At 70.6% G+C, this 112,684-nt stretch carries 107 protein-coding genes, 1 tRNA gene, 2 pseudogenes and 1 riboswitch (2 of these 111 only partly in view); of the genes and pseudogenes, 55 read left to right on the top strand and 55 right to left on the bottom strand.

Translation table 11 applies throughout. The features are described 5' to 3' along the window. From NRF20_RS34265 to tyrS, 3 genes are all read left to right on the top strand, one after another. Positions 1-1,121: the 3' portion of a TldD/PmbA family protein gene (locus tag NRF20_RS34265; RefSeq protein ID WP_398632316.1), read on the top strand. Its footprint begins 403 nt before the window's first position; 1,121 of the gene's 1,524 nt are visible here — the last part of the coding sequence; its start codon lies beyond the left edge, outside the window; the stop codon is at positions 1,119-1,121. An 82-nt stretch (positions 1,122-1,203) separates the two neighbouring features. Continuing rightward, a complete protein-coding gene (locus tag NRF20_RS34260) occupies positions 1,204-2,598 on the top strand; it encodes a metallopeptidase TldD-related protein (protein ID WP_398632315.1) in 1,395 nt (464 codons plus the stop codon). Positions 2,599-2,653: 55 nt separating this feature from the next. Continuing rightward, positions 2,654-3,919, top strand: coding sequence for a tyrosine--tRNA ligase (gene tyrS / locus NRF20_RS34255; RefSeq protein ID WP_398632314.1), 1,266 nt, complete (start codon positions 2,654-2,656; stop codon positions 3,917-3,919). Between the two features lie 122 nt (positions 3,920-4,041). On the opposite strand, the gene NRF20_RS34250 is transcribed toward tyrS, so the two are convergent. Further along, a complete protein-coding gene (locus tag NRF20_RS34250; RefSeq protein WP_398632313.1) occupies positions 4,042-4,317 on the bottom strand; it encodes a GlsB/YeaQ/YmgE family stress response membrane protein in 276 nt (91 codons plus the stop codon). A 248-nt stretch (positions 4,318-4,565) separates the two neighbouring features. Between NRF20_RS34250 and NRF20_RS34245 the strand changes: the two genes are divergently transcribed. Together NRF20_RS34245 and NRF20_RS34240 are read left to right on the top strand one after the other, a co-directional pair. After that, a complete protein-coding gene (locus NRF20_RS34245) occupies positions 4,566-4,931 on the top strand; it encodes a DUF3099 domain-containing protein (protein ID WP_413753870.1) in 366 nt (121 codons plus the stop codon). 268 nt (positions 4,932-5,199) lie between these two features. After that, on the top strand, positions 5,200-5,457 hold the full coding sequence (locus NRF20_RS34240; protein WP_398632311.1) for a hypothetical protein: 258 nt from the start codon (positions 5,200-5,202) through the stop codon (positions 5,455-5,457). Positions 5,458-5,496: 39 nt separating this feature from the next. Here NRF20_RS34240 and moaA read toward each other — a convergent pair whose 3' ends face one another. From moaA to NRF20_RS34225, 3 genes are all read right to left on the bottom strand, one after another. Further along, complete coding sequence (gene moaA, locus NRF20_RS34235; RefSeq protein WP_266362498.1) at positions 5,497-6,486, bottom strand: GTP 3',8-cyclase MoaA; 990 nt, start codon at positions 6,484-6,486, stop codon at positions 5,497-5,499. A 198-nt stretch (positions 6,487-6,684) separates the two neighbouring features. Then, positions 6,685-8,325, bottom strand: coding sequence for a cation acetate symporter (locus NRF20_RS34230; RefSeq protein WP_398632309.1), 1,641 nt, complete (start codon positions 8,323-8,325; stop codon positions 6,685-6,687). Then, positions 8,322-8,687: a DUF485 domain-containing protein gene (locus tag NRF20_RS34225; RefSeq protein WP_398632308.1), complete on the bottom strand. Its 366-nt coding sequence runs from the start codon at positions 8,685-8,687 to the stop codon at positions 8,322-8,324. The genes NRF20_RS34230 and NRF20_RS34225 overlap by 4 nt, the downstream gene beginning before the upstream one ends. A gap of 324 nt (positions 8,688-9,011) precedes the next feature. Here NRF20_RS34225 and NRF20_RS34220 point away from each other — a divergent pair, with 324 nt between their 5' ends. Together NRF20_RS34220 and NRF20_RS34215 are read left to right on the top strand one after the other, a co-directional pair. After that, positions 9,012-10,547, top strand: coding sequence for a S8 family peptidase (locus NRF20_RS34220; protein WP_398632307.1), 1,536 nt, complete (start codon positions 9,012-9,014; stop codon positions 10,545-10,547). Positions 10,548-10,674: 127 nt separating this feature from the next. Then, entirely contained in the window at positions 10,675-12,096 is a 1,422-nt protein-coding gene (locus NRF20_RS34215) for a CoA transferase (protein WP_413753869.1), read from the top strand. On the opposite strand, the gene NRF20_RS34210 is transcribed toward NRF20_RS34215, so the two are convergent. The 8 genes from NRF20_RS34210 to NRF20_RS34175 form a co-directional block, all read right to left on the bottom strand. Then, positions 12,086-13,129, bottom strand: coding sequence for a zinc-dependent alcohol dehydrogenase family protein (locus NRF20_RS34210; protein ID WP_398632305.1), 1,044 nt, complete (start codon positions 13,127-13,129; stop codon positions 12,086-12,088). The genes NRF20_RS34215 and NRF20_RS34210 overlap by 11 nt on opposite strands. A gap of 21 nt (positions 13,130-13,150) precedes the next feature. Next, on the bottom strand, positions 13,151-13,840 hold the full coding sequence (locus NRF20_RS34205) for a lysoplasmalogenase (protein WP_413753868.1): 690 nt from the start codon (positions 13,838-13,840) through the stop codon (positions 13,151-13,153). Then, the gene (locus NRF20_RS34200; protein ID WP_413753867.1) at positions 13,837-14,715 is read right to left on the bottom strand and encodes a sterol desaturase family protein; all 879 of its coding nucleotides are present in this window, start codon (positions 14,713-14,715) and stop codon (positions 13,837-13,839) included. The genes NRF20_RS34205 and NRF20_RS34200 overlap by 4 nt, the downstream gene beginning before the upstream one ends. Positions 14,716-15,024: 309 nt before the next feature. Further along, positions 15,025-15,738, bottom strand: a complete 714-nt coding sequence (locus tag NRF20_RS34195; protein WP_413753866.1) for a VIT family protein — start codon at positions 15,736-15,738, stop codon at positions 15,025-15,027. A gap of 25 nt (positions 15,739-15,763) precedes the next feature. After that, positions 15,764-16,987: an amidohydrolase family protein gene (locus NRF20_RS34190; protein WP_398632301.1), complete on the bottom strand. Its 1,224-nt coding sequence runs from the start codon at positions 16,985-16,987 to the stop codon at positions 15,764-15,766. A gap of 11 nt (positions 16,988-16,998) precedes the next feature. Beyond that, the gene (locus NRF20_RS34185; protein WP_398632300.1) at positions 16,999-18,276 is read right to left on the bottom strand and encodes an amidohydrolase family protein; all 1,278 of its coding nucleotides are present in this window, start codon (positions 18,274-18,276) and stop codon (positions 16,999-17,001) included. A gap of 10 nt (positions 18,277-18,286) precedes the next feature. Next, positions 18,287-19,171 (bottom strand): SDR family oxidoreductase, encoded by an 885-nt coding sequence (locus NRF20_RS34180; protein ID WP_266362472.1) that lies wholly within the window; start codon positions 19,169-19,171, stop codon positions 18,287-18,289. Continuing rightward, positions 19,168-19,968: an acetoacetate decarboxylase family protein gene (locus NRF20_RS34175; RefSeq protein WP_266362470.1), complete on the bottom strand. Its 801-nt coding sequence runs from the start codon at positions 19,966-19,968 to the stop codon at positions 19,168-19,170. Before NRF20_RS34175 ends, NRF20_RS34180 begins: the two co-directional genes overlap by 4 nt. 148 nt (positions 19,969-20,116) lie before the next feature. Between NRF20_RS34175 and NRF20_RS34170 the strand changes: the two genes are divergently transcribed. The 6 genes from NRF20_RS34170 (at position 20,117) to NRF20_RS34145 (ending at position 25,695) form a co-directional block, all read left to right on the top strand. Continuing rightward, positions 20,117-20,791 (top strand): TetR/AcrR family transcriptional regulator, encoded by a 675-nt coding sequence (locus tag NRF20_RS34170; protein ID WP_398632299.1) that lies wholly within the window; start codon positions 20,117-20,119, stop codon positions 20,789-20,791. A gap of 29 nt (positions 20,792-20,820) precedes the next feature. Continuing rightward, a complete protein-coding gene (locus NRF20_RS34165; RefSeq protein ID WP_413753865.1) occupies positions 20,821-21,819 on the top strand; it encodes a DEDDh family exonuclease in 999 nt (332 codons plus the stop codon). Positions 21,820-21,883: 64 nt separating this feature from the next. Then, entirely contained in the window at positions 21,884-22,117 is a 234-nt protein-coding gene (locus tag NRF20_RS34160) for a hypothetical protein (RefSeq protein WP_072482991.1), read from the top strand. Positions 22,118-22,188: 71 nt separating this feature from the next. Then, entirely contained in the window at positions 22,189-23,013 is an 825-nt protein-coding gene (locus tag NRF20_RS34155; protein ID WP_398632332.1) for an SURF1 family protein, read from the top strand. A gap of 121 nt (positions 23,014-23,134) precedes the next feature. After that, positions 23,135-24,934 carry a glycoside hydrolase family 15 protein gene (locus tag NRF20_RS34150; protein WP_398632297.1) on the top strand — a complete coding sequence of 600 codons (1,800 nt, stop codon included), beginning with the start codon at positions 23,135-23,137 and terminating at the stop codon, positions 24,932-24,934. Between the two features lie 5 nt (positions 24,935-24,939). Next, the gene (locus NRF20_RS34145) at positions 24,940-25,695 is read left to right on the top strand and encodes an SDR family oxidoreductase (RefSeq protein ID WP_266362462.1); all 756 of its coding nucleotides are present in this window, start codon (positions 24,940-24,942) and stop codon (positions 25,693-25,695) included. An 83-nt stretch (positions 25,696-25,778) separates the two neighbouring features. On the opposite strand, the gene amaP is transcribed toward NRF20_RS34145, so the two are convergent. The 5 genes from amaP to NRF20_RS34120 are packed head-to-tail and all read right to left on the bottom strand — an operon-like array spanning position 25,779 to position 28,097. Continuing rightward, a complete protein-coding gene (gene amaP / locus NRF20_RS34140; RefSeq protein WP_398632331.1) occupies positions 25,779-26,357 on the bottom strand; it encodes an alkaline shock response membrane anchor protein AmaP in 579 nt (192 codons plus the stop codon). A 5-nt stretch (positions 26,358-26,362) separates the two neighbouring features. After that, on the bottom strand, positions 26,363-27,049 hold the full coding sequence (locus NRF20_RS34135) for a DUF6286 domain-containing protein (protein ID WP_266362458.1): 687 nt from the start codon (positions 27,047-27,049) through the stop codon (positions 26,363-26,365). Continuing rightward, on the bottom strand, positions 27,046-27,408 hold the full coding sequence (locus NRF20_RS34130; protein ID WP_398632296.1) for a hypothetical protein: 363 nt from the start codon (positions 27,406-27,408) through the stop codon (positions 27,046-27,048). The genes NRF20_RS34135 and NRF20_RS34130 overlap by 4 nt, the downstream gene beginning before the upstream one ends. Then, a complete protein-coding gene (locus NRF20_RS34125) occupies positions 27,405-27,596 on the bottom strand; it encodes a hypothetical protein (RefSeq protein WP_266362456.1) in 192 nt (63 codons plus the stop codon). The genes NRF20_RS34130 and NRF20_RS34125 overlap by 4 nt, the downstream gene beginning before the upstream one ends. A gap of 33 nt (positions 27,597-27,629) precedes the next feature. Continuing rightward, on the bottom strand, positions 27,630-28,097 hold the full coding sequence (locus NRF20_RS34120; RefSeq protein WP_398632294.1) for an Asp23/Gls24 family envelope stress response protein: 468 nt from the start codon (positions 28,095-28,097) through the stop codon (positions 27,630-27,632). 92 nt (positions 28,098-28,189) lie between these two features. Here NRF20_RS34120 and NRF20_RS34115 point away from each other — a divergent pair, with 92 nt between their 5' ends. After that, positions 28,190-28,891 (top strand): hypothetical protein, encoded by a 702-nt coding sequence (locus NRF20_RS34115; protein ID WP_398632293.1) that lies wholly within the window; start codon positions 28,190-28,192, stop codon positions 28,889-28,891. 54 nt (positions 28,892-28,945) lie between these two features. On the opposite strand, the gene NRF20_RS34110 is transcribed toward NRF20_RS34115, so the two are convergent. From NRF20_RS34110 to NRF20_RS34100, 3 genes are all read right to left on the bottom strand, one after another. Continuing rightward, a complete protein-coding gene (locus tag NRF20_RS34110; RefSeq protein WP_398632292.1) occupies positions 28,946-29,737 on the bottom strand; it encodes an enoyl-CoA hydratase/isomerase family protein in 792 nt (263 codons plus the stop codon). Between the two features lie 150 nt (positions 29,738-29,887). Then, positions 29,888-30,109, bottom strand: a complete 222-nt coding sequence (locus NRF20_RS34105; protein WP_352163566.1) for a helix-turn-helix domain-containing protein — start codon at positions 30,107-30,109, stop codon at positions 29,888-29,890. Between the two features lie 341 nt (positions 30,110-30,450). Further along, positions 30,451-32,049 carry an ABC-F family ATP-binding cassette domain-containing protein gene (locus NRF20_RS34100; RefSeq protein WP_413753864.1) on the bottom strand — a complete coding sequence of 533 codons (1,599 nt, stop codon included), beginning with the start codon at positions 32,047-32,049 and terminating at the stop codon, positions 30,451-30,453. A 268-nt stretch (positions 32,050-32,317) separates the two neighbouring features. Here NRF20_RS34100 and NRF20_RS34095 point away from each other — a divergent pair, with 268 nt between their 5' ends. Continuing rightward, positions 32,318-33,208 (top strand): neutral zinc metallopeptidase, encoded by an 891-nt coding sequence (locus NRF20_RS34095; RefSeq protein ID WP_398632290.1) that lies wholly within the window; start codon positions 32,318-32,320, stop codon positions 33,206-33,208. Positions 33,209-33,340: 132 nt separating this feature from the next. Next, on the top strand, positions 33,341-33,754 hold the full coding sequence (locus tag NRF20_RS34090; RefSeq protein ID WP_413753863.1) for a VOC family protein: 414 nt from the start codon (positions 33,341-33,343) through the stop codon (positions 33,752-33,754). Positions 33,755-33,811: 57 nt separating this feature from the next. Here the strand turns inward: NRF20_RS34090 and NRF20_RS34085 are convergent, their stop codons facing one another. From NRF20_RS34085 to NRF20_RS34075, 3 genes are all read right to left on the bottom strand, one after another. After that, on the bottom strand, positions 33,812-35,122 hold the full coding sequence (locus tag NRF20_RS34085) for a hypothetical protein (RefSeq protein WP_398632330.1): 1,311 nt from the start codon (positions 35,120-35,122) through the stop codon (positions 33,812-33,814). 186 nt (positions 35,123-35,308) lie between these two features. Then, positions 35,309-36,436: an alpha/beta hydrolase gene (locus NRF20_RS34080; RefSeq protein WP_398632288.1), complete on the bottom strand. Its 1,128-nt coding sequence runs from the start codon at positions 36,434-36,436 to the stop codon at positions 35,309-35,311. 124 nt (positions 36,437-36,560) lie between these two features. Next, complete coding sequence (locus NRF20_RS34075) at positions 36,561-37,220, bottom strand: class II aldolase/adducin family protein (RefSeq protein WP_398632287.1); 660 nt, start codon at positions 37,218-37,220, stop codon at positions 36,561-36,563. A 262-nt stretch (positions 37,221-37,482) separates the two neighbouring features. On the opposite strand from NRF20_RS34075, the gene NRF20_RS34070 reads away from it, so the two are divergent. The 9 genes from NRF20_RS34070 (at position 37,483) to cobI (ending at position 50,500) form a co-directional block, all read left to right on the top strand. Then, on the top strand, positions 37,483-38,748 hold the full coding sequence (locus tag NRF20_RS34070; RefSeq protein WP_398632286.1) for an anion permease: 1,266 nt from the start codon (positions 37,483-37,485) through the stop codon (positions 38,746-38,748). 35 nt (positions 38,749-38,783) lie between these two features. Further along, a complete protein-coding gene (locus tag NRF20_RS34065; RefSeq protein WP_114243854.1) occupies positions 38,784-39,014 on the top strand; it encodes a hypothetical protein in 231 nt (76 codons plus the stop codon). Positions 39,015-39,186: 172 nt separating this feature from the next. Next, a riboswitch (cobalamin riboswitch) is annotated at positions 39,187-39,318 on the top strand. A gap of 144 nt (positions 39,319-39,462) precedes the next feature. After that, a complete protein-coding gene (locus NRF20_RS34060) occupies positions 39,463-40,476 on the top strand; it encodes a cobalamin biosynthesis protein (protein WP_266362435.1) in 1,014 nt (337 codons plus the stop codon). Then, entirely contained in the window at positions 40,473-42,008 is a 1,536-nt protein-coding gene (locus NRF20_RS34055; RefSeq protein ID WP_398632285.1) for a cobyric acid synthase, read from the top strand. The genes NRF20_RS34060 and NRF20_RS34055 overlap by 4 nt, the downstream gene beginning before the upstream one ends. Before the next feature lie 8 nt (positions 42,009-42,016). After that, a complete protein-coding gene (gene cobN / locus NRF20_RS34050; RefSeq protein WP_413753862.1) occupies positions 42,017-45,667 on the top strand; it encodes a cobaltochelatase subunit CobN in 3,651 nt (1,216 codons plus the stop codon). Between the two features lie 100 nt (positions 45,668-45,767). Next, on the top strand, positions 45,768-47,777 hold the full coding sequence (locus NRF20_RS34045; RefSeq protein ID WP_413753861.1) for a putative cobaltochelatase: 2,010 nt from the start codon (positions 45,768-45,770) through the stop codon (positions 47,775-47,777). Then, the gene (cobO, locus tag NRF20_RS34040; protein WP_398632283.1) at positions 47,777-48,376 is read left to right on the top strand and encodes a cob(I)yrinic acid a,c-diamide adenosyltransferase; all 600 of its coding nucleotides are present in this window, start codon (positions 47,777-47,779) and stop codon (positions 48,374-48,376) included. The genes NRF20_RS34045 and cobO overlap by 1 nt, the downstream gene beginning before the upstream one ends. Continuing rightward, complete coding sequence (locus NRF20_RS34035; RefSeq protein WP_398632282.1) at positions 48,339-49,757, top strand: cobyrinate a,c-diamide synthase; 1,419 nt, start codon at positions 48,339-48,341, stop codon at positions 49,755-49,757. Before cobO ends, NRF20_RS34035 begins: the two co-directional genes overlap by 38 nt. Beyond that, positions 49,754-50,500, top strand: a complete 747-nt coding sequence (gene cobI, locus NRF20_RS34030) for a precorrin-2 C(20)-methyltransferase (protein ID WP_398632281.1) — start codon at positions 49,754-49,756, stop codon at positions 50,498-50,500. The genes NRF20_RS34035 and cobI overlap by 4 nt, the downstream gene beginning before the upstream one ends. 23 nt (positions 50,501-50,523) lie before the next feature. Here the strand turns inward: cobI and NRF20_RS34025 are convergent, their stop codons facing one another. Beyond that, positions 50,524-51,246, bottom strand: coding sequence for a ZIP family metal transporter (locus NRF20_RS34025; RefSeq protein WP_398632280.1), 723 nt, complete (start codon positions 51,244-51,246; stop codon positions 50,524-50,526). A 115-nt stretch (positions 51,247-51,361) separates the two neighbouring features. On the opposite strand from NRF20_RS34025, the gene cobM reads away from it, so the two are divergent. Next, positions 51,362-52,210, top strand: coding sequence for a precorrin-4 C(11)-methyltransferase (gene cobM / locus NRF20_RS34020; RefSeq protein WP_413753860.1), 849 nt, complete (start codon positions 51,362-51,364; stop codon positions 52,208-52,210). After that, positions 52,207-53,460 carry a precorrin-6y C5,15-methyltransferase (decarboxylating) subunit CbiE gene (cbiE, locus tag NRF20_RS34015; RefSeq protein ID WP_398632279.1) on the top strand — a complete coding sequence of 418 codons (1,254 nt, stop codon included), beginning with the start codon at positions 52,207-52,209 and terminating at the stop codon, positions 53,458-53,460. The genes cobM and cbiE overlap by 4 nt, the downstream gene beginning before the upstream one ends. Positions 53,461-53,473: 13 nt before the next feature. On the opposite strand, the gene NRF20_RS34010 is transcribed toward cbiE, so the two are convergent. After that, a complete protein-coding gene (locus NRF20_RS34010) occupies positions 53,474-54,700 on the bottom strand; it encodes an RNA-guided endonuclease InsQ/TnpB family protein (protein ID WP_413753859.1) in 1,227 nt (408 codons plus the stop codon). A gap of 144 nt (positions 54,701-54,844) precedes the next feature. Between NRF20_RS34010 and cobJ the strand changes: the two genes are divergently transcribed. From cobJ to cobC, 4 genes and pseudogenes are all read left to right on the top strand, one after another. Then, complete coding sequence (cobJ, locus tag NRF20_RS34005) at positions 54,845-56,569, top strand: precorrin-3B C(17)-methyltransferase (RefSeq protein ID WP_398632277.1); 1,725 nt, start codon at positions 54,845-54,847, stop codon at positions 56,567-56,569. After that, entirely contained in the window at positions 56,566-57,174 is a 609-nt protein-coding gene (locus tag NRF20_RS34000) for a precorrin-8X methylmutase (RefSeq protein ID WP_398632276.1), read from the top strand. Before cobJ ends, NRF20_RS34000 begins: the two co-directional genes overlap by 4 nt. Beyond that, positions 57,171-58,079, top strand: coding sequence for a sirohydrochlorin chelatase (locus NRF20_RS33995; RefSeq protein ID WP_398632275.1), 909 nt, complete (start codon positions 57,171-57,173; stop codon positions 58,077-58,079). The genes NRF20_RS34000 and NRF20_RS33995 overlap by 4 nt, the downstream gene beginning before the upstream one ends. Then, a pseudogene (cobC, locus tag NRF20_RS33990) lies at positions 58,012-59,151 on the top strand (Rv2231c family pyridoxal phosphate-dependent protein CobC); the annotation flags it as partial. The gene NRF20_RS33995 and the pseudogene cobC, both read left to right, overlap by 68 nt. 140 nt (positions 59,152-59,291) lie before the next feature. Here cobC and NRF20_RS33985 read toward each other — a convergent pair. Together NRF20_RS33985 and NRF20_RS33980 are read right to left on the bottom strand one after the other, a co-directional pair. Then, the gene (locus NRF20_RS33985) at positions 59,292-60,320 is read right to left on the bottom strand and encodes an SCO1860 family LAETG-anchored protein (protein WP_413753858.1); all 1,029 of its coding nucleotides are present in this window, start codon (positions 60,318-60,320) and stop codon (positions 59,292-59,294) included. A gap of 335 nt (positions 60,321-60,655) precedes the next feature. Further along, positions 60,656-61,752: pseudogene (locus tag NRF20_RS33980) on the bottom strand (amidohydrolase family protein). A 108-nt stretch (positions 61,753-61,860) separates the two neighbouring features. On the opposite strand from NRF20_RS33980, the gene NRF20_RS33975 reads away from it, so the two are divergent. The 6 genes from NRF20_RS33975 (at position 61,861) to NRF20_RS33950 (ending at position 67,684) form a co-directional block, all read left to right on the top strand. Beyond that, positions 61,861-62,967 carry a pyridoxal-phosphate-dependent aminotransferase family protein gene (locus NRF20_RS33975; RefSeq protein WP_413753857.1) on the top strand — a complete coding sequence of 369 codons (1,107 nt, stop codon included), beginning with the start codon at positions 61,861-61,863 and terminating at the stop codon, positions 62,965-62,967. A 328-nt stretch (positions 62,968-63,295) separates the two neighbouring features. Further along, positions 63,296-63,826 carry a diaminobutyrate acetyltransferase gene (gene ectA / locus NRF20_RS33970; protein ID WP_398632272.1) on the top strand — a complete coding sequence of 177 codons (531 nt, stop codon included), beginning with the start codon at positions 63,296-63,298 and terminating at the stop codon, positions 63,824-63,826. Positions 63,827-63,919: 93 nt separating this feature from the next. Further along, positions 63,920-65,188: a diaminobutyrate--2-oxoglutarate transaminase gene (ectB, locus tag NRF20_RS33965; RefSeq protein WP_266362400.1), complete on the top strand. Its 1,269-nt coding sequence runs from the start codon at positions 63,920-63,922 to the stop codon at positions 65,186-65,188. A gap of 68 nt (positions 65,189-65,256) precedes the next feature. After that, positions 65,257-65,655, top strand: a complete 399-nt coding sequence (locus NRF20_RS33960) for an ectoine synthase (protein ID WP_398632271.1) — start codon at positions 65,257-65,259, stop codon at positions 65,653-65,655. Between the two features lie 3 nt (positions 65,656-65,658). After that, a complete protein-coding gene (gene thpD / locus NRF20_RS33955) occupies positions 65,659-66,552 on the top strand; it encodes an ectoine hydroxylase (RefSeq protein ID WP_413753856.1) in 894 nt (297 codons plus the stop codon). Between the two features lie 106 nt (positions 66,553-66,658). After that, entirely contained in the window at positions 66,659-67,684 is a 1,026-nt protein-coding gene (locus NRF20_RS33950) for a VOC family protein (RefSeq protein ID WP_398632269.1), read from the top strand. A gap of 79 nt (positions 67,685-67,763) precedes the next feature. On the opposite strand, the gene NRF20_RS33945 is transcribed toward NRF20_RS33950, so the two are convergent. Beyond that, positions 67,764-68,840 (bottom strand): alkene reductase, encoded by a 1,077-nt coding sequence (locus tag NRF20_RS33945; RefSeq protein WP_413753855.1) that lies wholly within the window; start codon positions 68,838-68,840, stop codon positions 67,764-67,766. Between the two features lie 158 nt (positions 68,841-68,998). Between NRF20_RS33945 and NRF20_RS33940 the strand changes: the two genes are divergently transcribed. After that, complete coding sequence (locus tag NRF20_RS33940) at positions 68,999-69,484, top strand: MarR family winged helix-turn-helix transcriptional regulator (RefSeq protein ID WP_398632268.1); 486 nt, start codon at positions 68,999-69,001, stop codon at positions 69,482-69,484. 42 nt (positions 69,485-69,526) lie between these two features. On the opposite strand, the gene NRF20_RS33935 is transcribed toward NRF20_RS33940, so the two are convergent. The 5 genes from NRF20_RS33935 to NRF20_RS33915 all read right to left on the bottom strand — a co-directional run bounded on the left by NRF20_RS33935 (position 69,527) and on the right by NRF20_RS33915 (position 75,222). Continuing rightward, complete coding sequence (locus NRF20_RS33935) at positions 69,527-70,588, bottom strand: aminotransferase class V-fold PLP-dependent enzyme (protein ID WP_413753854.1); 1,062 nt, start codon at positions 70,586-70,588, stop codon at positions 69,527-69,529. A 118-nt stretch (positions 70,589-70,706) separates the two neighbouring features. After that, a complete protein-coding gene (locus NRF20_RS33930) occupies positions 70,707-71,426 on the bottom strand; it encodes a DsbA family oxidoreductase (RefSeq protein ID WP_413753853.1) in 720 nt (239 codons plus the stop codon). 132 nt (positions 71,427-71,558) lie between these two features. Beyond that, positions 71,559-72,269 carry an Imm52 family immunity protein gene (locus tag NRF20_RS33925; RefSeq protein WP_413753852.1) on the bottom strand — a complete coding sequence of 237 codons (711 nt, stop codon included), beginning with the start codon at positions 72,267-72,269 and terminating at the stop codon, positions 71,559-71,561. Positions 72,270-72,493: 224 nt separating this feature from the next. Further along, a complete protein-coding gene (locus NRF20_RS33920; RefSeq protein WP_398632264.1) occupies positions 72,494-74,086 on the bottom strand; it encodes an ABC transporter substrate-binding protein in 1,593 nt (530 codons plus the stop codon). Positions 74,087-74,700: 614 nt separating this feature from the next. Beyond that, a complete protein-coding gene (locus NRF20_RS33915; protein WP_398632263.1) occupies positions 74,701-75,222 on the bottom strand; it encodes an ATP-binding protein in 522 nt (173 codons plus the stop codon). 129 nt (positions 75,223-75,351) lie between these two features. Here NRF20_RS33915 and NRF20_RS33910 point away from each other — a divergent pair, with 129 nt between their 5' ends. Both NRF20_RS33910 and NRF20_RS33905 read left to right on the top strand, forming a co-directional pair. Continuing rightward, entirely contained in the window at positions 75,352-76,230 is an 879-nt protein-coding gene (locus tag NRF20_RS33910; RefSeq protein ID WP_398632262.1) for a helix-turn-helix domain-containing protein, read from the top strand. Next, complete coding sequence (locus NRF20_RS33905) at positions 76,227-76,433, top strand: DUF397 domain-containing protein (RefSeq protein ID WP_398632261.1); 207 nt, start codon at positions 76,227-76,229, stop codon at positions 76,431-76,433. Before NRF20_RS33910 ends, NRF20_RS33905 begins: the two co-directional genes overlap by 4 nt. Before the next feature lie 88 nt (positions 76,434-76,521). Here NRF20_RS33905 and NRF20_RS33900 read toward each other — a convergent pair whose 3' ends face one another. Then, entirely contained in the window at positions 76,522-77,133 is a 612-nt protein-coding gene (locus NRF20_RS33900) for a DUF1349 domain-containing protein (protein ID WP_398632260.1), read from the bottom strand. Next, a complete protein-coding gene (locus tag NRF20_RS33895) occupies positions 77,130-78,650 on the bottom strand; it encodes an aldehyde dehydrogenase (NADP(+)) (protein WP_398632259.1) in 1,521 nt (506 codons plus the stop codon). The genes NRF20_RS33900 and NRF20_RS33895 overlap by 4 nt, the downstream gene beginning before the upstream one ends. A 155-nt stretch (positions 78,651-78,805) precedes the next feature. Here NRF20_RS33895 and NRF20_RS33890 point away from each other — a divergent pair, with 155 nt between their 5' ends. From NRF20_RS33890 to NRF20_RS33865, 6 genes are all read left to right on the top strand, one after another. Next, positions 78,806-79,576: an IclR family transcriptional regulator gene (locus NRF20_RS33890; protein WP_093893967.1), complete on the top strand. Its 771-nt coding sequence runs from the start codon at positions 78,806-78,808 to the stop codon at positions 79,574-79,576. Positions 79,577-79,578: 2 nt separating this feature from the next. Further along, positions 79,579-80,052, top strand: coding sequence for a GNAT family N-acetyltransferase (locus NRF20_RS33885; RefSeq protein WP_398632258.1), 474 nt, complete (start codon positions 79,579-79,581; stop codon positions 80,050-80,052). A gap of 90 nt (positions 80,053-80,142) precedes the next feature. Further along, entirely contained in the window at positions 80,143-81,156 is a 1,014-nt protein-coding gene (locus tag NRF20_RS33880) for a hypothetical protein (RefSeq protein WP_413753851.1), read from the top strand. After that, positions 81,153-82,409: a sensor histidine kinase gene (locus NRF20_RS33875; protein WP_398632256.1), complete on the top strand. Its 1,257-nt coding sequence runs from the start codon at positions 81,153-81,155 to the stop codon at positions 82,407-82,409. Before NRF20_RS33880 ends, NRF20_RS33875 begins: the two co-directional genes overlap by 4 nt. Continuing rightward, a complete protein-coding gene (locus NRF20_RS33870; protein WP_266362339.1) occupies positions 82,406-83,071 on the top strand; it encodes a response regulator transcription factor in 666 nt (221 codons plus the stop codon). The genes NRF20_RS33875 and NRF20_RS33870 overlap by 4 nt, the downstream gene beginning before the upstream one ends. A 64-nt stretch (positions 83,072-83,135) precedes the next feature. After that, positions 83,136-84,587, top strand: a complete 1,452-nt coding sequence (locus NRF20_RS33865) for a peptidoglycan D,D-transpeptidase FtsI family protein (protein ID WP_413753850.1) — start codon at positions 83,136-83,138, stop codon at positions 84,585-84,587. On the opposite strand, the gene NRF20_RS33860 is transcribed toward NRF20_RS33865, so the two are convergent. Continuing rightward, the gene (locus NRF20_RS33860; RefSeq protein WP_413753849.1) at positions 84,577-84,753 is read right to left on the bottom strand and encodes a hypothetical protein; all 177 of its coding nucleotides are present in this window, start codon (positions 84,751-84,753) and stop codon (positions 84,577-84,579) included. The genes NRF20_RS33865 and NRF20_RS33860 overlap by 11 nt on opposite strands. Positions 84,754-84,936: 183 nt before the next feature. Here NRF20_RS33860 and NRF20_RS33855 point away from each other — a divergent pair, with 183 nt between their 5' ends. After that, positions 84,937-86,145: an MFS transporter gene (locus NRF20_RS33855; RefSeq protein WP_413753848.1), complete on the top strand. Its 1,209-nt coding sequence runs from the start codon at positions 84,937-84,939 to the stop codon at positions 86,143-86,145. 31 nt (positions 86,146-86,176) lie between these two features. On the opposite strand, the gene NRF20_RS33850 is transcribed toward NRF20_RS33855, so the two are convergent. Together NRF20_RS33850 and NRF20_RS33845 are read right to left on the bottom strand one after the other, a co-directional pair. Then, on the bottom strand, positions 86,177-87,355 hold the full coding sequence (locus tag NRF20_RS33850) for a hypothetical protein (RefSeq protein WP_398632251.1): 1,179 nt from the start codon (positions 87,353-87,355) through the stop codon (positions 86,177-86,179). Continuing rightward, entirely contained in the window at positions 87,352-88,311 is a 960-nt protein-coding gene (locus NRF20_RS33845) for a 5-dehydro-4-deoxyglucarate dehydratase (protein WP_398632250.1), read from the bottom strand. The genes NRF20_RS33850 and NRF20_RS33845 overlap by 4 nt, the downstream gene beginning before the upstream one ends. A 322-nt stretch (positions 88,312-88,633) precedes the next feature. Between NRF20_RS33845 and NRF20_RS33840 the strand changes: the two genes are divergently transcribed. Continuing rightward, positions 88,634-89,443, top strand: coding sequence for an NAD-dependent epimerase/dehydratase family protein (locus tag NRF20_RS33840; protein WP_398632249.1), 810 nt, complete (start codon positions 88,634-88,636; stop codon positions 89,441-89,443). Between the two features lie 80 nt (positions 89,444-89,523). After that, a complete protein-coding gene (locus tag NRF20_RS33835; protein ID WP_398632248.1) occupies positions 89,524-90,732 on the top strand; it encodes a TerD family protein in 1,209 nt (402 codons plus the stop codon). Positions 90,733-90,841: 109 nt separating this feature from the next. On the opposite strand, the gene NRF20_RS33830 is transcribed toward NRF20_RS33835, so the two are convergent. The 5 genes from NRF20_RS33830 to NRF20_RS33810 all read right to left on the bottom strand — a co-directional run bounded on the left by NRF20_RS33830 (position 90,842) and on the right by NRF20_RS33810 (position 96,402). Next, complete coding sequence (locus NRF20_RS33830) at positions 90,842-91,072, bottom strand: hypothetical protein (protein WP_037711258.1); 231 nt, start codon at positions 91,070-91,072, stop codon at positions 90,842-90,844. A gap of 78 nt (positions 91,073-91,150) precedes the next feature. Next, positions 91,151-92,731 (bottom strand): TROVE domain-containing protein, encoded by a 1,581-nt coding sequence (locus NRF20_RS33825; RefSeq protein ID WP_398632247.1) that lies wholly within the window; start codon positions 92,729-92,731, stop codon positions 91,151-91,153. Positions 92,732-93,088: 357 nt separating this feature from the next. Further along, a tRNA-Ile gene (locus NRF20_RS33820) sits at positions 93,089-93,170 on the bottom strand. 97 nt (positions 93,171-93,267) lie between these two features. After that, positions 93,268-94,728 carry an alkaline phosphatase PhoX gene (locus tag NRF20_RS33815; protein WP_398632246.1) on the bottom strand — a complete coding sequence of 487 codons (1,461 nt, stop codon included), beginning with the start codon at positions 94,726-94,728 and terminating at the stop codon, positions 93,268-93,270. A gap of 219 nt (positions 94,729-94,947) precedes the next feature. Then, a complete protein-coding gene (locus tag NRF20_RS33810; RefSeq protein WP_413753847.1) occupies positions 94,948-96,402 on the bottom strand; it encodes a hypothetical protein in 1,455 nt (484 codons plus the stop codon). A 197-nt stretch (positions 96,403-96,599) separates the two neighbouring features. On the opposite strand from NRF20_RS33810, the gene NRF20_RS33805 reads away from it, so the two are divergent. Then, positions 96,600-98,447: an endonuclease/exonuclease/phosphatase family protein gene (locus NRF20_RS33805; RefSeq protein WP_413753846.1), complete on the top strand. Its 1,848-nt coding sequence runs from the start codon at positions 96,600-96,602 to the stop codon at positions 98,445-98,447. 13 nt (positions 98,448-98,460) lie between these two features. Here NRF20_RS33805 and NRF20_RS33800 read toward each other — a convergent pair whose 3' ends face one another. Further along, positions 98,461-99,174, bottom strand: a complete 714-nt coding sequence (locus tag NRF20_RS33800) for an antibiotic biosynthesis monooxygenase (RefSeq protein ID WP_398632243.1) — start codon at positions 99,172-99,174, stop codon at positions 98,461-98,463. Between the two features lie 135 nt (positions 99,175-99,309). Here NRF20_RS33800 and NRF20_RS33795 point away from each other — a divergent pair, with 135 nt between their 5' ends. Together NRF20_RS33795 and NRF20_RS33790 are read left to right on the top strand one after the other, a co-directional pair. After that, positions 99,310-100,443 carry a lipid II:glycine glycyltransferase FemX gene (locus NRF20_RS33795; RefSeq protein WP_398632242.1) on the top strand — a complete coding sequence of 378 codons (1,134 nt, stop codon included), beginning with the start codon at positions 99,310-99,312 and terminating at the stop codon, positions 100,441-100,443. Positions 100,444-100,618: 175 nt separating this feature from the next. Next, positions 100,619-101,062, top strand: coding sequence for a GNAT family N-acetyltransferase (locus NRF20_RS33790; RefSeq protein WP_398632241.1), 444 nt, complete (start codon positions 100,619-100,621; stop codon positions 101,060-101,062). A gap of 28 nt (positions 101,063-101,090) precedes the next feature. Here the strand turns inward: NRF20_RS33790 and NRF20_RS33785 are convergent, their stop codons facing one another. Further along, a complete protein-coding gene (locus tag NRF20_RS33785) occupies positions 101,091-101,783 on the bottom strand; it encodes a DUF4232 domain-containing protein (protein WP_413753845.1) in 693 nt (230 codons plus the stop codon). A gap of 147 nt (positions 101,784-101,930) precedes the next feature. Here NRF20_RS33785 and dapA point away from each other — a divergent pair, with 147 nt between their 5' ends. Beyond that, positions 101,931-102,815 carry a 4-hydroxy-tetrahydrodipicolinate synthase gene (gene dapA, locus NRF20_RS33780; RefSeq protein ID WP_413753844.1) on the top strand — a complete coding sequence of 295 codons (885 nt, stop codon included), beginning with the start codon at positions 101,931-101,933 and terminating at the stop codon, positions 102,813-102,815. On the opposite strand, the gene dapD is transcribed toward dapA, so the two are convergent. Together dapD and NRF20_RS33770 are read right to left on the bottom strand one after the other, a co-directional pair. Next, positions 102,812-103,801, bottom strand: a complete 990-nt coding sequence (gene dapD / locus NRF20_RS33775; RefSeq protein ID WP_398632238.1) for a 2,3,4,5-tetrahydropyridine-2,6-dicarboxylate N-succinyltransferase — start codon at positions 103,799-103,801, stop codon at positions 102,812-102,814. The genes dapA and dapD overlap by 4 nt on opposite strands. Before the next feature lie 89 nt (positions 103,802-103,890). Further along, complete coding sequence (locus tag NRF20_RS33770) at positions 103,891-105,120, bottom strand: MFS transporter (RefSeq protein WP_413753843.1); 1,230 nt, start codon at positions 105,118-105,120, stop codon at positions 103,891-103,893. A gap of 110 nt (positions 105,121-105,230) precedes the next feature. On the opposite strand from NRF20_RS33770, the gene NRF20_RS33765 reads away from it, so the two are divergent. After that, positions 105,231-106,118 carry a winged helix-turn-helix transcriptional regulator gene (locus tag NRF20_RS33765; protein WP_413753842.1) on the top strand — a complete coding sequence of 296 codons (888 nt, stop codon included), beginning with the start codon at positions 105,231-105,233 and terminating at the stop codon, positions 106,116-106,118. A 22-nt stretch (positions 106,119-106,140) separates the two neighbouring features. Here NRF20_RS33765 and NRF20_RS33760 read toward each other — a convergent pair whose 3' ends face one another. Together NRF20_RS33760 and NRF20_RS33755 are read right to left on the bottom strand one after the other, a co-directional pair. Next, a complete protein-coding gene (locus NRF20_RS33760; RefSeq protein WP_398632235.1) occupies positions 106,141-106,677 on the bottom strand; it encodes a TetR/AcrR family transcriptional regulator in 537 nt (178 codons plus the stop codon). Next, positions 106,677-106,997, bottom strand: coding sequence for a DMT family transporter (locus tag NRF20_RS33755; protein WP_093899538.1), 321 nt, complete (start codon positions 106,995-106,997; stop codon positions 106,677-106,679). The genes NRF20_RS33760 and NRF20_RS33755 overlap by 1 nt, the downstream gene beginning before the upstream one ends. Positions 106,998-107,107: 110 nt before the next feature. Here NRF20_RS33755 and NRF20_RS33750 point away from each other — a divergent pair, with 110 nt between their 5' ends. Beyond that, positions 107,108-108,211: a hypothetical protein gene (locus tag NRF20_RS33750; protein ID WP_398632234.1), complete on the top strand. Its 1,104-nt coding sequence runs from the start codon at positions 107,108-107,110 to the stop codon at positions 108,209-108,211. A 14-nt stretch (positions 108,212-108,225) separates the two neighbouring features. Here NRF20_RS33750 and NRF20_RS33745 read toward each other — a convergent pair whose 3' ends face one another. The 6 genes from NRF20_RS33745 to sufC all read right to left on the bottom strand — a co-directional run. Next, on the bottom strand, positions 108,226-108,591 hold the full coding sequence (locus tag NRF20_RS33745; RefSeq protein WP_398632233.1) for a VOC family protein: 366 nt from the start codon (positions 108,589-108,591) through the stop codon (positions 108,226-108,228). Positions 108,592-108,655: 64 nt separating this feature from the next. Continuing rightward, a complete protein-coding gene (locus tag NRF20_RS33740; RefSeq protein WP_413753841.1) occupies positions 108,656-110,050 on the bottom strand; it encodes a hypothetical protein in 1,395 nt (464 codons plus the stop codon). A 141-nt stretch (positions 110,051-110,191) separates the two neighbouring features. Further along, entirely contained in the window at positions 110,192-110,545 is a 354-nt protein-coding gene (locus NRF20_RS33735; protein WP_398632231.1) for a metal-sulfur cluster assembly factor, read from the bottom strand. After that, positions 110,542-110,997, bottom strand: coding sequence for a Fe-S cluster assembly sulfur transfer protein SufU (sufU, locus tag NRF20_RS33730; protein WP_389285356.1), 456 nt, complete (start codon positions 110,995-110,997; stop codon positions 110,542-110,544). The genes NRF20_RS33735 and sufU overlap by 4 nt, the downstream gene beginning before the upstream one ends. Positions 110,998-111,023: 26 nt before the next feature. Then, positions 111,024-112,280 (bottom strand): cysteine desulfurase, encoded by a 1,257-nt coding sequence (locus NRF20_RS33725; protein WP_266362297.1) that lies wholly within the window; start codon positions 112,278-112,280, stop codon positions 111,024-111,026. Beyond that, positions 112,277-112,684, bottom strand: partial view of a Fe-S cluster assembly ATPase SufC gene (gene sufC, locus NRF20_RS33720; RefSeq protein WP_398632230.1) — the 3' portion only. 357 nt of this gene lie beyond the right edge of the window; 408 of the gene's 765 nt are visible here — the last part of the coding sequence; the start codon falls outside the window, past its right edge; it ends in the stop codon at positions 112,277-112,279. The genes NRF20_RS33725 and sufC overlap by 4 nt, the downstream gene beginning before the upstream one ends.

The raw sequence follows: 112,684 nt of genomic DNA, 5'->3' as shown, positions 1-112,684 counted from the left end.
TCGACGTACCGGACGAGGAGAAGGCGGGGCTGCTCGCCGAGTGGAGCAGCCGGCTCCTGGGCGCCGAGGGCGTCGCGCATGTGGACGCCTCGCTGATGACCGTCCACGAGAACAAGTTCTACGCCGACACGGCGGGCACCGTCACCACCCAGCAGCGGGTGCGGCTGCATCCGCAGTTCACCGCGGTCGCCGTGGACGGGACCACCGGTGAGTTCGACTCGATGCGGACGATCGCCCCGCCGGTGGGCCGCGGCTGGGAGTACCTCACGGGCACCGGCTGGGACTGGGACTCCGAGCTGGAGCAGATCCCGGGGCTGCTCGCCGAGAAGATGCGCGCGCCGAGCGTCGAGGCGGGGACGTACGACCTGGTCGTCGACCCGTCCAATCTCTGGCTGACCATCCATGAGTCGATCGGCCACGCCACCGAGCTGGACCGGGCGCTGGGGTACGAGGCGGCGTACGCCGGGACCTCGTTCGCCACCTTCGATCAGCTGGGGAAGCTGACGTACGGCTCCCCCGTGATGAATGTGACGGGCGACCGCACCGCCGAGCACGGGCTCGCGACCATCGGGTACGACGACGAGGGTGTCGAGGCACAGTCCTGGGACCTGATCAAGGACGGGACACTGGTCGGGTACCAGCTGGACCGGCGGATCGCGAAGCTGACGGGTCTGGGCCGTTCCAACGGCTGCGCGTACGCGGACTCGCCGGGCCATGTCCCCGTGCAGCGGATGGCGAACGTGTCGCTGCGGCCGGATCCGGGCGGGCTGTCCACGGAGGATCTGATCGGCGGGGTGGAGCGCGGGATCTATGTGGTCGGCGACCGGTCCTGGTCGATCGACATGCAGAGGTACAACTTCCAGTTCACCGGGCAGCGGTTCTTCCGCATCGAGAACGGCAGGCTGGCCGGGCAGCTGCGCGATGTCGCGTATCAGGCCACGACGACGGACTTCTGGGGCTCGATGGAGAAGGTCGGCGGCCCGCAGACGTATGTCCTGGGCGGCGCCTTCAACTGCGGCAAGGCCCAGCCCGGCCAGGTCGCGGCCGTCTCGCACGGCTGCCCCTCCGCCCTCTTCCGGGGCGTGAACATCCTCAATACGACGCAGGAGGCCGGACGATGAGCGGTCACCACGGAACCGGCTGGGGGTCCGGGGGTCGTCCCCCGGGACAGCACAGTCTCAATACGACGCAGGAGGCCGGACGATGAGCCGCGTCAGCAAGCCGCACGAGATCGTCGAGCGGGCGCTCGAACTGTCCACCGCCGACGGCTGTGTCGTCATCGCCGACGAGGAGTCGTCCGCGAATCTGCGCTGGGCCGGCAACGCGCTCACCACGAACGGGGTGACGCGGGGGCGGACCCTGACCGTGATCGCGACCGTCGATGGTGCGCAGGGCACCGCGTCCGGGGTGGTGTCGCGGTCCGCCGTCACCGCCGACGACCTGGAACCGCTGGTGCGGGCCGCCGAGGCCGCCGCGCGCGGGGCCGGTCCGGCGGAGGATGCGCAGCCGCTGGTCGGCGGGGTGCCCTCGTCGCCCGATTTCACGGACGCGCCGGCCGAGACGGGATCGGACGTCTTCGCGGAGTTCGCCCCGGCGCTCGGCGACGCCTTCGCCCGTGCCCGCTCCGGTGGCCGTGAGCTGTACGGCTTCGCCCACCACCAGCTGACCTCGACGTACCTCGGTACGTCTACGGGGCTGCGGCTGCGCCACGACCAGCCCAACGGGACGCTGGAGCTCAACGCCAAGTCCCCCGACCGGACCCGTTCGACCTGGGCGGGCCGCTCCACGCGCGACTTCAAGGATGTCGATCCGGCCGAGCTCGACGCGGAGCTGGCGCAGCGGCTGCGCTGGGCGGAGCGCCGTATCGAGCTGCCCGCCGGGCGGTACGAGACGCTGCTGCCGCCGACCGCCGTGGCCGATCTGCTGATCTACCAGCTGTGGTCGTCGACGGCACGGGACGCCGCGGAGGGCCGGACGGTGTTCTCCAAGCCGGGCGGCGGGACGAGGATCGGTGAGACCCTGTCCGAGCTGCCGCTGTCGCTGCGCAGCGACCCGCACGCACCGGGCCTGGAGTCGGCGCCGTTCGTGATCGCCCATGCCTCGGGGGACGGCGCTTCCGTCTTCGACAATGGTCTGCCGCTGACGTCGACCGACTGGATCCGGGAGGGCAGGCTGGAGCATCTGACGACCACCCGGCACACGGCCGGGCTGACCGGGCTGCCGGTCGCGCCGGCGATCGACAACCTGGTACTGGAGGGCGGCGGTGAGCAGTCCCTGGAGGAGATGGTGGCCGCGACGACCGGCCGCGGGCTGCTGCTGACCTGCATGTGGTACATCCGGGAGGTCGATCCGGCGACACTCCTGCTGACCGGGCTGACCCGCGACGGGGTGTATCTCGTCGAGGGCGGCGAGGTCGTCGGCGAGGTGAACAACTTCCGGTTCAACGAGTCGCCGGTGGATCTGCTGTCGCGGGCCACGGAAGCGGGCCGTACGGAGAAGACGCTGCCGCGCGAGTGGGGCGACTGGTTCACCCGGGCCGCCATGCCCGCGCTGCGGATCCCGGACTTCAACATGAGCTCGGTGAGCCTGGGCGTGTGACCCGCCTAGACTGACTGTTGCCTTTCGATACACGTAGCTGAGGAGACACGGAACCGTGACGGACATCGTCGACGAGCTGAAGTGGCGTGGGCTGTTCGCCCAGTCCACTGATGAGGACGCACTGCGCAAGGCTCTCGCGGACGGTCCCGTCACGTTCTATTGCGGCTACGACCCCACCGCGGCGAGTCTGCACGTCGGCCATCTGGTGCAGGTGCTCACCATGCGCCGGCTCCAGCAGGCCGGTCTGCGGCCGCTCGCCCTGGTGGGCGGGGCCACCGGTCAGATCGGTGACCCGAGGCCGACCGCCGAGCGCACGCTGAACGACCCGGAGACGGTCGCCGACTGGGTGTCGCGGCTGCGGTCCCAGATCGAGCCGTTCCTGTCCTTCGAGGGCGAGAACGCGGCGGTCATGGTCAACAACCTGGACTGGACCGCGGGCATGTCCGCGATCGAGTTCCTCCGGGACATCGGCAAGCACTTCCGCGTCAACAAGATGCTGACCAAGGACTCCATCGCCCGGCGGCTGGAGTCCGACGAGGGCATCAGCTACACCGAGTTCAGCTACCAGCTGCTCCAGAGCATGGACTACCTGGAGCTGTACCGGCGCTACGGCTGCACCCTCCAGCAGGGCGGCAGCGACCAGTGGGGCAACCTCACCGCGGGTCTCGACCTGATCCACCGCCTGGAGCCGGGCGCCGAGGTGCACGCGCTGGCGACGCCGCTGATGACGAAGGCGGACGGGACCAAGTTCGGCAAGTCCGAGAGCGGGGCCGTCTGGCTGGACCCGGCGATGACGACGCCGTACGCGTTCTACCAGTTCTGGCTGAACGTGGACGACCGGGACATCTCCCGGTACATGCGCATCCTCAGCTTCCTCAGCCCCGCGGAGCTGGAGGAGCTGGAGAAGGTCACCGAGGAGCGTCCGCAGGCCCGGACGGCGCAGCGCGCGCTGGCCGAGGAGCTGACGACGTTGGTGCACGGCGCCGACCAGTGCGCTGCGGTCATCGCGGCGTCGAAGGCGCTCTTCGGCCAGGGTGAGCTCGGCGAGCTGGACGAGGCGACGCTGAGCGCCGCGCTGTCCGAGGTGCCGCACGCGCAGGTCACCGAGCTCGGCCCGCTGGTGGACCTCCTGGTGGAGGTCGGCCTGGCGCCGAGCAAGTCGGGCGCCCGCCGCACGGTGAAGGAGGGCGGTGCGTACGTGAACAACGTCAAGGTCACGGACGGCGAGAGCGCACCGGCCCGCGAGGAGCTGCTGCACGGGCGCTGGCTGGTGCTGCGCCGGGGCAAGAAGAACCTCGCCGCCGTCGAGGTCACCGGCTGATCCCTGAACGCACGCACTGCGGCCGGGCACGCGTGACGCGTGCCCGGCCGCAGTGCGTGTGGCCCGGTGGACCAGGCTGTCTGTTGGCTCAGGACTTGTGTTGGCTGAGGACGTCTGTTGGCTCAGGCCTTCTGTCTGGTGCCGCGGAACGAGGCCCACAGCATGTCGCCGACACCTACGATGACCACGGCACCGATCAGCTGGAAAAGATGGCGCGTCCAGTCGATGCCCTTGGTGTCGTTGACACCGATCCAGGTGGCGACGGCATTGCCGAGGACGCTGCCGATGATGCCGAAGATCGTCGTCAGCCAGAGTGGGATGTTCTGTTTGCCGGGCAGGATCGCCTTCGCGATCAGACCGAGCACCAGACCCACGATGATTGCCCACAACCAGCCCATGTCGCCTCCTCGTGCGACGCGATGTCGCGCATGTGCGCCCAGTCTCGGCCCGTGGGCCGTACGCCGCATGTCGGACGCGTCCGTATGTGCGGCACGGCTGCCGATAGGCACGACTGCGGCGCGCCCCGGTCTCGAAGTCGTCACACACCGGGCGTACGGTGGATGCGGTCCGGTCCGGGGAGCGTCCGGCGCGGGAATGAGGTCTCCCCCGGCCCGCGAGGTGCTGGGGGAAGGGTGGTGGAGACGTGATGCGGAAGCAGAGCGGTGTCGAGGTCTTCCGGATCACGGGAGCCCGGCAGGGGCTCGCGGACGATGTGCGCGGCAGGCAGCGGCGCTATGTGATCTCGATGTCCGTGCGAACGGTTTCGGTGATCCTGGCCGCCGTGCTGTGGAACGTCGAGCGGTACGTCGCGATCGTGGCGCTGGCACTCGGTGTTCTGCTCCCGTACGTGGCGGTGGTCATCGCCAACGCGGGCCGGGAGAACACCCCTTCGCTTCCTTCGACCTTCGTCCCGGCGCCGATGCGTCCGGCGCTCGACGCGGCTCCCGAGGCCGGATCCGAGCAGTCCGGTCCGGAGACCGACGGGGCCCGGCGCGGCGGGGAATCGGCATGATCGAATCGGCATAAGCACAGTTGGGGCCGGACCGCACCCAAGGCTCAAGAAAACCTCAGATCAATCATGAAGTTACGGTGCACCGCACCCCGGTCTGCGTGACATACTTCGTAGGCGCTCCGCATCCCCCGTCGGAGCGACAGACCGACGCCGGGCAGCTCCCCCCGTGGCTGCTCGGCGTCGCTTTTTTGCCGGTTTTCTCCGGCAGGGGATCCGTCGGGCGGTCGGACCGTGGGGCCAGCACAGGCGCTGACCTAGGGTTGAGTCCGTGAACTCCCCTGAATCCGCGGCCGAGAGCGCTGTCGCCGCACCCATCTGTTCCGCCAAGGGCTGCCGGGCCGACGCCGTATGGGTGCTCGCCTGGAACAACCCGAAACTGCACACCCCGGAGCGCCGTAAGACCTGGCTGGCCTGCGAGGAACACCGGGAACACCTCTCCTCGTTCCTGGGCGTCCGGGGCTTCCTCAAGGATGTCGTGACGCTGGCGGAGTGGGAGTCCGGCCGATCGGGGACGGACGGTCGCTAGGGCCCAGGGCCGGGCAGGCCCCCTGGGGCCGGGCAGACCCTAGCCGCCGATCGCCGACATCGGCCGCTCGGGCTGGAGGAAGGACGGGTCGTCCAGACCGGATCCGGCTTTCTTTCCCCACATCGCGAGCGTCCAGATCCTGGCGACCTCCTCGTCCGGCGCGTCCGAGCGCAGGGCGCCGCGCAGATCGGTCTCCTCGCGGGCGAACAGGCAGGTGCGCACCTGGCCGTCGGCGGTGAGCCTGGTCCGGTCGCAGGCCCGGCAGAAGGGGCGGGTGACCGAGGCGATGACACCGACACGGTGGGGTCCGCCGTCGACGAGCCAGCGCTCGGCGGGGGCGGAACCGCGCTCGCCGTCGCCCTCCTCGGTGAGGGTGAAGCGGGTGCGCAGCGACTGGAGTATGTCGCCTGCCGTGATCATGCCGTCGCGCTTCCAGCCATGCTGCGCGTCGAGCGGCATCTGCTCGATGAAGCGGAGCTCATAGTCGTGCTCGACGGCCCAGGCGAGCAGGTCGGGGGCCTCGTCGTCGTTGAGTCCCGGCATCAGGACGCTGTTGACCTTGACCGGGGTGAGACCGGCGTCGCGGGCGGCTTCCAGGCCGGCCAGCACGTCGTGATGGCGGTCACGGCGGGTGAGAGTCTTGAAGACGTCGGGGCGCAGGGTGTCCAGCGAGACATTGACCCGGTCCAGACCGGCGGCCTTGAGCGGGGCCGCTGTGCGCTTCAGCCCGATGCCGTTGGTGGTGATCGACATCTTGGGGCGCGGGCTCAGGGCCGCGCACCGCTCGACGATGGAGACGAGCCCGGGGCGCAGCAGCGGCTCACCGCCGGTGAAGCGGACCTCGGTGATACCGAGCCGGGTGACGGCGATGCGGACCAGCCGGACGATCTCGTCGTCACTGAGCAGGTCGGGCTTGGCCAGCCATTGCAGGCCCTCTTCCGGCATGCAGTACGTGCACCGCAGATTGCACCGGTCGGTCAGCGAGACACGCAGGTCGGTGGCGACCCGATCGTAGGTGTCGATGAGCATGTGGGCCCCTCCCCCAGTGACTTCCCGGCTGCGGATCCGGCTCTTCCGGCTGACTCCTTTGAGACTACGCGAGACCTGTGACATCGGAGGGGGCCCGTTTGCCACGAGGAGCGGCGTGGCCGCGTCGTAGGACTCTACGACGCGGCCACGGAACCGGGGTGACGCGTGCAGCGGACTCCTCGGAAAGCCCTTCTTTTCTCAGTGCGCCCCGACGCCCGTGAGGGACTTGACCTCCAGCTCGGCGTACTTGCCCTTGTCCGGCTCCTCCTTCGAGAGGAGGGAGCCGATCCAGCCGAGCAGGAAGCCCAGCGGGATGGAGATCAGGCCCGGGTTCTCCAGCGGGAACCAGGCGAAGTCGACGCCCTTGAACATCGACGTCTTCGGGTTGCCCGAGACGACCGGCGAGAACAGCACCAGGAACACCGAGCTCGCCAGACCTCCGTAGATCGACCACAGCGCGCCCTGGGTGGTGAACCGCTTCCAGAAGAGGCTGTAGAGGATCGTCGGCAGATTGGCGGAGGCGGCGACGGCGAAGGCGAGCGCCACCAGCCCGGCGACGTTCATGTCGCGGGCGAAGGCGCCCAGGGCGATCGCGACCGCACCGATGAGGACGGTGGCCCAGCGGGCGGCCCGCATCTCCTCCTTCTCGGTGGCCTTCCCCTTGCGGATGACGTTGGCGTAGATGTCGTGCGCGAAGGAGGACGAGGAGGCGAGGGTGAGCCCCGCGACGACGGCGAGGATGGTGGCGAAGGCGACGGCCGAGATCACGGCGAGCAGCACGGCGCCACCGGTGGAGCCGACCCCGCCGAGGTACTCGGCGAGCTGCGGGGCGGCAGCGTTGCCGGCCGGGTTCTTCGCCTTGATCTCGTCCGGGCCGATCAGGGCCGCGGCGCCGAAGCCGAGCGCGATCGTCATCAGGTAGAAGGCGCCGATGATGCCGATGGCCCAGTTGACCGACTTACGGGCGGCCTTGGCAGTCGGCACCGTGTAGAAGCGGATCAGGATGTGCGGCAGGCCGGCGGTGCCGAGGACCAGGGCGATGCCCAGGGAGAGGAAGTCCAGCTTCGAGGTGCCGGTGGCGCCGTACTTGAGGCCGGGCTCCAGGAACGCCGCTCCGTGGCCGCTCTTCGAGGCGGCCGTGCCCAGCAGGTCGGAGATGTTGAAGTTGAACTTCAGCAGCACCAGGAAGGTCATCAGGAGGGCACCGGCGATCAGCAGTACGGCCTTGACCATCTGAACCCAGGTGGTGCCCTTCATGCCGCCGATGGTGACGTACACGATCATCAGTACGCCGACCAGCGCGACGATGAGGATCTTGCCCGCGTCGCTGGTGATGCCGAGGAGCAGGGAGACCAGGACGCCCGCACCCGCCATCTGTGCCAGCAGGTAGAAGATCGAGACGATGATGGTGGAAACGCCGGAGGCGGTACGGACCGGGCGCTGCCGCATCCGGTAGGCGAGGACGTCGCCCATCGTGTAGCGGCCCGAGTTGCGCAGCGGTTCGGCGACCAGCAGCAGGGCCACCAGCCAGGCGACGAGGAAGCCGATGGAGTACAGGAAGCCGTCGTAGCCGAAGAGGGCGATGGCCCCGGCGATCCCGAGGAACGAGGCCGCCGACATGTAGTCGCCGGAGACGGCGAGTCCGTTCTGGAAGGCGGTGAACTGGCGGCCGCCGGCGTAGAAGTCGGAGGCGCTCTTGGTCTGCCGTCCGGCCCAGACGGTGATGCCCAGGGTCGCGGCGACGAACACGGCGAAGAGCGTGATGATCAGCGGCCGGTGCTCGGTGGTCGAGGAGGCGGCCAGCTGGAGGGCGGGGTGCGAGTGGTGCGCGGCGCTCATGCGTCGGCCTCCATACGGGACTTGATGGCCTCGGCCTTCGGGTCGAGCTTCGCGGCTGCGTGGCGCGAGTAGAGCCAGGCGATGAGGAATGTGGTGACGAACTGGGCGAGGCCGAACACGAAGGCCACGTTGATGTTGCTGTACACCTTGGCGCCCATGAAGCCGCCCGCGTAGTTGGACAGCAGCACGTACAGCAGGTACCAGAGGACGAAGGCGATGGTCAGCGGGAAGGCGAACGAGCGGTACGCGTGGCGCAGTTCGCCGAACTCCGCGCTCTCCTGCGTCGCGATGAACGCCTCGGTCGTGGGCTCGGCAGGGCGGGTTTCCGTAATGCCCTCGGGCGGCGGTGCATCGGTAGCCACGGAATCTCCTCGCGACGCGGGTGCGGTGGTGGTGGGGACGGTGGATTTCACTGGGGAACCTCGATGTCGGGGATGGTGGTGCGTCTCCCCTGACAACGGCACGGAGAGCGCGGCGAAGCGGTTCACCGCGAGTTCGCACTTCTCGGACTCGCCTCTCCGTCGCGGCTCCGTCGCGGCTTCGTCGCCTCTTCGCGCCCATCCGGTCGAAACGAGTGCCCCCAACTCATTGAATAGTGGGGCTGATCAGCGATAACTTCACTCGTCATGTACGCGACTGGGCACATCCTGTGTCCGGTCGACAGGCACGGATGATGTGGAGACCCCATGGCTCATCTGGGATCCAGACGGACGCGCGCACTGACGCTGCCCGTCGGACTGGCACTCACGGCCTCGCTCGGCTTCCTGCCGACGGGTGCCGCTTCTGCCGCACCGGTGGACGCGCAGCCCACGGCGGCGGTGTCGACGGACGGCCCGAAGCTCTCGTACGTCGTCAACACGCGGAGCAATCACGGCACCGTCAAGCAGGTGAAGAAGGCGATAGCCGAGGCCGGCGGCACGGTGGTGATCGCCTATGAGCAGATCGGCGTCATCGTCGTCGAGTCGCAGAACCCGGACTTCGCGCAGTCGATCCGCCGGGTCAAGGGTGTCGATTCGGCGGGGGCCACCCGCACCAGCCCCATCGTTCCGCAGGCCACCACGGACATCGGGGTCGAGCAGCCGCTCACCGCCGAGCAGGCCCGGAGCGCGGCGGCGGAGGCGACGGCGGACCAGGATCCGATGGAGCCCCTGCAGTGGGATCTGCCCGCCATCAAGGCGGACCAGGCGCACCGGGAGACGCTGGGCAGCAGCAAGGTCACCGTCGCGGTCATCGACACGGGTGTCGACGACACCCACCCGGACCTGGCGCCGAACTTCAGCCGCGGGGCCTCCGCGAGCTGCGTGTCCGGGGCGCCGGACACGACGGACGGCGCCTGGCGTCCCAAGGCCGGTGAGAGCGACCACGGCACGCATGTCGCGGGCACCATCGCCGCCGCAAAGAACGGCATCGGGGTGACGGGTGTCGCGCCGGGCGTGAAGGTCGCCGGCATCAAGGTCGCGAACCCGGACGGCTTCTTCTACACCGAGTCGATCGTCTGCGGCTTCGTCTGGGCCGCCGAGCACGGCGTCGATGTCACCAACAACAGCTATTACACCGACCCGTGGATGTTCAACTGCAAGAACGACCTGGACCAGGGCGCCCTGGTCGAGGCCGTCGCCCGCGCCACGCGGTACGCGGAGCACAAGGGCACGGTGAACGTCGCCTCAGCCGGCAACAGCAAGTTCGACCTGGCCTCCGGCGCGATCGACGACACGACCAGCCCGAACGACACCACGGCGGCCACCCGGACCATCGACCCGCGCGAGTGCCTCGACATCCCGGCGATGCTGCCGGGCGTCGTGACCGTCTCCGCGACCGGTGCCAAGGGTCTGAAGTCCTCGTACTCGAACTACGGGAACGGTGTCATCGACGTCGCAGCTCCCGGCGGCGACTCGACGGTCTACCAGACGCCGGCACCGCCCGCCACGAGCGGTCTGATCCTGTCCACGCTGCCGGGCGGCAAGTACGGCTACAAGGCCGGTACATCGATGGCCTCCCCGCACGTCGCGGGCGTCGCGGCCCTGATCAAGTCGACGCACCCGCACGCCTCGGCGGCTGCCGTGAAGGCTCTCCTGACGGCCGAGGCCGACGCCACCGCGTGCGGCGCACCGTACGACTTCAACGGTGACGGCAAGATCGACGCCGTCTGCGAGGGCGGCAAGAACCGCAACGGCTTCTACGGCGCCGGTGTGGTGAACGCGCTGAACGCGGTCCGCTGGTAGGGAATGTGACGCAGTCGGGAGGGGCGGCCGAAGGCTCCGGCCCCTCCCACTGGCCTCCCCAGGTCTCTTCCGGGGTCCCCTCCTGGTTCTCTTCCGGGTGAGTGACACTCAGTGCCATAGTGCGGGGATGAGCAACGCACGTATGTCCGGTACGGAGCAGGCCTGGGCGGCACTGGGCGGGGATCTGGCGCTTCTCGCGCACATCGGGACGAGCGGTCCCGACGGGCTGCTGCCCGCCCGGCTGCCCGCCATGGAACTGGCCCGTTCCGCCGTCGCGGTCTGCTCACTGGCCGCCGCCGAACTGGCCGCCCGCCGCACCGCGCGCCCCGTGCCGCAGGTCCTAATCGACGCCGGTGCGGTGGCCACGGCGTTCACGAGCGAGCGCCATCTGCGGATCGACGGGCGCGCACCGGCCAACTTCGCCCCGCTGTCCCAGTTCTGGCGCACGGTGGACGGCTGGGTCCGTACGCATGCCAACTACCCGCACCACCGGGCCCGGTTGCTCGCCACGCTGGGGCTGCCCGCGGACACCTCGGACGACATCGCCGTGGACGCCGTCGCCGCCTCGTTCGCCGGGCGCCGGGGACCGGAGATCGAGCAGACGGTGTACGCCGCGGGCGGCCTGGCCGTGGTCGCCCGTACGCCCGCGGAGTGGGCGGCCGACCCTCGGGGTGCCGCGGTCGCGGGCACGCCGCTGGTGGCCAGGGACCGTATCGACAGCGCGCCGGTCCGCCGGACGGCGGCGCTCGCCGGTGAACCGCTGCTGCCCGCGGCCGGGTTGCGTGTGCTGGACCTCACCCGGGTCATCGCGGGGCCCGTCGCCACCCGTACGCTCGCGCTGCTCGGCGCGGACGTCCTGCGGGTCGACGCCCCGCAGCTCCCGGAGAGCCAGGACGCGCACAGCGACACCGGTTTCGGGAAGCGGTCTGTCAGCCTGGATCTCGGCAGCCGCTCCGGTACGGCCGCGTTCGACGAGCTGCTGGCCGGCGCGGATGTGGTCGCCATCGGCTACCGGCCCGGTGCGGTCGAGCGGCTCGGCCTGACGCCGGAGTCCCTGGCCGCGCGCAGGCCCGGGCTGGTGATCGGGCGCCTGTCCGCCTGGGGGCACGGTCCATGGGCGCAGCGGCGCGGCTTCGACAGCCTGGTGCAGGTGGCCACCGGCATCGCCTCGGTCGAGGCCTCGGCAGGGCCCGAGAACCCGCCCGGTGCGCTGCCCGCCCAGGCCCTCGACCACGGCACGGGCTATCTGCTGGCCGCCGCCGTGCTGCGCGCACTGACCGAGCAGCACGACGACGGCGGCTCCCGGCTGGTCACGCTCTCGCTCGCCCGTACCGCCGCCTGGCTGCTCGATGAGCTGCCCGCCCGGCAGGAGCCCGAGACCGGGGCCGGGGTTTCGTACGACCCGGAGAAGTGGCTCACGGAGACGGACAGCCCGCTGGGCCGGCTGCGTCACGCCCTGCCGCCGGTCGCCTTCGACGGTTCCCCCGCCGACTGGTCGCGCCCGCCCGGCCTGCTGGGGGCGGACGCGACCGCCTGGCTCACGGCTTGATGAGCACCTTCAGCGCCGTCCGGTTGTCCATCGCCTTGTAACCGACGGGGACGCCGTCGAGGCCGACGGTCAGGTCGAAGACGGGCGACGGGTCGATGGTGCCGGACAGCACGTCGGGCAGCAGCTCCGGAATGTATGTGCGCACGGGCGCGACGCCGCCGCGCAGCGCGATGTTCCGGTCGAACATGACGCCGAGGTCCAGGCCGGTGCCGCTGCCGTGCGGCACGCCGACGTAGCCGATGGAGCCGCCGTCGCGGGTGATCCCGACGGCGGTGCGCATCGACTGCTCGGTGCCGACGGCCTCGATCACGGCGTGCGCGCCCTCGCCACCGAGCAGTTCCCGTACGGCTTCGACGGCCGCTTCGCCGCGCTCGGCGACGACGTCCGTGGCGCCGAAGGTGCGGGCGATGTCCGTACGCACCTGGTGGCGGCCGAGCGCGATGATCCGCTCGGCACCGAGCCGCTTGGCGGCCATGACGCCGCACAGTCCGACCGCTCCGTCACCGACGACCGCAACCGTGGTGCCGGGCCTCACGCCCGCGCCGACGGCGGCGTGGTGTCCGGTGCCGAGCACATCGGACAGGGCCAGCAGCGCGGTGAGCAGGTGGTCGTCGGAGGCCGCGGCGGCGGGGAGCTTGATCAGCGTGCCGTCGGCGTACGGGACGCGGACGGCCTCGCCCTGCCCGCCGTCGGAGCCGACCGATCCCCAGAAGCCGCCCTGCGGGCAGGAGGTGGTCAGGCCCTCCGCGCAGTACGCGCAGGTGCCGTCGGACCAGACGAAGGGCGCGACGACGAGGTCACCGACGGCGAAGCCGGCCACCTCGGAGCCCGCCTCCTCGACGATCCCGAGGAACTCGTGCCCGATGCGCTGGCCCGGCTGCCGGGCCGACTCGCCCCGGTACGCCCACAGGTCGCTGCCGCAGATGCAGGCCCGCAGAACCCGCAGCACCACATCGGTGGGCTGCTGGACCGTGGGGTCGGGCACCTCCTGCACGCGTATGTCGTGGGGGGCGTGGATGACGGTGGCGCGCATGCGTGGGGGTCCTTGCCGTTCTCAGCTGCTGATACTCCGTTCACGGTACGCCCCGGGAGTGACACCGCCCCGTTTCGGCCCCGGTGCGAGCACTCCGGCGGTCAGCAGGAACTGCGCAGCGATGTAGGTGAGCATGATCCAGAAGTCGGGGGCGGGCAGCTGCGGCCAGTCCGCGATGCCGGTGGCGATCAGCGCGTCGGAGAGCAGGAAGAGCGCCCCGCCGGTGGCCGCGTACCGGCCGAGGGTGCCGGCCCGGAACGCCATCGCCGTGAGCAGCAGGCTGTAGCCGGTCACCGGGATCCGCAGATCCGCGGGCAGCCCGTCCCAGAGCAGCGCGACGAAGACGGTCAGGACGACGGCGTACGCGATCCCGGCGGGCAGCGAACCGCGCGCCCGTCCGAAGAGCCACAGGTAGCAGACGTGACCCGCGGCGAAGGAGCCCATCCCGATGAGGAAGGCGGCATCGGCGTCGAGCAGCAGGAACGTGTCGCCGCCCCAGCCGAACAGCAGCGCCGCGACGAGCAGCCGGGGCCCGCGCCGGGCGGCGGCGTACCCCGCCAGCAGCGGCATCAGCAGCGGCTTGGCGACGACGTGGGCGGCCGGGACGTCGGCGAGCAGGCCGACGAGGTCGACGGCCGAGGCCACGAGGAAGGCGATGAACAGCGGGCGCACGAGGCGCTCCCGCCGGTCCGGTACGGCGTCCGCGCTCATCCGGCGCTCTCCTGGGCGGGGGCGGCCTTACGGGCTGCCGTTCCGGCCGGCTGCCAACCGGGCCCGCGGAAGATCCGCCCGGCCCGCTCGCTCCAGCCGCCCGCCGACCGCACGTCACGGGCGATGGCGGCGTACTCGTGGGTGGCGACGCGGAGCGGATTGAAGGTGTCGATGTTCTTGGTGAGCCCGAACACGGGCCGCTCGGTCTCGGCGGTGAAGGACCCGAAGAACCGGTCCCACAGGATCAGGATGCCGCCGAAGTTCCGGTCCAGGTAGCCGCCCTGCGAGGCGTGGTGCACCCGGTGGTGGGAGGGCGTGTTCAGTACGTACTCGAAGGGCCTGGGGAGCTTGTCGATGCGCTCCGTGTGCACCCAGAACTGGTAGACGAGGTTCGCCGACGAGCAGAAGGCGAGCGCCGCCGGATGGACTCCGCACGCGATCATCGGCAGGTAGAACGGCCAGACGGTCAGTGAGGTCCAGGGCTGGCGCAGCGCGGTGGAGAGGTTGAACTTCCGGCTGGAGTGGTGGACCACGTGGCAGGCCCAGAGGATCCGGATGACGTGGTGGCCGCGGTGCGACCAGTAGTAGAAGAAGTCCTGCGCGAGCAGCATCAGCGGGACGGTCCACCAGAGCACGGGGACGCGGAGCGGGGTCAGCTCGTAGACCGCGGTGTAGATCGCGACGATGGGCACCTTCCACAGCAGGTCGAAGACCAGGCTGCCGAGCCCCATGGTGATGCTGGTGACGGCGTCCTTCGCCTCGTACCCGGCGGCTTCGTCATCGGGATGGAAGTGGTGGAGGGCCATTTCGAGGACAGTGAGCAGGACGAAGGCTGGTATGGACCAGAGCACGACATCGGGCAGGTTCGGCGGCATACGAGCACCGTAGAACCGCAGGTCGGCCGGGGACTAGACGTTGTTACCAACAAGTATGCGAGACGCGGTGTCAGCAGTCTTTGGTGACTTCTGCCAATGCGGGCGTCGTACGATCCCTGTACTGGAGCTTCCATCGCATTCCCGCCCGGCCTGAAGGCCGGGATTCCCACGACGCGGCGAGGGCGGAGCGCCTGTCCGACGACGATCGGGCGCAGCTCGACACGTACGAGGGCGCGCTGCGGCGGGCGGTCGGAATGCGCCGGGATCTGGGCCGGCCGGCGACCAACCCGAGCGCATCGTCCGCCGCCCCTAAACCCCCACCGCCCCCAACAACTCCCCCGCCGCATAAGTAACCGCCATCGCCACCACTCCCCCGCCCATGTTCCGCAGCACCGCGGGCCCCGCCGCCGCGTCGCCCAGGCGGGCGCTCCACCAGCCCGTCAGCGCCAGCGCCGCCAGTACCGACAGCACGGTCACAAGGAGCCTCAGCGACGACGGCGGCAGCACGATCGCCAGCAGGGGCAGCAGCGCGCCCGCCGTGAACGCCAGGAAGCTCGCGCCCGCCGCATGCCACGGGTCCGTCAGCTCGTCCGGGTCGATGCCCAGCTCGACCTCCGCGTGGGCGCGCAGCGCATCGCGTTCGGTGAGCTGGAGGGCGGCCTCTCGGGCGACTTCCCGGCTCAGGCCCTTGCCCTCCAACAGACCGGTGAGTTCCACGAGTTCGGCCTCCGGGGTCTCCGCCAGCTCGCGTTTCTCCGTCGCCAGCGCGGCCCGCTCCGAATCGCGCTGGGTGGAGACCGATACGTACTCGCCCGCCGCCATCGACATGGACCCGGCCAGCAGTCCGGCCAGGCCTGCCGTGAGCAGAGTGCCGCGGTCACCGGTGGCGCCGGCCACGCCGACGACCAGGCCCGCGGTGGAGACCACACCGTCGTTGGCACCGAGGACCGCGGCACGCAGCCAGTTCAGCCGCGTGCCGAGCCCGTTGCCGTGCGCTTCGTCATGCGCCTGGGTATCCGTCACCCGGGGATGGTCTCACCTCGTCCGGTCACCAGACGCGTACCGACCCGCCCGGCGCGAAGGCGGGGCTGGTCGCGTCCGGCGGAACCTCCTTCAGCGGCTCGGCGATCTCCTCGACCGTCGGGCCGACCTTGGCCGCGATGCGGTCGAGCGCCGCCAGGTCGAACCCGTAGACGCGCGCGGCGTTGCCGCCGGTCATTGCCGCGATCTCCTCGGGCGGCAGTCCCGCGTACGCGATCCGCAGGCCCTCCCGTGAGTACGGGGCAGTGCCCTCGTCGTGCGGGTAGTCGCTGCCCCACATGATCTTGTCGAGGCCGATCCGGTCGCGCAGCGGCACCTCGTGGGGCCGCATGAAGCTGGCGCCCACGTAGCAGTTGTCGCGCCAGACCTCACTGGGGCTGTTCCCCATCGAAGCAGCCAGTCCCGCACCGAACTTGGACTCGGCGGTGGATGCCCTGGTCGCCGCCGCGACCAGCCGTCCGTGGTAGTAGTCCAGCATCTCCACGACACCCGGGATCCAGCCGGAGCCCTGTTCGGTGAGGACCAGTTTCAGCCCGGGGTGGCGGCGGAACGCCCCGCCGAAGACCAGGTGCCACAGCGCCCGGTGCGAGAACCAGGTCGTCTCCACCATGAAGACGGCGCGGGCGGCCGGTTCGTCGCCGAGCGGCGGGGATGCCGAGCCACCGTGGTGGTTCACCGGTACGTCCAGCTCCTCGCAGACCGCCCACAGCGGGTCGTACACCTGGGAGTACAGCTCCGGGACGCCGGAGCCGGGCGGGGCGCCGGGCAGCAGGATGCCGCCGGTGAGGCCCGCGTCCTTGGTGCGTCGGACCTCGCGGACGGCCTCCTCGGGGTCGTTGAGGAGGATCTGCGCGACGCCCGCGCGCCGGCCCGGTACCTGCGCGCAGAAGTCAGCGAGCCAGCGGTTGTGGGCGCGCAGGCCGGCCCAGCGCTGTTCGTACTCCGCCCGGGACGGCGCGGGCGCCATCAGGGAGGCGGAGGGGAAGAACGGCGGGATGGTGTTGGGGAAGACGACCTCCGCGACGATGCCGTCCGCCTCCAGCTCCGCGACGCGGCGTGCGGAGTTCCAGTTGCGGTCGGCGGTGTCGGCGAGGAGGTCCTCGTACGGATTGACATAGCCGGCCGCCCAGGCGTCGAAGTCGTCGTGGTACTTCTTCTCCAGGTACGGCTTGTAGTCGAGGAGGTCGGCGCCCGCGTGGCAGTCGGCGGAGATGACCGTGTAGCGGTCCATGTGCCGGTCCATCACTGAACCCCCAGGACCGGGAAGTCGTGGTCGGTCAGCCAGTGCCGGCCCACTTCGCGCGACCTGGCCCAGGACGCTTCGACCGCTGTCTGGTCGGCGCTCTGGCCCAGATCCTCGGGTGTGGGGCCGATGCGCTCGGCGATCGGGGCGAGTTTCGCCGTGTCGAAGCCGAAGACCTCGGCCGCGGCGAGACCCAGCATGCGGCGGGTCTCGGCCACCGGGATGTCGTGGAAGGTGTTGCGCAGCCAGTTCGCGGTGTTCGGCCAGGTGCCTTCAGGGTGCGGGAAGTCGCTGCCCCACAGGATGTTGTCGACGCCGATCTCGTACCGCTGGGCGAGTTCGCGGCGTTTGGTGTTGGTGGCGCAGATGAAGACCTGGCGGTCGAGGTACTCGTGCGGGGGCCGCTTCAGTTCGGCGAACGGGGAGAGCTTCTTTCCGCCGTGGGCGCCGAGGTAGAGCCGGTCCATGAACCAGAGGAGGTTCGGCAGCCACCAGCACCCGGACTCGGCGACGCCGAACCTCAGCCCGGGATGGCGTTCGAAGGCGCCCGACCAGAGCAGGAACCAGAGCGGGCGGGAAGGCCACCAGGTGACCTCGGAGACGTAGATCCCGAGGTGGTCGCCGTACTCGTGGCGCGGGGCCGCCCCGGAGTGTGTGACCACCGGCATGGCCGTCTCGGCGGCGGCCGCCCACACGGGGTCGTAACGGCGGTCGTGGTACGGGGCCTTGTCCACCCACATGGAGGGGATCATGAGCGCGCCGAGTCCGGACTCCTTGGCCCGGTGGATCTCCGCGACGACCCGGTCGACCTCGCCGGTGACGGGCAACAGGGCGACCCCGCAGTGGCGTTCGGGGTTCTGCGAGACGAATTCGGCGAGCCAGCGGTTGTGGGCCTGCGCGCCCGCCATACCCAGTTCCGGATCCTGGTCGCCGGAGAGCCCGAGGCCCACGCCGAACGGGGCGGCGGTCCGGCTGTCGACGGCGTCCGCGTCGGGGAAGACGACCTCGGCCGCCACCCCGTCGCCGTCCAGTTCCTTCAGGCGCCGGGCGGCGTCCCAGCCACCTTTCAGGCCTTCCTCGTTGTCGTGGAACCACTTGTCGGCGAAGGCCTCGTTGCGTACACCGAGGCGGGTCATCTCCTCCCGGCGGCGGTCGCGCCCGGCGAGGAAGTCGTCGAAGTCCCGGTGGAAGCGGGGGTCGAGATAGGGCCGGTACTCCTCGGTGGGCAGCCCGGCGTGGCAGTCGGAGGAGATGATCAGGTACGGGTCGTCGGTCATCGCTCGCTCCTCAGTCGAGTACGAAGCTCTCCAGGTACGACGGGTTGGTCCGGTCGAGCATCGACTGCGACCTGGCGCGGATCTGCCGGTCGCTGTGCTCGCTGTCCGGCAGCATCCAGAAGCGGTCGGCGCGTATCCCGTCCACGACGGTCCCCGCGACGTCCTCCACCGGGGTGAACTCCACCTCCTGGCCCGCCGCCCGCATGGCGGACTCCCACTGGTCGAGGCTGCGGTACGGGGTCCGGCGCGGGCGCGTCTTGGCGTACCGCTCCGGCCGGTTGCGGTGCGACTCCCACAGCCCGGTACGGAGCATGTGGGGGCCGGGGAAGAGCACCGAGGCGCCGACCGGCGCGCCCTCCGCCTTCAGATGTGCGTACAGCGACTCGGTCATCGTGACGACGGCGGACTTGGTGACCGCGTAGACGGAGGCGGTGGGCAGCGGGGCGATGCCGCCGTCGCCGGACGAGGTGTTGACGACATGGCCGGGGCCGCCGCCCGCGATCATGCGCGGCACGAACGCCTGGATGCCGTGGAAGACACCCCACACATTGACCGCGAACGCCCACTTCCAGTCGTTCGGCTCGTGCTCCCACATCCGGCCCTCGGCCCCGGAGCCGACACCGGCGTTGTTGCACAGCACATGGACGGCGCCGAAGGTGTCGTACGCGGCGTCGGCGAGAGCCTGCACGGAGTCCCGCTCGCTGACGTCGACCACCCGCGCCAGCACCTGCGCACCGTCCTCGCGCAGCTCCCCCGCCGCCTTGTCGAGCGCACCTTCCTCCACATCGGCGAGGACGACCTTCAGTCCCTCGGCGGCGAACCTGCGTGCCATCGCCAGGCCGATGCCGCTCGCGGCGCCGGTGACGACGGCGACCTGGCCCTCCTCCAGTCTCATCGGACGCTCCCTTCCGGCGGGCCGTCGTGGATCTGCTGCGGGTCGTCGTAACGCTGGTGGATGTACGGCAGCAGGGCCTGGGCGCTCACCCTCTCCACGGCCCTGCCCTGCTGGTCGCTGGTCTTCTCGCCGATGGTGAGGTCGACCAGCCGTCGTACGGGGAGGTCGGCGACCGGGTCGTACATCGACTCGCGCAGCACCACATCGCCCGAGATGCGTTCCAGCCTGCGGACCTTCTCGTGACGGGTGCAGTGGATCAGGACGGGGTCGGAGTCGAAGCCCTCGCCGTCCACCGCGGGCAGGAATTTGAAGTAGAAGTCGAGCTTGGCCGTCGGCCGGGGCAGCGGGAGCGGCCCGCTGACCGCGCCGCGCACCTCGACGAACGCGATGCCGTGCCGGGCGAGCGCGGCACGGACGACGGGGCCGTCGCGTTCGACGGTCACCTCGCCGAGCTTCTTCGGTTCGCCGAACACCTCACGGCCGCCGATCAGAGCCCGTTCATGGGTCATCGGCATGACGAGCGGGTACCAGCCCTCGTGGCCGTCGTGGACGGCGGCGACGGCGACGGAGCCCGCACCGAGTGGGTAACCGGGGAGTTCGACCGTACTGATGTTGGCCCGGACGAGCGGGCGCTCGGCGGGTTTGAGGGGCGGCGGGAGGACGGCCGCCACCGCGTCGGGATCGCTCTCCCAGAGGGCCACCACACCGGTGGACCAGATGTCGGGGAGTGTGGAGCGGGCCGCGCGGGCCGCCGCGATCTCGGCCTCGGTGCGCGCGCCGTACCGTACACGTGCCATGCCGTACCACCCTTCTCGGTCGTCCGTGAATCGGTTCTCCGTGTCTCGGTGTCCCGGTTCTCCGTACGGTTCTGTAACACAGTTACACCGACGCCGATGAAGGGTAAATAGGCATGCACGTAATGGAGTTCGAGAATCAAGGAGCGCTGTGGCGCGATCGTCACTGACCCGCGAACAGGTCCTGGACACGGCCGGCGCCCTGGTGAAGCGGCACGGCCCGCAGGCCCTCACCATGCGCGCTCTCGCCGCGGAACTGGGCACCGCGGTCACGTCGATCTACTGGCACGTCGGCAATCGTGAATCGCTGCTGGACGCCCTCGTCGAGCGCACCGTGCAGGAGATGGGCACCCTCCGCCCGGCCGGCCGGACCCCGGCGGCCCGTATCGTCTCCGTCGCCCGCGGCCTGCGCCGCGAACTGCGGGCCAGGCCGCATCTGATCGCGATGGTCCACGAACGAGGGCTCACCGAGCGGATGTTCCTCCCCGCGCAACAGGCCCTCGTCCACGAGGTGCACGCCGCGGGGCTGCGCGGGGCGCGGGCGGCGGCAGCGGTGCGGGCGGTGCAGTTCCAGACCGTCGGCTTCCTGCTCGTCGAACGCAACCGGGAGCGGTCCCCCGTCCAGTCACCCGGCGAGGGAGATCTGTGGACCGCGTCCACCGCGGACGACGACCCCGCACTGGCCCGCGCACTGGCCCGGCCCGCCGACCCGGACCGGCTGTTCGCGGATTCCGTACGGGCCCTGGTGGAGGGGCTGCTGGCCGGGTCCGTACACCGGGGGCCGCGCCGCGGAACCGGCATGCGGGGGCGGGAGACCGCCGAATAGGAGACTGTCAGTCGCGGCCCGTATTCTCTGTGACCATGCTCGACGACCGCCAGACCGCAGCACCGTGGCCGACCGCCTACCCGCAGGGGTACGCGGTCGTCGACGTGGAGACCACCGGACTCGCACGGGACGACCGGATAGTGTCCGCCGCCGTCTACCGCCTGGACGCGCAGGGCAATGTCGAGGACCACTGGTACACCCTCGTCAACCCTCAGCGTGATCCCGGTCCTGTCTGGATCCACGGGCTGACCAGTGATGTCCTCGAAGGCGCTCCGCTCTTCCCGGAGGTCGCCGCCGAGCTCTCCGAGCGGCTCGCGAACCGCGTGCTCGTCGCGCACAACGCTGCTTTCGACTGGTCGATGCTGGCCCGGGAGTACGCACGGGCCTCGGTCACCGCCCCCGTCGAGCAGCGGCTGTGCACCATCGCGCTCTCCAAGGAGCTGCGGCTGCCGCTGCCCAACCACAAGCTGGAGTCGCTGGCCGCGCACTTCGGAGTCGTGCAGCAGCGCGCCCACCACGCCCTGGACGACGCCCGGGTGCTGGCCGAGGCGTTCCGGCCGAGTCTGCATGCGGCGGCGCGGGGCGGGGTGCGGCTGCCGTTGCTGGAGTGCCGGCCGCTGACCGAGTGGTCGGACTCCCCGGTCACACCGCGGGTCGGCCACCAGCCTTCGTACGGTCAGAACAGCTGGCGTCCCTCGCGCAAGCGTCCGGCGTGCCCGTATCCGAACCCCGGACGGTACGAGAAGGACAAGCCCCTCATGCAGGGCATGCGGGTGGCGTTCTCGGGGGACACCTCCGTCGACCGCGAGCTGCTGGAGGACCGGGCCGTGGAGGCCGGGCTGCATGTGGCGACCGGTGTGTCCCGGCTGACCAGCCTGCTCGTCACCAATGACCCGGACTCGGCGACGTCGAAGACGGTGAAGGCGAAGTCGTTCGGCACACCGGTTCTGGACGAGAGCGCGTTCACCCATCTGTTGCGCGATGTGGCGCCGGCGTCGACGCGGGCGGCCGCGCCGTCATCGGAGTGAACCGGGGACGACTCGCCCGCCCGCCGCTCGCCCGCCGCCGCCCTTGCATCCCACCCTGTGGCGCATGGCACGTTGCGAGGTTTGCGGAAATGACTACGGCATGTCCTTCGAGGTGCACGCGCAGGGCGCGGTGCACGTCTTCGACTGTTTCTCCTGCGCCATTCACCGCATGGCGCCCATCTGTGAACACTGCAGGGTCCAGATCATCGGTCAGGGGGTCGAGGTCGACGGGCACTGGTTCTGCGGCGGTCACTGCGCCCGCGCCGAGGGGAAGGTGGGCATCATCGACAAAGTCTGATCACCGGCCGCCGCGCCCCCTTCCCCCACCCCTCCGCGATGCACCCCATGACGCAGTTGTACCGTCATGGGGTGTACCGCTTCCTGTTGACCCGGCAGTGGCTGATCCTCGCCCTCCTCTCCCTCGTCCTGATTCCCACGATGGTCGAGCTGGGCTTCTGGCAGTTGCACCGGCATGAGCACAAGGTCGCGCAGAACTCTCTGATCTCCCACAACCTCAAGGCGAAACCGGTTCCGGTCGCCTCGCTCACCTCTCCGGGTCACACGGTCCCGCGCTCCGACTACTGGCGAGCGGTGACGGCCACGGGTACGTACGACACCGCGCACGAGGTGGTCGTACGCCGCAGGACCTCCACCGACGGCCGGATCGGCGTCCATGTACTGATCCCGCTCGACCTCAAGGGCGGCGGTACGGTCCTGGTCAACCGCGGCTGGGTGCCCTCCGCCGAAAGCCAGCGCGCCTTCCCCGACGTACCCGCCGTTCCCAAGGGTGAAGTGACCGTCACCGGGCGGCTCAAGGCCGACGAGACGACGAGCGCCAGCGGCATCAAGGACATCTCGGACCTGCCGGACCGCCAGGTGATGCTGATCAACAGCGCCCAGGAGGCCAAGAGGCTCTCCCGGCCCGTGCTCGGCGGCTACATCGAGCAGACCGGACCCGAGTCCTCCGGCGACTCCCCGGAACTGATCGCGGCTCCCGACGACAGCTCGATCGGCCCGCACATGGCGTACGCCGTGCAGTGGTGGCTGTTCGCCGCCGGTGTCCCGGTCGGCTTCGTGGTCCTCGCCCGCAGGGAGAAGCGCGACCGGATGGAGGCCGCGGCCAAGGCCGCCGCCGGGGAGCAGGATGCCTCTGAGCCGAAGGAGCCGGAGCAGCCGGAACCCGCGACGGCCTGACACCGGCTCCGCCCGGGTGTCGGCAAGCTGTCAGTGGGCCGGCATCGGCTGTCCGTCGGAGTGACCCCCCATCTCTCCTGGAACTGCTTAGCGAGGCCCAGGTTCGGGAACACGCCAGAACGTGACCCCATGCATCGAGGACTATGCCCTCATCGGCGATCTGCAGACGGCCGCCCTGGTCGGCAGGAACGGTTCTGTCGACTGGCTCTGCCTGCCCCGCTTCGATTCGGGCGCCTGCTTCGCGGCCCTGCTCGGCGACGAGGACAACGGCCACTGGCGGATTGCTCCGAAGGGCGCCGACACCTGCACCCGGCGCGGCTATGCGGGTGACTCCCTCGTCCTGGAGACGTTCTGGGAGACCCGTACCGGCACGGTCAAGGTCATCGACTTCATGCCGCAGCGCGACCAGGAACCCGATCTCATGCGGATCATCGAGGGCATCAGCGGCACCGTCGAGATGAGCTCCGTGATCCGGCTGCGCTTCGACTTCGGCTCGGTCGTGCCGTGGGTGCGCCGCTCGCAGGGGCACCGGGTGGCGGTCGCGGGGCCGGACTCGGCCTGGCTGCGCAGCGAGCCGCCGGTCAGAACGTGGGGCCAGCAGTTCTCCACCTGTTCGTCGTTCACCGTCTCCGAGGGCGAACAGGTGGCGTTCGTCCTGACCTGGCACCCCTCGCACTCGCCCCGCCCCGATCTCGTCGAGCCCTTCGAGGCGCTGAAAAGCACCCTGTCCGACTGGGCGGAGTGGTCCGCGCGGTGCAAGTACCGGGGCCCGTACCGGGAGGCGGTGATCCGCTCGCTGATCACGTTGAAGGCACTCACCTTCGGCCCGACCGGCGGCATCGTGGCGGCTCCCACCACCTCGCTGCCCGAGGAGATCGGCGGCGTACGGAACTGGGACTACCGCTTCTGTTGGCTGCGGGACTCCACCCTCACCCTCGGCGCCCTCATCTCGGCCGGTTATCTGGAGGAGGCCGCCGCCTGGCGGGACTGGCTGCTGCGGGCCGTCGCCGGGGACCCGGCCGACCTGCAGATCATGTACGGCCTGGCGGGCGAGCGCAGGCTGCCCGAGGCGGAGCTGCCGTGGCTGAGCGGATACGAGAACTCCAGCCCGGTCCGGATCGGTAACGCCGCGGTCCGCCAGCGTCAGCTCGATGTGTACGGAGAGGTCATCGACTCGTTGCGGCTCGCGCGCGAGGCGGGCCTGGACGACAAGCCGCACGCCTGGAGTCTTCAGCTCAGCCTGCTCGGCTTCCTGGAGTCCACCTGGCGCGAGCCGGACGAGGGTCTGTGGGAGATCCGAGGCCAGCGCCGCCACTTCGTGCACTCCAAGGTGATGGCCTGGGTCGCCGCCGACCGTGCCGTACGCACCCTGGAGAAGAACCCCTCGCTGGCCGGCGACGCCGAGCGGTGGCGGGTGATGCGGGACGCCGTGCACCGGGAGGTGTGCGAGAAGGGGTTCGACCCGGTACGGAACACCTTCACGCAGTCCTACGGCTCCCGGAATCTGGACGCCGCGACGCTGCTGATCGCCCGGAGCGGGTTCCTGCCGCCGGACGATCCCCGGATGATCGGGACGGTCGACGCGGTCCGGGACGAGCTGGGCAGCGGCTGCCTGGTCCGCCGCTACAGCACGGACGGCAGCTCGATCGACGGACTGCCCGGCAGCGAAGGGGCCTTTCTGGCGTGCTCGTTCTGGCTGGCCGACGCCCTGCTCCTGACCGGGCGCGCCGAGGAGGCCAGAGAACTCTTCGAACAGCTCCTGGCGCTCCGCAACGATGTGGGGCTGCTCGCCGAGGAGTACGACATCGTCGGGCACCGGCAGCTCGGCAATTTCCCGCAGGCGTTCAGCCACATCGGGCTGGTGGGCACCGCCATGGCGCTGACCGGGGAGGACGCGCTGGAGGGCGACGCGGCAGGATAGGGCCCATGGATCTTGGACTGAAGGACCGTGTGTACATCGTGACCGGAGCGAGCCGGGGGCTGGGCAACGCCACGGCGCGGGCGCTGGCCGACGACGGCGCGAGGGTGATCATCACCGGCCGGGACGAGAAGCGCGTCGAGGCGGCCGCCGCCGAACTGGGGCCGGACGCCGTCGGCCTCGCCGCGGACAACGCCGACCCCGCCTCCGCACAGCGCCTTGTGGACAGCGCACACGAGCGTTTCGGCCGGCTCGACGGCATTCTCATCAGCGTCGGCGGACCGGCGCCCGGCTTCGTCGCCGACAACACCGACGAGCAGTGGCAGTCGGCCTTCGAGTCGGTTTTCCTGGGCGCGGTACGCCTTGCCAGGGCCGCGGCGGCCACGCTCGGCGAGGGCGGTGTCATCGGTTTCGTGCTCTCCGGCTCCGTGTACGAGCCGATCGCCGGGCTGACGATCTCCAACGGTCTGCGCCCCGGCCTGGCCGGTTTCGCCAAGTCCCTGGCCGATGAGCTCGGTCCCCGGGGCATCCGTGTCGTGGGCGTGCTGCCGGCCCGGATCGACACGGACCGGGTGCGTGAGCTGGATGCGCTCTCGGGCGATGCGGAAGCCTCTCGCGCGGCCAATGAGGCACGTATTCCGCTGCGGCGCTACGGCACGCCGGAGGAGTTCGGCCGGACCGCGGCGTTCCTGCTCTCTCCCGCGGCGTCGTACCTGACGGGCATCATGCTGCCGGTCGACGGCGGCTCCCGGCACGGCTTCTGAACCGGCCCGCTCTGCCCTGGAGCGCCGGACGGGTTCGATTCCTCAAGCCCGTCCGGCGATCGGGGGCACCACGGCAACGGCCGTCAACTCACCCTTTCCGCACGGTGCTTGACCGCCCTCAACCGCACCTCGGCCGGGAGCTCCGCCAGCCCGGCCGAATCCCGCGCATGGGCCAGTGCCTCGTCGGTGAGGCGGCCGAGCGCCTCGTCCGGCGCCGCGTGCGGCTCCATCAGCAGGCGGATCCTGGCGCGCGGCGAACTGCGCCGGCCGGTCAGCACGACCTGGGCGCGGGCCACCCCGTCCAAGGTCCCCGCCTCATCGGCGAGCACCCCCTCCAGGGCCCGGCCCCGCAGGAGCGCACCCTCGCCGTCGCCGCTGTCCACCAGCACCTCGGCGAGACGGGCGCGGCGCAGCTGGGCCAGCAGCCACCACAGGGCGAGGACGACCACGACGGCCAGGACCGCGATCACCGTCGGCCACCACCAGCTCTCGCCGCGCCAGCGGTTCCGGTCGGCCTGGCTGAGGAGCACATCGCCCTTGCCGTACCAGGGCCACCAGGACGGTACGGAGAGGCCTAGCCCGGCTGCGAGCACCGCACCGCCGCCGCAGATCAGCACCAGCCCGGCCAGGCCGAGCAGTGCCCGGTTGACGGTCCTGAGCAACGGGCTCACCCCTTCTTCGCGGGACGGCGGACTTGTACGGACAGGCTCGGCGGCCTGGCCAGGCCCAGATCCTTGATGCCGGTCCCGAGCACGGTGTCCAGATCGGCCCGTACGTCGTCGAGTTCACGGAAGTGCGACACCGCACGCACCCCGACCTTGCCCCGGCCCATCCGGACCCGTACCGACTGCACACCCGACACCTCGATGGCCCGGTCCCGCAGGACCAGTGCGGCCGCGGCCCGGTCGAGGCCCGCCCGTACACCGGGGCGGTCGCGGCGCATCGGCAGCAGGTCGCGGAGTCCGGGGGTGACGGCGAGCACGAGCAGCCACAGGCCGATCGCCACGGCGGCCGCCGCGCCGGCCAGCACCCAGACGTTGTCCAGCGGCCGCCCGGCGAGCTCGTCGGCCAGCGTGCGGCGCCACTGCATCGCCGGGTGGCCGGCCCGTACCGCCGCCACGTCGTAGAGCAGCAGACCGGTGCCGCCGAGGATCACCAGGGCGAGGATCGCCGCGGGGACGCGGCGCGCGGACCAGAAACGGCCCGCCCTGCCGCCGCTCTCCTGCTGCGCGGGCGCCGGGTCGTAGGCGGCGGACGAGGCGGACTGGTCGAGTTCGAGCACGGTCCCCTGTTCGACGGGCCGGGTGGTGGGCAGCCGTTGCGTACGGTGTTCCGGTTCGTGGGGCTCGGTCATCGGATCCTCCCCTGTGCCGCGATGCTCGCTCCGGTCGGATGCAGGCGCTCGACCTGTACGGCAACCTCGGGCACTTCCATCCCCGCCAACGCCTTTACCCGTTCGACGACATGCCGACGCACGCCGCCGCACTGGCGCCCGATGTCGGAGGGATATCCGAGCTCCAGGCTCACCCGGACCCGGGCGGTGTCGCGGTGCACCGTGACCGTGGCGCGCGGCGAGGCGCCTTCCTCCGGCGGCTCGTCGATCGCCTCCTTCGCCGCCTGCGCGGCGATCTTCGCGACCACCCGGTCGGCGATCCGGGTCTCCCCGCGCTCACCGGCGGCGACCCGGCCGCTCGCCCCCGACAACGCCGTCACCGCCGTCGGTCGCCGCGCTCGCGACTCCGGAAGAAGTCGCCGGGCTCCAGGTCACCCTCCAGGAAGCGACCGGCGATGAAGCCGATCGCCCCCAACGCGGCCACCAGCACAAAGGCTCCGAATCCGCCGAAGTACCCGGCGAATCCGAGCGCCATGCCGGCCACCATGCCGACCACAGCCATGTTCATCCTGTGCTCCTCAACTGCCTCGCGTCAGAGGCCCTAGTGGAGACGTGGCTCGGACTCTTCGTCCTCTTCGTCGGGCAGCTTCACATCGCTGACCGCGATATTGACCTCGACGACTTCGAGGCCCGTCATCCTCTCGACCGCCGCGACCACGTTCTCCCGTACGTCCCGGGCGACATCGGCGATCGACACGCCGTAGTCGACGACGATCTCCAGATCGAGGGCGGTCTGTGATTCGCCGACCTCCGCCTTGACCCCTCGGGTGACGGACTTCCCACCTCCGGGTACCCGTTCGCGCACTGCTCCGAACGTACGCGCGAAGCCACTGCCCATCGCATGGACACCGACCACGTCACGTGCCGCCATTCCCGCGATCTTCTCGACCACGCCGTCGGCGATGGTCGTACGGCCACGGGTGGCGGGGTCTCCCCCGCCACGCTTGATGAGCGGGGTCGATTCCTTGTCGGGGCTCTCGGGACGGTTCCGCTGTGGGGTGTCGGTCATCGCCACTCTTCCCTTCGGGGCAGGTTGGACCTCGTTGCCCACATTAAGTGCGCTTGCCCCGTCTCGCGCCGTGGATGCGGCAGGCTGGGGAAATGACGACGGCTGACAGCCCACACAGGGCCGACGGATGGACAGCAGCGGTTCGGCAGCGGCTCGGCCTGGGCCGGCTGCTTCCGCTGGGCGGTCCGGCGGACGGGGCCTGGATCTCGGAGCGGGCCGCGGCCTGGGTGCTGCGTGACGCGGTGGGCGGGCCGGGACCTGGACCGGTGCTCGGGGAGCTCAGGATCTCCGTGGCTGATCCCGACCGGGCCCCGGACGCGGAGGTGGAACCGCCGCCGAGTGCGCTGCCGCCGGGGCCGCTGCGGATCGAGGCGACCATGTCGGCGATGTCCGGCCGGCCGCTGCCCGCCGCGGCCGCGGCGCTGCGCTCGGCGCTGCTGACGGCGGCCGGGCACCGGCTGGGCCTGGTGGTCGCCGAGGTGGATCTCCGGGTGACGGAGCTGCTGGACGCACCACCCGAACGGCGGGCGCCCGCACCGGCCGAAGTGCGCTCGGCGAGGCCGGAGGGGGCGGCGGGGCTCGCTGCCGCGGGTGTTCCGGGTGTCGTGACGCTGACCCGGGTGCTGGGCGACGCGGTGCACGCGGGCCCGGGCCGGGTACGGGTCGAACTGGCGACGGACTCCGGCCACCGGGCGCTCGATGTGGCACGTGCGGTACGGGGCGCGGTGGCGGATGCGGTGGAGGGGCGTCCCTCGGTCGCGGTGCTGGTCACGGCGGTGGTGGAGCGGGACTGACCACCGGACGGCCCTGAGGAGCGAGCCCGCCCGGCGATCGAGGGCACAGCCCTCTCAGTCGGTGATGCCCGCCAGGTCGCGCAGACGGCGGCCCTGAGCGGCGCGTTCGGCGACGCGCTGCTCCTCGTAACCACGGGAGACGGCACCGCTCAGCAGCGCCTTGGTCTCCACGACCGCGTCGCGCGGGGCGGCCAGCAGTGCGCCGGCCAGATCGCGGGCGGCGGCGTCCAGCTCGTCGGCGGGGACGACGAGGTTGGCCAGGCCGGTGCGCTCGGCCTCCGCGGCGTGCACGAAGCGGCCCGTGGCGCAGATTTCGAGCGCGCGGGCGTACCCGACCAGGTTGACCAGGGGGTGCGTGCCGGTGAGGTCGGGGACCAGACCGAGGCTGGTCTCGCGCATGGCGAACTGCACGTCCTCGGCGACGATCCGCAGATCGCAGGCGAGGGCGAGCTGGAAGCCGGCACCGATCGCATGCCCCTGGACGGCCGCGACCGACACGATGTCGTTGCGGCGCCACCAGGTGAACGCCTCCTGGTACTCGGCGATGGTCGCGTCGAGCTCGGTCTCCGGGCCGCGCGCCATGTCGAGGAAGGACGGCTCACCGTCGAACCCCTCGGGGGTGAACGCCTGCCGGTCGAGGCCCGCGGAGAAGGACTTGCCCTCGCCGCGGAGCACAACGACCCGCACATTGCCGGGCAGTGCCCGTCCGGCCTCTGTCAACGCCCGCCACAGAGCGGGGGACTGAGCGTTGCGCTTGGCCGGATTGGTGAGGGTCACCGTGGCAACCGCGTCATCGACGGTGAGTCGTACGCCGTCCTTGTCGAGCACAGAGTCGAGCGAGGTCATGGGGCGCCTCCGGATCGGGTCAGTCAGCACTTCGAGCTAAGTGACTGAACAGTAACCACCCGGCCGACATCACGATCGACCGGGTGGCCACCGCCGAAACCGGTGAGCCCCGGGGCGAGCCTTACGACCTGCCCCGATCCGCCGAAGCCGTCAGGCCGTGGCGGCCTTCTTGCCTCGTGTCGCTCCGCCGCGTCCACGCAGCGCGACTCCGGACTCACTGAGCATCCGGTGGACGAATCCGTAGGAGCGGCCGGTCTCTTCGGCCAACGCCCGGATGCTCGCACCGGAGTCGTACTTCTTCTTCAGGTCTGCCGCGAGCTTGTCGCGCGCGGCGCCGGTAACCCGGCTGCCCTTCTTCAGAGTCTCGGCCACCCGTGCCTCCTCATGGGAAGTGCGCTCTGGACTCTCATGATCACCCCTCGGAGGCTTCCTGGCCACCCATTCGGCAAGGTCCGTGCAACCGGATTCCCGCCCGGGGAACGGGCCCACACGACCGGAATCCCGCATTCCGTGGGGCTGTGGGGCTGAGTGAGGACAGGCCCGGGATGAACCGCCAGGTCAGGGCCACACGGGGATTGCTGCCCCAAATGGGTGCGCCCGGCAGGTATCTGCCGGGCGCCGCGCCGAGGTACGAGACGTACTCACGCAGATGATGGATCACACATAGGCCGAATGATCCAGACGAAGTGGATCAGACGGTGACGGGGCCGGGATCAGGCGAGCGCGACGAGGTCCCGGTAGTCCGCGCCCCACAGGTCCTCGACACCGTCCGGCAGCAGGATGATGCGCTCCGGCTGAAGCGCCTCGACCGCTCCCTCGTCGTGCGTGACGAGGACGACCGCGCCCTTGTACGTACGCAGTGCGCCGAGGATCTCCTCGCGGCTGGCCGGGTCGAGGTTGTTCGTCGGCTCGTCCAGGAGCAGCACATTGGCGGAGGAGACCACCAGGGTCGCCAGCGCGAGACGGGTCTTCTCGCCGCCGGAGAGGACGCCGGCGGGCTTGTCGACGTCGTCGCCGGAGAAGAGGAACGAGCCCAGCGTCTTGCGGACCTCGACGAGATCGAGGTCCGGCGCCGCGGAGCGCATGTTCTCCAGGACCGTGCGCTCCGGGTCGAGGGTCTCGTGCTCCTGGGCGTAGTAGCCGAGCTTGAGCCCGTGACCCTCGATGACCTCGCCGGTGTCGGGCCTCTCGGCACCGCCGAGGAGCCGCAGCAGCGTGGTCTTGCCCGCACCGTTGAGGCCGAGGATGACGACCCGGGAGCCCTTGTCGATGGCGAGATCCACATCGGCGAAGATTTCGAGAGAGCCGTACGACTTGGAGAGGCCCTCCGCCATCAGGGGGGTCCTGCCGCACGGCGCGGGCTCGGGGAAGCGCAGCTTGGCGACCTTGTCGGAGACCCGGACGGCCTCCAGACCGGAGAGCAGCCGCTCGGCGCGCTTGGCCATGTTCTGCGCGGCGACGGTCTTGGTTGCCTTGGCGCGCATCTTGTCGGCCTGCGAGTTGAGGGCCGCGGCCTTCTTCTCGGCGTTCTGCCGCTCGCGCTTGCGGCGCTTCTCGTCGGACTCGCGCTGCTGCTGGTAGAGCTTCCAGCCCATGTTGTAGATGTCGATCTGCGAGCGGTTGGCGTCGAGGTAGAAGACCTTGTTGACGACCGTCTCGACGAGCTCGGTATCGTGGGAGATCACGATGAAGCCGCCGCGGTAGGTCTTGAGGTAGTCGCGCAGCCAGACGATCGAGTCGGCGTCGAGGTGGTTCGTCGGCTCGTCGAGCAGCAGGATGTCGGCGTCCGAGAACAGGATGCGGGCCAGCTCGACGCGGCGGCGCTGACCGCCGGAGAGTGTGTGGAGCGGCTGTCCGAGCACCCGGTCGGGCAGGCTGAGCGCGGCGGCGATGGTGGCGGCCTCGGCCTCGGCGGCATATCCGCCCTTGGTGAGGAACTCCGTCTCCAGGCGCTCGTACTTCTTCATCGCCTTCTCACGGGTGGCGCCCTTGCCGTTCGCCATCCGCTCCTCGTTCTCGCGCATCTTGCGCAGGATCTCGTCGAGACCGCGGGCGGAGAGGATGCGGTCGCGGGCGAGTACGTCGAGGTCGCCGGTGCGCGGGTCCTGTGGGAGGTAGCCCACCTCGCCGGATCGGGCGATGGTGCCGCCGGCGGGGTTGCCCTCGCCTGCGAGGCACTTGGTGAGGGTGGTCTTGCCCGCTCCGTTGCGGCCGACGAGACCGATGCGGTCACCCTTGGCGATACGGAAGGAGGCGGACTCGATGAGGATGCGGGCGCCGGCGCGCAGCTCGATGCCGGAAGCGGTGATCACGGTAAAACTCCAGGGCGTATGGACGGCGGACGGGGCGAGGGCGGAGGTGTCTCGACGCCGCCTAATGCACAGGGAGAATTGCCATACGGGTCATTCTACTGGCGGTGTGCAACTGCTTTTCCGCATGCGCTCACGGCACTTGCCGAAAACTCGCTCAGCGCTGCCGCTCCACTCCACCGTGCGACCAAAAAGGCGCATCACGGTGTGAACTACCCAATACTCGGCGGAGGTGGTGAGACCACCACGGCCGGAGCAGAGGGTGGTGCCCATGCAGTTCGACGACGACGCCGATCTGGACACGTCCGAGGTCCAGGATGTGCGTGGCAGCCGCATCCCCGGCGGCAAGGCCACCGTGGGCGGTGGCATCGCCGGTCTCCTCGCACTGATCCTGGGACTGCTCTTCGGCCTCGGCCCCGATCAGCTCGGCCTGTCGTCCGGCGGCTCGGGCACGACGGCGACCGCGTCCTCGGCGGCGCAGGTGCAGCAGTCCTGCCGGACCGGACAGGACGCGAACACCAGGGAGGACTGCCGGATCGTCGCGGTGGTCAACAGCGTGCAGGACTACTGGGGGCAGGAGTTCCGGCGGCGCGGCGGGACGTACACGGATGCCCGGACGGTCCTGTTCACCGACCGGGTCGGCACCCCGTGCGGCTCCGCGACCTCGGCGGTCGGGCCGTTCTACTGCCCGGGTGACCGGCAGGTCTATCTGGACCTGGGTTTCTTCGACGAGCTGCGGACGAAGTTCGGCTCCAGCGGCGGCCCGTTCGCCCAGGCGTACGTCGTCGCCCATGAGTACGGGCACCATGTGCAGGACCTCATGGAAACGCTGAGCCGCTCGCAGGACGGGCAGACCGGTGCGAACAGCAACGCGGTCAAGGTGGAGCTGCAGGCGGACTGTTACGCCGGGGTCTGGGCGCATCACGCGACGACCACGCCCGACGAATCGACCGGGCGGCCGCTGATCACCTCGTTGACACAGGCGGACATCCGGGACGGACTCGACGCGGCGGCCGCTGTCGGCGACGACCGGATCCAGGAGAGGTTCCAGGGCCGGGTCACACCTGAGTCCTGGACGCACGGCTCGGCCGCGCAGCGGCAGCAGTGGTTCACCACCGGCTTCCGCAGCGGAGACATGGCCGATTGCAACACCTTCCGCTGAGCCGGGCCGTTGGCAGCCGGGCCGTCCGAGCCGGGCCTCCCGAGCCGAGTCGAGCCGTTGTCAGCGGCCGGTGGAAGACTGAGATGCAGATCACAGAAGCAGGTCACGGGAGTACGAGAAGGGGTGAGCGCGATGGCAGGCGCACCGGCCGGCGTTCCGACGATCTATCCGACGATTCTGTACGACGACGCGAAGGCCGCGATCAGAACGCTGACGGAGGGCCTCGGCTTCACCGAGGAAGCGGTGTACGAGGGCGAGAACGGCGCGGTGCTGCATGCGGAGCTGTCCTGCGGCAACGGCAGGGTGATGCTGGGCTCCAAGGGCCGCGAGGGTGTCTTCGCCAAGGCGATGCAGGGCGCGGGCCCGGCCGGTGTCTACGTCGTGGTGGACGAGGTCGATGAGCACCACGCCCGGGCCGTGGAGTACGGGGTGGAGATCCTGATGCCGCCCACGGACCAGGACTACGGCTCCCGCGACTTCATTGCGCGGGATGCGGAGGGCAATGTATGGAGCTTCGGGACGTACGCGCCGGGGTCGGCGGACTGACGGGCGATCGGCCGGACGGGCTTGGGGCCAAGCCCGTCCGACGCGGACTCACGCGGGCTACGCACCGCCCGTGTGCACCTGGAACGCGGCCCGGCGCACCGCTTTGGCCAGCGCGGGGTCCGGGTGCGCGGCGGCCAGGGCCACCAGGACCTGCACGGTGCGCGGGTGGCCGACTGCCCGTACCTCGTCCAGCAGCGCCGGCACCGTGCCCTGGACGGCCGAGTCGAGATGGCGGACCAGCAGTCCGGTCTCGCCGTGGTCCGCGACGGCCGCCGCGGTGTCGACCCAGAGCCAGGTGGCTTCCTCGCGGCTGAGGACGTCCTGGGCGTCCTCGGGGTCCGTTCCGCCGTACTCGGCCAGCCACAGCAGCGCGTAGGGGCGCAGCGAGGGGTCGTCCACGACGGAGCGCACCTCGGGCTCGGCGGGTGCGCCGACGACCCGGAGCGCCTCGAAGGCGAGTCCGCGCAGCAGTGCGTCCTCCCCGCGGGCGACGCCGAGGAGTTCGGCAACGGCGCTGCCGACGGGGCGGGCGGCGAGCCAGGCTCGGTATTCGGCGCGGGCCGGGCCGGGGGTGAGCCGGGCGCAGCCGAGCAGCATGTCTGCGGCGGACTGCTCGATGTTCCCGGCCGGACTCTGGGCCGCGACGCAGATCTGTTCCAGCTTGACCCAGACCGCCCAGTTGCCGAGCGGGGTGAGGGTGGCCTGTCCGGCGCCGAGGGTGAGCGCGCCTACGGCGGCCAGTCCCTCGAGGGCCCAGTCGAGAAGGAGGGCGACCAGGGCTGCGGGGTGTGCCGCGGGGGCGGATTCGGCCGGTGCGGGCGGCGCCTGCGGCCCGTACGGCACCTCGCAGCGCTCCTCGTGGAGTTCCGCGACACGCTGACCGAGAAGGTCCAGGAGGGCGGGCACGGTGACCGGGCCCGCCGAGAGCTGGAGGAGGGAGAGCACCTGCGGCACGGCCTCGACGGCCTCCGCGACCGCGGTGGACTCGATGCCCTCGGGCGCGGGGTGGACGAGCGACCAGGCGTCGAAGAGCGCCACCCAGCCGCGGAGCACGGCGGAGTCGTCGCGGTCCCAGGCGCGCAGCCGCCAGCCGGGGCGTGCGGTGTCGCCGTGCAGTTCGACCAGACCGGCGAGCCGGGCCCGGTCCCAGCCGGAGCGCACCTGGGCCGGGGACAACTCCAGGGCTGTCGCGGCCCGTTCGAGGGCCTGGGCGGCCAGGGGCGGCGCGCCGGGGATCGCGCCGTCGGCTGCCCAGCGGGCGATCCGTACGGCGTCGGCGAGGGCCGTCCTGGCCTGGCGGGCCAGTTCCGCCCTGGGTGGGGTGCCCTCCGGGGGGCGGGGAGCCGGCCTGGTGCGCCGGGTGGTCACGGCCTTGCGAGCGGTGGCAAGGGGTCGCGGGCGGACAAGTCGCAGCCTGGAGTCGCGCGGGGTACGGGACGTCACGGGGAGCAGTCTTGCCCCTGACGGGCCGAAAGCCCAAACGGAACCCGAATTCGCGGTGGAAGGGGGTGGCGGGCGGGGTCCGGCACCAATCGGCCGATCCCTCGCATCAGGTCACATCAGGGGGGTGAGGAAGCGGCGCAGGGCCTCTTCGTAGTGGACCGGGTCGGCATTCCACATCGCCGCATGCGGAGCCTGCGGTACGGCGCGCAGGGCGATCAGGTCCGGGCGGCGGGCGGCGAGATCGCGGGACGGCTGCCAGGGGGCCAGGGTGTCGTCCGGGCCGTGGAAGATCAGGGTCGGGACATGCAGCGCCGTGGCGAGGGAGCCGTCCAGGAGCCGGGCGCCGCGCAGCCCGGTCTGCCCCTGGGCTGCGCGGACGGCGAGCGGCAGCAGTGCGGTCGGGACACCGCGGGCGACGGCCAGTGCGCGCAGTGTGGTGACCCAGTCCAGGACCGGGGAGTCGAGGACGAGACCGCAGATCCGGTTGCGGAGCGCGGAGTTGACGGCCGCGTGCAGCGCCATCGAGGCGCCGGTGGACCAGCCGTGCACGACGACCTTCTCGGCTCCGTACCGCACGGCGAAGCGGACCGCGGCGTCCAGGTCGCGCCATTCGGACTCGCCGAGGTGGGCGAGGCCGTCCGGGGAACGCGGGGCTCCGGCGTCGCCGCGGTAGGCCAGGTCGAGCACGGGAAGGCGCAGATCGTGCAGGAACTCCATGACGTTCATGGGGTGTTCCCTGGTGGTGCCGAGGCCGTGCACGGTGATGACCCAGGTGTCGCGGGGGCCGGGCAGGAACCAGGCGGGCAGGGGGCCGAGTTCGCCGGGGATCTCGACTTCCATGTGATCGAGTCCGAGGGCCGACGAGGGGTCGCCGCTGTGCAGCTGCGGGGTGATGCGGACCTCGGCGCCGGTTTCCAGGCTGCCGCGGTTGACTCGTTGCAGTCTGCGGACGACGGTGTCGGGGGCGTGGCGGGCGTGTTCGATCACCGGGCCGACGACGGCGTGGACGTCGTCGCCCTCCAGTCCGTACGTACCGGGCCGCAGGGCGGCGAAGGAGCGCGTCAGGGTGACCTGCCCGGCCGCTGTGGCGTGCACGGTGAGTCTGCGGTCGGCGGGGAGCGGTCGCCCGGACGGCACCCTGAGGGCGGCGTCGCTGGCGTACCGGCCGGCCGCGACCGTTGCCGCACCGACGCCGAGAATCGTGGTGACGGCTGCTGCCGTGACTGTTGCCGGGCGCACCGCTTCAGTGTCGTGGGGTGCGCCGCACCCTGCCAGTGGACGGCGGCCGTCCGGTGCCCCGCCGGGGGCCGGACGGACGGATGGGACGGGACAGCCGGAACAGCGGGGGCAGGCAGGGGTCGGGTCAGCCCGGTTGTCCGTATCCCTTCAGTGCCTCCTGTACGTCGCGCAGCTGGGCCGGGGAGAGCAGGGTCGGGGCGTGTCCGGGGACGGAGCTTGCGGTGAGCCAGAGCCGGCAGAGCCATTCCAGCTGGGCGGTCCTGTCGTACGCCTCGTCCAGGGTCGCTCCGTAGGTCACGGTTCCGTGGTTCTGGAGCAGGCAGCCCGTACGGCCCTGCAGAGCGGCGAGCATGTTCTGCGCCAGCTCCTCGGTCCCGTAGCGCGCATAGGCCGCGACCCGGACGGGGCCCCCGAGCATGGCGGCGGCGTAGTGGACCGAAGGGACCTCGGGAACCAGGGTGGAGACGGCCGTGGCGTGCACCGCGTGGGTGTGCACGACGGCTGCCGCGTCGCTGTTCCGGTAGACCGCGAGATGGAGCGGGAGTTCGCTGGTCGGGGCCAGTTCGCCGAGGATGCGGTTGCCTTCCAGATCGACGCCGACGGCGTCCTCGGGGCGAAGCCGGTCGTACGGCACTGCGCTCGGGGTGACCAAGACCGTACCGCCGACCCGTGCGGACACATTTCCCGAGGTCCCGACGACGAGGCCGTCCGCCGCCGTCCTGCGGGCGGTGGCGACGACACCGTCCCAGGCACGTTCGATCGCGTCCCGTTGCTGATCGCTCATGCGGAGATCCTGTCAGCCCTGGAGGTGAACGGGCATGCGATCGGCGGGACAAGTCACAATCCGGAGAAGTTCACAAAGGGGATGGCGGGGGGCGAACCGGGCCCGAATCGACCCTGCGCCCGGCCCACACCACCCTGCGAGGGACAAACTGAACGCACCGACTCCAGTTGGAGTCACCGTAGCGCCCTGCCCAGTTCACCTTCCGTTCATCCAGGTTGCCTACGGTCCACGTGCCAATGACGTCGAGCGATTGCCTGGGTAAATGGAACACATCACGCTGCTGCTCGCGATTGTGATCGTGACAGCTCTAGTGTTCGATTTCACGAACGGTTTCCATGACACCGCCAACGCGATGGCGACCACCATCTCGACCGGTGCACTCAGACCGAAGACAGCGGTGGCCATGTCCGCCGTTCTCAACCTCGTCGGCGCGTTCCTGTCGGTCGAGGTCGCCAAGACGATCTCCGGCGGGATCATCAACGAGGACGGGCTGCGGACAGAAGTCATCTTCGCGGCACTCGTCGGCGCCATCCTGTGGAATCTGCTGACCTGGCTGGTCGGACTGCCGTCCAGTTCCTCGCACGCCCTGTTCGGCGGTCTGATCGGCGCGGCCGTGATGTCGGCGGGCTGGTCGTCGGTCAACGGCGGCACCGTCGTCACCAAGGTGCTGCTCCCCGCGGTCGCCGCCCCGATCGTCGCCGGTCTGGCCGCGCTGCTGGCCACCAGGCTGACGTACCGGATCGGCGGGAAGATCCGCAACGACGCCCAGGAGAAGGCCACTGCCAAGGGCTACCGCGCCGGCCAGATCGCCTCGGCCGGACTGGTCTCCCTCGCCCACGGCACCAACGACGCGCAGAAGACCATGGGCATCATCACCCTGGCCCTGGTCACCGGTGGCGTCCTGCACCCCGGCTCCAACCCGCCGGTCTGGGTCATCGTCTGTGCCGGTACGGCCATCGCACTCGGCACCTACCTGGGCGGCTGGCGCATCATCCGCACCATGGGCAGCGGCCTCACCGACCTCAAGCCGCCGCAGGGCTTCGCCGCCCAGACCAGTGCGGCCACGGTCATCCTGGCCTCCTCGCACCTCGGCTTCTCCCTCTCCACCACCCAGTCCTGCTCCGGCGCCGTGATGGGCGCGGGCCTCGGCCGCCGGGGCGGCGTGGTCCGCTGGTCCACCGCCACCCGGATGTTCGTCGCCTGGGGTCTGACACTGCCGGCCGCGGGCCTGGTCGGCGCGGGCGCGGAGCTCCTCACCAAGCAGGGCACCTGGGGTGTCGTCGTCGTCGCGGCGCTGCTGGTCGTCGGCTCCGGGGCGATCTGGCTGGTGTCGCGCCGCAAGCCGGTCGGCCACGGCGATGTCGCCCCGACGGGCGGCGAAGCCGAGCCCGCGGGCATCGTCACCACGGCCATCGCCGCCGTCAGCCCGCCGCTCACCGTGGCCCAGGCAGCGGCCCAGGACCTCAAGACCACCATTCCGGCTCCGGCCGGAACCGCCCAGGACCCGGCGCGACCCGCCACCGTCTAGGCCAGCCGCCTAGGCAGGCCGTCTAAGGATTCAGCATGAACATCGACTGGGCAGCCCTCGGCTCCGTCTTCGGCGTCTCCCTCGTCGTCACCGTCGCGCTGGTGGGTTTCTTCACCCTGGGCATCGTCGGTCTCTCCAAGCAGCCCGAACCGGCGGCGCAGGGCGGCTCCGGCGGCTCACTGCTGCTGGCCCGCGCCGGCGCCTACGTCTGCTTCGCGCTGTGCGCTGCGGCGGTCGCGTACGGGATCTATCTGATCGTCGCCTGAGCCCTCCTCCGCGCACTCCCCTCGTCGGGCCGGACACACCTCGTGTGTCCGGCCCGTCGTGGTGTGCCCGGCCCGATGTGGGGCTCAGCACACTGCACCGTCGCAGGTCAACGGCAAGTTGACGGGCGTTCGCGGAGCGTGGTGGACTGCCGGAGCCAATTACGGCGACAGCAGAGGAAGCCGGTGCGAATCCGGCGCGGTCCCGCCACTGTCACCGGGGAGCAGTCCCCCACACCGGAAGTCACGGCACGCGCGAGCGGGTTGGAAGGCCGGGGGAACTGCGGATCCGGGAGCCAGGAGACTCTCGTCGCCGGTCACGTCGAACCAGGGCGCGGACCCTGAGTGAGGACATATCGCCATGCCTGGCTGCCGTGCGTCCGTTGCTGTGGCGCTCTCGACGAGAGCCGCCTGTACGAAGGTCCTTCGAGGCGTAACGGCCGGTTGAGCCGTGCGTGCCGACCGCGTCTTCGCGTACGGCGCCACGGCCGGTCTGATCGGCGATCTGCTGCTCGGTGACCCCCGCAGGGGACATCCGGTCGCCGCCTTCGGGCGGGCCGCGGCGGGCGTCGAACGGCGTCTGTGGCGCGACCACCGCGGGTGGGGCGCCCTGCACACCCTGGTCTGCGCCGGAGGCGCTGCGGGTGGTGCCGCGCTGATCACCCGTGCCGTACGCCGTCATCCCGCCGCCTCCGTCGCACTGACCGCGGCCGCCACCTGGTCCGTCGTCGGCGGTACGTCCCTGGGGCGTGAGGCCCGGGCGATCGGCGGCGCCCTGGCCGCCGGTGACATCGAGTCGGCCCGCGAGCGGCTGCCGCATCTGTGCGGGCGCGACCCGTACTCCCTCGACGGACCGCAGATCGCCCGCGCCGTGGTGGAGTCCGTGGCCGAGAACACCTCGGACGCCGTGGTCGGCGCCCTGGTGTGGGGTGCCCTGGCCGGTGTGCCCGGGCTCGTCGGCTTCCGGGCCGCCAACACCCTCGACGCCATGGTCGGCCACAAGTCTCCCCGCCACCGGCGCTACGGCTGGGCCTCGGCCCGCCTCGACGACCTCGCGGGCTGGCCCGGCGCCCGGCTCACAGCCCTGCTCGCCGTGGCCGCCGGGGGGCGGCCACGTGGAGCGGTACGGGCGTGGCGGGCCGACGCGGCGAAGCACCCGAGCCCCAACGCGGGCCCGGTGGAGGCCTCGTTCGCGGGTGCGCTCGGCGTACGGCTCGGCGGGACCCTCGCGTACGGCGGCCGGATCGAACACCGCCCCGTCCTCAACGGGGAGACGGGCCGGGCGGTGGAGACCGAGGACATCGAACGCGCGGTACGGCTGTCGCGCCGAGTGAGTGCGCTGGCCCTCGGCGTGTGTGTGGCGGGACGACTGGGTGCGGGCCTCGCCGCACGACGGATCGCAGGACTTCGGTCCGAAGGACTTCAGGTCACAGGACGTCGGATCGCAGGACGGAGACGGACATGAGCGGCGGGCTGCTGGTCGCCGGAACCACCTCGGACGCGGGCAAGAGCGTCGTCACGGCGGGCATCTGCCGCTGGCTCGTGCGCCAGGGCGTGAAGGTGGCGCCCTTCAAGGCGCAGAACATGTCGCTGAACTCGTTCGTCACCCGCGAGGGTGCCGAGATCGGGCGCGCCCAGGCCATGCAGGCCCAGGCCGCCCGGGTGGAGCCCACCGCGCTGATGAACCCGGTCCTGCTCAAACCCGGTAGCGACCGCTCCAGCCAGGTCGTCCTGATGGGCAGACCGGTGGGCGAGATGAGTGCACGCGGCTACCACGGTGGCAGGCAGGAAGCGCTTCTCGGCACGGTCGTGGACTGTCTGGAGCAGCTTCGGGGCACGTATGACGCAGTGATCTGCGAGGGGGCGGGCAGTCCGGCCGAGATCAATCTGCGGCGCACGGACATTGTGAACATGGGCATCGCACGGGCGGCACGCTTCCCGGTGGTGGTCGTCGGCGACATCGACCGCGGTGGCGTCTTCGCCTCGTTCTTCGGTACGACGGCGCTGCTGGACGCCGAGGACCAGTCGCTGATCGCCGGCTACCTCGTCAACAAGTTCCGCGGCGACGTGTCGCTGCTGGAGCCCGGCCTGGAGATGCTGCGCGGGATCACCGGGCGGCAGACCTACGGGGTGCTGCCCTTCGCCCACGGCCTCGGCATCGACGAGGAGGACGGTCTGAGGCCCGCTTTCAAGAACAGCACAGCGCTGCGCGGAGCCGTACGCGAATCGGTCGTCGCGCCGCCGCACGGCGACGACGTGCTGCGCGTCGCGGTGTGCGCCGTACCCCTGATGTCGAACTTCACCGATGTGGACGCACTGGCCGCCGAACCGGGCGTCGTCGTCCGGTTCGTGGACCGCGCCGAGGAGCTGGCCGACGCCGACCTCGTCATCGTGCCGGGCACCCGCGGCACCGTGAACGCGCTGGCCTGGCTGCGCGAGCGCGGCCTCGCCGACGCCCTGGTGCGGCGTGCCGCCGAGGGCCGGCCGGTCCTCGGCATCTGCGGCGGCTTCCAGATCCTCGGTGAACACATCGAGGACGACGTCGAGTCGAGGGCCGGGCACATCGACGGCCTCGGCCTGCTGCCCGTTCACATCCGCTTCGACCGCGAGAAGACCCTCGCCCGCCCCGTCGGCGAGGCGCTCGGCGCCCCCGTCGAGGGGTACGAGATCCACCACGGCGTCGCCGATGTACGCGGCGGCGAACCGTTCCTGGACGGCTGCCGGGTCGGCGCCGTGTGGGGCACCCACTGGCACGGCTCGCTGGAGAGCGACGAATTCCGCCGCCGCTTCCTGACCGAGGCCGCGCGGGCCGCCGGCCGGCGCTTCGTCCCCGCCCCCGACACCGGCTTCGCCGCGCTGCGCGAGGAACAGCTCGACCGCCTCGGCGACCTCATCGAAGAACACGCGGACACCGACGCGCTGCTGCGGCTCATCGAGTCGGGCGCACCGTCAGGACTTCCCTTCATCGCCCCCGGAGCACCTGGAGCACGCGCATGAACGCCCCTATGAGCACTGTGCTGTTGCTGTCGACCGCCGACACGGACCTCCTCGCCGCCCGCGCCTGTGGCGCGCCGTACCGGATCGGCAACCCCACCCGCATCGACGCCCACGAGGAACTCCCCGCCCTGATCGAGGGTTCCTCCGTCGCCGTCGTCCGCCTCCTCGGCGGCAAGCGCGCCTGGGAGGACGGGCTGGCCGTCCTCAAGGCATCGGGCATCCCCACCGTGCTGCTGGGCGGCGAGGCCGTGCCGGACGCGGAGCTGATGGCCGAGTCGTCCGTACCCGCCGGTGTCGTCGCCGAGGCGCTGCGCTACCTCGTGGAGGGCGGCCCCGGAAACCTCGTAGAACTGGCCCGCTTCCTCTCCGACACCGTCCTGCTGACCGGCCACGGCTTCGCCGAGCCGCAGAAGATGCCCGAGTGGGGTCTGCGCGGCAGCCGCGAGTTCACCGAGGGCCGCCCGACCGTCGGCGTGCTCTTCTACCGGGCGCACCAGCTGTCCGGGAACACCTCGTTCGTGGACGTCCTCTGCGACGCGATCGAGGCCCGTGGCGCCAACGCCCTGCCCGTGTACTGCGGTTCGCTGCGCGGCGCGGACGCCGGTCTCTACGAACTGCTCGGCAGGGCCGACGCCCTGGTCGCCACGGTGCTCGCGGCAGGCGGCACCCGTGCGTCGGACGCCTCCGCCGGGGGCGACGACGAGGCCTGGGACATCGGCGCGCTCGCCGATCTGAACGTCCCTGTGCTGCAGGGGCTGTGCCTGACCTCCGCGCGCGCCGCGTGGGACGCCTCCGACGCCGCGCTCTCCCCCATGGACGCCGCGATGCAGGTCGCGATCCCCGAGTTCGACGGCCGTCTGATCACCGTCCCGTTCTCCTTCAAGGAGCAGGGCCCCGACGACGTACCGGTGTACCGCGCCGACCCCGAACGGGCCGCGCGCGTCGCCGGAATCGCGGTGCGCCACGCGGTCCTGAAGCACAAGCCGAACGCCGAGAAGAAGCTCGCCCTCGTCTTCACCGCCTACCCCACCAAGCACTCGCGCGTCGGCAACGCCGTCGGTCTGGACACGCCCGCATCGGCGGTGCGGGTCCTCGACGCCCTGCGCGACGCCGGTTACGGAGTCGACGGGCACCCCGACAACGGCGACGAGCTCATCCACCGTCTCATCAACGCCGGTGGCCACGACGTGGAGTGGCTGACCGAGGAGCAGCTCGCGGCAGCCCCCGCGCGTGTGCCGCTCGCCGACTACCGGGCCTGGTTCGACAAGCTGGAACCGGAGCTGCGCGACTCGATGCTGGAGCACTGGGGCGAGCCGCCGGGTTCGCTGTACGTGGACGGGGACGACATCGTCCTCGCCTCGCTCCGGTTCGGGAATGTGGTGGTGCTGATCCAGCCGCCGCGCGGCTTCGGCGAGAACCCGATCGCGATCTACCACGACCCGGACATGCCGCCGTCCCACCACTACATGGCGACGTACCGCTGGCTGGAGAACTCCTTCGGCGCGGATGCCGTCGTCCACATGGGCAAGCACGGCACGATGGAGTGGCTTCCGGGCAAGGGCCTCGGCCTGTCGGCCGGTTGCGGCCCCGACGCCGTGCTCGGCGAACTGCCGCTGATCTACCCGTTCATCGTCAACGACCCGGGCGAGGGCACCCAGGCCAAGCGCCGTGGGCACGCCACGGTGGTGGACCATCTGGTGCCACCGATGGCGCGCGCCGACACCTATGGCGACCTGGCCAAGCTGGAGCAGCTGCTCGACGAGTACGCGCTGGTCAGCGATCTCGACCCGGCGAAGGCCCCGTCGGTGCGGGCGCAGATCTGGACGCTGGTGAAGGCCGCCGAGCTGCACCACGACCTCCATGTCGACGAACAGCCCGGCGACGACGACTTCGACTCGTTCGTCATGCACATCGACGGCTACCTCTGCGAGATCAAGGACGTTCAGATCCGGGACGGCCTGCACATCCTGGGCGGCGGTCCCGTCGACGAGGCGCGGGTCAACCTGGTGCTGGCCGTGCTGCGCGCCTCCCAGGTATGGGGCGGAACGGCGAACGCGCTCCCGGGGCTGCGGGCGTCGATCGCCGAGCACTTCGGGCTCAGCGAGAAGGAGTTGCTGGCCGAGCCCGGCGCTGCGGTGAAGGTGCCGGTCGAGCTGACCGAACTGGTCGACGGCCCGGCGCGCACCGGTGCGGATGCGATCGACCTGCTGGAGCAGCTGTGCCGCCGGCTCGCTGAGGGCATGGAGGAGCGCGGCTGGGACATCACGGCTGCGACTGGGCTGGTCCAGGACGTACTGCGCGTCGAACTCCCGGATGCGGTGGCCGTGCTGGGCTTCGCGTGCGAGGAGGTCGTACCGCGTCTGGCCCGGACGACGGACGAGATCGACCACATTCTGCGGGCACTGGACGGCGGCTTCGTACCGGCCGGCCCGTCCGGATCGCCCACGCGCGGGCTCGTCAATGTGCTGCCGACGGGCCGCAACTTCTACTCCGTGGACCCGAAGGCGATTCCGTCCCGGCTGTCGTGGGAGGTCGGGCAGTCGCTCGCCGACTCCCTGATCGCCCGGTATCTCGCCGACACGGGCGACTACCCGAAGTCGGTCGGCCTGACCGTGTGGGGCACCTCCGCCATGCGTACCCAGGGCGACGACATCGCGGAGATCCTCGCGCTGCTCGGCTGCCGGCCGGTGTGGGACGACGCGTCGCGGCGGGTGACCGGGTTCGAGGTCGTGCCCGTGAGCGAGCTGGGGCGCCCGCGCATCGATGTGACCGTGCGGATCTCCGGGTTCTTCCGCGATGCGTTCCCGCATGTGGTGGGGCTGATCGACGATGCGGTACGGACGGTTGCGGAGCTGGACGAGCCCGCGGACGCCAACTACGTACGGGCGCACGCCGACGAGGACACGGCGGAGCACGGCGACCGGCGTCGGGCGACGGCACGCGTCTTCGGGTCGAAGCCGGGGGCGTACGGGGCGGGGCTGCTGCCGCTGATCGACGCGCGGAACTGGCGCAGCGACGCGGATCTGGCCGAGGTGTACGCGGTGTGGGGCGGTTACGCGTACGGGCGCGGGCTCGACGGGCGGGCGGCGCGCGGGGACATGGAGACGGCGTTCCGGCGGATCGCGGTGGCGGCGAAGAACGTCGACACGCGTGAGCACGACCTGGTCGACGCGGACGACTACTTCCAGTACCACGGCGGCATGGTCGCCATGGTGCGGCATCTGACCGGCGAGTCGCCCGAGGCGTACGTCGGTGACAGCGCCACGCCGGACCAGGTGAAGACGCGGACACTGGGCGAGGAGACCCACCGGGTGTTCCGGGCGCGGGTGGTGAACCCTCGGTGGATGGCGGCCATGCGGCGGCACGGGTACAAGGGTGCCTTCGAGATGGCCGCGACCGTGGACTACCTCTTCGGCTACGACGCCACGGCGGGGGTCGTCGACGACTGGATGTACGAGAAGTTGTCGGCGGAGTACGTCTTCGACGAGACCAACCGGGACTTCATGAAGACGTCCAACCCCTGGGCGCTGCGCGGTATTTCGGAACGGCTCCTGGAGGCGGCCGAGCGGGGGCTGTGGGCGGAGCCGGACGCTCAGACGCTGGAGCGGCTGCGGGCCACGTACCTGGAGCTCGAGGGCGACCTGGAGGGAGACGAGTGAGCGGCGTGCGCACGCCTGCTGTCCGGGGGCTCCGTCCCCGGACCCCCGCTCCTCGAACGCCGGAGGGGCTGACATCACGCCGTTCACCCAAGGAGGCATCGTGAGTACGCCGTACCCCTTCACCGCCATTGTCGGGCAGGACGATCTCCGGCTCGGGCTGCTGCTGAACGCCGTCTCGCCCGCCGTCGGCGGCGTGCTGGTGCGCGGCGAGAAGGGCACCGCCAAGTCCACCGCCGTGCGTGCGCTCGCCGCGCTCATGCCGGAGGTTCCCGTGGTCTCCGGGTGCCGGTTCTCGTGCGACCCGGCGTTGCCCGATCCGGCGTGTCCCGATGGCCCGCATGAGGCCGGGACCGGCGTGTCGCGGGATGCGCGAACGGTCGAGCTTCCCGTCGGCGCGTCCGAGGACCGGCTCGTCGGGGCGCTCGACATCGAGCGGGCGCTCGCCGAGGGCGTGAAGGCGTTCGAGCCGGGGCTGCTCGCCGATGCGCATCGCGGGATTCTGTACGTCGACGAGGTCAACCTGCTCCACGACCACCTCGTGGACCTGCTGCTGGACGCGGCCGCCATGGGCGCTTCGTACGTGGAGCGCGAAGGCGTCTCCGTACGGCATGCCGCGCGCTTCCTGCTCGTGGGGACGATGAACCCCGAAGAGGGAGAACTGCGGCCGCAGTTGCTCGACCGGTTCGGGCTGACCGTCGAGGTCGCCGCGTCCCGCGAGACCGATCAGCGGGTCGAGGTCGTGCGGCGGCGTCTCGCGTACGACGACGATCCTGCGGGCTTCGCCGCCGAGTGGGCCGCCGAGGAAGGCGCGTTGCGGGCCCGGATCGTTGCCGCGCGTGCGCTGCTTCCCGGAGTGCGGCTCGGGGACGGGGCGTTGCGGCAGATCGCGGCCACCTGCGCGGCCTTCGAGGTCGACGGGATGCGCGCGGACATCGTGATGGCACGGACGGCCACCGCCCTGGCGGCGTGGGCGGGACGTACGGATGTGCTCGCCGAGGATGTGCGGCAGGCCGCTCTGCTCGCACTCCCCCACCGGCGTCGGCGCAATCCCTTCGACGCGCCGGGCCTGGACGAGGACAAACTCGACGACACGCTGGAGCAGAACAGCGGCGAGGACGACGATCCGGACCCGGACGGCCCCGGAGGCGGCGGCCGGCCCCCGCAGGGCGACGGCCCCGACACGCCGCCGCAGCCCGAGAGCGAGGCGGGCGACACGCCCGCGCAGTCCGTTCCCGAGCAGGGGCAGGGACAGCAGTCTTCCGGGAGCGGCGAGCAGCAGCCCGTACGCGCCGGTGAGCCGTTCCGTACGAAGATGCTGAGCGTGCCGGGTCTGGGCGAGGGCGCGGCGGGGCGGCGGTCCCGGGCGCGTACCGAGCACGGGCGTACGACCGGTGCGCGGCGCCCGCAGGGCGCCCTGACCAAACTGCATCTGGCCGCGACCGTGCAGGCCGCTGCCCCGCATCAGCGGACGCGGGGGCGGACGGGGCGGGGACTGGTGGTCCGGCGGGACGATCTGCGGCAGGCGACCCGGGAGGGACGCGAGGGAAACCTCGTTCTCTTCGTGGTGGACGCGTCCGGATCGATGGCTGCCCGGCAGCGTATGAGTGCCGTGAAGGGTGCGGTCCTTTCGCTGCTGCTGGACGCGTATCAGCGGCGGGACAAGGTCGGGCTGATCACCTTCCGGGGCAAGGATGCCGAGGTGGTGCTGCCGCCGACGTCGTCGGTGGACGCTGCGGCGGCACGGCTGGAGATGCTGCCGACAGGTGGGCGTACCCCCGTGGCGGCCGGGCTGTTGAAGGCCCATGACGTGCTGCGGGTGGAGCGGCTGCGTGATCCGTCGCGGCGGCCGTTGCTGGTCGTGGTGACCGACGGGCGGGCGACCGGCGGGCCCGAGCCGGTGGCGCTGGCGTCGCGGGCGGCGCGGTTGCACGAGGTCGAGGGCACCGCGTCCGTCGTCGTGGACTGCGAGTCGGGGCCCGTACGGCTCGGTCTCGCGGGAAGCCTCGCGCGCGATCTGGGGGGCACCGCCGTCACGCTCGACGAACTGCGGGCCGACTCGATCGCCGGGCTCGTCAAGAACGTTCAGGGAACCAGCAGGAGGGCCGCGTAATGCCGCAGGGACAGCCGACCACCGTGCCGGACGACGGGCTCACGACCCGTCAGCGCCGCAACCGCCCGCTGCTGGTGGTGCACACCGGCATCGGGAAGGGAAAGTCGACGGCGGCCTTCGGGCTCGCGCTGCGCGCCTGGAATCAGGGGTGGCCCATCGGGGTCTTCCAGTTCGTCAAGTCGGCGAAGTGGAAGGTCGGCGAGGAGAACGCGCTGAAGGTCCTCGGGGCCAGTGGCGAGGGCGGCTGCGTCGCCTGGCACAAGATGGGCGAGGGCTGGTCGTGGGTGCAGCGCGACAAGCAGCTGAACAACGAGGAGGCGGCGCGCGAGGGCTGGGAGCAGGTCAAGCGCGACCTGGCCGCCGAGACGTACCGGCTGTACGTCCTCGACGAGTTCGCGTACCCGATGCACTGGGGCTGGGTCGACACCGATGAGGTGATCGAGGTGCTGCGGAGCCGTCCCGGTACGCAGCATGTGGTCATCACCGGGCGCAACGCGCCCCAGAAGCTGGTGGAGGCCGCCGACCTGGTGACCGACATGTCGAAGGTCAAGCACCCGATGGATGCCGGTCAGAAGGGTCAGCGGGGCATCGAATGGTGAGGGGCCCGCGGTGAACGTTCCGCGTCTGGTGATTGCCGCTCCCTCGTCGGGGAGCGGCAAGACGACCGTGGCCACGGGGCTGATGGCGGCCTTCGCGGGGCGGGGACTTGCCGTGTCCGCGCACAAGGTCGGCCCCGACTACATCGATCCCGGCTATCACACGCTGGCCACGGGGCGGCAGGGGCGCAATCTCGACGCGTACATGTGCGGTCCTGAACTGGTCGCTCCACTGTTCGCGCATGGGGCGCGCGGCTGCGATCTGGCGGTCGTCGAGGGCGTGATGGGGCTGTACGACGGGGCGTCGGGGCAGGGCGAGCTGGCGTCGACCGCTCAGGTCGCGAAGCTGCTGCGGGCGCCTGTGGTGCTGGTGGTCGACGCGTCGTCGCAGTCGCGGTCCGTGGCCGCGCTGGTGCACGGCTTCGCCTCATGGGATCCGCAGGTGCGGATCGGCGGCGTGATTCTGAACAAGGTCGGCTCCCAGCGGCACGAGGTGCTGTTGCGGGAGGCGTTGGACGAGTCGGGGGTTCCGGTGCTGGGGGTGTTGCGGCGGGCCGAGCAGGTGGCTGTGCCGTCGCGGCATCTGGGGTTGGTGCCGGTGGCCGAGCGGCGGGGCGACGCGGTGGGCGCTGTCGCGGCGATGCGGGGGCAGGTGGTGGCGGGGTGCGATCTGGAGGCGCTGATGGCGTTGGCACGGTCTGCACCTGCGGTGCCGGGTGAGGTGTGGGATGCGGTGGGCGCCTGCGGCGGGGCTGTTCCCCTGCCCGTGGGTGCGCCGAAGGGGCCGAATGTGGTCGCTGTCGCTGCCGGGGCGGCGTTCACCTTTTCCTACGCCGAGCACACCGAGCTGCTTGCCGCCGCCGGGGCCGAAGTCGTGCCGTTCGACCCGTTGCGGGACGAGGCGTTGCCCGAGGGCACTCGGGGGCTGGTCATCGGTGGCGGATTTCCGGAGGTGTACGCGTCGGAGCTGTCCGCCAACGAGGCACTGCGCAGGGCCGTTGTCGAGCTGGTGGAATCCGGGGCTCCGGTGGCTGCCGAGTGTGCGGGGCTGCTCTATCTGGCGCGTTCGCTCGACGGGCTGCCGATGTGCGGAGTCCTCGATGCCGAGGGGCGGATGTCCGAGCGGCTGACGCTCGGTTACCGGGAGGCCGTGGCGGTCTCCGACAGTGTGCTGGCGGCGCCCGGGACGCGGGTGCGCGGGCACGAGTTCCACCGGACCGTGCTGGAACCGGGCGCCGGGGCCGAACCGGCGTGGGGTCTGCATCAGCCGGAGCGCCGTGTGGAGGGGTTCGTACAACAGGGCGTGCACGCGAGTTATCTGCATACACATTGGGCTTCTGCGCCCGGTATGGCCCGCCGATTCGTTGAGAGGTGCAAGGGATGAACCACGGTCACGGTACGAGCAGGCTGGTCGGCGTCGGTGTCGGGCCCGGTGACCCGGAGCTGGTGACCGTCAAGGGTGTGAACGCGCTGCGTGGTGCCGCGGTCGTCGTCGTACCGGTGATGGACACCGGTGAGCGGGGGCGGGCCGAGGCGACCGTCCTGCATTACGTGGCGGCCGACAAGGTCGTACGTGTGGTGTTCGCGCTGAATGAGCGGACGGACCGGGCTCGCCGGGAGGCGGCGTGGGACGCGGCGGGTGAGCGGGTCGCGGAGCTGCTGCGTACGCATGGTTCGGTGGCGTTCGCGACGATCGGCGACCCCAATGTGTACTCGACGTTCACATATCTCGCGCACACGATGGGTGAGCTGCTGCCGGGTACGGCCGTGGAGACCGTTCCGGGGATCACGGCCATGCAGGATCTGGCCGCCCGCAGCGGTGCGGTGCTGACGGAGGGCACGGAGCCGTTGACGCTGGTACCGGTGACCGCCGGGGCCGCGGTGCTCAAGGAGGCTCTGAAAGGTCCCGGGACGGTCGTCGCGTACAAGTTCGGGCGGCTGGCCGCGGAGGTGGCCACGGCACTGCGTGAGACGGGGCGTATCGAGGACGCGGTGTGGGGTTCGGCGCTCGGGCTGCCCGAGGAGTCGATCCGGCCGGCGGCGGAGCTGGCCGAGGGCCCGTTGCCGTATCTGTCGACGCTGATCGCGCCCGCGCCGCGCGACGGCGGGCGGGGCGGGAAATTGTGAGGCGCCCGGGTGCGGCGCGGTGGTCAGTCCGCGATGCCCACCACGAGCCAGATGAGGCCCACCCCGGCCACCGTGCACAGCAGCGTGGAGCGGGCCGGGTGTTCGTGGTGTGCCTCGGGGAGGATCTCGGCGGCGGCCAGGTAGAGCAGTGCGCCGCCGAAGAAGCCGAGATAGCAGCCGAGCGGTTCCTCCGGAAGGGTGAACAGCAGCGTCGTCGCCGCACCCACGAGCGGGGCCACGGCGTCCGCGAACAGCATGAGCACGGCCCTGCGGCGGGCGTTCCCGTACAGGCTGGTGATCGTGTAGGTGTTGAAGCCGTCGGCGAAGTCGTGCGTGATGACGGCGAGGGCGACGGCGGTTCCCATGCCGGCGCCCACCTGGAAGGCCGCGCCGAGCGCGACACCGTCCATCAGGCTGTGGCCGACCATCGCCGCCGCTGCTGTGAGTCCGACCTGCGGCACCCTCTCCTCGCCCGCGCCGTGTGCCGCCTGGCGTACGGCGAGCAGACGCTCCACCAGGTGGGCGACGAGGAAGCCACCGACGAACAGCAGCAGGGCCGCCGGGACGCCGAAGACCGGATTGCCCGCGGCGTCGATCGCTTCCGGCAGCAGGTCCAGGCCGACCACGCCGAGCATCAGTCCGCCGGCGAAGCCGAGCACCAGGTGGCGGCGGTCGGTGACGCGTTGGGCGACCCAGCCGCCGGCCAGGGTCATCAGGAACGCGCCGAGCGCCACGAACACCGCCATGCGCTCTTGCTAGCCGATTGACCCCGGTGCGCGCATCTCACCGCGCCCTGCCGTCCACCCCACCTTTCTGTCCCGTTTTCCCGTTTTTCCCCGTTTCCCGAAAGGACCCCGTCCCATGTCCGAAGCAGTCGACGCAGCCGGCACGGTCGCCGCGCCCACCCACGGCAAAGTGACGTTCGTCGGTGCCGGCCCCGGCGCCGCCGATCTGCTGACCTTCCGGGCGGCGCGGGCCATCGCGGATGCCGACATCGTCATCTGGGCGGCCAGCCTGGTGCAGGCGGAAGTTCTGGAGCATGCGCGGGAGGGCGCGGAGATCCTCGATTCGGCGCAGATGTCACTGGAGCAGGTCGTCGCCGTGTACGGACGCGCGGCCGCAGAGGGGCTGAAGGTGGCCCGTATCCACTCCGGCGACCCGGCGCTGTGGGGCGGCACGCAGGAGCAGGTCGACCGGTGTGCCGGGCTGGGGGTCGCGGTCGAGATCGTGCCGGGGGTGTCGTCGTTCTCGGCCGTCGCGGCGATCGCGCAGCGGGAGCTGACGATTCCGGAGGTCGCGCAGTCCGTGATCCTGACCCGTCTCGGTGGCGGCAAGACGCCGATGCCGCCGGGCGAGGAAGTACGGGAATTCGCGCGCCACGGCACGACGATGGCGCTGTTCCTGTCGGCCGCCCGGACCGGGCAGCTCACCCAGGAGTTGCTGGAGGGCGGCTATCCGACATCGACGCCGGTCGTGATCGCGTACCAGGCGACCTGGCCTCAGGAGCTGATCCTGCACTGCACGATCGAGACCCTGGAGGAGACGGTCAAGGAGCACAAGCTCTGGAAGCACACCCTCTTCCTGGTCGGCCCGGCGCTTTCGGCTTCGGGGACACGCTCGCACCTCTACCACCCAGGGCACTTCCACGGTTTCCGCAAGGCCGACAAGGCGGCGCGGGCCGAACTGCGCGCCCAGCGGTCCGGCTCATGATCCGAGTCTTCGGTACGGGGACGGGCGAGCCGCTCGGTCCCGAGGCCCAGGACGCGCTGGCCGTGGCCACGTTGGTGGTCGGCGCCCGGCGCCATCTGGAGGCCGCGCGGCCGGCGGAGCAGGTCGAGCGCATCGTGCTCGGTCCGCTGGCGCCGGCGCTCGACCGGATCGCGGAGCATGCGCACGGGGGCGGGGCGCGGGTGGTCGTGCTGGCCTCCGGTGACCCCGGATTCTTCGGGATCGTACGGGCGCTGGCCGATCGTTTCGGGGCGAGCGCGCTCGATGTGCGGCCGGGTTCGCCTTCCGTCGCGGTCGCGTTCGCCCGGCTCGGGCTGGCTTGGGACGACTCGGTCGTGGTCAGTGCGCACGGCCGCGACCCGCGTACCGCGGTGAACGCATGTCTGGCGCACCCGAAGGTGGCCGTCCTGACCGGGCCCGGCGCCGGGCCCGCGGAGCTGGCGGCCGGGCTGGTGCACGGAGCCGAGGGGCGCACCCTGGTCGTGGCGACGGCGCTCGGCGATCCGGAGCGGGAGCGCATCGAGCGGCTGACCCCTGCCGAGGCGGTGGCCCGCGACTGGCCGGATCCGGTGAGTGTGGTGCTGTGTCTGGACGAGTCCCGGGTGCTCTCCCCGGTACGGACCGTCGCTGGGCCGCCCGCGGGGCCCGGCCGGTGGGCGCTGGACGAGACGGAGTTCGAGCACCGCGACTCGATGATCACCAAGTTCGAGGTGCGCGCGCTGGCGCTGGCCCGGCTGGGACCGCGCACCGGTGACCTGGTGTGGGACATCGGTGCGGGTTCGGGTTCGGTTGCGGTGGAGTGCGCGCGGCTCGGCGCGGCCGCCGTCGCCGTGGAGAAGACCTCGGACGGGGTCGAGCGGATCAGGGCGAACGCGGCCGCGCACGCGGTGTATGTGCGTGCGGTGCACGGCTCCGCGCCCGCCGTGCTCGACGGTCTGGACGACCCGGACGCGGTGTTCATCGGGGGCGGCGGGCGTGAACTGCCCGCCATCGTGACGGCGTGCGCCCGGCGGGTGCGGCGCTCGGTGGTGGTGGCGCTGGCGGCGCTGGACCGGGTGCCTCAGGTGCGTGCGGCGCTGGCCGGTGCCGGGCTCGTGCCCGAGGGAGTGCTGCTGCAGTCCTCCCGGCTGGCGCCGCTGCCCGGTGAGGTGACGCGGCTCGCCGCGACCAACCCGGTCTTTCTGCTGTGGGGCACCCGCCCCGCGGTCCGTAGTGAAGGAGCAACCCATTGACATCCTCCCCTCCCTAAAAGGAGGGGATTCCTGGCTCACGTTGGCTGCGGACCGGCGGTCCGTCAGCTCTTACACGATCAGCACCAGCCGGGTTGAGACCAGCCCGGACGAGCATCACGCGTGCGGAGTTCTTGTCCCTGGGGGATACGGCTCCGCACGCGGTGCACGAGTAGGTTCGTTCTGAGAGAGGTAGTGCGTGCTTGGTTCTCGCTCCGCACTGCGCGCAGTCCATGGTGGTGTGCGCGGGGTGGACAAGGTGCACGGGCCGACCGTGCTTGCGGCCCATTTCGATCAGGGCCGTCTTGGTCGCGCCGATCGCGGCGTCGGCGGCCTTTCGGGCCATGGTGGACTTGGCGAGGAACTTCGGCTTGAAGTCCTCGACCGCCAGCGCGTCGTGGTCGCGGACCACGGCCTTGGCCCACTTGCGGGCAGTGTCCTGCCGCTGCCGGGCCACCTTCTTGTGCAGCTTGGCGGCCTGCCGCTGCGCCTTGCGGTAGCCCTTCGACTGGGCCTTGCCCCGGGGCGCGCGGCGTCGGGCCATCATCCGCTGGTAGCGCGCGAGGCCGCCGGCGGCTTTCTTGCCGTACTCGGCGTGGGGCAGGTCATGGTCATCGGACGTGGTGGTGGCCGTCTCCTTCACGCCCCAGTCGATCCCGATCACCGCACCTGTGGAGGGCAGCACCTCGGTGGCGGTGGGGACGACGAAACTGGCGTACCAATGCCCGAGGCGGTCCCGGTACACGCGCACCGACGACGGCGGCTCGGGCAGATCGCGCGACCACACCACGGTCAAGCTGATACCCCCGGCCAGGTGCAGGCGACCGTCCTTCAACCGGAAGCCGCGCTGCGTGTAGTTGAGCGTGGGGTCCGTCTCGTGCTTCTTCTTGTACTTCGGCATCCCGGCACGCTGTCGCATCGGCAACCGGGCCTTGATGTCCTTGAGCGCCTTGGCCCGGGACTTGCCGAAGTCGCGGATCAACTGCTGCTGCGGAACGCTGCTGCCCTCACGCAGCCAGGACATCGCGGTCCGGGCCTCGGTCAGCATCTTGTCCAGCCTGGCCGGGCCGCACTTCTCATCCTCGGCATGGGCCTTCTTCGACCGGGCGCAGCTCTCGTTCCAGATCCACCGGCACCGCGCCCACTCCGCTTCCAGCGCGGCGCCTGCGGTGGACGACACACGAAGCCGGTAGGTGTACCGGGCATGCCCGGCATTCTCCCCGCTCCGCGCTCCCGTCGTCATGACCCCCAACCTAGCCGCCCCCACTGACAACGAAAGAAAGCACAGGTCAGAGCAGATGTGCAACGAACTCCGCCGCTACGCGGCTCCGCCCCAAGGACCCATTCCTCCCCGGGCTGAAGCCCGGGGCATTTTGGGAGAAATCCTGTGATCGGCCTGATCTCCGCCACGTCGGCGGGCACCGTCGCCCGCGACCGGCTGGCCGCGGCCTGGCCCGGCCGCACCGTGGTCTACGAGGGACCGGTGCGCGAGGCCGTGCAGCGGGCGTTCGCCGAGTGCGAGCAGCTGGTGTGTTTCCTGGCGACGGGCGCCGTCGTGCGGCTGCTCGCGCCGCTGCTGTCGGACAAGGCCTCGGACCCGGGTGTCGTCTGTGTCGACGAGGCGGGTCGCCATGCGGTGGCGCTCCTCGGCGGGCACGCCGGCGGGGCGAACGCGCTGGCCGGTGCGGTCGGTGAGGTGCTGGGCGCGGCGCCGGTCGTGACCACGGCGACGGACGCGGCGGGGGTGCCGGGGCTGGACATGCTGGGCCTCCCCGTGGAGGGCGATGTGGCGGGGGTGTCGCGCGCGATGCTCGACGGGGCGGGGGTGGAGCTGCGGGCTGATGCGGTGTGGCCGTTGCCACCGTTGCCGTCGAATGTTTCCCCCGGCGCCGGGGGTGGTGCGGTGCTGCATGTCACCGACCGGATCGTGGAACTCGGGCCACAGACCGCCGTGTTGCGGCCCGCGTCACTCGCTGTCGGGGTCGGCGCGTCCAAGGGCGCGCCGCCCGAGGAGGTCGTCGGGCTGCTCGTGGACGCCCTGCGCGAGGCCGGGCTGTCGCCGCTGAGCATCGCGGAGTTGGTGACGGTCGACGCGAAGGCGGACGAGCCGGGCATCGTCGCCGCGGCCTCGCAGCTCGGCGTCCCGCTGCGGACGTACGCCGCCGACGAGTTGGCCCGTATCGAGGTGCCCAATCCGTCCGGCGCGCCGCTCGCCGCCGTAGGAACCCCCTCCGTCGCGGAGGCCGCCGCACTCGCCGCGGGGGGCGAACTGCTCGTACCGAAGCGGAAGTCGAACCCTGTGGGGCGGGCCGCGATGGCCACGTGTGCGGTGGTGCGCCGCAGCCCGCGCGGGCGCCTGGCCGTCGTCGGTCTCGGCCCGGGTGCGCGCGATCTGCTGACCCCCCGGGCCCGCGAGGAGCTGCGGCGGGCCTCGGTGCTGGTCGGGCTCGATCAGTACGTCGACCAGATCAGGGACCTGCTGCGGCCCGGCACCACCATTCTGGAGTCGGGGCTCGGCGCCGAGGAGGAGCGGGCCCGTACGGCGGTCGCCGAGGCGCGCAAGGGGCATGCGGTGGCGCTGATCGGCAGCGGTGACGCGGGCGTGTACGCGATGGCGTCGCCCGCGCTCGCCGAGGCCGGCGCCGATATCGATGTGGTGGGTGTGCCGGGTGTGACGGCCGCGCTGGCGGCTGCCGCGATCCTGGGCGCCCCGCTGGGCCACGACCATGTGTCGATCAGCCTCTCCGATCTGCACACTCCGTGGGAGGTCATCGAACGCCGGGTACGGGCCGCGGCCGAGGCCGACATCATCGTGACGTTCTACAACCCGCGCAGCCGTGGCCGCGACTGGCAGCTCCCGAAGGCCCTGTCGATCCTGTCCGAGCACCGGGAACCGGCGACACCGGTCGGTGTCGTACGCAATGCCTCGCGCCCTGACGAGAGCAGCCGGGTGACCTCGCTCGCCGGTCTGGACCCGGCGACGGTGGACATGATGACGGTCGTGACGGTCGGCAACACGGCCACCCGGGAGATCGCGGGCCGCATGGTGACACCGCGCGGCTACCGCTGGCAGTCGGCCACCATGGCCCCCGCACAGGAGGGAGCAGAGTGAACCGGCCCTGGGAGAGAACCGTTCACCCCATCGAGCAGGAGTCTTACCGGCGACTGCGCGCCCGCCTGGACACCTCGCACTTCGCACCGCTGACCCGGGCCGTCGTGGAGCGGGTCATCCACTCCGCGGCGGATCTGGAGTACGCGACGGACCTGGTCTGCGACGAGGCGTCGCTCGTCGTCGCCCATGCGGCGCTGCACGCCGGTGCGCCGGTCGTCACCGATGTGGAGATGGTCGCGGCGGGCATCACCCGCCGCGAGACCGTGTGCCGTCTCAGGGAGGCCAGGTCCGGCCTGGGGCTGACCCGTTCGGCACATGCGATCCGGCTCGCCTACGAGCAGGTCGGACCCGGCGCGATCTGGGTGATCGGCAATGCGCCGACCGCGCTGGAGGAGCTGCTCCTCCTCGATGCCGCGCCCGCGCTCGTCATCGGGCTGCCGGTCGGTTTCGTCGGCGCGACCGAGTCGAAGGCGGCGCTGCGCGAGAGCGGTCTGCCCGCAGTGAGCAATGTGTCGGAGAAGGGCGGCTCGGCCGTCGCCGCCGCCGCCCTCAATGCCCTGCTGTACCACCCCGTACCTCCCACGAACACCGAGGAGAACCTGTGACCACCCCGTCCACCCAGCCCGCACTGCTCGTCGCCGGCCACGGCACCCGGGACGAGGGCGGGGCCGCGGCGTTCCGTGACTTCGTGACCGAGCTGGGCAAGCGCCACCCCGGACTGCCGGTCGCGGGCGGCTTCATCGAGCTGTCCCCGCCGCCGCTCGGCGACGCCGTGACCGAGCTGGTCGAGCGCGGTGTGAAGCGCTTCGCCGCCGTGCCGCTGATGCTGGTGTCGGCCGGGCACGCCAAGGGGGACATTCCGGCGGCGCTGGCCCGTGAGAAGGAGCGCCACCCCGGCATCTCCTACACCTACGGCCGTCCGCTCGGCCCGCACCCGGCGCTGCTGAAGGTGCTGGAGCGCCGGGTCGACGCGGTACTGGGCAACACCGACCGGTCCGAGGTGACAGTGCTGCTGGTCGGGCGCGGTTCGACCGACCCGGACGCCAACGCCGAGGTGTACAAGGCGGCGCGGCTGTTCTGGGAGGGCCGTGGTTACGCGGGGGTGGAGACGGCGTTCGTCTCGCTCGCGGCGCCGGACGTACCGTCCGGTCTCGACCGTTGCGTGAAGCTGGGTGCCGGGCGCATAGTCGTTCTGCCGTACTTCCTCTTCACCGGCATCCTGCCGGACCGGGTGCGTCATCAGACCGAGGAGTGGGCCGCCGCCCACCCGGAGTTCGATGTCCGCTCGGCCGAAGTCATCGGTGCGGCCGAGGAATTGTACGACCTGGTCATGGAGCGCTACCGGGAGGCCGTCAAGGGCGATCTGCGGATGAACTGCGACTCATGCGTGTACCGGATCTCGCTGCCGGGCTTCGAGGACAAGGTGGGGCTGCCGCAGCAGCCGCACTTCCACCCCGACGACGACGGCCATCACCACCACCCCCACGGCGGTCATGCACACTCCCACTGAAAGACCCGACGCGACAGGCGCGGGCACGCACGATCTGCGGCACCACGGTGACGCGGAAGTACGGGGCCGGGATCTGACCGATCTCGCCGTCAACGTACGGGCCGATACGCCTCCGGCCTGGCTGAAGGCGCGGATTGCCGCGTCGCTGGGCACGCTTGCCGCGTATCCGGACGGCCGTCCGGCGCGGGCGGCGGTCGCGGCCCGGCACGGGCTGCCGGTGGAGCGCGTGCTGCTGACGGCGGGTGCGGCGGAGGCGTTCGTGCTGATCGCACGGGCGCTGCCGGCCTGCCGTCCGGTCGTGATCCATCCGCAGTTCACCGAGCCCGAGTCGGCGCTGCGTGCGGCCGGGCACGAGGTGCGGCGGGTGCTGCTGTCGGCCGGGGACGGTTTCCGGCTGGACCCGGCGGCGGTGCCCGAGGACGCGGACCTGGTGGTGGTCGGCAATCCGACGAACCCCACGTCGGTCCTGCATCCGGCAGCCGTGCTGGAGAAACTGGCGCGCCCCGGGAGGACGTTGGTGGTCGACGAGGCATTCATGGACGCGGTGCCGGGCGAGCGCGAGGCGCTGTGCGGGCGTACGGACATCCCGGGGCTCGTGGTGCTGCGCAGCCTCACCAAGACCTGGGGGCTCGCGGGGCTGCGGATCGGTTACGTACTGGCCGCCCCGGAGACGATCCGCGCGCTGGAGGAGGCGCAGCCGCTGTGGCCGGTGTCGTCCCCGGCGCTGGCGGCGGCCGAGGCGTGCATGGAGCCGCGGGCCCTGGCCGAGGCGGCTGCCGCTGCGGTGCGGATCGCGGTGGACCGGGCCCATCTGGTCGCGGGCCTCAGGGAGTTCACCGAGGTGCGGGTGGTGGAACCGGCCGAGGGATCGTTCGTCCTGGTGCGACTGGAGGGGGCCACCGAGGCACGGGAGCGGTTGCGGGCCCTGGGGTTCGCGGCGCGGCGTGGAGATACGTTTCCGGGGCTCGGTCCGCAGTGGCTGCGGCTGGCGGTACGCGACCGTGCGACGACCAACCGCTTCCTGCAGGCACTCGACCAGGCACTGCAGACGCTGACCGCGGTCACACGCTGACGGGACGGCCGCGCTCCGTCTCACGCCGCCGGGGAGCGGCATTCCTCACGCTCACGGGGAGCGGCGTTCCGTCACGCGAACGCCGCTCCCCGCTCCCCTCCTGACCTACGACTGCCCCCCTCGGGCCTCGGGTTGAGAGGTCAGTCCTGGGCGCGGCGCCTGGCCACGACCATCGCCCCGGCGCCCACCGCCAGCAGCACGGCCGCGCCGCCCGCGATGTACGGGGTCGTGGAGCTGCCGCCCGTCTCCGCGAGGTTGGAGTCGCCGGCCGGGGCGTGGCCGGTGCCGGTCTGGGGCTTCACCTCACCGCCGTCACCACCCGTGCCCCCGGACGTGCTGCCACCGCTGCCGGAGGTGCCTCCGCCACTCGTCCCGCCGTTGCCGGAACCGCCGTTGCTGGAACCGCCGCCGCTGGAGCCGCCGTTGCCGGAACCGCCGTTGTCGCCGCCTCCGGTCGACTTCGGCGTCTCGCAGGTCGCCTCGGCGAGCGTGACCTCACCCTGTACATCGGCGACATTCAGCTTGAGCGGGTTGACCGAGACCTTCAGCTGAAGCGCGACCGCCGCTGCGGTGCGCGAGGTGGTGTGCGTCTTCGACAGGTCGAGGGTCACCTCGCCGACGCCCGGCACCTTCACCTGTGTGGTACCGCCCGCGGTGAGGGTGATCCGCTTGCCGAGGACCGACACATGCCCCAGCACGTTCGACTCGGCGACCGGCTTCCTGCCCACCTCGCAGACCGCCTTGGAGGTGACCTTCTCGACCTCGATCAGCGAGAGCAGCGGCAGTCCGGGCACATGGACCCTGGCCTTCGCGAGATTGCTGTAGCCCTCGGCCCTGTGCTTGCCGACGGTCGCCCTGGCGGTGGCCACATCGGCGCTCAGCACGCTGAACGGCTGTCCGTGGTCCACCCCGTCGAGCCGCACGCTCAGCGCGGTCTTGTCGGCACTGGCGGGTGCCTGCACTTCATTGAGCGTGGCCTTGAGCGGCACATCGATCGTCTTGTTCAGGAGCGAGACGTCGAGTGCGGTACGGAGCACGACCGCGCTCGCCTTCCCGTCGCCGGTGGTCGTGGTGGTCGCGGTCGCGGCCTGCGCCGGGACGGCGACCAGCAGGGCGACGGGAGCGGCGGCGACCGCCAGGGCGGCCAGGCGGAAGGTATTGCTGTTCAAGATGGTGGAACCCCCACAAGAGACATGGAGCCACCGGCGCCGTCCAATGGGGGACATCGCGGGCACCGGTGACCTCGACCCCGAAAGCTTTACGCACGGAGGGTGAACTGGCAGACACCTGACGTGAGTTCACTCCAAAGGGGGGTTTCCGCGTCTGTATTCGATTATCTCGGTACGTTCGTTCCTCGGAGTCACCCGATCCACTGAGCGCGGACGGCGCGGAGACCGACTGCGCCGGGGTGCGCGCAAAGGTGCTTCAACGACACGGCAGGGGTTCGGTAACTGCCTGTCAACATGGCACACCCCGGTCGGGAGGCGGCTCCGTGAGCCGTCACTCAGCCGATCACCCGCCCGTTCAGCACGACGCGTCGCGGCGCCGCCAGCACCCGTACGTCCGCCCGCGGGTCCTCGTCGTACACCACCAGGTCCGCCGGTGCGCCCTCCTCCAGCACCGGCCGCCCGAGCCACTGACGCGCACCCCAGGTCGTCGCGGACAGCGCGTCCAGGGCCGGGATGCCCGCCTTCACCAGCTCGGCGACCTCGTCCGCCACCAGCCCGTGGGCGAGCACCCCGCCCGCGTCGGTGCCGACGAAGACCGGGATCCCGGCGTCGTACGCGGCGCGCACGGTGTCGTAACGCCGCTCGTGCAGCCGCCGCATATGGGCCGACCAGCGGGGGAATTTGGCATCGCCGCCCGCCGCGAGCGAGGGGAACGTGGCGATGTTGACCAGCGTGGGGACGATCGCGACACCGCGCTCGGCAAAGAGCGGAATGGTGTCCTCGGTCAGCCCGGTGGCGTGCTCGATGCAGTCGATGCCGGCCTCTACGAGATCGCGCAGCGAGTCCTCGGCGAAGCAGTGCGCGGTGACCCGGGCGCCGAGCCGGTGCGCCTCGGCGATGGCCGCCTCGGCCGCCTCGCGCGGCCAGCAGGCAGTCAGGTCACCCGCTTCCCGGTCGATCCAGTCGCCGACCAGCTTCACCCAGCCGTCGCCGCGGCGCGCCTCCTGTGCGACGTACGCGACCAGATCGTCCGGCTCGATCTCGTAGGCGTAGTTCCGGGTGTATCTGCGGGGCCTGGCGATATGCCGGCCCTGATGATCTTCGGCAGGTCCTCACGGTCGTCGATCCACCGGGTGTCGGACGGCGAACCCGCGTCCCGCAGCAGCAGCGCGCCCGCCTCCCGGTCGGCGATGGCCTGCTTCTCGCTGGTCGCCGCGTCGACGGCGCCGTGATGGTCGAGCCCGACGTGACAGTGGGCGTCGACCAGCCCCGGCAGCGCCCAGCCGGTGACGGTCACCGCCTCGTCCGCGCCGGCCGGCCTCCCGTACGAGATCCGTCCGTCGACGACCCAGAGCTCGTCGCGGACGTCCTCCGGTCCGACGAGCACCCGCCCCTTCACGTGCAGCACCTGCGGTGCCCTGTGATCACTCATGAGCAGCACTGTACGAGGCACCGCTCACCGCCCTGGGTACGCTTCGACGGAAGCACTGTCCGTACGCAGCACCGCGGCGCACCGACCCGATCCGAAGAGAGCACCACCGTGACGCACCCCTTCCTCGACCTCGCCCCGCTCACCGCCGCGCATTTCGCGGCCATCGAGAAGCGGGTGGCCGGCCTCCTCGCCACCGAGCAGGACGTCGTCATCATGCAGGGCGAGGCACTGCTCCCCCTCGAAGGCTGCATCCGGGGCGGCGCCCGGCCCGGCTCGACCGCGCTGAACGTCGTCACGGGGCCGTACGGACAGACCTTCGGGAACTGGCTGCGCGACTGCGGTGCCAATGTCGTCGATCTGGCGGTTCCGTTCCACACGGCGGTCACCGCCGATCAGGTCGCACGGGCGCTGACCGAGCACCCGGAGATCGACTTCGTCTCCCTGGTCCACGCCGAGGCGGCGACCGGCAACACCAATCCGGTCGCCGAGATCGGTGAGGTGGTCCGTTCGCACGGGGCGCTGTTCATGCTGGACGCCGTCGCCTCGGTGGGCGCCGAGCCGCTGCTGCCCGACGTGTGGGGCGTCGATCTCTGTGTGATCGGCGCGCAGAAGGCGATGGGCGGCCCGGCCGGGGTGTCGGCGGTGTCGGTGAGCGAGCGGGCCTGGGAGCGGATCGCCGCCAACCCCCAGGCCCCGCGCCGCTCGTACCTCTCCCTCCTGGACTGGAAGGAGCGCTGGATCGACGGCGGTCGCAGGGCGCTGCTGCACGCTCCCGCCCAGCTGGAGATGCTGGCTCTGGAGGCCTGCGTGGAGCGGATCGAGGCCGAGGGCCTGGATGCACTGATGGCCCGGCATGCCTCGGCTGCCGCGGCGACGCGTGCGGGTGCGGTGACGCTCGGCGGCGGCCTGTCGCCGTATGTGCACGAGGCAAAGGACGCGGCGCCGGTCGCCACGACGCTGCGCGCCCCGGCGGGCGTCGACGCCTCCGGGCTGGTCGCGCGGGCACTCGCGGCCGACCCGTCGCTGCCGCTGATCGCGGGCGGCGGTGCACTGTCCAAGGAGATGATCCGGGTCAATCACTACGGTGTGGATGCGACGCGGGGCGCGGTGCAGTCCTCGCTCGCGGCTCTGGGGGCGGCGCTGGCCGATGCGGGCCGGCAGGTCGACTTCGAAACTGCCCGCAAAGCCGTTTCGGAAACCTGGCCGAGCCAGTAAATCCGCACCGGAACATCAATATTCCATAAATGCGGGGAGCTGTTCTATTCAGAGCAGCTCCCCGCATTCTTCTGCCCGCTTTCCCGGACCCTAAACACCTAAGTTTCCAGAAGCCCGATCCACGCAATTCCGTTGCATCACTCGAGAGTTACGACCTTGTGACCGACTCCACATCGCGGCCGTTATGCCGGATAAATAGCACCCAAAGCGGAAGAAAACGAGGCCGGATCGCGCCGGTGCGCGCGCCCGCGTGATAACAGAAAGGATCACTCCACCCAACCCCTTGCGTCGATGCAATTTCAGAATTTGCTGGGTAAATTCAATTCACATGACCGCCGCACCAGCAGATTTTGCAAGTGCCCGAAGTGAATTCCTCACCATCGACACCCCACGAGTGGAGGACGGAGCCGCGATCTGGCGCATCGCCCGCGACTCCGAGGTCCTGGACCTCAACTCCTCGTACAGCTACCTGCTGTGGTGCCGTGACTTCGCGGCCACCTCCGTGGTCGCCCGCGACGAGACCGGCGGGCCCGTCGCCTTCGTGACGGGATTCCTCCGGCCGGACCGCCCCGAGACACTCGTCGTCTGGCAGGTGGCCGTCGACCACGGCCACCGCGGGACCGGACTGGCGGGAAAACTGCTGGACGCGCTGACCTCGCGGGTCGCAGCCTCGCAGGGCCTGGCCTCGGTCGAGACGACCGTCACCCCGGACAACACCGCGTCGGACCGGCTGTTCACCTCCTACGCGCTGCGCCACGACGTGGGCCTGGAACGTGAAGTGCTCTTCGACGGCGAGCTGTTCCCCGAGGGAACGCATCTGCCGGAAGTGCTGTACCGCATCGGCCCGTTCCACGCCTGAACACCCTCGGCCCGTTCCACGTCCGAGCGCCTCGGCCCGTTCCGCACCTGAGCACCGCCGCCCGTCACACCCCCCTCAAGCAGGAGATCCCCTGTGACCATCACCCCGCCCGCGCTGAGCGTCTTCGAGACCCTGGAGTCGGAGGTACGAAGCTACTGCCGCAGTTGGCCCGCAGTGTTCGACCATGCGCAGGGCGCCCGTCTGACCGACGAGGACGGCCACACCTACCTCGACTTCTTCGCCGGCGCCGGATCTCTCAACTACGGCCACAACAACCCGGTACTGAAACGCGCACTGATCGACTACATCGAGCGCGACGGCATCACCCACGGCCTCGACATGGCCACCACCGCGAAACGCGCCTTCCTGGAGTCCTTCCGGAACAACGTGCTGCGCCCGCGTGATCTACCGTACAAGGTGATGTTCCCCGGCCCTACCGGCACCAACGCGGTCGAGGCGGCGCTGAAGCTGGCCCGCAAGGTGAAGGGGCGCGAGTCGATCGTCTCGTTCACCAACGCCTTCCACGGCATGTCGCTGGGCTCGCTCGCCGTCACCGGCAACGCCTTCAAGCGGGCCGGGGCCGGTATCCCGCTGGTGCACGGCACCCCGATGCCGTTCGACAACTACCTCGACGGCCGGGTACCGGACTTCCTCTGGTTCGAGCGGCTCCTGGAGGACCAGGGCTCCGGCCTCAACCAGCCCGCCGCCGTGATCGTCGAGACGGTGCAGGGCGAGGGCGGCATCAATGTGGCGCGTCCCGAGTGGCTGCGGGCACTCTCCGACCTGTGCCACCGCCGCGACATGCTCCTGATCGTCGACGACATCCAGATGGGCTGCGGACGCACGGGGGCGTTCTTCTCGTTCGAGGAGGCCGGCATCACCCCCGACATCGTCACCCTGTCCAAGTCCATCAGCGGCTACGGACTGCCCATGTCGCTCTGCCTGTTCAAACCGGAGCTGGACGTCTGGGGGCCGGGCGAGCACAACGGCACCTTCCGCGGCAACAACCCGGCGTTCGTCACGGCCGCCGCCGCGCTCGACGCCTACTGGGCGGACGGACAGATGGAGAAGCAGACCCTGGCCCGGGGCGAGCAGATCGAGCAGGCACTTCTTGCGATCTGTGATGAACACGCCCGGCTCGGTGCACAGTTCCGGGGCCGCGGCCTGGTCTGGGGCATGGAGTTCACCGACAAGTCGCGCGCCGTCGCGGTCTGCGCCCGCGCCTTCGAGCTGGGCCTCCTTGTCGAGACCTCCGGTCCGCAGAGCGAGGTCGTGAAACTGCTGCCGCCGCTGACCGTCACCCCCGAGGAGTTGGACGAGGGCCTGCGGACACTGGCCCGCGCAGTCCGCGAGACCGCCTGATCCCGGGCCCGCCCCCGACGCGGGTCCGACGAGGAACACCGCCGCAGAGAGAAAGGCACCGACCCACCGTGATCGTCCGATCGTTCAGTGACATCGAGAACACCGACAGGCATGTGAAGGCCGCTTCCGGAACCTGGGAGAGCAAGCGCATCGTGCTCGCGCAGGAGAAGGTGGGCTTCTCGCTCCACGAGACCACGATGTACGCGGGTACCGAGACATCGATGTGGTACGCGAACCACATCGAGGCCGTCCTGTGCGTCGAGGGCGAGGCCGAGCTCACCAATGACGAGACCGGCGAGAAGCACTGGATCACGCCCGGCACGATGTACCTGCTGGACGGCCATGAGCACCACACCATGCGGCCGAAGACCGACTTCCGCTGTGTCTGCGTCTTCAACCCACCGGTCACCGGACGGGAGGAGCACGACCAGAACGGTGTCTACCCACTGCTGACCGAGGAGGGCTGAACCATGACCACCGATGTACGTGCCGATCTGTACCCCACACGCTGCGCAGCCGAGATGATCACGCCCCGTCAGGACCCGGTCATCTGGTCCCCGCCCGGAGCCCCGGGGCCGGTCGCCGTGAAGGATCTGCAGGGCTTCGAGCGCGACGGCTTCCTCACCGTGGACCAGCTGATCACACCGGACGAGGTCGCCGTCCACCACGCCGAACTGGACCGGCTGATCACCGATCCGGCGGTGCGGGCCGACGAGCGCTCGATCATAGAGCCGAAGTCGCAGAAGGTACGGTCGGTCTTCGAGGTCCACCGGATCAGCGAGGTCTTCGCCCGGCTGGTCGGCGACGAGCGCGTGGTGGGCCGGGCCCGTCAGATCCTCGGTTCGGACGTGTACGTCCACCAGTCCCGGATCAACGTCAAGCCGGGCTTCGGCGCTTCGGGGTTCTACTGGCACTCGGACTTCGAGACCTGGCACGCCGAGGACGGTCTGCCGAACATGCGGGCGGTGTCCGTGTCGATCGCGCTGACCGAGAACCACGACACCAACGGCGGGCTGATGATCATGCCCGGTTCGCACAAGTCGTTCCTCGGCTGTGCGGGCGAGACGCCGAAGGACAACTACAAGAAGTCCCTGAAGATGCAGGACGCCGGTACCCCGTCCGACGAGGCGCTGACGAAGCTGGCCGACCGGCACGGAATCAAGCTCTTCACGGGCAAGGCGGGTTCGGCGACCTGGTTCGACTGCAACTGCATGCACGGCTCGGGGGACAACATCACCCCGTACCCGCGCAGCAATGTCTTCATCGTCTTCAACAGCGTGGAGAACGCCGCCGAGGAGCCGTTCGCGGCGCCGGCGCGGCGTCCGGAGTTCATCGGGGCGCGGGACTTCACACCGGTGAAGTGACGGGCCGGCGAGCTGAACCGGACGGGGGTGGGGCGACGTTCGTCGCACCACCCCCCTCTCCAAAGTTGGTGGACCGCGACGGCCACGAGCGGCGACAGTGGGGCCCATGACTTCACTCGTACGTCACATCACGATCGACTGCGCCGACGCCTACAAGCTCGCCGGTTTCTGGTCCGGGGTGCTCGGCGCCCCGCTCTGCGACGAGGACGCCCCCGGCGATCCCGAGGCGCTCGTCGAGGCCCCCGGTGCCGCGCTGCTCTTCATCTCGGTGCCCGAGCCGAAGAGCACCAAGAACCGTCTGCACCTGGACATTCAGCCGCAGGACCGCACCCGCGACGAGGAGGTGGAGCGGCTGCTCGGCCTGGGTGCCACCCTCGTGGCCGACCACCGCAGGCCGAACGGGCGGGGCTGGGCGACGCTCGCCGATCCGGAGGGCAATGAGTTCTGTGTCGAGTGCAGTGCGGCGGAACGGGCCGCGCTGACCGGGACCCGGCTGCCGGTCACGGCGGACGATGTGACCACCGCGGTCCGTCTCGCGGTCGCCGCGCTCCGGGAGTCCCGGGCGGACAACTGGCTGGTCCCGGCCGGGTCGTTGGAGTGGGACTGTTGGGAGACCACGGAGCATCTGAGCGACGATCTCTTCTCCTACGCGGCCCAACTGGGCCCGCAGCAGCCGCCGCTGGACACGTACGTCCCCTACCGCTGGAGCGCCGATCACAAGGGCGGTCCGGCGAACGCGGTCTTCGCGGACCGGTCGGCCGGGCCCGCCGGGCTGCTCCAGACGCTGGAGGCGAGCGGCGCGCTGCTCGCAGCGATGGTACGGACGGCCTCGCCCGAGGTCCGCTCGTACCACTCCTACGGGGTGTCGGACCCGGAGGGCTTCGCCGCCATGGGCATCGTGGAGACCCTGGTGCACGTACATGACCTCGCCGCGAGCCTGGACGTCCCCTGGACCCCGCCGGCCGGCCTCTGCGACCGGGTGCTGGCCCGGCTGTTTCCGGACGCCCCGAAGGACACCGACCGATGGGCGGTCCTGCTCTGGGCCACCGGCCGCGGCGAACTGCCCGGTCATCCCCGGGTCACCTCGTGGAAGTGGCACAGTGCGCCGCTGGAGGAGTCGGGCCGGGATTGACCTCCGAGCCTGCAGGAGGATGTGCTGAACCTCTTCGGGGACGCCAGGCCCTAGCCGCAGCCCGGCGACCCGCACGGCCTCAGGACCGAACGGCGTCCAGCGCCGGGTAGTCGACGTACCCCTTCGCGTCCCCGCCGAAGAAGGTCGACGGGTCCGGGGTGTTGAAGGGGCCGCCGGCCTTCAGCCTGGCGGGCAGGTCCGGGTTGGCGATGAACAGGGCACCGTACGAGATGATGTCGGCGATCCCGTCGTCGATCAGCGAGTGGTCGTCCGGTCCTGTCGGCCCGTCCGTCAGCGCGTTGAGGATGAAGGTGCCGGAGAACTGCTTGCGCAGCGCGAGGGTCAGCTCGCGGATCTCCGCCGCTTCCAGGACGTGCAGATAGGCGAGGCCGAGCGGCTCGATCTCCTGTACCAGCGCGGTGTAGACGGCGTCCGGCGCGGGCTCGTCGATGTCGTTGTACGGGTTTCCGGGCGAGATGCGCAGCCCGGTCCGCTCCGCGCCGATCTCGGCGGCGACGGCCTTGACCACCTCGACGGCGAACCGGATACGGGCCTCCTCGGAGCCGCCCCACTCGTCGTTGCGCAGGTTGGTGTTGGGCGCGAGGAACTGGTGGATGAGGTAGCCGTTGGCGCCGTGCAGCTCGACCCCGTCGAAGCCGGCGTCGACCGCGTTACGTGCGGCTGCCGCGAAGTCGGCTATGGTCTGCCGGACTTCGTCGCCGGTCAGTTCGCGCGGTGCGGTGAAGTCCTCCAGCCCCGTGCCGGTGTAGAGCTGACCGGCGGGCTTGAGCGGGGAGGCGCTGACCGGGGTGAGCCCGTCCGGCAGCAGGTCCGGGTGGCCGATCCGGCCGGCGTGCATGAGCTGGGCGAAGATCCGGCCGCCCGCCGCGTGCACCGCATCGGTGACCTTGCGCCAGGACGCGACCTGCTCCGCGCTGTGCAGCCCAGGAGTGGAGGGGTAGCCCTGGCCCACCACCGACGGCTGGATGCCCTCCGTGATGATGAGGCCCGCCGACGCGCGCTGGACGTAGTACTCGGCGACGAGATCCGTGGCAATGCCGCCCTCACCGGCCCGGCTGCGGGTCATCGGGGCCATCGCGATGCGGTTGGCGAGCTGGGTACCGGACAGGTCGATCGGGTCGAATGCGGTGGTCATGGAAGCTCCCAGGAAAATTATATGGTCGGCCAACTATCTGCGCCGTGCGCCACTGTAACCCATTAATTGGCCGACCAAGGTAAAGTTCGCAGAAAGCGACCGGCTCCGCGCTCCCGACCCACCGGGAGCACCGCCCGGCACCACCTCGAGGAGTCCCGATGAAGGCCGACCCCGCCTGTACCGACCTGCCGAGCGCCGCCCTCGGCGGCCCCGTCAGCCATGCCGTCTCGCGGGTCGCCCGGCTGCACCGGATCGCCGCGGGCAAGCTGCTCAAGGGGCTCGGGCTCTACCCCGGCCAGGAGTTCCTGATGATGTATCTGTGGGACGCGGGTGCGGTGCGCCAGTCCGAGCTGATCAAGGCCGTCGACCTCGACCCCTCCACCGTCACCAAGATGCTCCAGCGCCTCGAACAGACCGGGCATGTCCGTCGCTGCCCCGACCCGGACGACCGCAGGGCCGTCCTGGTCGAGGCCACCGACGACAGCTGCGCACTGCACGCCGACGTCGGGCGGGCCTGGACCGATCTGGAGGAGCACACCCTCGCCGGGCTGGACCCGGCCGAACGCAAGGAGCTGGCCCGGCTGCTCGCCAAGGTCGAGGAGAACCTCTGCCACGAGACCGAGGACTGCCCCGAGCGCCGCTGATCCCCCGGCGTCCGGACGGGTCCAGCCGGCATCCGGGCGGGTTCAGCCGGAGAGCACGTCCAGGGCACGGTCCACATCGGCCTCCGTGTTGTACAGGTGGAAGGTCGCGCGCAGACTTCCCGCCCGGTTCGAGACCATCACCCCGGCCCGCACCAACTCCGGCTCCCGCCCGCCGAGTCCGGGCACGGCCACGATCGCCGACTCCCCCGCCACCACCTCGTGCCCCAGCCCGGCCAGCCCGGCCCGCATGCGGGCGGCGAGCCCGGTGGCGTGGGCGTGGACGGCGTCGATGCCGACCTCGCCCAGCAGCGCGAGGGAGTGCTCGGCGCCGTGGTACGAGAGGAAGGCCGGCGGTTCGTCGTAGCGCCGGGCGGTCGAGGAGAGCCGCCCGACCGGGCCGTACGTACTGTTCCCGGGGTCGTCGGAGGCGACCCACGCGGCGAAGACGGTCGGCAGGGTGCGCTGCGCCTCCTCGGTGACGGTGAGGAACGACGCTCCCCGCGGGCAGAGCAGGAATTTGAAGCCGCCGGTGACGGTGTAGTCGTACGCCCCGGCGTCCAGCGGCAGCCAGCCGGCCGACTGGCTGGCGTCGAGCAGCGTCCGGGCGCCGTGGGCGGCGGCCGCCGCACGTACCGCGTCCAGATCGGCGATCCGGCCGTCGGCGGACTGCACGGAGGAGAAGGCGACGAGATCGGTGCCGGGCCGTACCGCGTCGGCCAGCCCGTCCAGCGGGACGTAGCGCATCTTGAGATCGCCACGGACCGCGAACGGGCTGACGACGGAGCTGAACTCCCCTTCGGGCGCCAGGACTTCGGCCCCCGGCGGCAGCGAGGCCGCGATCAGCCCGACGTGCACGGAGACCGAGCTGCCGGTGGCGACCCGGTCGGCGTCGACACCGGCGAGGCGGGCGAAGCCGGCCCGGGCCGCGTCCACCGCCTCGAAGTCGCCGGAGCCGGCCCTGCGGCCCGTGGCGATCGCCTCGGCGAGCGCCCTCACCGCGTCCACCGTGCGCCGGGGCAGCAGCCCACAGGTGGAGGTGTTGAGGTAGGTCGTCTCCGGCGCGAACTCGTCGTCCACCGCACGGCTGAGCGAAGTAGTCTCCATGAGCCCAGCCTGAAGCCCCCTTGACTCATCGTCAATTACAAAGAGTTAAGGGGCACACCCAAGCAGTGCTTACGCATGCAGCTGACAACGTGTCGGTCGACGGCGTCGGACTGCGGGCTCAGGCGTTGCTGCCGGTCTGCGGGACCTCGCAGGCACCGTCGGCGTCGCACGCCGCGGCGTCCCCGCCGATCGCGGTCAGCGGCCGGTCCTTCCACGCCTGTTCGAGCGCCTGGGCGAAGACCTCGGCGGGCTGGCCGCCGGAGATCCCGTACCGACGGTCGAGCACGAAGAACGGCACCGCGTTGGCCCCGAGCTCGGACGCCTCGCGCTCATCGGCCCGCACCTCGGCGGCGTACGCCTCCGGGTCGGCGAGAACGGCACGCGCCTCGTCGGCGTCGAGCCCGGCCTCGACGGCCAGCTCGACCAGCACGTCACCGTCGAAGACGGAACGCTCCTCGGCGAAGTTCGCCCGGTAGGCGAGGCCCAGCAGCTCGTCCTGGCGTCCGCGGGCCTTGGCCAGGTGGAGCAGCCGGTGGATGTCGAAGGTGTTGCCGTGGTCGCGGCCCTCGGTGAGGTAGCCGAGCCCCTCGGCCTGCGCGTTGGCCGCGACGTTCGCCTCCATGGCCTTCGCCTCTTCGCGGGTGCGCCCGTACTTCTGCGCCAGCATGTCGATCACCTGCACGGTGTCGCCCTTGGCATGCGTGGGGTCGAGCTCGAAGGACCGGTGCACGACCTCGACCTCGTCGCGGTGGACGAACCCCGCCAGGCCCTTCTCGAAGCGGGCCTTTCCTATGTAGCACCAGGGGCAGGCGATGTCGCTCCAGATCTCGACGCGCATGTCTCTTCTTCTCTCCGTGTTCTCGTCCGTACAGCTCAGGCGGCGCGGAGCCACCCTCCGCTCCCGTGGACAACGTGCGAGCGGACTCCCTCATTCCCCGGCCCGCCCCGTACGTCTCCCCGGTCCGGACGGTCACAGCACGGCCCGGTCCATCGGGCACGGCAGCGGCTGCAGCGCACCGGCGTCGCGCAGCCGCAGATGGGCCCGCAGTACGTCCTGCACGTTGCCTCGCGGAGCGATGTCGAGGAGAACGCCTCCGACACGGAGCTCCTTGTGCCCCGCCGTCATGCCCTCCGGCAGCAGGGCCGCGCGTGCCGGGGAGAGATAGCCGATCCAGCCGACGCTGGGCTCACCGACAACGAAACCCGCATCGTCCTCCAAGGCGTCGAGCACGTCGTCGTCGGTGACATCGCCGAAGTCGGGCTCCCACGCCTCGGCGAGAACAGCAAGGAGATTCCCGTCGGGGATCTCGGCATTGTCCGGCGATCCGATACCGATCACCATCGACTGGAGGAGGAACTCCGAGGTACCACCCCCGTTCCCGCTGACCTCGATCTTCCAGTCCGGCTCGCCCGCGAGGACGAGTCGCAGCCCGAACCCGACACGGTCCGACCAGCCGTCGGCTTCCCGGGCCGCGCGCAGAGCGGCGAGGAGGGAGTCCTCGTCCGGCAGGAGATCAGTGGCGGGCCCGGACGAATGGATCTGCCGCCACGTCCACACGGCTCCCGAGCCACCCGCCGGAAGGATCTCGGCAAGCTGGTCCAGGGTGAACTTCCATCGCCGGGTCAGCGCCTCGGCCGACTCTTCCCGGGGCCCCCAGAAGCCCCGCACCACACGTCGCATGTCCTGCCTCCCCCGCCCGAAGCCCGAACCCGCCCCGGGCCGGATCAGACCGTGGCCGCCGCGACCGGCGCCGCGGTCAGCCTGCTGAAAGAGGCACGGTACGCGCTCGGGGTGAGGCCGAGGCGACGCTGGATGTGCCGGCCGCCTCGTCGAGGGACAGCAACTGAGCTGCCGGGAGCGGCGAGAACAGCCCGACGAGCGCACGCCGCAGAACACGGCCTCGGCTAATACGCAGTGGTGAGTTCCCAGAACCGGAAGACAGTCGATGTGTCCAGGCAATTCTGAAGGCCCCGGACGTTCTCGTGGGCGACTGCGTACTGCTTGCCCTGCCAGAGCGGCAGGAGCGGCAGCTCGCGCGCCACGATGTCCTGCAGCTCGATGAATTTCTGCCGGGTGCTCGCGCGGTCGGTCATGGACGAGGTCTGCGGGATGATCCGGTCGGTTATCTCGCTGTTCTTGTAATTGTTCGACAGGACGTTGCCCTTGCCGAAGAACGGCTGGGTGAAGTTGTCGGGGTCGGGATAGTCCGGCACCCAGCCCTTGACGTAGACGCCGTACACGCCGTCGGCGATGTCCTTCTCGTACTGGTCGAACGGGACGGTTTCCATCCTGGCGTCGAAGAGTCCGCTCTTGTTCAGCTGATCCGCGATGGTCTGCAGTTCGTCGTCGGTAGCGGGTCCGTAACGGCTCGGGGTGGACCAGAGGGTGAGTTTCACCTTGTCGGTGATACCGGAGTCCCTCAGGGCATCCTTCGCCTTCTGCGGCTGCGGGCCGTCGCCGTACGTGTCGAAGAAGGAGGTGCCGTGGCCGGTGATGCCGACCGGGACGATCGAGTAGAGCGGCGTCGCCGTGGACTGGTAGACCTCGCTCAACAGGGAGTTGCGGTCGAGGAGATAGGCGATGGCCTTGCGCACGCCGATCTTGCCGACCACGGGGTCGGCCATGTTGAAGACCATGTGCTGGACCTCGGCGCTGCTGCCCTGGACTACGTCGATGCCGTCCTTCCCCGCGGTGGGCGAGGTATCCAGGGCGGCTATCGCCTTGGCGGTGAGGCCACGGTACGCGATGTCGACCTCGCCCTTCTCCAGGGAGGATTGGAGGGCCTGCTGGTCGCCCTGGAAGAGTCTCAGCGTCACGCCGGAGTTCTTCACCTCGGCGGTTCCGTGGTAGCCGGAGTAGACCGAGAAGACGGCCTTCGACTTGCTGATGGAGTCCAGCATGTAGGGACCGGAGCCAACCGTTTTGCTGCCCTTGAGCAGCCTGTCCTTGGGATAGACGTGACGGTCCACGATGGATCCGGCACCCGATGCGATCTTGCTGGGAAATATCGCATCGGGCACCTTGAGGTGGAAGACGACGGTCTTCTCGCTCGGGGTGCTGATCGACGAGATGGTGGAGAGCAGCGGCGCCGGGCCCGCCGGGTCGTTGATCCCGATCGCCCGGTCGAAGGAGTATTTGACGTCCGCCGATGTGAGGCTGTTGCCGTTGCTGAACTTCAGCCCGCCGCGCAGGGTGCAGGTGTAGGTCTTGCTGCCGTCCGAGAAATGACACTCCTCGGCGGCCTCCGGCACAGGGGTGGAACTCCCGGGCGGGAAGCTCAGCAAGGACTGGAAGACGTTGTTGAACAGCAGCCAGGACCCCGGGTCGTACCCCGCGGCCGGATCCGTCGCAAGGATGCCGTCGGACATTCCGACGACCATTCTCCCCTTGTCCTCGTCGAAGGGCCAGATCTCACCCTGGGAGCCGCAACCCGTCAGCAGCACCCCTGCCAATCCCCCGGCGATGAGAGCGCTCGACCACCTCGTACGAACCTTCACAGAACGTGCCTCATACTCTCGGCCGGCTCCATGGGGGTGTCCCCGGACAACCGGATCGGGTCAGGAAGTACTGCGAACGCCGCGACCGTCCAGCACTGTCAGCCCGGCCGGGCGCGGTGGTGCGGACCGACAGTCTGCCTGGACTCGGCTTTCACCGGGAATTCCACGCATGGTGACTGACTGTCAGAACATCAGCAGGTGAACGACAGGGGCATGTCATAGTCGGCCACGTGGTGCCGTTGGGCAATCTAGTAGTACACCGCACTGCGCGGTGGCACATCGTGCGCCAAAAATCGCCCCCGGAGAGCCGGTGCTGTTGGCCCGGTATGCCTGGTATCAGATCATGGTGTTCGAGCCGGCCGACGCGGTCCTGACCCCCGCCCGGCCGACCGGCGAACAGGCCCCGGAGGGGGCAGGACACGGGCCGCATGGCGCCACCGTGGGCCGCCCTCCTGAAAGCCGTGGCCACCCAAAGGCTCCAGACCGCCATCACGTCCATCACTGCACCATCGAGGCCGAAAATCGTCGGATCAACCACGGAACACGCAAGCTCCTGACGTCCATCGGCAGGAGGCCGTGGGCACCTTTCCCGGTAGGCCGAGGTGCGGGTGCACTCACTCGCTGCCCGGGGCCCGTTGGTTGTCGGGGCGGGGTGCGCAATCACTGGCAGGTGTCGCCCGATGCCCGACGCCCGTTCGCGTCGCGGAGACCTCTGCCCATACCGTCTTGCCGGACGGCGGGTACGGATGTACGCCCCAGTCCGCCGCAAGGGCATCGACGATGATCAGCCCCCGGCCTCCTTCAACGGCTTCCCGGGACGCGGCGGGGAGGCGTTCGCCGCACGGGTCCGTGACCTCGATCCTCAGCCGTCCGCTCGGGAGGGGAGCAAGACCGAGACGGAACCCCCGCCCGTCCAGCCGCCCGTGCATGACCGCGTTCGCCGCCAGTTCGGCGACGACCAGCGCGGCCGCGTCGATGCGCTCGCCGTCACGCGGCCATCCCCATGCCACCAGTTGCTCCACGGCGAGCAGGCGAGCCAGGCGGGCACCTCGGCGGGTGGCACTGAACAGCTGCGTGAACTGCGCTGCGGAATTTGCCGGTTGCGGGATTTCTGTCTCTACGGATTCGCTCGTCACACCACTCAGCGTGGCCAAGTGACCGTACGCTGACCAGCAACGACAGCGGTACGTAGCGTGCGCGTACCGGTACGTACGGCGACCGGTACCGGTTGTCCGCCGTGTCGTGACGGCGCACGCGGTCGGCCCATGGAACGAAAGCGGGCAGCAATGGAGCTGGACGGTGCGATCGGTGGCGACGACGACTCGGAGGAGGCCGCGGACCTGTTCCGGGTGATCGGCCGCCAGGTCCGGCTGCTGCGTGAGCGGGCCGGCCTCACCCAGCGGGAGTTGGGCGACCGGCTCGGGTACAGCGAGGACCTGATCCGGTCGCTGGAGCGGGGGCGCAGGACACCGCAGCCGGACTTCCTGGACGCGGCGGACGACCTGTTGGGGGCGGGCGGGCTGCTGCGGGCGGCGAAGGAGGACCTGGCGCGGGCGAAGGCGCGGGCCCGGGTGAGGCATCCGGCGTGGTTCCGGAACTATGCAAAGTTGGAGGCGGATGCCGTCGAGCTCTCCTACTACAGCAACCACACGGTACCCGGCCTGTTCCAGACCGAGGCTCATGCTCGCGCCCTGTATGCCATGCGCAAACCGCTGCTGGACGACGAGTTGATCGAGCAACGTGTGGCGGCACGCCTGGCACGACAGGCTGTGTTGACGAACCGACCGACTCCGATGGTGAACTGCGTGATCGAGGAGGCCGTCCTGCGACGCCCGATCGGTGAATGGGACGTTCACAAGGAACAGCTCGGCGAGCTGATCAGGCTCGGCAAACTGCGCAACGTCGAGCTCCAGGTCATGCCGTTGGACCACCCTGAACACGCTGGCCTGGGAGGCCCGTTCATCCTCCTCACTCCGACGCGCAAGCCCCAGGTCGGCTACCTTGAGGTGCAGAACATCAGCCGGTTGATCACCGACCCGGAAGAGGTCCGTATCCTGGCTTCGCGGTATGGATGCATCCGGTCTCAGGCACTCACACCACGCAAGTCCTCGGCTCTGATCGAAAGGTTGCTGAAAGACCAATGAAGCCCGACGTCCGCGTTCAGAGCCCGGCAGACAACTCGTGGTTCAAGAGCAGCTACAGCTCCAACGAGGGCGGCGAGTGCGTTGAGGTGTCCATCACCGAACAGGCGATCCTCGTCCGCGACTCCAAGGACACCGCCCTCCCCCACCTCACTCTCGGCCGCACCGGCTGGACGCACTTCGTGCGGTACGCGGGCGGGGCCTGAGCCGACGCAACGCGGGCCCGAAGACGAACATCCTCGCCCTCCGGGCCGGAGGGCGAGGATGTAGGTGACGGCGAAGGCGTCCGAGCGCTCAGCTGCCGTCGCGCAGGTCGTCCAACCCCGTCGCACGGAACGCGATCCGGTCGAACGTCGCCTCGCAGCCCTCGCCCGTCGGGGACTGGACGAGGAAGCCGACCGATGCCTCGGCCGCCTGCTCGGGCTCGCCGAGGGCGAAGACGCGGACGAAGGTCCACTTCTCGCCGTCGGGCGAGGCGTGGAAGGCGAACGCGTTGCCCGTGCGGCTGAGGCGGAGCCAGCAGCTGTCACCGTCCACGACGAAGGAGTTGACGTCGTCGGAGTGGCCGCGGGTGACGACCGTGCAGACGGTGGGGTGGTCCGGGGAGAGCTCCAGGCAGATCTTGGCCCACTCCCGTTCCCCGACGTGGAGGTAGAGCACTCCGGCATCGAAGGCCGCGGCGAAGCCGACCTTCACCCGGGCGAGCAGCTGGAAGTCGCCCCGGGGTGCGGGGCCGAGGAGGCGGGGTGCGTCGCTCACGGAGTCGAGGGCTTCGCCGCCCGGCGGCACGAAGCGGTCCTGGCGGGCACCCGCCCGGCCGGTCAGTACGCCGTTCTCGTACGTCCAGTCGGCCTCGGGGCCGAACGGGTGTAGTTCAAAGGGGAGTTCGGGAAGGTGCGGGGTCATGCGCGGCGGCCGTTCACTCGGCGGGGCAGGCTCAGGGGGTTGTCGTCGCGGAGCTCCGGCGGGAGCAGGGCCTCGGGGGTCGTCTGGTAGGTGATGGGGCGCAGCCAGCGTTCGATCGCGGTGGCGCCGACCGAGGTGGAGGTGGAGGTGGTGGCCGGGTAGGGGCCGCCGTGGTGCTGGGCGGGGGCGACGGCTACGCCGGTCGGCCAGCCGTTGACGAGGACCCGGCCGGCCAGCGGGGTGAGAGCCGCGAGGAGTCCGGGGGCGTCGGCGTCGGCGCCGTCCGTGGCCGTCTGGAGGGTGGCGGTGAGGTTGCCGGGGAGCCGGGAGAGGACGGCGGTGATCTCGTCCTCGGAGGCGTACCGGGCGACGACGGTGACGGGGCCGAAGCACTCCTCCAGGAGCGCGTCGTGCGGGCCCTCGGCGGTGAGGAGGTGCGCCGGTACGGTCAGGAAGCCGGCCGCGACGGTGTGGTCGCCGCCCGCGCCGGGGGTGACCGGGGCCTCCACGTCGGGGAGTTCGGCCCGCTCGCGTACGCCTGCGAGGAAGGCGTCGCGCATCCGGTGGTCGAGCAGGACCCCGGCCTCGGTGTCACTGACCGTCTCGGTCAGGGACTTCAGCAGCCGGTCGCCGGTCTCGCCGGCCGGGGCCAGGACGAAACCGGGCTTGGTGCAGAACTGGCCCGCGCCCATGGTCATCGAGCCCCCGAGCCCGGCGCCGATCTGCTCGCCGCGCTCGGCGGCGGCCGCCTCGGTGACGACGACGGGGTTGAGGGAGCCCAGCTCGCCGTGGAAGGGGATGGGGGCGGGGCGGGCCGCCGCCGCGTCGAACAGGGCGCGGCCGCCGCGTACCGAGCCGGTGAAGCCGGCGGCGGCGACGAGCGGGTGCTTGATCAGCTCGATGCCCGCCTCGAAGCCGTGGACCAGGATCAGTACGTCCTCGGGCAGTCCGACCTGCGCCGCGGCCCGGCGCAGTACGGAGGCGCACAGCTCGGAGGTGGCGGGGTGGTCGGGGTGGGCCTTGACGACGACCGGGCAGCCGGCCGCCAGTGCGCTCGCGGTGTCGCCGCCGGGGACGGAGAAGGCGAGCGGGAAGTTGCTGGCCGCGTACACGGCGACGACCCCGAGCGGGATCTTGTAGCGGCGCAGGTCGGGCCAGGGCGGGGTCCTGGTGGCGTCCTCGTGGTCGATGTGGATGTCGAGGAAGGCGCCCTCGTCGACGACCTCCGCGAAGGCCCGCAACTGGGCCGCGGTGCGGGCGAGTTCGCCGGTGAGCCGGGCCGGGCCGAGTGCGGTCTCGGCGTCGGCGGCCTCGATGACGTGCTCCCCGGCCTCGGTGAGCAGATCGGCCGCGGTACGCAGGAACGCGGCGCGGACCGTGCGGTCGGCGAGCGAGTCGCGTACCGCATGGGCGGCCCGGACCGCGCGGTCGACCTCCTCCGCTGTAGCCTCCACCGCAACCTGCTCACGCGGGTTCCCGGTGCGGGGGTCGACGCTCCAGACTGGTGCTGCTGCCACCGTGATTCCTTCCGCTCCACTGCTACACATCAGAAGTTGTTCGGTATTCTGAACAGAGTTCCCGATCGTGAATATGAAGCGACTCTATTTCCGGGGCGTTCAGTGTGGCAAGGAGTCGCAGGGTTTCGTAAGTGGGCTGGAAGGGGCGTAGGGCGATGTCGGTTGCCGAGTCTGGTGGGGCACAGGTCAAGTCCGCGGTGCGGACCGTGGAACTCCTCGAGTACTTCGCCGGGCGGCCCGGCATGCACTCGCTCGCCGCGGTGCAGGAGGCCGTCGGCTATCCCAAGTCCAGCCTCTACATGCTGCTGCGCACCCTGGTGGAGCTGGGCTGGGTGGAGACCGACGCGACGGGCACACGGTACGGGATCGGCGTACGGGCCCTGCTGGTCGGCACCTCGTACATCGACGGTGACGAGGTCGTCGCGGCCGCCCGCCCGACCCTGGACCGGCTCTCCGACGACACGACGGAGACCATCCACCTGGCCCGCCTCGACGGGACGAACGTGGTGTACCTCGCCACCCGGCAGTCCCAGCACTATCTGCGCCCCTTCACCCGAGTCGGCCGCCGCCTGCCCGCCCACTCCACCTCGCTCGGCAAGGCGCTGCTCGCCACCCACAGCGACGAGCAGGTCCGCAAGATGCTCCCCGAGACGCTGCCCGCGCTGACCGAGCACACCATCACCGACCGCGAGAAGCTCATCGAGGAGCTGCACCTCATCCGCGAGCAGGGGTACGCGGTGGACCGCGAGGAGAACACCCTCGGGCTGCGCTGCTTCGGCGTCGCCATCCCGTACCGCACCCCCGCGCGCGACGCCATCAGCTGCTCGGTGCCGGTCGCCCGGCTCACGCCCGCGCACGAGCAGATGGTGAAGGACGCACTGTTCGACGCGCGGGACCGGCTGACGCTGGCCACCCGGAGGCTCTGATCATGCGGGTTGCCCTGCGCAAGGTGCGCAACAGCGATCTGTCGTTGTTCTTCGCGTTCATGTCCGACCCGGAATCGGTCAGGACGGCCGCCTTCACCAGCGAGGATCCCACCGACCGGCATGCGTTCGACGCCCACTGGCGACGGATCCTGGCCGACGGCTCCGTCGTGATGCGGACGGTGGTCGTGGACGGCGTGGTGGTCGGCAACGCCGGGGCGTACGGGCCGCCGGACGACCGTCAGGTCACCTACTGGATCGACAGGGCGCACTGGGGCCGCGGGCTCGCGACGGCCGCGCTGCGCGCGCTGCTAGACGTCGTACCGGAGCGCCCGCTGCGCGCACGGGCCGCGGCCGGCAACACCGGTTCGCGCCGGGTGCTGGAGAAGTGCGGGTTCGCCGTCACCGGCAAGGACCACGGGTTCTCGCACGCCCTCGGCGAGGACACCGACGAGCTGCTCTTCACCCTGCCGGGATGACCGGACGGTGATCCGTCTCCGCCGTGCGGCGGAGACGGATCGTCGCGGGGCAGGACGTGCCGACGCGGGCCGCACGGAAGCGTGGGGGTCATGACACAGGCACCGCTCGCTCCGTCCGCCGCCACACGGCGGCCGGGCACCCGCATCGCGCTCCGTGCCCTCGCGATCGCCTCCACCCTGCCGTACATCGCGCTCAAGGCCGCCTGGATCTTCGGCAGTCGCATCGGCATCCCGGACGGCAGCCCGCTGCTCGACCACCGCACCACGATGATCGTCGCCAACGGCATCACGGTCCTTATGGACAGCGCCGTCGTGGTCATCGCCCTGCTGCTCACCCAGGCATGGGGACGGCGGGTGCCCACCTGGCTGCTCGTCCTGCCCATGTGGGTGGCGTCCGGGCTGCTGCTGCCGATCATGACCGGGTACCCGTTACAGCTGGTGGTCGGCCTGGTCGGCGGCGATGTCCACGGCTCCGGGGGCAGCGAGCGCCCCTTCCTCGACGAGTGGGTCTTCGGCGTCGTCTACACCGGCTTCATCGTCCAGGGCCTCACACTCGGCACCCTCTTCGCGCTGTACGCCGGGGACCGCTGGGGCCATCTCTGGCAGGGCACGCTGAGGGATCTGCCGGAGAGCCCCACCGGGCCCGCCCTGCGGATCGCCGCGACCGCCGCCTCGCTGCTCGCACTCGTACCTGGCACCCTGCATCTGCTCTGGGCCACCGGCTCGACCGCGGGGCTCAACAAGAGCCGGATCGCGGAACGGAACGACGGCTTCTACGTCCTGGAAGCGGTCGACGTCCTCTTCGCCGCCGCCGCCGTCGCCGGAGTGCTGCTGCTCGCCTTCCGGCGGCGCTCCGCGCTCCCCCTCACCGTGCCGCTCGCCCTGGCCTGGGGCGGCTCCGGGGCCATGGCCTGTTGGGGCGGCTGGCTGAGCATCGCCTCACTGACCGAGGCCCGGACCATCGCCGAACAGCCCACCGCCGCGATGATGCTGATCTACGCTGTGAAGATGCTGGTCGGAACGCTGGTGGTCACCCTCGGCACGTACTTCTTCGCGGAACGCGCGGCGGCCCCGGCCGCCCGCCCGGCCGGCTCCCCCACGTGACGCTGCTGTTCGGGCGGCGTGCCCGGCTGCGCTGGCTGCATCTGATCATCGGTGGCGCGCTGCTGATGCCGTACTTCCTGGTCGGGCTGGTGGTCGTCGGCTCCTACCGTCCCGGCGTGAACCTCTTCTCCGCCCCCTCCAACCAGTTGACCGCGTTCGCGTACGCCCTGCCCCTGGTCGCGATCACCGCACTCTTCGCGCCGGCCCGGCCGCTCTCGGTGGCCACGGCCCGTGCGCTGTGCGGCATCCCCCGCGACCGGCCGCTCGCCGACGGGCCCGCAAGGACATGGCAGGCCCGCGTCCGCACCGCGGGCTGGTACACCCTGCATCTGGCACTCGGCGGCGTCATCAGCGGCATGACGCTGGCGCTGACACCGTTCGCGGTGGGTGTGACGGTGCTGCCGTTCTTCGAGACCGTACGGGACTCCCGGGCGCTCGACCTGCCCCAGGCGCTGGACCGGCCGTGGATCCTGGCCCTGGCACCGTTCGCCGGGCTCGCGATGCTGGTCGCTCTGGCCGGCTGTGCGGCGGCGGCCGGGGCGCTGCTGGCCCACCGGGCGCCGGTGCTGCTCGGCCCGACCCCCGACGACCGGCTGGCCGCCGCCGAACGCCGGGCAGCCGATCTGGCGGTGCGCAACCGGCTCGCCCGGGAGCTGCACGACTCGGTCGGCCATGCACTGAGCGCGGTGACGCTGCAGGCCGGTGCAGCCCGCCGAGTCCTGGACAGCGACCCGGAGTTCGTCCGCGAGGCGCTGGTCGCCATCGAGGAGACGACGCGGCGCACGGTCGGTGAACTCGACTCCGTGCTCGGCCTGTTGCGGCAGAGTGACGACGGGAAGAGCGGTCCGCCCGGACCGGCACTCGACGCCCTGGACGGGCTGCTGGCGCGCTGCGGGGTCCTCGTGTCGTATGTCACCGAGGGCGATCCGCGTACGGTTCCTCCCGCGGTGTCGCGGGAGGCGTACCGGATCGTGCAGGAGGGGCTGAGCAATGTGCTGCGGCACGGCGGGCACGGTGCGCAGGTGAAGCTGCGGATCGCGGTGCACGGGGAGGAGCTGGAGATCGCCATGGACAATCCGCTGCCCGAGCGACCGCCGGTGGTACGGCCCGGCGGCGGCCGCGGGCTGCGCGGCATCGCCGAACGGGCCGTACTGCTGGGCGGCCGCACGGAGGCCGGACCGCACGACGAGGACGGCGTGTGGCGGCTGTCCGCCCTGCTCCCCCTGCGTACCCCCGGGCAGGAGAACCGATGAGCGCGACGGTCCGGGTGGTCCTCGCCGACGACGAGCGCATGGTGCGTACGGCGCTGCGCGTCATCCTGGACGCCGAACCCGATCTGGAGGTCGTCGGCGAAGCGGCGACCGGCGCCGAGGCCGTCTCCGTGGTGCGCGAGCTACGGCCCGATGTGGTGCTGATGGACGTACGGATGCCGGAGATCGACGGCATCCGCGCCACCGAGCGGATCCTCGGCACCCTCGACGATCCGCCGCGGATCGTCGTCGTCACCACCTTCGAGAACGACTCCTATGTGTACGACGCGCTCGTCGCCGGAGCGGCGGGCTTTCTGCTGAAGCGCGCGGCGGCCGAGGACCTCGTACAGGCGGTGCGGCTGGTCGCGCGCAGCGACTCGCTGCTGTTCCCGTCGGCGATACGGACACTCGCCGCCGAGTACGCGAGCCGGCAGGCGTCCTTCCCGCCGCCGTGGGTGGCCCGGCTCACCGACCGGGAGGCGGAGGTACTGCGGCTGATGGCGGCGGGGCTGACCAATGCGGAGATCGCCGGGCGGTTGCGGGTGGGGGCGTCGACGGTGAAGACGCACGTGGCGGCGGTGCTCGCGAAGACCGGCGTGCGGGACCGCACCCAGGCGGTGATCGCAGCGTACGAGTCGGGGTTCATCGCCCCCGGCCGATCATGAGGAATCGGTGAGAAGCGGCACAATCGGGAACGCCGCGCGGCGCCCCGCTCGTCCCTCCCGTGGGATGAACAAAACGATCAGGCACACCTCGGTCTTCTGCCTGCTACTGGTCCTCGCCCTGCTGGTGCGGGCGACCTGGGTGCAGGCGTACCAGGCACAGGCGCTCGCAGACAACGAACACAACCGGCGGAACACCATCGCGCAGTACGCGCAGCCGCTCGGCGACATCATCGTGGCCGGGAACCCGGTCACCGGATCGAAGAGGACGGTGGGCAGCGACCTCGCGTACAAGCGCACCTATACGCAGGGCGAGCTCTACTCGGCCGTCACCGGCTACAGCTCGCAGGCGTACGGCGCCACGCAACTCGAAGGGATCTACAGCCATGTGCTGGACGGCACCGACGACCGGCTGAAGAGCCCGATGGACGTGGTGACGGGCAAGCAGGCGGCCCCCGGCAACGTCCTGACGACGATCGACCCGGACGTGCAGAAGGCGGCGTACGAGGCGCTCGGCGACGACAAGGGCGCCGCGGTCGCGATCGACCCGAAGACCGGGCGGATCCTGGGCGTGGTCTCCACCCCTTCGTACGACCCGTCGAAGATCAGCGGGACGGCGGACGGCGATGCCTGGAAGAAGCTGCTCGACGACAAGGACAAGCCGATGGTCAACCGTGCGCTGCGGCAGCCGCTGGCACCCGGCTCGACGTTCAAGCTGGTGGTGGCGGCTGCGGCGCTGGAGAACGGACTGTACGGCTCCGTCGACGAGCCCACGAACAGCCCCAATCCGTACACCCTGCCCGACACCAGCACCGTCCTGAAGAACGAGAACGCCTCGGCCCCCTGCGAGAACGCCACGCTGCGCACCGCGCTCCAGTACTCCTGCAACAACGTCTTCGCGAAGGTCGCCGCCGATCTCGGCCAGGACAAGGTCAGGGCGATGGCGGAGAAGTTCGGCTTCAACAGCGAGAAGCTCGACGTGCCGGTACGGGCCTCCGAGAGCGTCTACCCCTCCGGCATGGACAAGCCGCAGACGGCGCTCACGGGCATCGGCCAGTTCGAGGTCACCGCGACACCGCTCCAGATCGCCATGGTCTCGGCCGCCCTCGCCAACGGCGGCGAACTGGCCGCGCCGCACATGGTGTCCGAGGTGACGGACTCCAAGGGCAACACGCTGCAGGACTTCTCGGACGGGGACACCAAGCGGGTCGTATCGCAGTCCACCGCCGAGCAGCTGCGCAGCGCGATGGTGACCGTCGTCGAAGAGGGCACTGGCACCAACGCCCGGATCGCCGGAGCCGAAGTGGGCGGCAAGACGGGTACCGCGCAGAACGGCGTGGGCAACAGCAACACCCCGTACGCCTGGTTCACCTCGTACGCGAAGGACAACTCCAGCGGCAAGGAGGTCGCGGTGGCAGTGGTCGTCGAGGACTCGGGCGCGGCCCGCGCGGAGGTCGGCGGCAACAGTCTGGCGGCGCCGATCGCCCAGAAGATGATGAAGGCAGCGCTCAAGGGGTGAGAGGGGCAGGCGCGGAGGCCGGGCTCCGGCTGTCGGAATCCGGCCGATGACCTCCGCCGCCCGGCCCCTGCGCGCCCGACGGATTCGCCGAGATCGGCCCGCCGCGCAGCTGCTTCACGCCGAGCAGCTGCGCGGTGACGATCGCGTGCTTGATCGCCTCCAGCACGTACTGTCCAACGCTTCTGACAGAAGAACTTCACGGACATCCGGCATGCGCCGTACACCCGGTGCAGTGGCAACGGGTGCGGCCGAGCAGGAGTAGGGCATCCGCCCGATGCCGTCGGACGTCCTTACTCACCAGCCTGACCACGTGACGAGCGTGCGGATCAGGAGGGCTGCGGTGGGTGCGATGGCAAGGTCGGCAACGGTACGGGTGCTGCGGGACCGTACGGCGGGGCTGTTTCTTACGGCGGTCGTCGTCTCGGGCTTCGGGACGTCCGCGATGTGGCTCGCGGCCGGGGTCTGGGTCAAGTCGCTCACCGGGTCGGACAGTCTGGCGGCGCTCGCCGTGTTCGCCATGTGGCTGCCGGTGCTGGTCGGGCCCGCGCTCGGGGTGATCGCCGACCGGCTCCCCAGAAAGCCGCTCCTCGTCTGGTCGAATCTCGTCATGGCGGGGCTGCTGGCCTCGCTGCTCGTGGTCGATTCGGCGGGGCGGATCTGGATCCTCTTCACCGTGCTCGTCCTGTACGGAACGAGTTTCGTACTGATGGACGCGGCTGAGTCGGCGCTGGTCGCCGCGGCCGTCGACGCCCGGTTGCTGGGTGACTTCAACGGGCTGCGGACGATGGCGGGCGAGGGGATGAAGCTGCTGGCGCCGCTGACCGGCGCCGGGCTGTACGCCCGGTACGGGGGCGGTGCGGTGGCATTGTTGGACGCGGTGTCGTTCGCGCTGGCGGCCGGGGTCTACGCGCTGCTGCCGGTACGGGAGCCGGCCACGGCCCCTCCGTCCGGCCGGAGGGGCGAATTCGCCGCGGGCATGCGACAGGTGTGGGGGTCACCGGTGCTGCGGCCGCTCGTGCTGGCGGGCTCGGTGGCGATGCTGTGCGCGGGGCTCAACGGGGCCGCGATCTATGCCGTCGTCGATGACGGTCTCGGGCACTCCCCCGCGTACGCGGGTGTGCTGTACGCGGTGCAGGGCGCCGGGTCCGTCACTGCCGGGCTGCTGGCCGGGCCGTTGCTGCGGCGGCTGCCGGAGCGGGTGTTCACGGCGGCCGGGATCGCGCTGTTCGCGGTGGCGGTGGGGGTACGGGCACTGCCGTACGACGCGGTGGCGCTGGTGGCGAGCGCGGCCATCGGGGTCGGGCTGCCGTGTGTACTGATCGCCGCGATGACGGCGGTGCAGCGGGAGACTCCGGACGCCGTGCTGGGCCGTACCGCCGCGACCGCCAACACGCTGATGATGGTGCCGAACGCGGTGGCGCTGGCGCTCGGTGCGGGACTGGTCGCGCTGGTGGACATCCGGGTGCTGCTGCCGGTGGTCGCTGCCGCGGCGCTGCTGACGGCGGCCCTGCTGGTCACGGGCCGGCGGATGGGGTCTCCCCTGCTCGAACGGAGTTGAGAGCTTGGGGACCCCCACCGGCCCGCTTCCTTCATCGACCGAGGCGTGACAGTGCTCGGGCGACGGTCCTGAGGTCCGGGTCGGAGGCCAACCCGGCGTGGTACAGGCGCAGTTGGTTCGCGCCGCGCGATGCCGCATGCGCGGCGTCGCGCTCCAGCGTGGTGGGGCTGCCGCCCATCCCCGTGACCACGGTGAAGTTGGCCGCGAGCACGCCCTCGCGCCCGGCGAACGGGCCGAGTACGGCCTCGCGCGCCGCGTCGCCGCCGGTGCAGGGCAGCACCACACCGTCCGCCACGGACAGGATGTGCTCCGGGTCGACACCGACGTTGGCACCACAGCGGTACGGCGCGGGGTCGGCGTGCAGCAGCACCTGGAAGCCCGGCTCCGCCGCCGCCCGTACGGCGGCGACCGCGGACTCCTGGAGCGTACGGGCGACCCGGACGCGCCACTGGAGGGTGGCGGCGGCGAGGTCGGCGCCGAGGAGCTTCTCGATGCCCGCCCACCCGGCCTCCGGGGAGCCGGAACCGGACCAGGCCGGTTTCAGCGCCCGGCGTACGGTCGCGGCCAACTCATCGGCGTCCAGGCCGTGTTCCGCGTATCCGGTCCGGCAGTCGGGGCAGAAGCAGAGCGACATCAGATACTGCGCCGCGTCCCCGAGGCCGACGCCCGCGATCTTGTCGTGGGCGTGCAGATGCGCGAAGCCGTACCAGCCGCAGGACTCCAGCTCGGTGCCGCGCGCACCGCCTCGTACCGCCGCCTCCGCCGCCAGAGCGACCAGATACTCGCCCACCGCGGGCCGTGCGATGCACGGCGCCCAGGGGTAGCGGTCGCCGTACGCGTTGACCACGGAGGTGTCCGGGTGCTCGGCGCCCAGCCGGGAGTTGTGCGCGAGGACCACCCAGGTGTGCACCTCAAGACCGGCGTCGGTGAGGGCCTGTGCGGCCTCGGCGTACGGATCGTCCGAGGCCACCCAGGACTGCTCGTACGGACGCAGCTCACGCCCCGCCCACCGGGCGGCTTCCGGCGGGTAGAGCACCGCGGCATGCTCGGCCGTGACGATGCGGCGGCCGGGGTGGCGCGGGGTCAGCGCCCGGGTGGAGTGATAGGCGGCGGCGAGCGTCACCTGCTGGACTCCCAGGTCGGCGACGCGGGCGGCCGCGTCCGGGTCGCCGACGACATCCCACGGGTAGAGGAAGGCGGAGGTCTTCACCCGCGCTGCTCCTGCCCGTACTTCTCCAGCAGGGCTCGGCCGCGCGCGATGATCTCGGTGAGCTCCTCGATGTGGGCGGCGGGCGGCTCGGTGAGCGGGGTGCGGACCTCGCCCACGTCCAGGCCGCCCAGCCGGACGGCTGCCTTGACGAGCGAGACCGCGTAGCCGCGGCCCTTGGCACGCAATTCGACGAGCGGCCGGTAGAAATGGTCGAGGAGCGCGCCCGCGAGATCGTCGTCGCCGGAGTCCAGCGCCCGGTAGAAGGCGAGCGCGATGTCGGGTGCGAAGGCGAAGACGGCGGAGGAATAGAGGGTGACACCGATGCCCCGGTAGGCGAGGCCGGTGAGTTCGGCGGTGGGCAGCCCGTTGAAGTAGAGGAAGTCCTGGCCGGGCAGTTCGGTGCGGACGGCGCTGACGATGCGCTGCATCAGGTCGAGGTCGCCGTAGCCGTCCTTGAGGCCGATGATGCCGGGCGCCTGGGCCAGTGCGACGACGGTCTCCGGGGTGAAGACGGCATTGTCGCGCTGGTAGACGATCGTCTCCAGACCGGTGGCCGCGGCGAGCGCCGTGTAGTGGCTCAACAGCCCTGCCTGGTCGGCGAAGACGAGATACGGAGGCATGGCAAGGAGTCCGTCCGCGCCCGCGTCCTCGGCGAGCTGCGCGTACTGGATCGCGAGCGCCGTGCCGTATCCGGCCCCCGCGACGACGGGCACCTCTCCGGCGGTCTCCTCGACGGCCGCGGCGACGACGAGGCGGAACTCCTCCGGCGTCAGGGCATGGAACTCGCCGGTGCCGCAGCAGGCGAAGACGGCCGCCGCACCGGCGTCGATGCCGGTCCGTACATGTGCGCGGAAGGCGTCGATGTCGATCGCGCCGTCCGGTCCGTACGCGGTGACGGGGAAGAAGAGCGGCCCGGCGACACGGGTGAGTCGGGCGGCAAGAGGGGCTGAGGTCACGGGCGCTCCCTGAGCAGGTTCAGGCGTGCACAATTCTGATCGGTGTCCATATTCATGAACGCCCTCACGCTAAGGCAGCGGCCCGGCACAGGTCAAGGCGGGAACGCGCAGCCCGCCCGACAACCAAGACGGAGATACCGACTCCGCGGGAGACTCCGTGGGAGAGGTGTCCGACACTTGACGCAGTGCGTCATGACTTCTTAGCTTGTCCATGCATATGAATTCTGTCCATGGATTTGACGTCCCACGGGTACATGTCGCAGGTGCCGCAGGGGCCGTGCATGCACGCGCGCGTGCACCTATGTACCGAGGAGATCCGCGTATGCCCGCTCCCCGCACCGTCCTGCTCACCGGCGCCGCCGGCGGCCTCGGCACCCTCATGCGCGGACTTCTGCCCGCGTACGGCTACGAACTCCGCCTCTTCGACGTCGCCCCGGTCGAGGGCGAGCCGGACGCGATCACGGCCGACCTCGGTGACAAGGAGGCGCTGCGCGAGGCCGTACGGGGTGTCGACGCGATCATCCACCTCGCGGGCATCTCCCTGGAAGCCTCGTTCGACAAGATCCTGAAGGCGAACATCGAGGGGACGTACAACCTCTACGAGGCCGCGCGCGAAGAGGGCGTCGGGCGCATCGTGTTCGCCTCCTCCAACCATGTCGTCGGCTACACCCCCCGCCCGCTCCCCGGCGACCCGCCGATCCCCATCGACGCCCCGCGCCGCCCCGACACCTTCTACGGCCTGTCCAAGTCCTTCGGCGAGGACCTCGCCCAGCTGTACTGGGACCGGCACGGCATGGAGACCGTCTCCGTACGCATCGGCTCCTGCTTCCCGGAACCGACATCCGTACGGATGCTCTCGGTCTGGATGAGCCCCGACGACGGCGCCCGGCTCTTCCACGCCGCACTCACCGCCGAGGACGTGCGGCACACCGTCGTCCACGGCTCGTCCGACAACACCCGGCTGTGGTGGGACCTGACGACGGCCCGCTCGCTCGGATACGAGCCGAGGGACGACTCGGAGCCGTACGCGGCCGAGCTCATCGCCGAACAGGGTGAGCTGGACCCGGACAATCCCGACCACGCCCACCTCGGCGGCCACTTCTGCACCAACCCGCCGATCTGGCCGCACTAGCCGGTCCGGCCGCGCCAGGAGTGCGCCAAGGCTGGTGAAGGTAAGGGAACGGCAAAGCGCGGTCGTTCGTTACCCCGTGCATGACCGCTATGACCCCCGGCTCGAACATCCCTCTCTCCGCCGCCCGCGTGGCAGTGGACGTCTCCGCACCGGTGCGGCTCGACGTTTCGGGCCTGCTGCTCACCGCCGACGGCAAGGTGCGCTCCGACGACGACTTCATCTTCTACAACCAGCCCGCCGGCCCCGGCGTAACCTACCGCTCCGGCGGCGGCACCGCACCGGACGCGATCGTGGTGGACACCACCGCGGTCCCGTCCGGCATCGAGAAGATCGTCGTCACGGCGAGCCCGGATGCGGCGGGCCAGACCTTCCAGGGCATCGAGCCCACCGCGACCGTGCGCAACGCCGACGACGGCAGTGTGCTCGCCACCTTCACCCCGCCCCGGCTGGGCACCGAGACGGCGCTCGTGGTCATCGAGGTCTATCTCCGCAACGGCGCCTGGAAGGCCCGCGCGGTCGGCCAGGGCTATGCGAACGGACTGGCCGGTATCGCCACCGACTTCGGCGTCTCGGTCGAAGAGGAGCCCGCCGCCGCGCCCGCACCCGCACCCGTGGCACCCCCGATGCCCGCCGCCGCCCCGGTGGACCCGCGGATCGCCGCGCCTGCGCCCCCCGCAGCGCCGCCGGCCCCGCCCGCGCCCGCCGCCTCCGGCAAGATCAACCTCGACAAGGGCCGGGTCAGCCTCCAGAAGAACCAGACGGTCTCCCTGGTCAAGGGCGGCCGCCCGCTGCTCTCCCAGGTCAAGATGGGCCTCGGCTGGGAGCCCGCGTTCCGCGGCAAGGACATCGACCTCGACGCGTCGGTGATCGCCTACGGCCCCAACCGGAACCACCTGGACAGCTGCTACTTCGGCAAGCTCTCCATCCTGAACGGCGCGATCAAGCACTCCGGCGACAACCTCACGGGCGAGGGCGCGGGTGACGACGAGGTGATCGTCGTCGACCTGGGCCGGATCCCGGCGGAGGCGACCGGTCTGGTCTTCACGGTCAACTCGTTCACCGGCCAGAAGTTCACCGACGTCGCCAAGGCCTACTGCCGGCTGATCGACGCCACCACCGGCGAGGAACTGGTCCGCTTCGACCTGACCGGCGCCGAGCCGCAGACCGGCGTGATGATGGCCAAGCTGATCAAGCAGTTCTCCGGTGAGTGGGAGATGACGGCCATGGGCGACTTCGTGAAGTCCCGCACCGTCCGAGGCATGGTGAAACCCGCCGCCCAGGCGCTGTAACCCCGCAAAGGCTTCCGACACGCCTTCAGGGGCACCTGCGAATGCCAGGTGCCCCTGAAGCCGGAGAGCGTGACGGGGACGCGGACGCTGTGCGTGCTCGCCGCCTCTCTCAGAGCTTGGTCAGCTTGGAGTACGGGCTCAGGATCCTCCCCTGTCGCCCTGAGAAGTCGATGAGCACTGCGTCGTTGTCGCCCTCGACAGCAAGGACGCGACCGAGTCCGAACTGGTCGTGCGACACCCTGTCGCCCACATCGAACAATTCGACCGGTGGGGCCGCCTGGGCCGGGCGGTTGAAGGGACTGGAAGGCAGGTGGCGCCGGGATCCGGCTGACTGTTTCATTACCTTGAGTATGCGCCCTGGGAACGCCCGACGCCATGCCCGTCCACTCCTGGGGGCGCACTGATGCCGGATTCGTAATCAGCGATTCCAGGGCCAGTCCGCGTCCCGGCCCGCTTCCAGCAGCGGCACCATGCGGAACGCCGCGTCCGAAAGACCCCCGAAGGTGTGGCGGTTCCCGCCTCCCGACGGGGCGTGCCCGACCCGGTATCCGGCCAGGTTCCAGGTGTAGACGGGCACGCCGGACGGCACGGCCGCGGTGGCATCCGCGGCGTACGAGAACGACGCCTGCTCGTCGGTGACGATCAGTACCCGGTCATGGGCCCGGTAGCGCCGGCGCACCGCCTCCGCGGTGTTGGTGCCGCCGAGGTCACCGAAGCGCTCCAGGACCTTCAGCACGGACTCGCCCCGGCGATACGTCACCGGTGCGCTTTTCGTGCCGAACTGCACCAGATCGGCATCGGCTGCCCGCAGCGCCAGCGCCGTACCGAAGATCGCGGCGGCGTCGGCCCGGTTGAGCTGCGAGCGGTCCGAGAGCGGCGACCACATCGAGCCCGAGCGGTCGACCAGGATCAGCGTCCGCCCCGGCAGCGCGGGCACATTGCCCAGGGAGTGGCCGAGCGCCTTCTCCAGCGGGTGTGCCCAGCGCAGCGAGGGCGCGTGCTGATAGGCGGCGAGGTAGCGGAACGGGAACTGCCGCGACGCGGCGACCACTGCCGGGTCGCAGATCTTCGCAGCCACCTGCGCGGCGACCTCGTCCGAGACGCCCGCCTCGTCGAAGTTGCGCAGATTGCGGACGAGCGCCATCGCGCCCATCGACGGAATCACCGCTTCCCAGGCCTTGGCGTCCATCGGCCCCTGCAGCCAGCCCGCCAGCGCCTCCCAGGTCATGCCCGCCGCAGCCAGCCGGTCCGCACCGTCCGCACCGTCGACCACTGCCCGCCGTTCCTCGACCGGCAGCTCCATCAGCGCACGGTGCGCGGTGAGGGTGCGGTCGGAGGCCGGCACCACGGCCGCCTCCGGGTGGTGGCGGCGGTCGAGTGCGTACCGGAACAGCTCGCCCTGCCACGGCTTCTCCGGATCCGGCGAGGCGTGCACCAGGTTCAGGATGTCGCCGAAGCGGTAGCCCTTGGACGCGGTGTCGTACTTCAGCAGCGACTTGCCGTTGTAGAGGCGGCGCACGGCATCGGCGATGCCGCGCTTGACGGGCTTGGGCACGGCACGGCCGTAGCGCGAGGTCCAGTACCCGAGGAGTTCACCGGGCTCGTCGGCGCGCAGCAGGACGGAGTCGACGACCTGCCGGTTGGACGGTCCGTCCTCGGCACCCGCGTCGAGCCGTGCCTTCACGTACTCGGCGGCGCCGACGATCGAAGCGGTACGCATCTGGCCCTCGCGGCGCAGCCAGTGGAGCAGACCGGCGGTCCACTCGGGGTCGCCGACGGCGAGCACCCGCACCAGTTCGGCGAATCGGTTGTCGCGCTGCTCGCCGTCCTCGTAAAAGGTCTGCTGCGCAACGAAATTGGCGACGGCGAGCAGAAAGAGCTCGGAGCGATTGTCGCGGAGATATCCACGGCCGCCCTGGTGGGTCGGCGCGGTGCGCCCGGTCGACTTCACGGGCGAGGTGGCACGGGGCTTGGTGATGCGGATGTTGAAGCGTGCCATGTGAATTCCCCCGAATTCATTGGGAGAAGGCACAGCGGGAAAAGGGTGCCCGAGATCAGGAGTCGGCGACGGGCTTGCCTGATGCTCTACCGCTTTGAGCTACCGGCCGTGGCCGGGCGGGACTTGAACCCGCAACCGTCAGATCCGAGAAGTATCCGTCACCTGCGCACCGGGCACCCCCCGATGTCTGTGCCTCCCGAGATCAGAGTCGGCGGCGGCAGTTTCATGGCAAGAAGTAGCCGCAGCCTGCGCACCGGGAGGTGCATGCAGTCATTGCTGATGAAGTTGTGGTGTCCAGAGATCAGGGTCGGCGGAACCGACGAAGGTGCTCTGCCAACTGAGCTACACCGGAACAAAATCCGGTGGCGGGACTCGAACCCGCGACATCCCCATTATCAGTGGAAGTAGGTCCTGCCTGCGCACCTGGACACAGACAGGACTCTAGAGGGGGAACTCCACCGAGCGCGAGGGAATTACACGCGAGGGAATTGCGCTCGCGCGAATCCGGTGCGGGTGACCTCTGGCGGTACCGGCCGTCAGTGGCGGTTCGGCTGGCGCTTCCACGGACCGGTGATGGCCAGCATGATGCCCGGCGTCTGGATGTTGGCGTACAGCGTCCTGCCGTCGGGCGAGAACGTGACACCGGTGAACTCGCTGTACTCCGGCTCCTGTTCGCTGCCGATGTTCAGCTCGTTGCGGGCGATCGGGTACGTGCGGCCGCTGTCGGTCGCCCCGAACAGGTGCTGGATGCCGTTGCCGTCCTCGGAGATGACCAGACCGCCGTACGGCGAGACGGTGATGTTGTCCGGGCCGTCGAAGGCGCCGTCCTTCGACGGGTCGGCGTTCACACCGAGGAGCACCTTCAGCGTCAGCGTGCGGCGCTTCGGGTCGTAGAACCAGACCTGGCCGTCGTGCTGGACCGGGCTCTCCGCGCGGGCGAACGAGGAGACGATGTACGCGCCGCCGTCGCCCCACCACATGCCTTCGAGCTTGCGCGCGCGGGTGACCTCGCTGTCAGCGAACTGCTTGCGCACCGAGACGGTCTTCGCGTCACGGTCGGGTACGTCGACCCAGTCCACGCCGTACACCGTGCCGATCTTGGTGGCGCGGGACAGGTCGTCGACGAACTTGCCGCTGCTGTCGAAGCACTTGGTGGCCTGGAGGACACCGGCGTCGTCGGCGAGCGTGCGCAGCTGGCCGCGGCCGTGCCGGAAGCCGTGCGGCGGAACCCAGCGGTAGAGCAGTCCGTTGGGGCCCGCGGCGTCCTCGGTCAGGTAGGCGTGGCCGCGCTTGGGGTCGATGACGACGGCCTCGTGGGCGTACCGGCCGAGCGCCTTGATCGGGCGCGGGTCACGGTTGGCGCGCTTGTCGTACGGGTCGACCTCGAAGACGTAGCCGTGGTCCTTGAGCAGGCCGTTCTTGCCGGCCTTGTCCTCGGTCTCCTCGCAGGTGAGCCAAGTGCCCCACGGGGAGGCACCACCCGCACAGTTGGTGGACGTACCGGCGATGCCGACCCACTCGGCGGTACGGCCGTCGCGGCGGGTCTCCACGACAGTGCAGCCGCCGGCCGCGACCGGGTCGTAGACGAGGCCCTCGGCCAGCGGCACCGGGTGCTCCCAGCCGGCGCGGGTGCCGCTCAGCTCGTGGTTGTTGACGAGCAGGGTGACGCCGCGCGGGCCCTCGAAGGTGGCCGTGCCGTCGTGGTTGGAGGGGGTGTACTCGCCGGACTCCAGCTTGGTGACACCGCTGTGGGTGATGACCTTGTAGGAGAAGCCGGCGGGCAGCGCGAGGAGTCCCTCGGGGTCGGCGATCAGCGGGCCGTAGCCGGGCTCGTGGCTGTGACCGTGGTCGTGGCCGTGGCCGTCGTGGCCGTGCTTCGAGTCCTCTGCGGCCAGGGCACCGGGCGCGGTGGCCAGCGCGGCGACCGTACCGGTCAGGGCGATGCCGGCACCGGTGAGGGCGGACGTTCTGGTGAATTCCCTGCGCGTGAAGGGCATCACGTACTCCTGGAGCAACTGGGCGAGTTGTTGGCGCGCCCACAGTCGCGCCCCTGCACCAACACCAGTTGAACTACGGACGACGTCGAGGGGCATCCTTCCTGTGCAGTTGGCCGGATGCGGTCGGCCGGAGTGGATGACGCGCCCGGTCCGTGCCGTCCGCCGCGAACCGCCACGCTCACGCCTCCCGCGTGAGCGGACGGCGCAACCGCCTGGGTCTCAGGCCCCTGTCCGCGACCGCGCCTTGAACGCCGACTTGCGGGCCTCCTTGGCCTTCTTCTTGTCGCTGTGCAGCCGCCCCATCGCTTCGAGGACGTCCGCCGTCGCCGGGTGCTCCACGCGCCACGCCTCGTCGAAGAAGCCGCTGTGCTGGCCGGCCAGGCCCTCGACCAGGCCCTGGAGCTCTTCCAGATCGCCCTCGGACTCCAGCTGGGCCGCGATCGTGTCGATGGCGAGCCAGAAGATCATCGACTCCGGCGGTGCGGGTACGTCCGCCGCGCCCAGCTCCGCGAGCCAGACCCGTGCGAGGCCGCCCAGCTCGGGGTCGTCCAATACCGCGCGCACCGCGGGCTCCGCCTCCGCGCCGACCAGGGCGAGCGCCTGCTGGCAGTGGAGGCGGCGCAGCGGTGCCTGCCGGTCCGCGCCGCGTGCCGCCGCGAGAAGTTCGGCCGCGGCGCCGTCCGCGCCGCGCCGGGTGAGCCACAGCTCCACCTCGCTGCGCGCCGCCGTCTCGGGGTAGTACGCGATGCCGCCGAGGAGTGCGTCGGCGTCCTTGTCCGCGAGGTCGCCGATCGCCGGGGCGTCCACTCCCGCCTCCAGCATCCGGGCCCGGATGCCGTACAGGCCGAGCGGGGTCAGCTTCACCATTCCGTACCGGGTGATGTCCTCGTCGTCGGCGGGCGGGGTGGCGTCCTCGCCCTCCTCGGCCAGCAACGCCTCGTCCAGCGGGCGGTATTCGACGATCCCGATGGGTTCGAGGACCCGGAACTGGTCGTCGAGGCGCATCATCGCCTCGGACACCTGCTCAAGGACGTCGTCGGTGGGCTCGCCCATGTCGTCGGGCACGATCATCGACGCGGCGAGCGCGGGCAGTGGTACGGGCGCCACGTCCGCTCCGCCGTCGCCGACGGTGAGCAGATACAGATTGCCGAGGACCCCGTCGAGGAATTCCGCCTCGACCTCCGGGTCCCAGTCCAGAGATTCGAAGTCGATCGAGCCGTCCTCGCCGACGAGATCGGCGAAATCCTCGAAGACGGGCGCGGTGGCGTCGGCGTGGACGGCCTCCAGACCGTCGAGCCAGATCGAGAGAACGTCCTGCGGTGAACCGCCGGTGATCAGCGCCAGGTTCTCACCGGCGGCGGCGGTCCCCTCCGCGTCCTCTCCCGCGGCCTCCTCCGGGTCCTCGACGTCGACGAGCCCCGTGTCGACCGCGAGCCGCCACGCCTCGCTCGCCTCCGCGGCACCGTCCTCGTCCGCCGTGAGGCCGAGGTGCTCGGCCGCCGCGGGCAGCTGTTCCTCGACGAGCTCGCCTCCGGCGCCGACCCGGGTCTCCGGGCCCGCCCAGCGGGCGAGCCGGACAGCGCGGGCGAGCAGCGGCGCGGCGAGCGCGTCCCGTGCCAGCTCGGCCTCGGTGTGCAGCCGTACGGGCGGCAGGGTGGGGCGCTCTGCGGACATCAGGTGGTTCTCCTCGGGACGTACGGGGCGTACGGGTTCAGGCGGCCCAAGCGTAGACGCATTTCGCCCCATGCCACCCGGTTCCTGCGACGGACAGCGGCCGTCCACCCGGGGGACCTTGACAACTGCCTTGCCCACACAAGAGATTGACGCGCGTAGACCTCCACTCCTGACCCTCGATACCCCCGGAGCCCGTGATGCCCGCCGCATCGTCCAGAACGACCGCTGTCTCCGCCGTGATCACCGCTGCGCTCGCCGCGGGCCTGCTCACCGGCGCAGCCACCACGTCCGCGTCCGCCTCCCCGTCCGCCGACGGCCAGGTCCGGATCCACGACATCCAGGGCACCACCCGGATATCCCCGCTCACCGGCCGGCAGGTCAGCGGTGTCGCGGGCATCGTCACGGGTGTGCGGACGTACGGCTCGAAGGGCTTCTGGTTCCAGGACCCCGAGCCCGACGCCGACCCCGCCACCAGCGAGGGCGTCTTCGTCTACACCGGCTCCGCGCCGACCGTCGCGGTCGGTGACGCGGTCACGGTCTCCGGCACGGTCACCGAGTACGTCCCGGGCGGCCTCTCCTCCGGCAATCAGTCGCTCACCCAGATCAGCAAGCCCACCGTGGCGGTGGTGTCCTCCGGCAACGCGCTGCCCGCGCCGGTGACGGTCTCGGAACGCTCGGTCCCCTCGCGGTACGCCCCGGAGGGTGACCCCGCGGCGGGCGGCTCCATCGACGCGCTCCCCCTCTCCCCGTCCCGCCACGCCCTGGACTACTACGAGTCCCTGGAGGGCATGAACATCCGCATCGGCGCCTCGCGGGTGGTCGGCGCCACCGACCCGCACGCCGAGCTGTGGGTGACGGTGAAGCCGCACGAGAACGCGAGCCGCCGCGGCGGGACGGTCTACGGCTCGTACACCGCGCAGAACACCGGCCGGCTCCAGATCCAGTCGCTGGTGCCGCTCGCCGAGCAGCCCTTCCCCACCGCCGATGTCGGTGATGTGCTGTCCGGTACGACCGAGGGGCCGCTCGACTTCAACCAATACGGCGGCTACACGCTGACCGCCCGCACCCTGGGCACGGTCACCGGCAAGGGCCTGCGCCGGGAGACGACCCGCAAGCAGCGCGGCGGCGAGCTGGCGGTGGCGACGTACAACGTCGAGAACCTCGACCCGAGCGACCCGCAGGAGAAGTTCGACGCGCTCGCCGCCGCCGTGGTCGACAACCTCGCCTCGCCCGACATCGTGGCGCTGGAGGAGATCCAGGACAACAACGGCGCGAAGAACGACGGTACGGTCGCCGCCGACCGAACGGTCAAGAAGTTCACCGACGCGATCGTGGCGGCGGGCGGCCCGGCGTACGAGTGGCGTTCCATAGACCCGGAGGACAAGAAGGACGGCGGCGAGCCCGGCGGCAACATCCGCCAGGTGTTCCTCTTCAACCCGGAGCGGGTGTCGTTCACCGACCGCGCGGGCGGCGACGCGACGACGGCGACCGATGTCGTACGGGAGCGGGGCCGGGCGGCCCTGACCCTCTCCCCCGGCCGGATCGACCCGGCGAACGCGGCGTGGCAGAACAGCCGCAAGCCGCTCGCCGGAGAGTTCAGCTTCCGCGGCCGTACGGTCTTCGTCGTCGCCAACCACTTCGCCTCCAAGGGCGGCGACGAGTCGATCGTCTCGCAGCACCAGCCGCCGATCCGCTCGTCGGAGGTCCAGCGGCACGCGCAGGCCGAGGCGGTCAACACCTTCGTCGAGAAGCTGCTGAGCGTCCAGAAGAACGCGGACGTCCTGGTCGTCGGCGACATCAACGACTTCGAGTTCTCCGGCACGACAAAGGCGCTGACGGCCGGTGGCGTGCTGTACCCGGCGGTGAAGTCCCTGCCGCGCCCGGAGCGTTACTCGTACGTCTACCAGGGCAACACCCAGGTCCTCGACCAGATCCTGACCAGCCCGTCGATCGACGACTTCCACTACGACAGCGTGCACATCAACGCCGAGTTCGCCGACCAGAACAGCGACCACGACCCGCAGGTGCTCCGCTTCCGCCCGTAGCCCCCGCTCGACGTCACGCGCCCGCCCTCGGCCTCATGCTGAGCGCGGGCGTGTACCGGTGCACTCCTGAGCCGATGACCCCCGGGTACGACTGCACCCGCCCCCACTGCGGCGTCCTCGACCCGATCCCGTCACCGGGCCCGGCCACCGCGTCGGCATGGGCCTGCGCGCTCTGCCATTCGGCGTAATTGAGTACGCGCGTTCCGTCGGTGCTCACATGGAAGTGTCCGGAGATGCCGCCGGGGGCGGGCGCGGGATCGGTCCCCAACGCCTCGAACACGGTGTCCACCCAGTCCCGCTGCCGCGCCTTGTCCGCCCCCTCGAACTCGACGTCGACGATCACGACGCACCCCGGCTCCCGCCCGTCCCCCTCCCGCGGCAGGGCGGAGCGGTACAGCTCAAGGGTGTGCAGCCCGAGCCGCCGGATGCCCGGCACGGCGGCGTCGATGTCCGCGTTGCGCTCGTCCCGGCCGTGCCGGAAGAAGTCCTGATACGCCTGCCCCTCACTCCACTGGGTGTAGTGGAACAGCGTCTTCCCGTCCTCACCGACATGGACGGTGTAGGAGAGCAGCCCCGGATGCGGCCACTCACGGCTGTCCCACGCCTTGCGAATGGCCTCGACCGTCTGCCGCTGCCGCTCGGGGGTGCCGACATCCCAGGTGCTCGCCTTGACCAGTCCGACGTCATTACGGGCAAGATCGGGACGGGATTCGAATTGCACACTCATGGCGGGTCCTCCTGAATGGTGCACCCATGCGGTGCGCCGCTGCCGACCACCCTGATACGTCAAGTGCGCTTGAGGTCAACAACACTCCCCGTTGACACCGTCAGGCCACCGACAGGACAACGAACGGAGTACCGCATGAAGCTGCGCCTCAAGACGATCACCCGGGAGGAACATCTGGCGTTCGTCGCGAGCCGGCCCGCCGTGAGCCATATGCAGGTTCCGTCGTGGGGCGATGTGAAGCCCGACTGGCGCGCGGGGAGCATCGGCTGGTTCGACCGGGACGGCACCGGCCCGGAACGGATCGTCGGAGCCGGGCTCGTCCTCTACCGGCCGATCCCCCGGGTGCGGCGCTATCTGGCCTATCTGCCGGAGGGCCCCGTCATCGACTGGCACGACGCCGGTCTGAGCCGGTGGCTGGATCCGATGCTGGCGCACCTGAAGGCACAGCGTGCGTTCTCGGTGCGCATGGGCCCACCGGTGGTCGCCCGGCGCTGGGACGCCGGGACCGTCAAGGACGCCATCGCCGACCCGGCCACCGGACGGCTGCGCGATGTGGAGGCGGATGTGAACGAGCCGCAGGCCGCCCAGGTCGTGGAGCAGCTGCGCCGACTGGGCTGGCAGCAGGGCGAGGAGGGCGGCGAGGACGGTTTCAGTGCCGGACAGCCCCGGTACGTCTTCCAGGTGCCGTTCGCCGGGCAGTCGCTGGAGGAGATCCGGAGCAATCTGAACCAGCAGTGGCGGCGCAACATCAAGAAGGCGGAGAAGGCCGGGGTCAAGGTCGTCGAGGGCGGCTACGAGGACCTTCCGGCCTTCTACGAGCTGTACCGCGAGACGGCCGAGCGCGACCGCTTCATCCCCCGCCCGCTCGTCTACTTCCAGCGCATGTGGACCGCGCTGCGGACCGAGGACCCCGACCGGATGCGGCTCTATCTCGCCCATCACGACGGCGAAACGCTCGCCGCGGCGACGATGCTGACCGTCGGGAACCACGTCTGGTACTCCTACGGCGCCTCGACCGGCCGCAAGCGCGAGGTCCAGCCGAACAACGCCATCCAGTGGCGCATGATGAGCGACGCGCACGAGAGGGGCGCGGCCGTCTACGACCTGCGCGGCATCACCGACACCCTGGACGAGAGCAACCATCTCCTGGGCCTGCTGCGCTTCAAGGTCGGCACCGGCGGCCGGGCAGCCGAGTACATCGGCGAGTGGGACTACCCGATCAACAAGGTGCTCCACAAAGCCTTCGCCCTCTACATGGCACGCCGCTGACCCGGCCGGCCCCAAGGAGCGTCGACGGCATCCCGTTCCCGGACGGGATGGGGCCGGCGGCGCGGGCCCCTGGGTCACGCGCACCGTGCCGGTCGGCCACGCGGCCGCACCGCTGTCCGGGTACTGAGTACTCCGGGTTACTGAGCGCTCCGGCGCCCGTGCCAGACTCCGGGGCGTGATCCTTCGTACTGCCACCCGCACCGACCTGCCCGCCGTGCTCGCCCTCCTCGAAGACGAGGAGCGGGTCGTCGACCCTGCCTCGGTCGTGGTCGGCGACACGTACGAGAAGGCCTTCGCCGCCATCGAGAGCGACCCGCGCAACGAGATGCTCGTACTGGTCGACGGCGACACCGTCCTGGGCTGTCTGCAGGCGACCTACATACCGGGGCTCGGCAAGCACGGAGAGGAGCGGGCGCTGATCGAGGCGGTACGGATCAGGGCCGACCGGCGGGGCGGCGGACTGGGCCGGGAGCTGATGAAGCAGGCCGTCGACCGGGCCCGGCTGCGCGGGTGCGGGCTGATGCAGCTGACCAGCAACAAGCGGCGTACGGACGCGCACCGGTTCTACGAGTCACTGGGCTTCGCCCGCAGCCACGAAGGGTTCAAGCTCGCTCTCTGATTTCCTTTTCGATTCCCTTTTTGCCGGGCTACCGGGGCGGTTCGGTTCGCCAGGCGGTCATGTTCAGCTCGTCGAGCAGTCGTACGTCGCTGCCCTCCAGCGGGAAGGTGCGCGATTCCAGGCCGGGGGCCGGTGCGATCTCCAGCGCGTCGCCCTCGATGAGGTCGCCGCCGGTCGGGGTGGAGACCCAGGCGAGGAGCGACCGCATCGTCTCTCCCGGCTTCAGCATGACCTCCTTCGGGCCCGGGTCTCTCCCCATGTACGAGGAGCCCGGATTCACCGGGACCGGCAGCGGGTCACCGGCCTCGTCCAGGGCCCGGACGGACGGATACCCGTCGACGCGGTACGGCTTGCTGCCGCAGTTCGTGAGGGTGAGGCCGACGGCCCGGTGGCCCAGCGCGGCCTCGACCTCGCCCATGTCGACGACGACTCCGGAGGACGGGCAGCCGGCGCCCGCGGTGGGTGTGGGGGCGGGTCCCTGCGCCGCCGGAGGCGGTGGCCGGTCGGGGAGCGTGGCGGAGATGCTGGGAAACGGTGACGGCAGCTTGTCGGCGTGCACCCCGTACGAGGCGCTCGGGGTGGGCTCCGGCTCGCCCTCGCCCGCCGGCACGAGAAACCCGGCGCATCCCGAGAGCGACAGGCCCAGCGCCCCGGCCATGAGCACGGCCGCCGTCGGCCTCCGTCTCCCGGCCCTCGCCCGCTTCAGTGCCCGCATGCTCATGACCCCGCCCCCGTGTCGGCCTGCCGCAGAGGCGTTCGATCATGCCAGAGCGCGGAACCTCCTCCCACAATTGTTGAGCATTTCTTCCTCTTCACCCCAAGAAGAACTAAGTGGACCTTCACGGTTCGACCGACCGACACTTCAGGGATGACAGCACCTGTAGCCCCCTTCGGCCGTGCGCTCTGTGCGATGATCACGCCGTTCACCGCTTCCGGCGCGTTGGACCAGGACGCCGCCCGGAAGCATGCCGCCTCGCTGGTCGCCGACGGCTGCGACGGTCTGGTGCTCAGCGGCACCACCGGCGAGTCCCCGACCACCACCGACGCCGAGAAGACCGCACTGCTGCGGGCGGTCAGGGCGGCGGTCGGCGACGGCGTGCCGATCGTCGCCGGGGTCGGCAGCTCGGACACCCGGCACACCGTGACCCTCGCCCAGCAGGCCGAACAGGCGGGCGCGGACGGCCTGTTGGTGGTGACGCCGTACTACAGCCGACCGCCGCAGGCCGCCGTCGAAGCGCACTTCTGCCGCGTCGCCGACGCGACCGGCCTTCCGCTGATGCTGTACGACATCCCCGGCCGCACCGGCACGCGCATCGAGCCGGAGACCCTGATGAGGCTCGCGGAGCACCCGCGCATCGTGGCCGTGAAGGACTGCGCGTACGACCTGCTCGGCTCCACGAAGGTGATCGGCGCGACCTCGCTGGCGTACTACTCGGGCTGCGAGGAGCTGAATCTGCCGTTGTACGCGGTGGGCGCGGCGGGCTATGTCAGCACGGTCGCCAATGTCGCGCCCCGGCAGCTGAGGGCGGTCCTGGACGCCTTCGACGCCGGGGACACCGCGGGGGCCGCCCGGCTCAACCGGCTGACCGTCCCGCTCGCCGAGCTGATGATGGCGTCCGGACTGCCCGGCACGGTCACGGCGAAGGCTCTGCTCGACGCCGGACCGGTCCGGGAACCGCTGCAGCCCGCCGGGCGCGAGGCGACCGACGGGCTGCGGAGGGTGTACGAGGAACTCCTCGCCGCCACGAGCTAGTTGTGACTGTGCAGGACGTCGTTGAGGCCGTCCCAGACCGCGTTGTTCGGGCGGGCCTCGACGGCGCCGGTGACCGAGTTGCGGCGGAAGAGGATGTTCGAGGCGCCGGAGAGCTCACGGGCCTTGACGATCTGGCCGTCCGGCAGCGTGATGCGGCTGCCGGCCGTGATGTAGAGCCCGGCCTCGACGACGCACTCGTCGCCGAGCGCGATCCCCACACCGGCCTCGGCGCCGATCAGGCAGCGCTCGCCGATGACGATGCGCTCCTTGCCGCCGCCGGAGAGGGTGCCCATGGTGGAGGCGCCGCCGCCGATGTCGGAGCCGTCGCCGACGACGACACCGGCGGAGATCCGGCCCTCGACCATCGACGTACCGAGGGTGCCCGCGTTGAAGTTGACGAAGCCCTCGTGCATGACGGTGGTACCGGAGGCGAGGTGCGCGCCGAGCCTGACCCGGTCGGCGTCGGCGATCCGGACGCCCTTCGGCGCGACGTAGTCCGTCATCCGGGGGAACTTGTCGACCGAGGTGACCTGGAGGTGCAGGCCCTCGGCGCGGGCGTTCAGCCGCACCTTCTCCACGTCGTCGACGGCGACCGGGCCGAGCGAGGTCCAGGCGACGTTGGTGAGGAGGCCGAAGAGGCCGTCCAGGTTCTGACCGTGCGGCTGGACGAGGCGGTGCGAGAGAAGGTGCAGGCGCAGGTACGCGTCGTGCGCGTCGAGCGGCTTGTCGTCGAGCGAGGCGATGACCGTACGTACGGCGACGATCTCGACACCGCGGCGGGCGTCCACGCCGATGGCCTTGGCGGCGCCCTCGCCGAGGAGGTTGACGGCCTGGTCGGGGGTGAGCCGTTCGGTTCCGGCCGGGCCGGGCCCGGCGGTGAGCTCGGGGACGGGGAACCAGGTGTCGAGAACGGAACCGTCGCCGGCGATGGTGGCGAGGCCGGCGGCGACGGCGCCGGTGGTGCGAGCAGGAGTCGTGTCGGTCATGACACGAACCTAACCGGCGAGGCACCGCCGGAGCCAACCGGTCTCGCCGGATGGTCGCGCGCGGTCCCCGGGAGCCCACGACCACCCGGTCAGCCGGGCTGCGCCTGCCGTTCGGGTGCCGGTCCGGGAGCTTCCTCGCGCACCGGCCCGCGCGGCCGCCGCACCGCCAGCACCGCCACCCCCGCACCACCCGCCAGTACCGCGCAGGCCGGCCAGAGCAGTCCCGGCGCGGCGGCGTAGAGGGCCCCGCCGAGCGGCGGCGCCAGCACCTGGCCGCTGATGGAGGCGCCCGCGTACAGGCTCTGGAAGCGGCCCTGCGCATGGGCGGGAGCCTGGTCGGCGACGTACGCCGTCGCGGTGGTCTTGTAGAGGATCTCACCCGCGGTCAGCGAAGCCATCATGGTGACGGCGAACAGCGCCCCGGCCCCCGGGATCAGCACCGCGTATCCCAGCCCCACGAGCAGCAGCCCGGTGCCCACGATGCCCAGCGGAGCGCGTCGGCGCAGCGCGTGCGCCGCGGGGAGTTCCAGCAGCAGGATGAGACCGCCGTTGATGGAGAGCAGCCAGCCGTAGAACTGGGCGCTGTGACCGTGGTCGGACAGGAAGACGGGCAGCGTCGAGTACTGCTGCCGGTAGACGAGGTCGACGCAGAGGATCGCGGCGAGCAGGACCAGCACCGCCGGCCTGGCCCGCAGCTCCCGCCGGAGTCCGGGTGCACCGGGCTCGCGCACCGGCCGGTTGTGCGCGGTGCCGTGCGCCGGAAGCACCGTCGACGCGTATCCGGCGAAGAGCAGTGTCCCGAGGCCGTCGGCGACGAACAGCCAGTCGTACGAGAAGTGGGCGGCGATCAGCGCGCCGAGCGGCGGGCCGACGGCGAACGCCGCGTTGCTCCCGGCCCGCACGAGGGCGAAGCTCTGACGCCGGCTGCCCTCGGGGACGGAGACGGCGACGAGTGCGGCGTTGGCTGCGCGTACGACACCTGCCGCGTACTGCGCGAGCGGCAGCACGCCGTACATCACCGCGACCGGCAGGACCGGCAGGGTGGCGAGCGCCGTCCCGCTCACCAGCGAACCGGTCAGGAGCATCCGGCGGTGGCCGCAGTGGTCGCCGAACCAGCCGCCGGTGAAGTTCCCCGCGACCAGGCCGATGCCGCCGACACCCGCGATCACTCCGGCCTGCGGGACGGTCAGTCCGCGCGGGCCGGTCAGATAGATGAAGAGATAGACGAAGGTGAAGCTGACGACTCCGTTGAGAAAGGAACCGAAGGCCAGCAGCCGTACCGTGCGCGGCACGTCCCGCACGATCCCGAAGAACCTCATCCGCAACACCCTCCCAAGCGAGTCTCTTTTGGGAACGGACTATGGCATCATGCTTTCCTACAGGTCAATCAGGCAAGAGAGGCCGCAGGAGACCGGCGGAGGAGGAGCCCATGCCCCAGCGCACCAGCCTGGCCGACGCCGACTGCGCGATCGCCCAGGCGCTCGATGTCGTCGGCGACTGGTGGACCCTGCTGATCGTGCGGGACACGGCGCGCGGGGTGCACCGTTTCGACGCCCTCCAGGAGGAGCTGGGCGTGTCCCGCAAGGTGCTGACCGAGCGGCTGCGACTGCTGGTCGACGCGGGAGTGCTGTCCCGGGAGCCGTACCAGGACCGGCCACCCCGGTACGAGTACCGGCTCACCCGGCGTGGACGCGCACTGCTGCCCGTACTGATCGCGCTCCAGGACTGGGGCGACACCTGGGTGATGGGAGACGGGGAGATGATGGCAACGGCCACGGAGGCGTCGAAGGAGGCGGCCCGAGTGCACGCCCTGGTGGGCACGCGTCTGCCCGAGCTGCGACTGCTGGACTACGACGGCGTGTTGCGCGACCCGGTCGCCGACACCCCGTACACCGTCCTGTACTGCTTCCCCAGCGCCCACGCCCGCCGGGACGCCTATCCGCCGGGCTGGTCCGAGATCCCGGGGGCGAGCGGCTGCACCCTCGAATCCTGCACGTATCGCGACCAGTTGGCCGAGTTCACGGCTGCGGGCGCGACCGTGCACGGAGTGTCCACCCAACGTCCGGACGAGCAGCGGGCGTTCGCGGACGCGGAGCGGCTGCGTTTCCCGCTGCTGTCCGACGCGGAGCTGGAGCTGACGGCGGCGCTGCGGCTGCCGACGTTCCGTGCGGCGGGGACCAGCCGACTGAAGCGGCTGACGCTGGTGGTGGACGGGGACCGGACGATCCGCGAGGCGTTGTACCCGATCACGGACATCGAGGCGAGCGTGCAGGCGGCGCTGACGGCGATCCGAAGGGCAGGCCCGGCCGGCGAGTGAGGGGCACTTGAGGGCGGGGCCATCAGCCGGCGACGCGCCCCAGCATCTCCCGCGCATACGCCTCGTCGTACTCCCCGCCGGTGAGCAGCACCTGCAGACAGATCCCGTCCATGAGCGCGATCAGCGCCCTCGCCGTGGCCGGATCGGTCCGCCGGGACAGCAACTCGGCCGTGCCGTCGGTCCATTCGGCGGCGACGGGCCGCAACGCGGGTCTGCGGAGCGCGGCGAGGTACAGCTCGTACTCCAGCTCGGCCCGCCCGCGCCCACCGGAGAAGTAATCCCCCAGCAGCCCGGCCAGTTCCCCGGCGAGGTCGGAGGCCGGGTCGGCCAGGGCCCCGCACTCCCGCATGACCTCGGCGAAGTTCTCGTTCGACCGGCGCAGGGCCGCGATCAACAGCTCGTCCAGCGAGGCGAAGTGATACGTCGTCGAACCGAGCGGCACATCGGCCTCGGCCGCGACGGAGCGGTGACTGAGCCCCGCGATGCCCTTGGCGCCGACCACCCGGATCGCGGCATCGATGATGCGGCCGCGCCGCTCGGGGTCGTAACGGCGTGTCATCAGTGGGCCCCTCCCAGATTCAGCACCACCACTCCGGCGATGACCAGCGCTATGCCCGCCAGCTTGACCGGATTGCCGGACTCCCCCATGAAGAGGATGCCGATGGCGGCGACCGCAGCGGTCCCGATCCCGGCCCAGATGGCATAGGCGGTGCCCATCGACAGCGTCTTCAACGTCTGGGCGAGCAGCGTGAAGGCTATGAGATAGCCCGCGACGGTGATGAGCGAGGGCCAGAGCCGGGTGAAGCCCTCGCTGTATTTCATGGCCGTCGTGCCGGCCACTTCCGCCGCGATCGCCGCGGCGAGCAGTCCATATCCCATGTGTACGAGTGTACGCATCGCTGTTCGCACCACAGTACGGCAGCTTTGCGCCATCCGGGACGCTACGGTGTCCCGACCAGCACACAGGACGACAACACAACGGAGCAGCAGTGGCGCAGGACGCAGGGTGGGGCGGCGGTCCGCCGTACGGCGGAGCACCGTACGGAGGGCCACCGGGGTGGGGCGGCTGGATGCCGCCGCCGAAGCCCGGAGTGATACCGCTGGCACCCCTGAAGCTCGGGGACATACTCGGCGGCGCCTTCAGCGCGATGGGGCGCTACTGGAAGCAGCTGTTCGGCATCGGTGTGGCCGTGTACGGCGGGGCGCTGATCGTCGCGGGGGCGGCGGCCCTGATCGCGTACTCCGCGGTCAGTGACCATCTGCGCCGGCTCATCTCGCTCAGCGCCGAGGAGGACCCGTCGTCGACGGACCTCACACCGGTACTGATCGCCCTCGGCGCCGTCTGGCTGGTCGCCATGGCGGCACTCATGATCAGCACAGCCATGATGTACGCGGCCGTTCCCGCGGTCCTGCAGGAGGCAGTACTGGGCAGGCCGACCACCTTCTCCGTCATCTGGCGCCGGGCCTGGGCCCGCGTGCCGGCGTTGATCGGAACGGTGATCCTGACGGCCCTGATCGCGATGATCCCGGTGGTGCTGGCGTTGATCGGCTTCCTCGCCCTCATGATCGGCGCGATCACACTGGCGGACGGGGCCGGCGCCGTGGTGTGGACCTCGCTCGGTTTCCTGGGCGCCCTGGCCACCGCGCCCGTGGCGGCCTGGCTCTGGGTTAAATTCAGCCTGGCCCCCTCGGCCGTGGTCTTCGAGGGGCAGCGCCCTGTGGCGGCACTGCGCCGCTCGTCGCAGCTGGTGCGCGGCGACTGGTGGCGGATCTTCGGGATCAGCCTGCTGGCCTTCGCCATGGCGGCGGTGGCGAACTACGTCATCCAGATCCCGTTCTCGTTCCTCGGCATGTTCTCCGGGATCATCGGGGGCTCGACCCTGGACGACGACCCGAACCCCGCGTCGATCGTCTTCGCGATGAGCGGCTATGTGGTGATCCTCCTGCTGGGACAGCTGATCGGTCAGCTCGTCTCGGCAACGTTCCCGCAGCTGGTGACCGGACTCCTCTACGTCGACCGGCGCATGCGTACGGAGAACCTGGGCCCGGTCCTCGCCGAGGCGGCAGCCGTACCGCCGCAGTACGGCCCCTAGGGCCCCCAGGGGCCTCAGTCGATGAGCGAGTTCTTCGGGCTCAGCACACAGAACTCGTTCCCCTCCGGGTCCGCCAGCACCACCCAGCTCACATCCGCGCCCTGCCCGATCTCCACCCGCCGTGCCCCGAGCCCGATGACGCGCTCGACCTCGACGGCCTGGTCGTCCGGGGCGAGGTCGATGTGCAGCCGGTTCTTGACTGTCTTCTTCTCCGGCACGGGGACGAAGGTGATACCGGGAACCGCGGACTTGTCGGCGCCGATGACGATTTCGTCGTCGGCCTCGAAGAGCACCTTCCAGTCGAGCACTTGACACCAGAAGCGGGCGAGCGACGGAAGATCGTGGGTGTCGACGACGATGCTGTAAAAGGAAACGGCCATGCCCGCCAGTCTGCCTGGCGGGCATGGCCGTTCACCACATCGAATCGCGAAGCCGCCCGTTGCGTCAGCCGCCGACGGTGAACCAGACGGCCCGGGACTTCTTCCACTCGGCGTGGTCGAGGTCCTTCGCCTCCGTGCCGTCCCCGTAGAGATCGGCCGATCCCGCGTCCGTGATCAGCTGCGCCCGGGCGCCCGGAACCGTCAGGTCCGGAACGTCGACGACGGCCTCCCAGCCGCCCGGGTCGGCGGTCGGCAGATCGGCCCGCTTGACCGGCGCGTGTGCGGCGACGCCGTCCCATGTGTAGAGGGCGTACGGGTCGGAGTTGTCGTCGGCCGCCCAGGAGCCGGCCACGATCAGATACTGATCGGCGGCGTTCTTGCGGATGTCCCGGATGCTGAGCCCGCCGAGGTCCAGCTCGATCGGCGTACCGATGACCGCCTTCGCCCCGCTGCCGGCCACCTTGTCGAAGTTGGTGACAGGCACGATCAGGGCCTTGCCCCCTTCCTTCGGCGGCACGAGGGGCGCCCGGAAGCCGAGGTACGCGGTGGTCGTCGAGCCGGGCGCGAACTCCAGGCCCTCGATGTTGAACCCGTCGATCTGCTTGGGTGCTTCACCGTCCGCCGTCCCCGCGGCGAAACCGTACCGGTTGCCGTTCGCCTTGTCCCAGGCGACGAGGTCGTCACGGAGCTTCTTGTACGAGCCGCCGACCGTCAGCTGGGTGGCGGCGCCCGACCCGGTCACCGTCGTGGTGAAGACGGTGTTGCGGTCGGACTTGTACTCGCCGTCCTTGTTGTTGCCGAGCGAACCGGTCCAGTAGATGGTGTTCCCGACCCGGGCCGCGCCCTCGATGTCGATCTCCTTGTCCGCTCCGAGCGCCGAGCCGACGTCCCAGCTCCTCACGGGCGCACCGGATGCCGAACGGCTGTACAGCCGCAGCGCGTTGGACTCGTCGTCGGCCACGACCGCGTACCCGCCGCCGACATCGACGGCGGCCGAGGCGTCCGAGGACCCGGTGAGGTAGCGCGTGTCTGCGGAGTTCCGCACGGCGGCGGACGCTGCGTAGTGCAGCGTCCTGGTGGCGGTCTTGCCGCCGAGCCCGGTGACCTTGATCGTGAGGTCCGTGTAGCCGCGCGCGTGCGCGGCGACCGTGAGCTGCCGGGTGGCACCGGTCCCCGTCACGGTCACATCACCGGTTGTGGCGACGGACGGCTTGGAGCTGGCGGACGCCGCCACACCGAGCGCGGTGACATCGGCGCCGCTCTGCGCGACGGTGACGGTGACCACGGGGTCACCGGTCGCACCGACGGCTCCGGAGAGATAGGAGACCGAGAGCCCGATCGTCGGCGTTCCGTAACTCGCAGCGTGTGCGGGGGGGGTGACCCCCAGAGCGGCAAGCACGAGAACACCGCCCGCGGCGGCGGCCGCCCGGCGGTTCTGGAGCGAAAGCTGATGCAACACAGCGTGCCTCTCGTCGGCGTGATGTCGAGGAGTAGGTTGCGGTTCCCGCACCAACAGCAAAGACACATCATGCGTACAGCAGACGAACAACGCCGAACGGCCCCCGGAAGAAGCCGGGGGCCGTTCGGTGGTGCGGATGGCTCAGACGTTGAAGCCGAGCGCGCGCAGCTGCTCGCGCCCGTCGTCCGTGATCTTGTCCGGGCCCCACGGCGGCATCCAGACCCAGTTGATCCGCAGCTCGCTGACGATGCCGTCGGTCGCGGACTTCGCCTGGTCCTCGATGACATCGGTCAGCGGGCAGGCCGCGGACGTCAGGGTCATGTCGAGGGTGGCGATGTTGGCGTCATCGATGTGGATGCCGTAGATCAGGCCCAGGTTGACGACGTCGATGCCCAGCTCGGGGTCGACGACGTCGTACAGGGCCTCGCGGACCTCCTCCTCGGAGGCCGGCTTGGCCGTCAGGCCCTCGTTGGATGTCACCGTGTTCTCGCTCATGCCGTCTTCCCTTCGGACAGCGCTTTCGCCGTCGCGTCCTTCCACGCCATCCAGCTCAGTAGCGCGCACTTGACCCGGGCCGGGTACTTCGAGACACCGGCGAACGCGACCGCGTCCTCCAGTACCTCCTCCATCGCGTCGTCCGGCTCCAGCTGGCCCTTCGACTGCATCAGTTCCAGGAAGGCCTCCTGGATCTTCTGCGCCTCGCCCAGCTCCTTGCCGACCAACAGGTCGTTCAGCACGGATGCGCTGGCCTGGCTGATGGAACAGCCCTGACCCTCGTACGACACATCGGCGATGGTCTCGCCGTCGTACTTCACCCGGAGAGTGATCTCGTCGCCGCACGTCGGGTTGACGTGGTGCACCTCGGCGTCGCCGTCCCGCAGGCCGCGCCCGTGGGGGTGCTTGTAGTGGTCCAGGATCACTTCCTGGTACATGGAATCAAGCTTCACCAGTCAACCCTCAGCCGCTGTGCCTATTAACCGAAAAAGTTCCGTACGTGTTCCAGACCGTCCACCAGGGCGTCGACCTCGGCGGGCGTGGAGTACAGATAGAACGACGCTCGCGTCGTCGCAGGAATTCCGAACCGCAGGCAGACCGGCCGTGCGCAGTGGTGTCCGACCCGGACCGCGATGCCCTGCTCGTCGAGTACCTGGCCCACGTCGTGGGGGTGGATGTCACCGAGCGTGAAGGAGATCGTGGCGCCGCGATCCTCGGCCGTCGCAGGACCGATGATCCTGAGGTCCGGGACCTCCAGGAGCCGCTTCACCGCGTACTCGGTGATCGCGTGCTCGTGCTGGTAGATCTTCTCCATGCCGATCGCCGAGAGGTAGTCCACGGCCGCGCCGAGGCCGACGGCCTGGGCGATCGGAGGCGTACCGGCCTCGAACTTGTGCGGCGCGGGAGCGTACGTCGACGAGTGCATCGACACGGTCTCGATCATCTCGCCGCCACCGAGGAACGGCGGCAGGTCCTCCAGGAGCTCCTGCCGTCCCCAGAGCACGCCGATGCCGGTCGGGCCGACCATCTTGTGACCGGTGAAGGCCACGAAGTCCGCCTGCAGCGCCTGCACGTCGAGCACCATGTGCGGGGCGGCCTGCGAGGCATCGATGCAGACCAGCGCGCCGACCTGCTGGGCACGGCGGATGATCTTCTCGACCGGGTTGATCGTGCCCATGATGTTCGAGACCAGGGTGAAGGAGACGATCTTCGTCTTCTCCGTGATGATCTCGTCGATGTTGGACAGGTCGAGGCGGCCGTCGTCGGTGATGCCGAACCACTTCAGCTTCGCGCCGGTGCGCTGCGAGAGCAGCTGCCACGGCACGATGTTGGAGTGGTGCTCCATCTCCGTGGTGACGATCTCGGTGTCGTGGTCCACCCGGTAGGGCTCATCGGCCCAGCCGAGCATGTTGGCCACGAGGTTGAGCGACTCGGAGGCGTTCTTGGTGAAGATCACCTCGTTGCGGCTGGGCGCGTTGATGAACGCGGCGATCTTGTCACGGGCGCCCTCGTACAGCGCCGTGGCCTCCTCCGCGACCGTGTACACACCGCGGTGCACATTGGCGTTGTGCCGCTCGTAGTACTCGTTGAGAGCGTCGAGCACCTGGCGCGGCTTCTGCGAGGTCGCCGCACTGTCCAGGTAAACAATCTTCTTCCCGTCGTGGACCGTACGATCCAGCAGGGGGAAGTCCTTGCGGATCGCCTCGGTGTCGAGGAGGCCCGGCAGCTGTGTCACGCGGAAGCGCCACCCTTCACATATGCCTCGTAGCCCTCGTTCTCCAGCTTGTCGGCGAGCTCGGCGCCGCCGGACTCGGCAATGCGGCCGTTGGCGAAGACGTGCACGAAGTCGGGCTTGATGTAGCGGAGGATCCGCGTGTAGTGCGTGATCAGCAGGGTGCCGACCTCGCCGGTCTCGCGGACCCGGTTGACGCCCTCGGAGACGATGCGCAGGGCGTCGACGTCCAGACCGGAGTCGGTCTCGTCGAGGATCGCGACCTTCGGCTTGAGGAGCTCCAGCTGAAGGATCTCGTGGCGCTTCTTCTCACCGCCGGAGAAGCCCTCGTTGACGTTGCGCTCGGCGAACGCCGGGTCCATCTGGAGCTGGGACATCGTCTCCTTGACCTCCTTCACCCAGGTACG

The sequence above is a fragment of the Streptomyces sp. R-74717 genome (assembly GCF_047305335.1).
Lineage (GTDB): Bacteria > Actinomycetota > Actinomycetes > Streptomycetales > Streptomycetaceae > Streptomyces > Streptomyces atratus.
This window is presented reverse-complemented; position numbering and strand designations above follow the sequence as displayed.

Bases quoted from the DNA above. Each gene is read 5' to 3' on its own strand.
- NRF20_RS34260 (WP_398632315.1), top strand. From the start codon at position 1,204: ATGAGCCGCGTCAGCAAGCCGCACGAGATCGTCGAGCGGGCGCTCGAA.
- NRF20_RS34250 (WP_398632313.1), bottom strand. From the start codon at position 4,317: ATGGGCTGGTTGTGGGCAATCATCGTGGGTCTGGTGCTCGGTCTGATC.
- NRF20_RS34245 (WP_413753870.1), top strand. From the start codon at position 4,566: ATGCGGAAGCAGAGCGGTGTCGAGGTCTTCCGGATCACGGGAGCCCGG.
- moaA (WP_266362498.1), bottom strand. From the start codon at position 6,486: ATGCTCATCGACACCTACGATCGGGTCGCCACCGACCTGCGTGTCTCG.
- NRF20_RS34230 (WP_398632309.1), bottom strand. From the start codon at position 8,325: ATGAGCGCCGCGCACCACTCGCACCCCGCCCTCCAGCTGGCCGCCTCC.
- NRF20_RS34220 (WP_398632307.1), top strand. From the start codon at position 9,012: ATGGCTCATCTGGGATCCAGACGGACGCGCGCACTGACGCTGCCCGTC.
- NRF20_RS34215 (WP_413753869.1), top strand. From the start codon at position 10,675: ATGAGCAACGCACGTATGTCCGGTACGGAGCAGGCCTGGGCGGCACTG.
- NRF20_RS34210 (WP_398632305.1), bottom strand. From the start codon at position 13,129: ATGCGCGCCACCGTCATCCACGCCCCCCACGACATACGCGTGCAGGAG.
- NRF20_RS34205 (WP_413753868.1), bottom strand. From the start codon at position 13,840: ATGAGCGCGGACGCCGTACCGGACCGGCGGGAGCGCCTCGTGCGCCCG.
- NRF20_RS34200 (WP_413753867.1), bottom strand. From the start codon at position 14,715: ATGCCGCCGAACCTGCCCGATGTCGTGCTCTGGTCCATACCAGCCTTC.
- NRF20_RS34190 (WP_398632301.1), bottom strand. From the start codon at position 16,987: ATGGACCGCTACACGGTCATCTCCGCCGACTGCCACGCGGGCGCCGAC.
- NRF20_RS34185 (WP_398632300.1), bottom strand. From the start codon at position 18,276: ATGACCGACGACCCGTACCTGATCATCTCCTCCGACTGCCACGCCGGG.
- NRF20_RS34180 (WP_266362472.1), bottom strand. From the start codon at position 19,171: ATGAGACTGGAGGAGGGCCAGGTCGCCGTCGTCACCGGCGCCGCGAGC.
- NRF20_RS34175 (WP_266362470.1), bottom strand. From the start codon at position 19,968: ATGGCACGTGTACGGTACGGCGCGCGCACCGAGGCCGAGATCGCGGCG.
- NRF20_RS34160 (WP_072482991.1), top strand. From the start codon at position 21,884: ATGGCACGTTGCGAGGTTTGCGGAAATGACTACGGCATGTCCTTCGAG.
- NRF20_RS34145 (WP_266362462.1), top strand. From the start codon at position 24,940: ATGGATCTTGGACTGAAGGACCGTGTGTACATCGTGACCGGAGCGAGC.
- NRF20_RS34135 (WP_266362458.1), bottom strand. From the start codon at position 27,049: ATGACCGAGCCCCACGAACCGGAACACCGTACGCAACGGCTGCCCACC.
- NRF20_RS34125 (WP_266362456.1), bottom strand. From the start codon at position 27,596: ATGAACATGGCTGTGGTCGGCATGGTGGCCGGCATGGCGCTCGGATTC.
- NRF20_RS34120 (WP_398632294.1), bottom strand. From the start codon at position 28,097: ATGACCGACACCCCACAGCGGAACCGTCCCGAGAGCCCCGACAAGGAA.
- NRF20_RS34115 (WP_398632293.1), top strand. From the start codon at position 28,190: ATGACGACGGCTGACAGCCCACACAGGGCCGACGGATGGACAGCAGCG.
- NRF20_RS34110 (WP_398632292.1), bottom strand. From the start codon at position 29,737: ATGACCTCGCTCGACTCTGTGCTCGACAAGGACGGCGTACGACTCACC.
- NRF20_RS34095 (WP_398632290.1), top strand. From the start codon at position 32,318: ATGCAGTTCGACGACGACGCCGATCTGGACACGTCCGAGGTCCAGGAT.
- NRF20_RS34090 (WP_413753863.1), top strand. From the start codon at position 33,341: ATGGCAGGCGCACCGGCCGGCGTTCCGACGATCTATCCGACGATTCTG.
- NRF20_RS34075 (WP_398632287.1), bottom strand. From the start codon at position 37,220: ATGAGCGATCAGCAACGGGACGCGATCGAACGTGCCTGGGACGGTGTC.
- NRF20_RS34070 (WP_398632286.1), top strand. From the start codon at position 37,483: ATGGAACACATCACGCTGCTGCTCGCGATTGTGATCGTGACAGCTCTA.
- NRF20_RS34065 (WP_114243854.1), top strand. From the start codon at position 38,784: ATGAACATCGACTGGGCAGCCCTCGGCTCCGTCTTCGGCGTCTCCCTC.
- NRF20_RS34055 (WP_398632285.1), top strand. From the start codon at position 40,473: ATGAGCGGCGGGCTGCTGGTCGCCGGAACCACCTCGGACGCGGGCAAG.
- cobN (WP_413753862.1), top strand. From the start codon at position 42,017: ATGAGCACTGTGCTGTTGCTGTCGACCGCCGACACGGACCTCCTCGCC.
- cobO (WP_398632283.1), top strand. From the start codon at position 47,777: ATGCCGCAGGGACAGCCGACCACCGTGCCGGACGACGGGCTCACGACC.
- NRF20_RS34035 (WP_398632282.1), top strand. From the start codon at position 48,339: ATGCCGGTCAGAAGGGTCAGCGGGGCATCGAATGGTGAGGGGCCCGCG.
- cobI (WP_398632281.1), top strand. From the start codon at position 49,754: ATGAACCACGGTCACGGTACGAGCAGGCTGGTCGGCGTCGGTGTCGGG.
- NRF20_RS34025 (WP_398632280.1), bottom strand. From the start codon at position 51,246: ATGGCGGTGTTCGTGGCGCTCGGCGCGTTCCTGATGACCCTGGCCGGC.
- cobM (WP_413753860.1), top strand. From the start codon at position 51,362: ATGTCCGAAGCAGTCGACGCAGCCGGCACGGTCGCCGCGCCCACCCAC.
- cbiE (WP_398632279.1), top strand. From the start codon at position 52,207: ATGATCCGAGTCTTCGGTACGGGGACGGGCGAGCCGCTCGGTCCCGAG.
- NRF20_RS34010 (WP_413753859.1), bottom strand. From the start codon at position 54,700: ATGACGACGGGAGCGCGGAGCGGGGAGAATGCCGGGCATGCCCGGTAC.
- ectA (WP_398632272.1), top strand. From the start codon at position 63,296: ATGACCGCCGCACCAGCAGATTTTGCAAGTGCCCGAAGTGAATTCCTC.
- thpD (WP_413753856.1), top strand. From the start codon at position 65,659: ATGACCACCGATGTACGTGCCGATCTGTACCCCACACGCTGCGCAGCC.
- NRF20_RS33950 (WP_398632269.1), top strand. From the start codon at position 66,659: ATGACTTCACTCGTACGTCACATCACGATCGACTGCGCCGACGCCTAC.
- NRF20_RS33945 (WP_413753855.1), bottom strand. From the start codon at position 68,840: ATGACCACCGCATTCGACCCGATCGACCTGTCCGGTACCCAGCTCGCC.
- NRF20_RS33940 (WP_398632268.1), top strand. From the start codon at position 68,999: ATGAAGGCCGACCCCGCCTGTACCGACCTGCCGAGCGCCGCCCTCGGC.
- NRF20_RS33935 (WP_413753854.1), bottom strand. From the start codon at position 70,588: ATGGAGACTACTTCGCTCAGCCGTGCGGTGGACGACGAGTTCGCGCCG.
- NRF20_RS33930 (WP_413753853.1), bottom strand. From the start codon at position 71,426: ATGCGCGTCGAGATCTGGAGCGACATCGCCTGCCCCTGGTGCTACATA.
- NRF20_RS33925 (WP_413753852.1), bottom strand. From the start codon at position 72,269: ATGCGACGTGTGGTGCGGGGCTTCTGGGGGCCCCGGGAAGAGTCGGCC.
- NRF20_RS33910 (WP_398632262.1), top strand. From the start codon at position 75,352: ATGGAACGAAAGCGGGCAGCAATGGAGCTGGACGGTGCGATCGGTGGC.
- NRF20_RS33905 (WP_398632261.1), top strand. From the start codon at position 76,227: ATGAAGCCCGACGTCCGCGTTCAGAGCCCGGCAGACAACTCGTGGTTC.
- NRF20_RS33900 (WP_398632260.1), bottom strand. From the start codon at position 77,133: ATGACCCCGCACCTTCCCGAACTCCCCTTTGAACTACACCCGTTCGGC.
- NRF20_RS33890 (WP_093893967.1), top strand. From the start codon at position 78,806: ATGTCGGTTGCCGAGTCTGGTGGGGCACAGGTCAAGTCCGCGGTGCGG.
- NRF20_RS33885 (WP_398632258.1), top strand. From the start codon at position 79,579: ATGCGGGTTGCCCTGCGCAAGGTGCGCAACAGCGATCTGTCGTTGTTC.
- NRF20_RS33880 (WP_413753851.1), top strand. From the start codon at position 80,143: ATGACACAGGCACCGCTCGCTCCGTCCGCCGCCACACGGCGGCCGGGC.
- NRF20_RS33870 (WP_266362339.1), top strand. From the start codon at position 82,406: ATGAGCGCGACGGTCCGGGTGGTCCTCGCCGACGACGAGCGCATGGTG.
- NRF20_RS33865 (WP_413753850.1), top strand. From the start codon at position 83,136: ATGAACAAAACGATCAGGCACACCTCGGTCTTCTGCCTGCTACTGGTC.
- NRF20_RS33855 (WP_413753848.1), top strand. From the start codon at position 84,937: ATGGCAAGGTCGGCAACGGTACGGGTGCTGCGGGACCGTACGGCGGGG.
- NRF20_RS33840 (WP_398632249.1), top strand. From the start codon at position 88,634: ATGCCCGCTCCCCGCACCGTCCTGCTCACCGGCGCCGCCGGCGGCCTC.
- NRF20_RS33835 (WP_398632248.1), top strand. From the start codon at position 89,524: ATGACCGCTATGACCCCCGGCTCGAACATCCCTCTCTCCGCCGCCCGC.
- NRF20_RS33830 (WP_037711258.1), bottom strand. From the start codon at position 91,072: ATGAAACAGTCAGCCGGATCCCGGCGCCACCTGCCTTCCAGTCCCTTC.
- NRF20_RS33825 (WP_398632247.1), bottom strand. From the start codon at position 92,731: ATGGCACGCTTCAACATCCGCATCACCAAGCCCCGTGCCACCTCGCCC.
- NRF20_RS33815 (WP_398632246.1), bottom strand. From the start codon at position 94,728: ATGCCCTTCACGCGCAGGGAATTCACCAGAACGTCCGCCCTCACCGGT.
- NRF20_RS33810 (WP_413753847.1), bottom strand. From the start codon at position 96,402: ATGTCCGCAGAGCGCCCCACCCTGCCGCCCGTACGGCTGCACACCGAG.
- NRF20_RS33805 (WP_413753846.1), top strand. From the start codon at position 96,600: ATGCCCGCCGCATCGTCCAGAACGACCGCTGTCTCCGCCGTGATCACC.
- NRF20_RS33800 (WP_398632243.1), bottom strand. From the start codon at position 99,174: ATGAGTGTGCAATTCGAATCCCGTCCCGATCTTGCCCGTAATGACGTC.
- NRF20_RS33795 (WP_398632242.1), top strand. From the start codon at position 99,310: ATGAAGCTGCGCCTCAAGACGATCACCCGGGAGGAACATCTGGCGTTC.
- NRF20_RS33785 (WP_413753845.1), bottom strand. From the start codon at position 101,783: ATGAGCATGCGGGCACTGAAGCGGGCGAGGGCCGGGAGACGGAGGCCG.
- dapA (WP_413753844.1), top strand. From the start codon at position 101,931: ATGACAGCACCTGTAGCCCCCTTCGGCCGTGCGCTCTGTGCGATGATC.
- dapD (WP_398632238.1), bottom strand. From the start codon at position 103,801: ATGACCGACACGACTCCTGCTCGCACCACCGGCGCCGTCGCCGCCGGC.
- NRF20_RS33770 (WP_413753843.1), bottom strand. From the start codon at position 105,120: ATGAGGTTCTTCGGGATCGTGCGGGACGTGCCGCGCACGGTACGGCTG.
- NRF20_RS33765 (WP_413753842.1), top strand. From the start codon at position 105,231: ATGCCCCAGCGCACCAGCCTGGCCGACGCCGACTGCGCGATCGCCCAG.
- NRF20_RS33760 (WP_398632235.1), bottom strand. From the start codon at position 106,677: ATGACACGCCGTTACGACCCCGAGCGGCGCGGCCGCATCATCGATGCC.
- NRF20_RS33755 (WP_093899538.1), bottom strand. From the start codon at position 106,997: ATGGGATATGGACTGCTCGCCGCGGCGATCGCGGCGGAAGTGGCCGGC.
- NRF20_RS33745 (WP_398632233.1), bottom strand. From the start codon at position 108,591: ATGGCCGTTTCCTTTTACAGCATCGTCGTCGACACCCACGATCTTCCG.
- NRF20_RS33735 (WP_398632231.1), bottom strand. From the start codon at position 110,545: ATGAGCGAGAACACGGTGACATCCAACGAGGGCCTGACGGCCAAGCCG.